Origin of the sequence: Rathayibacter sp. AY1A5 (assembly GCF_002930875.1) — a bacterium.
GTDB lineage: Bacteria > Actinomycetota > Actinomycetes > Actinomycetales > Microbacteriaceae > Rathayibacter.
The window spans coordinates 1-112,199 of record NZ_PSTM01000008.1; the positions used below are offsets into that span (position 1 = coordinate 1).

Sequence of the window (112,199 nt, forward strand, 5' to 3'; positions counted from 1 at the left end):
CGTAACTGCTCAGCACGTGCTCGGGGGTCGCGGCGACGACGACGGTGCCCTGCCGGCCCGCGGTCTCGACGGTGACCGGCAGGCGCGTGCCGCCCGTCGGCCCGTCGGAGCCGAGCAGGGCGAGCGCGACGGTCGCGTCCGTGCCCTCGGTGACGGTCTGGTGCCCGCCGTGTCCGTTGAAGTCGGTCGCGGTGTAGCCGGGGTCGCTCGCGTTGATCCGCATCGCCGGCAGGTTCTTCGCGTACTGCACGGTGAGCGCGACGACCGCCGCCTTCGACGCCGCGTAAGGGATCGCGGTGACGGGGAACTCGTCGTGGCCCTCGGTGCTCAGCCAGCGCGGCCAGCCGACTCCGGACGCCACGTTCACGACGACCGGGGCCGCGGAGGCCCGCAGCAGCGGGAGCGCGGCCTGCGTGACGCGCAGGATGCCGATGACGTTCGTCTCGAGGACGCCCGCCATCGCCTCCGGGGTGAGGTCGTCGACGCCGAACGAGGTGCCGAGCACGCCGGCGTTGTTGACGAGCACGTCGAGCCCGGGCAGGGAGGCGATCGCGGAGTCGACGCTCGCCTGATCGGTGACGTCGAGGCGGACGGGGTGGGCGCCGAGCGCGCGGGCGGCGTCGCCGTCGGCGGTGTCGCGCATGCCGGCGTAGACGGTGTGGCCCGCCTCGAGGAGTCGGCGGGCGGTCTCGAGGCCGAGGGAGCGGTTCGCTCCGGTGATGAGTGTCGTGGTCATGCGCCCATCCTGCGCGGGTGGTCGGGCCTCGACCAGGCCGCGCTCGACGGGGGGACCGGCAGTACCTGGCTCGGCGACGGCGGGCGGAGGAGGATGGGCGGCATGGAGGAGTTCGCCACGGTGCTGCGCTCGTGGCGCGACCGCATCCGTCCCGCCGACGTCGGCCTGCCCGCGGGCTCGGGCCGCCGCGCCACGGGCCTGCGGCGCGAGGAGCTGGCGGCGCTCTCGGGAGTGAGCGTCGACTACCTGGTGCGGCTCGAGCAGGGACGCGCGCGGAACCCGTCGCCGTCGATGCTCCGCTCGCTCGCGGTGGCGCTCCGGCTCACGGACAGCGAGCGCGACCACCTCTACCGGGTCGCCGGTGCCGCCGTCCCCTCGCCGGGCGTCGTGCCGCAGCACGTGAGCCCGGGCGTGCAGCGGATCGTCGACCGCCTGGGCGACGTGCCGCTCGCGGTGTTCACGGCGGCCCACGACATCCTGCTGTGGAACCCGCTCTGGGCCGCCTTGAACGGCGACCCCTCGGTGTACACCGGGCTGGAGCGGAACCTCGTCTGGCGGCACTTCACCTCCGGACACGCGGGCACCGAGTTCGACGCGCAGCACGAGGAGGACTTCGCGAGCGACCTCGCGGCCGACCTGCGCGCGGCGACCGGGCGCTACCCGCGCGATCCGGCGCTCGCCGCCCTCGTCGCCCGGCTGCGGGAGGAGTCGCCCGAGTTCGAGCGGCGCTGGGCGGAGGCGCGCATCGCCGAACACCGCGCGAGCCGGAAGACGGTGACGCGGACGCCCGTCGGACCGATCACGATCGACTGCGACGTGCTCACGGCTCCGGGCACCGACCTGCGGATCGTCGTCTACACGGTGGCGCCGGGCAGCGAGGACGAGGCGCGGCTCGACCTGCTGCGGGTGACGGGGCTGCAGGCGCTGAGCACGGCGCCGGCGTGAAGCGGACGGGCGCGGCTGGGGCGCGCACAGCGGAGCGGGGCGCTGGCTGGACCGGGCTGAGCTGAGTCGAACGGGCTGAGCCGAGCCACCGGGCGGCGCAAGCCGGGCTCGTCCCACGGCGGGCGGGGCAGGCCGGGCTCGTCCCACAGCGGGCGGGACCGGCTCGGCGCGGCCGACGGCGCAACCTGCCGATGCGGGCGAGCGGCGGCGAGTGACGGCCGAGGTGGACGGCGAGACGCGTCCGCGGCGCCGACGTCCGCGTCCCCGGACCGCCCGCCACCCCTGCTCAGGACGCGCAGTACGCGGTGATGAACGCGTAGAGCTCGCCCTTCTGCTCGGGGGTCGCGGCGACGACGACGGTGCCCTGCCGGCCCGCGGTCTCGACGGTGACCGGCAGGCGCGTGCCGACCTTGTCCTCGGCGAGCGCGTGGGTGTCGCAGCGGGTGGGGACGGCGTCCAGGACCACGGAGTCGAGGGTTCCGGCGGGCACGGAGCGGTCGAGGGTCCAGGCGTCGGCGGCGTCGGGCGGCTGCAGGAGGATCGTGGCGTCGACGCTGCGGAGCACGATCGGGGCGCCGCGGACGTCGGCGGTGATCGTGAGGCGCGCCGGCTCGTGCGCGGCGCCTCCGGACGTGTCGATCCGCAGGGCGAGGTCGGCGTCGACGGTGCGGGCGAAGCAGCCGGACCGGGCGAGAGCGTCGACGAACGAGAACGGGTCGTCGGCGGGGTACGCGTGCTCGCCGTGGCCGTCGATGGCGAGGACGACCTCGAGCGCAGCGGGCGCCTCCGCGGCCGGGCAGGCGGGCTCGGGCACGTCGACGCGGAGGTCTCGCGAGGTCCCGTCGGGGACGCCCGTGCCGCCGGTCCAGGTGAGCGGGACGGCGAGGCGCGGGTCCACGAGGCGGGCCGCGGTGACCTCGATCGGGGCGCCGCTGCCGTTGTGGACCTCGAAGGCCATGGTGCCGCCGGCGATGTCGGAGCGGTTCTGCTGGACGGAGACGGTGACCCCGGGAGCCGGGGCGGACGCGGCGGAGGAGCGGGCCGGGTCGGGGGTGGCCTGAGACGGGGTGGCGGTGGTCGCAGCCGCGGTGGCCGCCGCGGTGCCGCTCGGGGCGCCTGTCGCGCCTGCCGGCGCGCAGGCCGCGAGGGCGGGCAGGAGGAGCAGCCCGGCGGCGAGGGCGCGGAGGCGTCGCATCGTGCCTCCCTCCGCTCGCCGTCAGTCTGGCGCCCCGGACCCCTCTCCGCGAGCGGGCGCTCCGCCTCCCCAGCTCGATCGATGCGTCCCGAACGGTCGCCACGGCGGGCGGATGACGACCGTTCGTGACGCATCGCCGGAGCGACAGGGGGTGAGGACGCGGGGACGCGCACCCATCCGGGTGTGCGCCCGCTCCGAAGAGAGGCGGGGATTTCAGGAGGAGACAGATGGCACGCGGCAGATGGCACGTCGGCACGATCGTCGCGCGAGTGCGCGCATCCGCAGCGATCGGGGCCTCCGGGCTCGACGCGGTGGAGCGGGCGGAGCGCCGGGCCGAGGTCCTGCGCATCGCCGGAGGAGTCGACTCCGGCCGTCTCGGCGACGACCAGGCGATCGCGGCGTTCGGCCGGATCGTCGACGGCCTGCAGAGCGACCTGCCCGGCTCGGCGCTCGGCGTCTAGCCCGCGAGGCCGGCGTCCCGGTACCCGCCCGGAGCGGACACCCGCCGGGCCGACATCCCGAGCCTCCGCGGCGCTGAGACCCGCCGGGCGAGCGTGCCGACGGCCCACTGGGCGCGGGGACCCGCGAGCCCGGCACCCCGAGCGCCAGCCCGGCACCCCGAGCGCCCGCGCGCCGCAGAGCCCCGCTACCCCAGCGTCCCGAGCGCGATCCGCGGCAGCAGCCGCTGGATCGCGACGGCCGCCGCGCCGCGCGCCCACTCCACGAGCCCGCCGTCGTCGACGAGCAGCGCCAGGGGCGGAGCGTCCGGGTCGCGCGTGGCCGCGATCGCGGCGTCCACCACCGCGGCCTGCTCCGTGTAGAGGGCGACGCCCTCCCCGGCCAGGATCACCGTGCCGGACATCGAGAGGTTGCCGATCGCGGCGATCATCGTCCCGAGCGCGCGGGCGGAGTCGGCGAGGATGCGCTCGGCACCGGGGTCGCCCGCGCGAGCGGCGGCGAAGCCCTCGGCCAGGGTCAGCTCGCGGCCGGTGGCGACGAAGAGCTGGCGGAGGAGCGAGGGCAGGCTGAGCATCGCGGTCGAGCAGCCGCGGTGGCCGGCCTCGCAGACGGGCCCGGTGGGATCCAGCGGGTAGTGGCCGCCCAGGCCGAGCCCCGCCTCCGGGGGCGCGACCACCCGGTCGTGCACCACCAGTCCGTAGCCCACGCCCGCGCCGACGGTGAGCACCGCGAAGTGCGGGATGCCGCGGCCTCGCCCGAACCAGTGCTCGGCTCCCGTGAGCGCGACCACGTCGTTCTCGAGGGCGACCGGCAGCCCGAGGGCAGCGGAGAGCGGAGCGGCGAGGTCGACGTCGCGCCAGCCGAGGAACGGCGCGCGGCTCACCCGGCCGTCGGCGGCGATGCTCCCGCCGAGCGTCACGCCCAGACCGGCGAAGGCGGAGGGGCCGCCGAGCTCGTCGACGACCGAGACGATCGCGGCGATCACGTCGGCGGGCTCCGTGCCCGGCAGCGGGCGGACCAGCTCCCGCTCGGTGCGCGCGCGCAGGTCGGTGCGGACGGCGAGGACCTCGGTGCCGGTGATCTTCACGCCCGCGAAGCTCAGCGCGTCGGCGCGGATGTCGAGCGGCCGGGCGGGGCGGCCGACTCCGGTGCTCTGCTCGGGGCCCTCGACGACCAGGCCGCCGTCGAGGAACGGGCGCGCGAGCCGGGTCAGGCTGGCGGGCGAGAGGCCGAGGCGGCGGCCGAGCTCGGCCCGCGAGACGGGACCGTGGATCAGGACCTCGCGCGCCAGGAGCTCGGAGGAGCTCCCGGAGGCGTCCTCGGCGACGATGGTGTCGGTCACGGGGCTCCTTCTTTCCGGCCTGGTAGAAAGCTACCGGCACTGCGCCGCACCAGGAACGGATCCGGCCACTCGCGCCGCTCTTGACACCCCTATTACTTCTGCTCTAGAAATAAGCCATGCACCGCAGCATCGCCCCCACGAACGACTCCGTGACCCTCTCCGGCCGGGAATCGCGCCTCTTCCACCTGCAGGACGGGGGCACCAGCGTCATCGTCGACGCCCGCCTCGTCACCTTCCCCACGATCGTGCACTGGGGCGCCGCACTCGGAGATCTTTCCGCCGCCGAACTATCCGCCCTCGCCGACGCCGCCCTCCCCCAGCGCGTCTCGGGCGGACTCGACGCCTTCGCACCGTTCGGCCTGGTCGCCGTCGAGGCCGACGGCTGGCAGCACGCCCCCACCTTCGAGGGCACCCACGAGCGCGCGGCCGCGTCGGAGCGGTTCGAGGTCGAGAGCATCGAGGCGCTCGGCTCCGCCCTCCGGACCGTCGCCACCGGCGCGGGCGTGCGCCTGACCGTGGACCTCGAGGTCGACGCGGCCGGCCTGCTCACCCAGCGCGCCCGGGTCGAGAACCTCGACGCCCGCCCGTTCCGCCTCGAGCGCTTCGAGCTCGGCTTCCCGCTCCCCGCGACCGCGCGCGAGATCCTCGACACCACCGGGCACCACCTCCGCGAGCGCCACCCCCAGCGCCGCCCGCTGACCATCGGCGAGCACACCCGCCGCACCCGCCGCGGCCGCCCCGGCGCCGACGCGACCCTCCTCCTCGCCGTGGGCACGCCCGGCTTCGGCTGGGAGCGCGGGCTCGTGCACGGCGTCCACCTCGGCTGGAGCGGCGACAGCTCGCTCCGCGCCGAGCGCACCGTCGAGGGCGTCTCGCTCCTCGCGGCCGGCGAGCTGCTGCGGCCCGCCGAGATCGAGCTCGCGCAGGGCGAGAGCTACGAGACCCCGGTCGCCTACGGCTCCTGGGGCGACGGGCTCAGCGCTCTGCAGGCCCGGTTCCACGCGTCGCTCCGCGCCCGCCCGCAGCACCCCGTCGCTCCGCGGCCCGTCACCCTCAACACCTGGGAGGCCGTCTACTTCGACCACGACCTCGCTCGCCTCACCGCCCTCGCCGAGCGGGCCGCGCGGATCGGGGTCGAGCGCTTCGTGCTCGACGACGGCTGGTTCCTCGGCCGCCGCGACGACACCGCCGCGCTCGGCGACTGGACCGTCGATCCCGCGGTCTGGCCGGAGGGCCTCACCCCGCTGACGGACGTCGTCACCGGCCTGGGCATGCAGTTCGGACTCTGGGTGGAGCCCGAGATGATCAGCCCCGACTCCGACCTGGCCCGCGCGCACCCGGAGTGGATCCTCGGCCCGGCCGGCCACCTCCCGGCCTCGGGGCGGCAGCAGCAGGTGCTCGACCTCTCGCAGCGCGGCGCGTTCGAGCACGTGCTCGGCGCCCTCGACGTGCTGCTGACCGAGTACCCGATCGCGTACCTCAAGTGGGACCACAACCGCGACGTGATCGAGGCGGTCTCGCCCGCCACCGGCCGCTCCGCCGTCCACGAGAACGTGCTCGCGCTCTACCGCCTGCTCGACGAGCTGCGCTCCCGGCATCCCGGCGTCGAGATCGAGTCGTGCGCCTCCGGGGGCGCCCGCGTCGACCTCGGGATCCTCGCCCGCACCGATCGCATCTGGACGAGCGACTGCATCGACCCGCTCGAGCGGCAGACCATCCAGCCCTTCACCCAGCTGGTGGTGCCGCCCGAGCTGATGGGGCAGCACATCGGAGGGCCGCGGTCGCACTCGACGCAGCGCACCCACTCGCTCGCCTTCCGCGCCGGCACCGCGCTGCCCGGCCACCTCGGCATCGAGTGGGACGTCTCGGATCTCGCCCCCGCCGTCGAGGAGGAGCTGACCGCCTGGGTCGCCTTCCACCGCGAGCACCGGGCGCTGCTGCACACCGGGACGGTCGTGCGCGCCGACCTCGCCGACGACGCCGCCTCGCTCTCCGGAGTCGTCGCCGCCGACCGCTCCGCCGCCCTCTTCACCTTCACCCAGCTGCACACCGGCGAGACCTACCCGCCCGGACGGATCACGCTCCCGGGCCTGGACCCGGAGCGCACCTACTCCGTGGCGCTCGCCCCGGTCACGTCGCCGCTCGGCGGCCCCGGGCAGTCGCCGCTCGGCTGGGCCGAGCACGGGACCGCGCTCCGCGGCCGTGTGCTGGGCACCGTCGGGCTCCAGGCCCCCGTCCTCGATCCGGAGCAGCTCGTCGTGCTCGTGCTCATCGCCCTCTGACCCGCCCTCCCGGCTCCGGAGCCGACCCGCTCCACGGCCGCCGCACCTGCTCTCGCACCGCCCTCCGCGGTCGAGCGCGCCCTGAGACCTGTCCCCACGCGCAAGGAGGCGCCGCATGTCCGCTCATCCGCATCCCCCCGGGTTCTCCCGGCGGCTGTTCCTCTCGGTGCCGCTCGCCGCGGCGTCCGCCGCCGCCCTCGCCTCCTGCGCCTCCTCCGGCGCCGGCGACGGAGTGACCACGCTCGACTTCTTCCAGTTCAAGGCGGAGGCGGTGGAGGACTTCGCGCGGATCATCCGCGAGTTCGAGGCGGCCAACCCGGACATCCGGGTCATCGCCAACAACGTGCCCGACCCCGACACGGCCATCCGCACTCTGCTCGTCAAGGACAAGGTGCCGGACGTGCTGACCCTGAACGGCAGCGGCTACTACGCCGACCTCGCGAAGGCCGGCGTGTTCCACGACTTCACCGGCGACGAGCTGGTCGAGCGGGTGAACCCGGCGGCCCTCGACATCCTCGCCGCCCTCGGCAGCTTCGAGGGGAAGGAGGTGAACGCGCTCGCCTTCGCGAACAACGCGGACGGGATCCTCTACAACCGCACGATCTTCGCCGAGAACGGGATCGAGGTGCCGACCACCTGGGACGAGCTGATCGCCGTCTGCGAGACGCTCACCGCCGCCGGGATCACTCCCTTCTACGGCGCCCTGCTCGACAACTGGACCGGCGCCCCCGCCTTCAACGCGCTCGGCGGGCAGCTGCAACCGGACGGCTTCTTCGACGCGATGCGCGAGGAGGGAGCGGCGCTCGGCCCCGACTCCCCCGTCTCGTTCTCGAAGGACTACGCGACGACGATGGAGCGGCTCGGGCAGCTCTTCTCGTACACGCAGGAGGGCTCGTTCGGCCGCGGCTACGACGACGGCAACCAGGCCTTCGCCGCGGGTGAGGCGGCCATGTACCCGCAGGGCATCTGGGCGATCAACCCGGTGCGCACGAACAACCCGGACATCGACCTCGGCGTCTTCCCCTACCCGGTGCTCGACGACCCGGCGGACACGCGGGTCACCTCGGGCGTCGACGTGGCCGTCGCCATCGGCCGCGGCACTCCGAAGCTCGACGCGGCCCGCCGCTTCGTCGACTTCCTGCTGACCCCCGGAGTCGTCGAGCCCTACGTCGCGAGCCAGGCCGCCTTCTCACCGCTGGTCGGCGCCGCACCCAACTCGGACCCCACGCTGGCCGAGCTGCAGCCCTACTTCGAGCAGGGACGGCTGATCGGCTTCGTCGACCACCAGATCCCCGCGAGCATCCCGCTCAACCCCACGCTCCAGGCGTTCCTCGCCAGCGGGGACGCCGACGCGGCGCTCCGGACCCTCGACAGTGAGTGGCGCAAAGTCGCGGCACGCACGACCAGGAAGTGACCCCATGACCACGACCACGACGGCCGCCGCGCAGGCGGTGGCGACCACTCCTCCGCCGCCCGCGCGCCGCAAGCGCACCATCGGGCGCACCTCGAAGACCTTCTACTGGATGACGGTCCCCGCCGTCCTGCTCTTCTTCGTGCTCCACACGGTCCCGGTCCTCACCGGAATATTCTTCAGCTTCACGGATTACGCGGGCTACGGCTCCTGGGACCTGATCGGCGCCTCGAACTACCTCGCGCTCCTCCAGGACGACCGCGTCTGGAAGGCCTACGGGTTCACCTTCGGCTTCGCGATCGTGGCGACCGTGCTCGTGAACGTGATCTCGCTCGCCATCGCCGTCGCCCTCAACGCGCGGATCAAGTTCCAGACGGCGTTCCGCGGGATCTACTTCATCCCCTACGTGCTCTCGACCCTGGTCATCGGCTACGTGTTCCAGTACCTCTTCGCGAACTCGCTGCCGCAGATCCTCGGCGCGATCCCGGTGATCGGCGAGAACATCCTCGCGAACGCCGACTGGGCGTGGGTGGCGATCGTGGTGCTGGCGGTCTGGCAGGCCTCGGCCTTCTCGATCATCATCTACCTCGCCGGACTCCAGACCATCCCGGGCGAGCTCTACGAGGCGACCTCGCTCGACGGAGCGGGGAGGTGGCGGCAGTTCACCTCGATCACGTTCCCGCTGATCGCCTCCTTCTTCACGATCAACATGGTCATCTCGATGAAGAACTTCCTCCAGGTGTTCGACCACATCATCGCCCTCACCAACGGCGGTCCCGGCACCTCGACGGAGTCGATCACGCTGCTGATCTACCGCGGCGGCTTCCAGGGCGGCGAGTACGCCTATCAGACGGCCAACGCCGTCCTCTACTTCCTCATCATCATCGTGGTCTCGCTGATCCAGTTCCGAGTCCTCAGCCGCAGAGAGGCGTCGTTCTGATGACATCGACCATCACCCCCACGACCGCCATCGCCCTCGGCGAGCCCGAGGGGCGGCGCCGGCCCTCCCGCGACACCTACCGGATCAACTGGTGGGCGACCGCGCTCATCGCGGTCTGCTCGCTGACGATCCTCCTGCCGCTCTACTTCGCCGTCGTGACCGCGCTGAAGACGCCCGACCAGCTCGGCGGCACCGGGTTCGAGCTGCCGACCTCGATCTCGTGGGGCAACTTCGCCGAGGCGTGGACGGCGACCCGCTTCCCGCAGGCCTTCGTGAACACCGCGCTGATCACGGTCGGAGCCGTCGTGCTGACGCTGTTCTCGAACTCGATGGTCGCCTACGCGGTCGCCCGGAACATGCACAGGCCGTTCTTCAAGGGCGTCTACTTCTACCTGCTCGCCGCGGTCTTCGTGCCGTTCCCGATCATCATGCTGCCGGTGGTGAAGGAGACGGCCCTGCTGGGCCTGGACAACCAGGCCGGGCTGATCCTGCTCTACGCCGTGTTCGGGCTCTCGATCAACACGTTCATCTACACCGCCTTCATCCGCTCGATCCCCATCGAGCTCGAGGAGGCGGCGCGCACCGACGGCGCCTCGACCTGGCGGACCTACTGGCAGGTGATCTTCCCGCTGCTCGGCCCGATGAACGCGACCGTCGGGATCCTGACCTGCGTGTGGGCGTGGAACGACTTCATCCTGCCGCTCGTGGTGCTCTCGGACCCGTCCGCCCGCACCCTGCCGCTGGCCGAGTACGTCTTCCAGGGGCAGTTCAACACGAACTACACCGTCGCCTTCGCGTCCTACCTGATGGCGATGGCGCCGCTGCTGATCGTGTACCTCTTCGCGCAGCGCTGGGTGGTCAGCGGAGTGATGCGCGGGTCGATCAAGTAGCGGTCGCGGCGAGCGCCGCCTCGAGCAGGTCCGTGAGCACGGTGCCTCGCGAGCCCGCGTCCTCCGGGTGCCACTGCACGCACCAGAGCGGCGCGGACTCGTGCTCGAGGGCCTCGACGGTGCCGTCGTCGGCGCGGCCGACCACGACGAGGCCCTCGCCCGGACGGTCGACGGCCTGGTGGTGGGAGCTGCGGACGTCGAGCTCCGCGGCGCCGAGGATGCCGGCGAGGGCGCTGCCCGGCTCGAGCACCACGCGGTGGTCGACCATCCCCGACAGGTGCTCGCCGGGGACCGACCGGCCGACGTGACCCGCGCCGGGCAGGTGCTGCACGAGGTCGCCGCCGAGGGCGACGTTGACCAGCTGCATCCCGCGGCAGATCCCGACCAGCGGGGTCCGCGTCTCGACGGCACGGCGGACGAGCGCGATCTGCGCGCGGTCGGCCGCGGGGAAGGACTGGCCTCGGTGCGGGTCGTCGGGCCGGCCGCCGTAGAGGGACGGGTCGACGTCCTCCCCTCCGGTGACCACGACGGCGTCGGCGGCGGCGAGCCGGCGCTCGAGCTCGGCGGCGCCGGCCTGCTCGGCAGGGACGCGGTCGACCACGAAGCCCGCGGCGGTGGCGGCCGTGACGACGCTCGCGGTCAGCAGCTGCAGCTCGATCTCGAACTCGGGATCCTCGCGGCCGCCGTCGGCGACGTCGACGACGAGCAGGACGGGGCGGTCGGAGGCCATGCGGACATCGTGCCACCCGGCCGGCTCCTGCAGAACGTCGGCGGAGAGGAGGGCCCGTGCGTCGGCGGGCGAGGGATCGCGCTCTCGGCGGGCGTTCTGCACGAGCCCGCAGACCTCTCCCGGGGTCTGGTCAGGATCCGGTACCGCGATCTAGGATGTTCACTTTCACATCCCGTGCGAAGACGCACACCTCCGCGGCCCTGCGGATCGTGCCTCGACGCCGCACCCGATCACGAGGGCCTATCTGCATGAGACGATCACGATCGGCGGTGAGGACCGCTCTGGCGGTCGCGACCGTCGCCGCCACGGCGCTGCTCGGCGCCACGGTCCCCAGCTCCGCCTTCGGAGCCACCGAGACCCCGCTCCTCCACTACACGTTCGACACCGCCCCCACCGGCACCACGGTCGCCGACACCAGCGGCAACGGCTACAGCGCGACGCTGCGCGGCTCCGGGGCCCAGTTCCGCAACGGGCTCATCAGCCTCCCCGGCGGATCCGCCGCGGCCGCCCCCTACCTCGAGATCCCCACCGCCGGCCTCGTCGGCAAGAAGGACCTGACCTTCTCGACCTGGCTCGCCCACAAGGGCGGGACCGGCAACGTCGCCGCCGCGTTCGTCGGAGCGCCCGTCGCCTCCGGCGCCTCGTTCTCCTCCGGCTACTGGCTGCTCAACCCGAGCAACCTCTCCGGCTACACCAAGTCGGTCGTCACCAACTCGGTCAACGCGGGCGCTCCCTACAACACCGAGGTCGGAGCCGGAGCGACGGGCACCCCGACCGTCGGCGCGCGCACCCCCTCGGGCCTCTCGCTCTACACGACCGTCATCGACGGCTCGACCGGCAAGCTCACCGTGTACGTCAACGGCGCGCAGATCTCGCAGAGCACGATCGCCCGCGACGTCTCCTCGTTCGGCCCGTCGCTCGTCGCGTACATCGCGCGCTCGACCTACAACGACCCGGGCTGGAACGGCGAGATGGACGACTTCGCCGTCTACGACAGCGCCCTCAGCAGCAGCTCCGTGCAGGCGCTCTACTCCTCGCAGGCCCTCGACCGCGCCGTCGCGTCGGTCACGGTGCCCACGGAGGCGACCGCCGGCTTCACGGTGCCCACCACCGCCAGCGGCGTCGGCATCACCTGGACGTCGAACAGCGCGGCCGTGGCCATCACCGGCGGCACCGCGACCGTCACGCGCCCCGCCGCGGGGCAGCCGGACGCCACCGCCACCCTCACCGCCACCTACAGGGTCGGCACCGAGACCCGCTCGGTCGACTACGCGGTGCGCGTCGCCGCGCAGCTGGACGACGCGACGAAGGTCCAGCGCGACCTCGCCGCGATCGCCATCCCGAACGTCGGCGACATCCGGACGAACGTCTCGGTGCCCACCACCGGCACGCTCGGCTCGAGCATCGCCTGGAGCGTCGTCAGCCCGAGCGGAGCGACCGTCCGCGACGGCAGCGCCGCCGGCACCCGCACCATCGACGTCGACCGCCCCGCGACCGGGAGCCCCGCGATCGACGTGGTCGTCCGCGCGACCGCGACCAGCGGATCCACCACCCGGACCCGCGACTTCACCCTCCGGGTGCAGCCGCTCCCCGCCGGCACCGACGACACCGAGGCGTACGTCTGGGCGTTCTTCACCGGAGAGGGCGACGGCGCCGAGCGCATCAGCCTCGCCGCCTCGAAGGGCAACGACGCGCTGAGCTGGAACACGCTGAACGGCGGCAAGCCGGTCTTCACCTCGAACCTGGGGACGATGGGCCTGCGCGACCCGTTCATCATCCGCTCGCACGAGGGCGACAAGTTCTTCATGCTCGCCACCGACCTGAAGATCGACGGGCTCCCCGGCGGCTTCGACACCGCGCAGAAGTCGGGCTCGAAGTACATCGAGGTCTGGGAGTCGACCGACCTGGTGAACTGGTCCGCCCAGCGCCACGTCAAGGTCTCCACCGACTTCGCCGGCAACACCTGGGCCCCCGAGGCGTACTGGGACGACGAGCTCCAGACCTACGTCGTCTTCTGGGCCTCGAACATGTACCCGACCACGAACACGGCCGATCGCGCCTCCGTCACCTACAACCAGATGATGTACGCGACGACCGAGGACTTCACCTCCTTCTCGGAGGCGAAGCCGTGGATCGACGTCAAGCGCGGCGCCGGCAAGGGCACCATCGACTCGACGGTCGCGAAGGACGGCGACACCTACTACCGCTTCACCAAGGACGAGGCGTCGATGACCCTCCGCGAGGAGAAGAGCACCGACCTGCTGGCCACCGTCTCGGGCTCGCTGCCCGGCACCGGCGGACCGGCGGACGAGTGGTCGCTGGTCAAGGAGAAGGTGGCCTCGGGCCTGCCCAACGGCGAGCCCGGCAAGACCTTCACCAGCGGTGAGGGCCCCAACGTCTTCCCCGCCAACGAGGGCGACGTGAACGGCCTCGACTGGTTCCTCTTCATCGACCAGCCGAACTACCACGACGGGCCGAACCACTACATCCCGTTCGGCACCGACGACCTCGCGAACGGCGACTCCTGGCAGCCGCTCGGAGCGAAGCTCCGCACGGGCCTGCCGCAGAACGCCGACGGCGGCAAGCCGCGCCACGGCACGGTCATCCCGGTGACGCGCTCCGAGTACCAGAAGGTGCTCGAGGGCTACGCCCCCGGCCTGGCCGTCGCCTCGGTCGCTCCGCTGACCGCGACGACCACGGTCGGCGCCGCGCCGGTCCTGCCCCGCGCCACGATCACGACCGCCGCCGGCACCACCAGCACGGTCGACGTGGCCTGGGACGCCGTCGCGCCCGCCGCCTACGCCACGGCCGGGACCTTCACGGTCTCGGGCGTCGCGCAGGACGCGTCGCGCATGCCGGTGCAGGTCACGGTCACCGTGCAGTCCTCGCTGAAGGTGAGCGCGACCGCCACGTCGCGCTGCGTCGCCGGCAAGGTCGTGCTGACGGTCGTCGGCAAGAACGGCGACACGGTGCCCATGGACGTCTCGATCAGCACCCCCGAGGGCGTGAAGACGATCGCCGGCGTGAAGCCCGGCGCCTCCGGCTCCGCCGCGTTCACGGTGCGCTCGACGCAGCTCGCCGCGGGCGAGGCGACGGTCACCGGCACGGCCACGGTCGGCGGCAAGACCGTCACGGCCACGGCCACCGCGCCCTACAGCGCGCGCAGCTGCGGCTGACGCACGGCACTCGCCGGGAGCCCGGCGCACCTCACCGGTGCGGCGGGCTCCCGTCGTCGTGCGGAGGGAGTCGGGACACCGCCCTGACGCCGAGGCACCGCTCCCTCGGCGGCGCCTCGGCGGACGGCGCGGTGCCGCGGCGCGCGGGCAGGCCCGGGACGGCCCGCCCGGCGTCATCCGGTGACGGCTGCCGGTCCGGCTTCGAACAGGTCGCGGACGCTGCGCGGCTCGCGTCCGAGGAGGCGCCCGAGCTCGGGGCCGGTGCCCGCGAAGAAGCCGCGCTCGGCCGCCCGGTGCATCCCGAGGGTGAAGCGCACGAGGAACTCGGGCTGACCCGCCGCGACGCGCGCGGCGACCCACTCGTCATCGCCGAGGACGCGCAGCTCGACGGGCCGCCCGCCGACCTCGGCCGCGATCCCGGCGATCTCCTCGAACGTCGGAGCCTCGGCCGCGGTCAGCGTGACCGGCCCGTCGTGCGGGCTCCCCGAGAGGAGGAGCCGGGCGGCCGCCTCCGACTCGTCCTCGCGGGCCGTCCACGAGACGCGACTGTCCGAGGGGACCTCGATCACGCCGGTCTCCCGCCACGGTCCAAGGAACAGACCCAGGCTGTGCGCGTAGAAGCCGTTGCGGAGCGACGTCCAGGCGAGTCCGGACTCGGCGAGCAGGCGCTCGGTCGCCGCGTGGTCCCGGCCCGGGCCGAAGGGGGTGTCGGCGGCGGCGCCCTGGTGGCTCGTGTAGAGGACCCGTCCGACTCCGGCCGCGACGGCCGCCTCGACGGCGGTGCGGTGCAGGGCGACGGCGTCGGCCCGCGGATCGCTCGAGGAGACGAGGAGCAGCTGATCCGCTCCGTCGAAGGCGGCCGGGAGGGAGGCGGGGTCGGCGTAGTCGCCGACGCGCACCTCCACTCCGCGCTCCGCGAAGCGGGCGGCCTTCGAGGCGTCGCGGGCGACGACGGCGATCCCGGAGGCGGGGACGGAGTCGAGGAGGTGGTCGACGGTGGCGCCGTTCAGAGCGCCGGTGGCACCGGTCACGATGATCATGGGGAGAGCCTTCCGATGAGGGGTATCAGCGATACCACGAGGAAGATAACCACGGAATTTCACTGATAGCAACAGTGCGCTACCGTCGATACGTGACCAGTCCCACCCCCCCGACCGACACGCGCCTGCGCATCGTCGAGGCAGCCGCCGGCCTCCTCCGCGACGACGGCCCCGCCGCCGTCACGACGCGAGCGGTCGCCCAGGCGGCCGGGCTGCAGGCCCCGGCGATCTACCGCCTCTTCGGCGACAAGGACGGCCTGCTCGAGGCGGTCGCGGAGCACGTGCTGGCCACCTGGGTCGACTCCAAGGCGCGGACGGTCGAGGCGGCCGTCGCCGGCGGCGTCGACCCGGTCGAGGACCTGCGCTCGGGCTGGGCCGCGCAGGTGGAGTTCGGCCTGGCCAACCCCGCGCTCTTCCGCCTCCTCAGCGATCCGGGTCGCGCCTCCGGATCACCGGCCGCCCTCTCCGGGCGGCGGGTCCTCGCCGCCCGCGTGCAGCGCGTGGCCGCCGAGGGCCGCCTCCGAGTGCCGGAGGAGCGCGCCGTCGACCTCATCCAGGCGGCGGGCACCGGCGTGGTCACCACCCTGCTCTCCACCCCCGCCGCCGACCGCGACCCCGGTCTCGCCGACGCCGCGCTCGACAGCGTGCTCGCGGGGATCCTCACCGACCCGCCCTCCCCCGGCGACGGCGGGCGGCTCACCGCCCTCGTCGGCGTCCGGGCCCTCGCACCGGAGCTCGCCGGTCTCACGCCCGCGGAGCGCCTGCTGCTCGCGGACTGGCTCGACCGCGCCCTCGCGGCGGCCGCGCAGGAGTGACGGGCGCGCTTCCACCACAGGAGTGACGGGCGCCGTCCCGCCGCGGGGACGACGGCGCCTCCGTCCCGCAGAGACGCGGGCCTCGCGGCTAGGCGCGCCTGCCGTCGGGCGGGAGGATCGACGCCTGGATGAGCGGCACGGGGCAAGGATGGCATGTTGAAGCTGTGGAGCGCATCGAACGCGTTCCTCTACCTCGGCAGCGTCAAGGAGAACGACTTCCTGCAGAACGTCTCCGAGCTCGTCGGTGACTACGACCGCGAAACGACCTCCGCCAGCTATAACAAGGGCGTCCGCTCGACCTCGACCGCCTTGAAGCGCGAACGGATCCTGACCGTGGACGAGCTCGGAGCGATGCCCCGTTGCCGCGCCGTGATGCTCTCTACTGGCTCCCGCGCCGCGCTGCTGCGCGCCGTGCCCTGGTACGAGGGCACGAAGGAGAAAGTCGCAGCCATCAAAGCCAGACGTGTTCTCGGGCGCGGACCGGCTCGTCGCTGACGAATGTGCTTGTGCTACGCGCTGCGGCGGGAGATGAGCGAGTGCTCGACGACGATCTCGCTCGGGTGCGCCGGAGGGCCGTTCCGGATGCGCTGAGCGAGGAGGTCGACGGCCGTCTTGGCGATCTGGCGGCTGCCGGGATCGATCGTGGTGAGGGCGGGTATCGCGTAGGCGGCGGCGGTGACGTTGTCGAAGCCGACGACGGCGATGTCCTCCGGTACGCGGATGCCGCGAACGTGCAGTGCGTGCAGTGCCCCGAAGGCCAGGGTGTCGTTGAAGCAGAAGACGGCGTCCAGAGGGACGCGGGAGTCGAGCAGCTGCGTCATCGCGACGGCGCCGTCGGCGTGGTGCCACTCGGTGGCGACCGCGACGAGGGCGGGGTCGAACGGGATCGCGTTCGCCTCGAGGGCACCGCGGTATCCGTCCAAGCGGAGTGCTGCGGCGCTGACGGATCCGCCGGCGGGGTTGCTGCCGATCGCGGCGATGCGCCGGTGTTGGCGGTCGATCAGGTACTGCGTGGCGGTGGCCGCGGCGGCTGTGTTCGCCATGGTCACGTGATCGACCGGGCCGTCGAAGATCCTGTCGCCCAGGAGAACGAGTGGGCGGTCCCCGACGAGTACTTTCTCGTCTCCGGGGCCGAGTGCGTGAGGCTGGAAGATCAGTCCGTCCGACAGCTGGCGGCTGGAGCCGGAGAGGACGGCGATCTCGGCGTCTCGGCGCGCTCCGGTCTGCTGGATGATCACGGTCCAGCCGTGCCGCTCGGCCTCCGACATGATGACCGTCGCGAGCTGGCCGAAGTACTCGATCGCGAGATCCGGGATCGCGAGGGTGATGAGCCCGGTCTGGCCGGTGCGCAGTCCGCGCGCGGAGACGTTGAGTTGGTATCCGAGATCGCGGACTGCCTTGAGGACGAGATCGCGGGTCTCGGGTCTGACGTTGGCGTTGCCGCTGAGCACGTTGGAGACCGTGCGAGCGGTGACGCCTGCAGCAGCGCCGACATCGGCCATGGTCACCGGGCGGGTTCGCGATCGCGGCATCGGCATCATCCCTCCCATGAGCGTTCCCCGATCATCCCAGGTCGACGGTCGGCGAGAGGCGCACGGTCACCCAGGCGATGGCGGGGATCCGGAACGAGAGGACGCCGTCGGACAGCGCAACGGCGAGGAGTCGCGGAGTGACGGTGTCGGGGAGCTCCGCCGAGTTCGTCGCGAACGGGTCCTCGTGTCGGAGGATCAGCGCCTCTGTCACCGTGAGGGTGGGGAACGACGTGAGGTCGACCGTGGTGTCCGTGACGCCGTCGGTCGCGCGGTTGACGATCATCAGGTCGAGCGAGCCGTCGGCGTGCGCCGCTGCGGCGAAGGCGAGGACGGGAGCGGAGTCATCGTCCGCTCCCGTGCTGTCCGCCTCGACGACGGTCCGGAGCGCGGTCGCGCCGGCGGAACGCCGTGCCTGGGCGAACGGCCAGAAGGTGCTCTGCCGCCAGGCGGGGCCGTCCGGTTCGGTCATGATCGGACCGATGACGTTCACCAGCTGAGCCATGCTCGCTGCACGGACGATGTCGGCTCTGTTGATCATGCTGATGAGCATGTCGCCCACGACGACGGCGTCCGCTGCCGTGTAGCGGTCCTCGAGGAGTCGGGGCGCCTCCTCCCATTCGAGCCCTCCGGCGACGCGCTCGTCGTGGGCGACGAAGTCCCACACGTTCCACTCGTCGAAGGAGATGGCGATCGGACGCTCTGATCGCGTCTGTGCGCGCACCTGTCCGATCGTGTCGGCGATGGCGGTGATGAAGCGGTCCATCGCGACGCCGGAGGCGAGGAACGCGGCCAGGTCGCCGTCGTAGCGGAAGTACTGGTGGCAGGACACGAAGTCGACGTGCTCGATCGTGTGCAGCAGTACCTCCTGCTCCCAGGCTCCGAAGGTGGCCATCCGGTCGTTCGAGCTGCCGCAGACGATCAGTTCGAGGCAGGGGTCGAGTGCGCGCATGGCGGCGGCGGTGCGGGCGGCGAGACGCCCGTACTCGTCGGCGCTGAGGTGGCCGATCTGCCACGGCCCGTCCATCTCGTTGCCGATGCACCAGAGACGGATGCCGTGCGCCTCGTCGGCGCCGTTCGCGCGCCGCTCGTCCGAGAGAGTGGTGCCGCCGGGGTGGTTCGCGTACTCCAGCAGGTGCAGGGCCGAGCGGATTCCGTCGGTCCCGAGGTTCAGCGCCATCATCGGCTCGACGCGTGCCGCCCGGCACCAGCGGACGAACTCGTCGACCCCGAAGCGGTTCGGCTCGACGGTGTGCCAGGCAGGATCGAGCCGGACGGGACGGTCCTCGACCGGACCGATGCCGTCGCGCCAGTCGTACGCCGAGACGAAGTTGCCGCCCGGGTAGCGGACGGTCGTGACCCCGAGCTCCTCGACGAGCGCGAGGACGTCGGTGCGGAATCCGTCGGCGTCGGCACTCTCGTGCGAAGGATCGAGCAGGCCGCCGTACACGCCTCGGCCCAGGTGCTCCACGAACGATCCGAAGAGCCGCGGATCGATCGTCCCGACCGTGAAGGCGGGGTGCACGATGCCGTGCGCTCGGTGGACGGGGTGCGAGGTCATGGCCATTCCGTTTCATCGATGAACTGGTGCGCACAGTATGCACGCCTCGACCAGCACACCGCGATCCGAAAGGGATGGTGTCGAATGTTGACGGGGTCGGCCCGGCGGCTCTACTATCGCCGACAGCGGTCCTCGATTTCATCGATGAAATGCCTGCACCAGGTGGCCGAGTCAATGAAGACAGTGAAAGCGAGGCACGTCGTGAGGCGTCACAGCACCCGGATCAGCATCGTCGCAGCGGTCACAGCCGCGACTGCGGCCCTTCTTCTCAGCGGCTGCACGCCGTCGTCCGCGGGAGGCGCCTCGGCCGGGAACGGCGGCGACACCTTGACCGTCTGGCACTACTACTCCGTCGACGGCCAGACCGCCGGACTCGAGGAGCTCGCGTCGGACTTCGAATCGACGCACGAGGGGGTCGCGGTCGAGAACGTCTACGTTCCGTTCGACCAGCTGACGAACAAGCTCGTGCAGGCCGCGGGAACGGGCACCGGCCCCGATGTGGTCGTCTACAACGCCGCCGATACCTTCACCCTCACCGAGGCGAAGGCCATCGAGCCGATGAACGAGTGGTGGGACCAGTACGCCGACGCCGGGCAGTTCCCCGACGCCGTCGTGCAGAAGGTCGGCGACGACGTCATGGGCGTGCAGGGCTTCGTGAACCTGATCGGCCTCTGGTACAACCAGGACATCCTCACCGAGCTGGGTGTCGAGGCTCCCACCACGTTCGAGGAGCTCGAGGCGGATCTCGCCTCGGCCACGGCCGCCGGCAAGGACGGCATCACGCTGACCGGCAAGGCGAACTCCGAGGGCGAGTGGCAGGCGTTCCCGTGGCTCTCGCGTGCCGGGTGGGACTACGCCGCACCCGAGCAGCAGCCTCTGCAGGACGCGTTCGCGATGGTGCAGGACTGGACCGCGAAGGGCTACCTGACCAAGGAGGCGGCGACGTGGGACCAGACGGTCCCTTTCCAGCAGTTCGCCGCGGGGAACACGGCCTTCGCCGTCAACGGCAACTGGCAGATCACCTCGGCCGAGAAGGACGCCGCGTTCGAGTACGGGGTCGTGCCGATCCCCGTCGGTGAGGGCGGCTCGGTCTACCTCGGCGGTGAGGTGCAGAACGTGGGCGCCTTCTCCGAGAACAAGGCGCTCGCGCAGGAGTACCTCGAGCAGGAGTTCTTCTCGAAGCAGGGGCAGCTGACGCTGCTCGACGCCTTCGGCTCGATCCCCGCCCGTGCCGATGCAGCTGCCGACGACAAGGTCGGCAGCGACCCGATCCTTTCCCAGTTCGCGGCGATCCTCCAGGACGACGGCCACACCTCGCCTGACCCGGCGATCCCGTCCGAGAACGTCGCGAAGGTGCTGCAGACCGTCGGTGAGTCCTGGAGCGCGGCGGTCGCCGGCAGCGGGACCCCCGAGCAGCTCTCGAGCGACCTGATGACGACCCTGACGCCGCTGCTCCAGCAGTAGCAGACCCCGACGAGAGAATGGAGCGACCGTGAGCAGCACCTCGACCACGACCCGGAGACGATCCGGCGTCGGCGGCGGCCGACTGGGCTTCGCCGCACCGGGAGGAGTGCTGCTCGCGGCGCTGTCGCTCTACCCCATCTACCTGCTGATGAGGATGAGCGTCAGCGAGGTCAGCTCCGGAACCCTCAACGGGGACTGGCCGTTCGTCGGCGTCCAGAACTTCCTCGCGCTGCTCGAGGGCTCCGACCTCGGCGGCGCCACGCTGCGCACCGGGGCCTTCGTGGTCCTGGTCACGGTCGTCGGGGTCGTCGGAGGACTCGGAGCGGCGATCGCCCTCCGGTCCTCCCGACTGGGCAGTGCCTTCCTCCTCGGGATGATGGTGTTCATCTGGGCCATGCCGCCCGTGGTGAACGGCAGCATCTGGAAGTTCCTCCTCGCCGATCAGGGTCTGGTCAACACGCTCGTGCGGGCGACCGGCCTCTCGGCGGAGGGCGTCCCCTTCCTCTACGACGCGAGGTTCGCGCTGCTCTCGGTCGCGATTGTGAACGCCTGGGCCGTCATCCCCTTCAATGCGCTGGTCTTCCGGTCGGCTCTGCTGGGCATCGACCCCGAGATCCTCGAGGCGGCCTCGGTCGACGGCGCGAGCCGCTGGCAGGAGATCCGGAGCATCCTCATCCCCGCGGCGCGGCCGACCGCCGTCATCCTGGCGATCCTGACCGTCGTCTACGCCTTCCGCAGCTTCGACTTCATCTACGTGATGACCGCCGGCGGCCCCGGAGACGCGACGTCCACGCTGCCCTACCTCAGCTACTCCCAGGCCTTCGTCCAGCACGACTACGGACTTGGTTCCGCGACGGGCATCATCGCCCTCGCCATCGTGGCGGTCCTCGCCGTCGTCTACGTCCGATCGACCAGGAGCGAGTCCTGATGAGCACCCTCACCGCCCCCCTGACCCGCCTGCGAGGCGGCGCTGCGACCCGCGTCGCGCGACCGTCCCGCACCCGGGAGCCGGTCGCCTTCACCGTACGCGTGGTGCTCTACGTCCTGTACGGGCTGCCCCTTGTCTGGATCGTGCTCACCTCCCTCAAGCGCCAGGGCGACGTGGTCGGCGGAGCGATCCTCTCGGCGCCCTCCTTCGACGCCTATGCGGAGGCGCTCGCGAACCCCGCCCTCGCGACGGCGCTCGCCCAGTCGGCGCAGATCGCCCTCGGGACCACTGCACTGGTGCTCGCGCTCGGCGTCCCGTTCGCCTACGCGCTGCGCCGCGTCGACGGCGTCGTCGCCGGTCTCGTCCTCGGGCTGCTGATCTTCCTGCAGATGGTGCCGCAGACGGCGAGCATCATCCCTCTGTTCGCGATCTTCAGCAGGCTCGGTCTTCTGGACACCACCGCCGGTCTCGTCCTCGCCGATACGGCGATGTTGCTGCCGTGGGCCGTGCTGCTGCTGCGACCGTTCTTCGCCGCGGTGCCCGACGCCATCGAAGAGGCCGCCTCCATCGACGGGGCCGGTCGGCTGCGCACCTTCTTCGCCGTCGTCGTCCCGATCGTTCGAAACGGCATGGCGACGGTCGGCTCGCTGATCTTCCTCGTCGCCTGGGGCGAGTTCCTCTTCGCGATCAACCTCTTCCTCTCTCCGGTCAACTACCCGATCAGCGCTCTCATCGCGCAGCAGACGTCGGGGTACGGGATCGACTGGCCCGGGCTGATGGCTCTCGCGGTCATCTCCTCGCTGCCGCTGCTGGCCGTCTACGTGCTGTCGTTCCGGCTGCTGCGTGAGGGCCTCGCCGTCGGCAGCGTCAAGTAGCAGTCGTCCTTCCTCTCGTCCCGCGCCACTCGTGAAAGATCCCGTCATGACCTTCTCCCCAGCCCTGCCCGTTGACCCGGCCGCCGGGACCCTGACACCCCTCGCCATCGACCGGGTCCAGCTGGACCCGGAGGGGTTCTGGGGACGTCGGGTCGCCGTCAACGCGACCGCCACCTTCGAGCACAACCTCGGCTGGCTGGAGCGCGCCGGATGGCTGCGCAATTTCGAGCTCGCCGTCGGGGGCGGACTCGCTGAAGGCCGTCGCGGACGCGAGTTCGCCGACTCCGAGGTCTACAAGACCCTCGAAGGGCTCTGCTGGCACACCGCCGGACGTGAGGACCCGGAGACCGAATCGATCATCCGCGCTCTCACCGCCCGCATCGTCAGTGCGCAGGAGAGCGACGGCTATCTCGGCACCCGCTTCGGCCGGCACGGTCAGGCTGAGCGTTACAGCGACCTCGAGTGGGGCCATGAGCTGTACAACGCCGGACACCTCCTCCAGGCCGCGGTCGCGCGACTGCGCACCCACGGTGAGGACGGGTTCACGCAGGCCGCGCGCCGTCTCGCCGACCACATCTGCTCGGAGTTCGGGGCGGACGGCCGCCAGACGGTCTGCGGACATCCGGAGATCGAGGTCGCGCTCACGGAGTTCGCCCGCGCCACGGGGGAGGAGCGCTACCTCGAGCAAGCCCGCGTGTTCTTGGACCGCCGCGGTCACCAGAGCCTGGAAGACGTCGAGTTCGGTCGCGCCTACTTCCAGGACGACGTCCCGATCCGCGAGGCCAAGGTCCTCCGCGGACACGCGGTGCGCGCCCTCTACCTCACGTCCGCGGTGGTCGACGTCGCCGTGGACACTGATGACGCCGAGCTGCTCGCGATCGTCGAGCGGCAGTGGGAGGCCACAGTCGCACGCCGGACCTACATCACCGGTGGAATGGGCTCGCATCACCAGGACGAAGCGTTCGGCGCCGACTTCGAGCTACCCAACGACCGCGCGTACTGCGAGACCTGCGCCGGCGTGGGCTCGATCATGCTCTCGTGGAGGTTGCTGCTCGCCACCGGCCGCCCGCGCTACGCGGACCTGATCGAACGCACTCTGCACAACATCATCGCCACCGCCGTGTCCGAGGACGGCCGCTCCTTCTTCTACGCGAACACCCTCCACCGGCGCGAGCCGGGCGTCGCGTCCTCCCCGGAGGAGCAGTCCAAGCGCGCGGACTCCAGTCAGCGGGCGGCGTGGTTCGACGTCGCCTGCTGCCCCAACAACCTCGCCCGCACCTTCGCCTCGCTGTCCGGCTACCTCGCCACCACCGATGCGAAGGGTGTGCAGCTGCACCAGTACGCGTCCGCCACGATCTCCGCCGCTCTCCTCCAGGGAGACGTCTCGATGGAGGTCTCCAGCGACCTGCCGGAGCGGGGGCGAGTCGCCGTGACCATCACGCGCACACCCGTCGAGCCGTGGACTCTGACGCTGCGGATCCCGACCTGGGCGACGAACGCGGACGTCGTCGTCGTCTCCGCCGACGGGGATGCTGCCGAGACGCCGACCGGACCGTTCCACGGCACGCTCCACCTCGAACGGCGTTTCCGCGTCGGCGACCGGATCGAACTCGACCTCCCCTTCGAACCCGTCCTCGTGCAGCCCGACGAGAGGATCGATGCCACCCGCGGCACCGTCGCCGTCCAGCACGGACCGGACATCCTCTGCCTCGAGTCCGTCGACCTCCCCGCCGGCGCCCATGTCGACGACATCGCCCTGGACGCCGGAGCGGTCCCGATCGCACGAGAGGGGCGTGTGACGCTCGCCGGCAGCGTCGCCGAACGCGACGAGCACGAATGGCCCTTCTCCAGAATCCCTCGAACCCCGCACCGACGGCCGTTGACCGTGGCGCTCACCCCGTACCGGTCGTGGGGATCCCGAGGTCCCGTGTCGATGCGCATCTGGCTTCCCGTGAACCACTCCTGATTCCCGGGCGAGCTCCCACCGCCGGGCGGATCCTCGCTCCTCTGCGGCGGCCGCCGGTCACCGCATCCGCACTTCGACGAAGAAGGCAGGACATGTCCCTCCTCTCACGCAGAGCCTCTCGGCTGCTCGCGGCACTCACGATCGGCGTCATCGCCGCAGCAGGATCGGTGGTGGTCGGCCAGACCGCCGACGCCGCCACCAGCTACCCCTACACGCTCGCCTCCGACAAGATCCGCGCGAGCTTCGCCGCGGACGGGTCGATGCAGTCGCTCAAGATCGTCGGCGACCTACACGACACCGAATACCTGATGAACCCGGACAGCGCTCCGGAGCAGGCCCGCGAGACGAACAGCAAGTACCGCCAGTGGTTCGGGAGCCTGATGTTCTCCTACGCGAACGGCACGGGAGCAGTGTCGACCACCGGTGTCGGCGCGAACCCCTGGAAGACCGCGTGGACCTCCCAGTCGGCCGACGGCCGCACCGTCTCGGCGACGTCGAGCAGTGTGACGGTCACCCACCAGAACTCCACCAACGCGGAAGGCGTGAAGGGCTTCACCGTCACCGAGACGTACTCTCTCGCCTCCGACGGCTCCCTGGTCTGGAAGCAGGACGTCAAGAACACCGCGGCCACGCAGCTCGTCATCGGCGACTGGGGTGTCCCCGTTCCCGGCAACGAGCTATGGAGGCAGGGCGACTCGATCTACGAGACCCGGGTCCTCACACACTCCTACGTGGGTAAGAACGGCTCCTACGTCACTCTCGAGCGTCCCAGCGGCCAGGGCCCGTTCATCGCCATGACCGCCGACACCGCATCCGGCTCCGGCTTCGAGTACCAGGACCGCTGGCGCACCGAGGAAGTCGGCAACACCTCCTGGGCCTGGAACTCGGCGAACGAGAGCTCGAACATCAAGGGCCTCAACATCTACTACCCGCACTCCACCGCGATCCAGAAGACCAACCGCGGCTACCTCAGCTCCACCAGTGTCGCCATCGCGCCGGGCGCGACGAAGAGCTACACCTATCGCATCGGCAAGGTCGATGACGACGCAGCACTCAAGCAGACGATGTTCGATCGAGGGCTGCTCGACACCACGGTCGTCCCCGGACTCATCGTGCCCATCGACCGGCGCGCAGAGATGGCGTTCCGGATCAAGGGCACCATCACGTCAGTCACCGCGCGCAACCGCAACGACCTCAAGGGGTCAGCGCCCACGAACCCCGTCGTGACGTTCTCCCGGAGCAACGGCGACTACCGGATCTACGGGATGACCTTCGACCGCACGCAGCTGGGCGCCAACGACGTCACCGTCTCGTACACGGACCAGACCGGCGCCGCGCGGCAGTCCGTCCTCCAGTTCTCCGTGATCGACAGTGTCGCGGGACTCCTCGACACGCATGCGAAGTTCATGGTCGAGAAGACCCAGTGGAAGCCGTCCGACGGACTCTCCGCGAGCGACATCCGCAACTACACCTTCGACGACTGGATGATGAACGCCCCCGACGGCAGCCTCGCCACCACGACGAACGCCCCTCAGGGCCGCCGCAACGAGTACGCCGGCTACTACGGGCTCGGCGACGACTGGGGACTCCCGCACGGCCAGTTCCTCGCGGAGAAGCTCGTTGCCCTGCCCGACGCCACCCAGATCAAGGCCCTCGACGACTACCTCCAGAAGGCCGTCTGGGAGAACCTGATGGGGAACACGTCGCCCAGCGCCGCGCCGAAGTACACCGTCTACGACTTCTGGGAGCAGGGGAAGCCCGGCAGCCTGAACACCACGCCCGGCTACCGCGGCTACGCCTACCCGCACGTCTACAACACGTTCTTCGGCATGTACAACATCGCCAAGCAGAACCCCTCCGCGATCGCCTACGCCCACCCCGCTCAGTGGTACCTGACGACGGCCTACGGGATCTTCAAGGAGCTCTACGAGGGACCCGTCGCCTACAACTGGGAGACCGGACTCATGGGTGAGCTCTCGACACCCGATCTCATCGCCGCATTGCGCGCCGAGGGACTGGACACGCAGGCCAACGACATCGAAGCGAAGATGGCGATCAAGTACGCCAACTTCTCCTCCAACGCCTACCCCTACGGCTCCGAGTACAGCTACGACAACACGGGGGAGGAGGCGGTCTACACCCTCGCCAAGCTCAATGTGAACGACGACAAGACGAACGCCCTGCGCGTCATGCGCGACATCGTCGCCAAGACGGAGGCCGCCCGCGGACGCATGCCCGTCTGGTACTGGTACTCCGACCCCACCACCATCACGGGCGAGAACTGGTGGCAGTTCCAGTACAGCGCCTCCCTCGCCGGCTACACGATGGACGACTACATCAACCACACCGCAGCACTCGAGACCGGAACCACGGCCATCACCGCCGCGCGCCGCGCCGAGCTGCAGCGCCTGAACTACGCCGGCAAGGTCGCAGGACTCGCGACCATCAACTCCGGCCAGATCAGCAACGCGCCGGCCAACATCGGAGCCGCATCGTGGTCGTACCAGGCCGAGCGCGGCAACCTCGGCACCCTCGGGGTCGGCGGAGGCGCGAACGTCAAGCTGAACAACGGCTGGCGGGGCATGACCGGCGAGAGCGATCTCGGACTGTGGGGCACCCTGCAGACCCTCAGCGCCGACGTCGTCACCGATGACCCGATCTTCGGAGTCGTCGGATACGGAGCGGACGTCTCGCGGGACGCCTACTCCACCACCGTCATCCCGAAGGACGGCCTGCAGCGCCGCCTCAACCTGGTGACCCAGCAGCTGTCGGTCGACCTCGAGAACGACGCCTACTCGCAGGCGATCGTCGGCTCGAACAGCGCCGACCTGCGCCTGGACATGCTCAACCGCACCGGCACCGCACACTCCGGCATCGCGGAGGTCAGCGGCCTCGCGCAGGGCAGCTACGCGGTCATCGTGAACGGCGTGCGCCAGCGCACCGTCAACGTCTACCGGCCCGCCTCTCTCGCGGGAACGCTTCCCGCGCCGGTCCGCGTCCCGTTCGATGCGCCCGCCGGCAGCACGTACATCGTCCACCTGGTCTCGACCGCCCCGGGCGCGAATGCGGCGCCGACCGTCAACGCCGGACCCGACCAGGCCGGGCTGTCCCTCGGACTCGATCCGATCCAGCTCAGCGGATCCGCCTCCGACGACGGACTCGGCTCGCCGAACGGAACCCTGACGACGCAGTGGAGCGTGCAGTCTGCTCCTGCCGGTGCCACCGCGACCTTCGCGTCGCCGACTGCTCGCCGCACGTCTGCGTCGGTGAGTACCGCCGGCAGCTACGTGTTCGCACTCCGGGCAAGCGACGGCGTCCTTGCGACCACCGACACGGTGTCCGTGACCGTTCAAGCCCTGCAGCCGCTCCCGGCCGACTGGGTGACCTACACCTTCGACTCATCGTCGAACGGCACCGTCCCCGACGCCTCCGGCAACGGCAACGCGCTCGCGCTCAAGGGGACGGCGGCAACCGCCACCGACGGCACGGCGAGCGTGCTGCGGCTGAACGGAAGCGACGGGGCCTTCGCCCAGCTGCCGTCGGACATCCTGTCACGCTCGAAGGACCTGACCATCTCGATGAGGGTGAAGGTCGATTCGATCTCCACCTTCAGCCGGCTGTTCGACTTCGGCAGCAGCACCCAGAAGTACGTGTTCCTCACGCCGAAGTCGACTGACGGGAAGCTAGGGCTCGCCCTCACGACCTCCGGTAATGGAGCGGAGACACGGATCTCGACGAACTTCACGATGCCCGCTGGGCAGTGGACCGACATCAAGGTGACCTTCAAGGCGAATACGAACGGCACGACGACGGGAACGATCTTCGCCAACGGAGTGCAGGTCGGGCAGAACACCGCCATGCCGCTCGCTCCGAAGGACCTAGGCCGCACCAGCGGCAACTTCCTCGGCAAGTCGCAGTTCCCCGACCCGTACCTCGCCGGCAGCTTCGACAGCTTCGAGATCGACGGAGTCGTGCGCTAACGACACCCGAAAGACCAGCGCTGAACCGCTCGTCGCCCCCTCCTCACGCGGCGACGAGCGGTTCAGCACCTCTTCCCGCGCACAACTTCTGCGCATCAGCCCTCGCCCGCTGGCGCCACCGAGGGGCGAGCTGGTTGAGGTTGCTCGAGACGTACCCGATCGTGCTGCGGATGTTCATCAGATCCGCGGCAACTGACTCGAACTCCGCGTCCGTGATGACCGCGTCCTCGGCCGTCGCGGACTCGAACGGGGAAGTGCGACGCCCGCAGCGGGTCGAGCAGGCTGTCGCCGGCGACTACTCGCCGTCCTTCGCTCTCGCGCTGATGCAGAAGGACGCGGGGCTGATCCAGGCCTACGCGGACAGCGTCGGTGCGCCCGTCCCCGGCGTCGCGACGGCCCGCCACTACATCGACGAGGCGATGGCCGCCGGCTTCGGCGGGGAGAACGCCTCGGCGCTGATCAAGGCGATCGCCGCCGAGGCCGACGTCGACCTGACCCGGCGCTGACCCTCCGCCCCGGGGTGCCCCTGCCCGGCCGTGACGGCCGCCGCAGGGGCTCCCCCGGCACCCTCCCCGTCCCGGCCGCGCCGCGTGCTTCACTGGAGAAATGACCACGCGTGACGACCACATCGCCGACTTCGCCGAGTTCCTGACCGCCTCCCCCTCCTCGTACCACGCGGCCGCCGAGGCGGCACGGCGCCTCGAGGGAGCCGGATTCACGGGGCTGGACGAGACGCAGGCGTGGCCCGCGGAGCCCGGCCGGTACTACGTCGTCCGCGACGGCGCGATCATCGCCTGGCACCTGCCCGAGGGCTCCGGGGCGACCACGCCCTTCCGCATCCTGGGCGCCCACACCGACTCCCCCGGCTTCATGCTCAAGCCCCGGCCGACGATCGGCTCGAAGGGCTGGCTGCAGGCCGGCGTCGAGATCTACGGCGGCCCGCTGCTCAACTCCTGGCTCGACCGCGAGCTCGAGCTGGCCGGGCGCGTGGTCACCCGCGACGGCTCGACGCGCCTGCTCCGGACCGGTCCGCTGCTGCGCATCCCGCAGCTCGCGATCCACCTCGACCGCACGGCGAACGAGGGCCTCACCCTCGACCGCCAGAAGCACACCGTCCCCGTGTTCGGCGTCGGCGACGCCTCCGAGGTCGACCTGCTCCAGCTGCTCGCCGCGCACGCCGGGCTCGACGACGCCTCCGACATCGCCGGCTACGACCTGCTCACCGCCGACACGCAGGCGCCGCGCCGCTTCGGCCTCGACGAGATGTTCCTCGCCGCCGGGCGGATGGACGATCTCAGCTCCGTGCACGCCGGCCTCGTCGCACTCCTCGCGGCGAGCGCCGATCCCGCGGCGCCGCCCGCGCACATCAGCGTGCTCGCCGCCTTCGACCACGAGGAGCTCGGCTCGGCGAGCCGGTCCGGAGCGAGCGGGCCGTTCCTCGAGGACGTCCTCTCGCGCATCGGCACGGCCCTCGGCGCCGGCGTCGACGAGCGCGCCCGGGCGATCGCCGCCTCCTGGTGCCTCTCGGCCGATGCGGGCCACTCGGTGCACCCCAACTACTCCGAGAAGCACGACCCGGCGAACCAGCCGGTCGCCGGGAAGGGGCCGCTGCTCAAGATCAACGCGACGCAGCGCTACGCGACGGATGCGCGCGGCGCGGCGCTGTGGGCAGGCGTCTGCGAGCGCGCCGGGGTCGGGTACCAGGAGTTCGTCTCGAACAACTCGGTGCCGTGCGGATCCACGATCGGCCCGCTGACCGCGACCCGGCTCGGCATCTCCACGGTCGACGTGGGAGTGCCGCTGCTCTCGATGCACTCGGCGCGCGAGCTCGCCCACGTGGACGACCTGGTCGCCCTGACCGCGGCGATCGAGGCGTTCTTCACTCCCTGAGCCGGGTCCGGCGCGACCGGGGCCCGTGGCTCCGCGCAGCCTGTTGGCGGGCCCTGCGACTCCGCGCAACCGCCAGGCGGGCCCCGCGGCTCCGCTCAGTCGCCGGGCGGCCGCCGGCGCTGCTGCTTCGTCTCGGAGCGCTGCTGCTTCGCGGCGAGCCGCCGGCGGGTGGAGCCGCGCGTGGGCCGGGTCGGGCGCCGCGGGGCGGAGGGCGGCGCGAGGGCCGCGGTGATGATCCCGCGGAGCATCTCGAGGGCCGTCTCGCGGTTGCGCAGCTGCGAGCGCTCCTGCGCCACCGTGACGGTGACCGCTCCGGAGACGAGCCGCCGCCCGAGGCGCTCGAGCAGACGCGAGCGCTGCTCGTCAGAGAGGGCCGTCGACTCCTCGACGTTCCAGGTGAGCTGCACGCGGCTGTCGGAGGTGTTCACATGCTGCCCGCCGGGCCCGGAGGAGCGCGAGAACCGCCACTGCAGCTCCGATGCGGGGACGACGAGCCCCGGCCGCACCTCGAGATCCATGCGGCAAGCCTGGCACGCGCCCGCCTCCGAGCGGGAGCGCCGGCGATCCGCTCCCGGGTGCGGTGTCCTCTTGCGGACGTGTCCGCTAGAGGCTCTTGTCCCCGCCGTGGTCACGTCCGGACACTGGAGAGGTGCCCGGGCGGGCGCATCGGCCGACTCCTCACTGCCACCCGAAGGCGTCGAGGGGTCGGCCGCACGGCTCGGTCCCGCGGGAGCTCAATCGCGCGGCACCGTCTCGGCGAGGTCGATCTCACCGTCGTCCAGCACTCCCGGCTCGAGCGCCTCCGGATCGTCGAGCACCGGCTCTCCGGCTCCGGCGTCGCCGTCGCGGGTGCGCGAGTCCGCCGCCCACGCCGTGCCGAGCGCGAAGAGCGTCGCCACTCCGTAGTGCTCCATCGCGGCGGCCACGCGGCGGCGGCCGGTCCGCGGATTCATGCCGAGCCGGTGCGACGCGGTCTCGAGCGTGACGCCCTGGCGCATCAGCCGGAGCAGCGGCAGCCAGCTCTGGTCGACGGCGCCGATCGGAGCGGCCTGCCGCCACAGGACCTCGAAGTACGACTCGACCAGCCCGGCCAGCGCCGCATGGCGCACGCCGAGCACGCTGGTCGGCTTCGTCTCGCCCCGCTCGAACGGGACGGCGAGGTGGTCGCCGTCGACCCAGAACCAGCTCGGCGGGCTCTCGAGGAGCCGGTACTCGACGCCCGCCGCCTGGTACGCCTCCACCCGGGCGAGCACCCGGGGGTCGCGCGCGCCGGCGGCCGGCATGATGACGCGCACCCGGTCCTTCGCCGCGAGCGCGTGCCCGAAGCGGATCGCCCGCTCCGTCGGCGGGTCGAGGAAACGCTCCACGTTCGGGAGCACCGCCACGAGCGAGCCGGAGTCGCGGCGGACGAGGTCGAACCAGAGGTCCTCGGACGCGTGCGGCCCGTGACGGAGGAGGGTCGGCACCGGATCCGTCGTGTCCTCGCCGACCCGCCAGGCGCCGAGCAGCATCGGCAGGCCCGCGACGACGCGCTCGATCCCGTCCAGGGACTCCCTGCCCGCCCGCCGCGCCGACTCCGTGTGCCGGGCGATGGCCGCGGCCGCCCACTCCATCGGCGCCGGGAAGTCGAGCTGATCGCCCTCGCCGCCCATGAGCCCCCGGCCGCGGAGCCGCTCGATCGCCGCGGCGACCTCGGCCTCGTCGATGTGGGTCAGCTCCGCCGCGTCGGCCAGCGTCGCCGGCCGTCCCCGCAGCAGCGCAGCCAGGAGTCCGTCGTCGTCCATGCGTCTCCTTCGCCGTGGGCCGTCACCCGAGGGTGCCGTCTCCGCGGTCGAGGAGCAAGGGACGCGCGGCGGACGGCGGGGAGCGGCCAGGCGGGGGCGGGGGATGAACTCGTGACGGGCACGGACCTCGGCTCACCTGAGGAGACCAGCCGGAAGATCAGGGCCGTCCCTGGTTCTCCGTCTTGATGCCTCCCCAGGCCTACTGTTCTGCGACGTCCCGTACGCGACCGGACTCCGAGCCCTTGAGAGAGGAGACGTCTGGTCGACTTCAGACGCTCGGGCTCCCGTCGTCGAGGTCCTCGTGGTGGCGGTCGACGTATCCAGCCATGCCGGGGACCGTGAAGGCGATCTGGCCGTGCTCGGGTGAGTAGACCAGTCCTTTGCTGATGAGCGCGGCACGGTAGGGCCCGAGGCTGGTTGTCGGGATACCCATTCGCTGCGTGACGAGAGCGGTGGAGGAGGGTCCCTCACCGTCGGCTGCCATGGCGCGGAGCATTCGTCGCTCTGAGCGCGTGGCTCGCTGCCATCGTGAGCGGAAGAATCCGGCATCGAGCTGTTCGGTCCCGTACTGCACTGCTGCCGTGGCGTCGGCCAGAGTGACAAGACGACTGGAGAGGTTCCATGCGGCCTGCCCGTACTCCTGAATGAAGTACGGGTAGCCGCCTGCGGCTTCGAGGAGAATCTCGAGCGCATCGGGAGCGAACTCAGCGCCGAGCCGCTCCGCGGGCTCTCGGAGAGCGTGCGCCGCATCGTCGCGAGAGAAGGTGCCTATCTGTCGGTAGTTGAAGAGGCGCTCGGCGTACGAACGCGTCTCGGTGAGGACACGGGGGAGATTCGGGAGGCCGGCGGCGATGATGTAGAACGGCCACTCCCGCTGGTTCGCCGCATGCTGAGCGGCGATGAGCGCACCCATCGTCTCCGCATCGAGGTCCTGCATCTCATCGACGAACACACCGAAGGCACGACGACGCTCCCCCAGAGCGGTGGAAACGTCTTCGACGAGCTCGAGGAGGTCGACTTCAGCGTCGCCGGAGTCGGCACGTCCGTCGTTGAGTGCGACTCCGAGTTCGATCCCCGTTGCACCGACCTTCGCATTGAACGAGGAGATCGTGCCGAGTGCTTCTCGCATCAGCGCCGTCAGCTTCGAGCGGGTGAGCTTGCGAGCGGACACGACGAGCTCTCGAGCCAGGGCACGCCGTACGGCCCGCGCGCCGCCTTCATCCCGACGCGCCTCGAGGCGCACCGTGAGCCACTCGAACGACTCCGCCATGCGGTGCATCTCGTTCAACAGCACCGTCTTGCCGACGCCGCGGAGGCCCGTGAGGACGATGCCGCGATCGCTCATTCCATGCGTGACACGAGCGCGGATCGTGTCGAACGCTTCGAGCTCGCCAGTCCGACCAACGAGCTCGGGCGGCCGCCGACCGGATCCAGGGCTGTAGGGGTTCTGCTCAGGCAACATCTAGCCGATGATAGTCACCTCTAGCCGAAACCTAATTCGTCGCTATCGACTGCAATCGTCCGCGCCGGCGCCACGTGGTGGCGACCATGCGATGCTGCGAACCCCCGTTCCAGCTTCCCTTCGAGTCGCCGCCGGGCAGCGCATCGGACCCTGCACGCTGAAGGGCGAGCGCGAGCCATGTCCGCTCCGACCGAGGATCGGCTCGCGCCGTCGATCCGGGTTCGGCCGGGCGCATGCTGCTGCGGTCACTCGGACAGCAGCGGGATCGAGCGGCCCACGCGCCTGCCGTACTCGGCGATGGCGCGGCCGACGGGGAGCCGCTCGGCCTCGTAGCGCTGGAGCGCCTCGTCGACCGGGTGCCGCGCGAGGGAGGCGGCGAGGGCCAGCGCGTCGCCCGCCGCCTTGGCCGCGCCCATGGCCGTGTGGGGCCGCACCGTCACGGCGGCGTCACCGAGGAGGGCGACCCGGCCGCGGACCGTCCGCGGCGGGACGTAGTCGACGATCGCCTGCAGGAAGGGCTGCGGCTCGGCCAGGACGGCGGCCGCGAACGGCGGCGGCAGGCGGTCGAGCGCGTCCTCCTCGAGCCGGCGGCGGAGATCGGGAGCGAGGTCGCCGGGCGCGAGGGACACGCTCTCCGGTGGACGGCCGGACGCCGTCATCACTCCGCGGAGGGCGTCCTCCGAGAGGGGCCGGTACCAGACCCAGTTGTAGCGCCGGCGGCCGGGCTCCACCTCGCCGGCGGGTCCGGGGACGAGGTATCCGAGCATGTGCTCGCCGGGCGCGGTGTAGAAGGCGAAGCGCCCGAGCAGAGTCGCCGCGGCCTCGGCGGGGAGCGCCGACTCCGGGATCAGCCCGCGCCAGGTCGAGTAGCCGGCGTAGCGGTTCCCCGGCGCCTCGGGCGCGACCGCCGCGCGCATGACGGATCCGAGGCCGTCGGCTCCGATGACGACGTCGAACTCCAGGCCGCTCCCGTCGCGCAGCTCGACGACGACCGGGTCCGTCCCGGTCGAGGGGCGCACCCCGGGGACGGCGTGGCCGAGGAGGTAGCGGTCGGCGGGGATCCGCGAGCGAAGCGAGTCGTAGAGGTGGTCCCACGACACCTGCGTCTGCGGGGAGGGGTCGCGGCCGATCACGCGCCCGGAGCGGTCGAGGGTGATCCGCTCGTGCGCGACGACGCCGACCCGCGCCTCGTCGTCGCGGCCTATCGCGTGCAGGAGGTCGATCAGGTCCTGCTGGGCCACCAGCCCGGCTCCCCGCCGCGACAGGCCTGTCGCCGACCGCTCGAGGACCGTCACGCGGTGCCCGTCGCGGACGAGCAGGGCCGCGGCGAACAGTCCGCCGATCGAGCCGCCGACGATCCCGACGTCGAGCGGGCGCACCGCTCCTCCTGCTGCCATGAGCGCGACCGTACCGGCGAGCGCGCGGCGCCCGTTCCTACAGATGGCGGAACAGCGCCCCTCAAGTGCGGTCGTCCACCCGCAGCGATCGGATCATTCCGCGGAGCAGGCGCGCCGCCGCCTGCCGCTCCTCCTCCGCGAGCCCCTCCAGCATCCGCAGCTCCACCCCGCGGACGGCGGCGGAGGCCTCGGCGAGGCTCCGGCGTCCGCGCTCGGTGAGTCGGGCGGGGAGCGCCTTGCCGACGGGAGCCGCGTCGGGGCGGATGACGACGCCGTCGCGCTCGAGGGTCTGCAGCAGGACGTTCATCGACTGCCGGGTGACGAAGGCGCCCCGCGCGAGCTCCGAGTTCGAGAGGCCCGGCCGCTGGGCGAGGAGCTCGAGGCAGGAGTAGTGGGTGACCGTCATCCCGAGCGGGCGCAGCACGGCCTCCATCGCCGCGCGCAGCGCGCTCGATGCCTCCTTGAGCAGGTAGCCGAGCGAGGTCTCGAGGTCGATGCCGTCTTGACTCATGTCAGAATTCTGACATACGCTCCTGTGTGTCAGAAAGCTGACACAACCGAGGAGGAACCCCATGCCCGTCACCGGCCCCGACTTCGTCTCGCTCCAGGTCCGCGACCTCGCGGCGTCCCAGACGTTCTACGAGCAGTACCTCGGCCTGGTCCGCTCGCCCGCCGGCCCGCCGCACGCCGTCGTCTTTACGACGACTCCGATCGCCTTCGCCCTGCGCGACCTCGCGCCCGGCACCGACCTCGACTCCGCCTCCCGCCCCGGGGTGGGCGCCGCGATCTGGCTGCACGCGACCGGCGTGCAGGAGATCCACGACGCGCTCGTCGCCGACGGGCACCCCGTCGTCGCGGCTCCCATCGACGGCCCGTTCGGGCGCACCTTCACCTTCGCCGACCCGGACGGCTACCACGTCACCCTGCACGACCGCGCCTGAGCGGGACGGTGCGGACCGCGCCTGAGCTGAGCGGGGCGGAGCGGACGGGACGGGGCAGAGCGCCTCAGCCCATCGCGCGCAGCTGGGCGGCGAAGAGGTGCAGCGAGCGGTCGACCTCGGGCAGCGCCGGCGTCCGGTTGAGGTGCCCGTGGGGCATGCCGGCGGCCAGATGCCCGGTCACGGCGACGCCCGCCTCCGCGAGCTGGCGCAGGAGGAGCTCGGCCGACCCCCGCAGCTCGTCGTACTCGTTCACGAGGACCGTGACCGGAGGCAGACCCGCCAGCGGCGCGGAGCCGGGCAGCGCCTCGACGGGGAGGTCGGAGATCCGCCCGAGGTAGGTGCGCACCATGCCCTCGATGCTCGACGGAGGGAAGCGGAGGACCGGCGGCAGCTCGCGCAGCTCGGCCGCGATCGCGTCGTCGACGGCGGGGTTGGGGAAGTGGGCGAAGGGGTAGGCCAGGAGCACGTGCTCCGGCAGCCGCGCACCGGCGTCGCGCTCGCGGAGGACCGCGCCGAGGGCCAGGGCCGCTCCCGCGCTCGCGCCGCCGATCGCGACGGGCGTGGATCCGGACTCCGTGCTGCGGAGGTGCCGCCAGGCGGCGTGCACGTCGTCCAGCGGGACGGGGTAGCGGACGTCGGAGCCGGCGAGCCGGTAGTCGACGGAGACGACCCGGGCCCCCGCCCGGTGGGCGAGCTCCGCCGCGACGACGTGCGACTCGCGCATGTCGATGCTCCCGGCGGCGAACCCTCCTCCGTGCACCCAGAGCAGAGCGCGCTCGGGCGCGGCGGGCGAGTACACGCGCAGCGGGACCGGTCCGTGCGGGCCGGACGCGGTCTCCGTGACGACGTCGATCCCCTCGGGCAGCGACCAGGGCCCCGGATCCTCCTCGAAGGCGGCCATGCGGGCGGCCTGCTCGGCGTCGAGCGGATACGCGAGGCCGGCCAGGAGTGGCAGCCGGGCGGCGAGGTACGGATCGAGCGGCATCGGCGCCTCCTGCGGGGTCGGGGTCGCGGACCACGCTAGCCCGGCCGCGGGTCCTCGAGCGGCGCCTGCTCAGCCGCGTCTCTGCAGGAGCATCACGCCGTCCAGGAGCACGGCTGCCGTGCCGTCGGGAGCGGTCACGGCGCGCTCCCTCGTCTCGACGAGCTCCGCGGTCCACTCGGCGGGGTCGAGGGCCAGCTCGGCGAGCTCCTCCTCGGGGCCGACGAGGTGCATCGCTCCGTGGCGGTGGTCGTCGCCGCTCGCCCACGGCGGGGGCGCGGCGTGCGAGACGACGGCGAGGCGGCCGCCGGGAGCGACGACGGAGGCCGCCCGCCGCAGCACGTCGATCCGCGGGAACTCGGCCATCGAGTGCAGGAAGCTCGCCGTCACCAGATCGAACTCCCCCACGACCGGCCAGTCCTCGGCGAGGTCGGCCTGCACGAAGTCCACGTCGGCGCCCCGCTCGGCCGCGGCCGCGCGCGCCCGGCCCAGCGCCGTCTCGGAGAGGTCGAGCCCGGTCACGCGCCAGCCGAGCGACGCCAGCCACAGCGCGTCCGCCCCCTCGCCGGCGCCGAGGTCGAGGGCGCGGCCCGGCGGCAGCGAGCCGACCAGCCCGACCAGCGTCGCGTTCGGCCGGCCCGACCAGATCCGATCGGAGTCGGCGTAGCGCGCCTCCCACTGCTCGCGTGCGGTGCTCATGCTGCTCCTCGTCCCCGGGCGCAGGGGCACCCGCGTCGAGGATGCCGCGCCGCCGCTCCGGCCGCCAGCCGTCGTGCCGAACCGGCACGGGCACCCGTCCCGCGGACGACACGGCCGGACGGAGCCGCGGCGCCGCGCGGACCCGCCGGACGCACTTCCCCGACACGCCCCGCGCCGATTAGCGTCGGTGCATGGCCCTCCGACTCGAAGAGATCATCGTCGACTGCACCGACTTCCGGACCCTCGGGCACTGGTGGCAGGAGGCGCTCGGCTGGGACGTCGTGGACGAGGACGAGGACGGTATCGAGCTGCTCGCCCCGTCGGGCCGCGGGCCGAGCCTCCTCTTCCTCGACGTACCCGAGCGCAAGACCGTGAAGAACCGCCTGCACCTGGATTTCGTGCCGGACGACCAGGAGGCGGAGGTCGCGCGGCTGGTCGGCCTGGGGGCGACGCGGTCCGACGTCGGGCAGGGCGAGCAGTCCTGGGTCGTGCTCGCCGACCCGGAGGGCAACGAGTTCTGCATCCTCTCGGCGCGGGAGTGAGAGCGCTTCCACTTTCCAGGACGGTTGTCGGGAAAGCGCTTCCATGCGCATGCATCGAAAAAGATTCTGAAATGTCAAGGGTAGAACGATCGTTCTCGACTCCCTAGCATCGCCTCCGACGCGTTTCCCGACCGGGAGCGCGCGGAGCCGAGGAGTCACCGTGACCACCTACGACAGACCCGTCGCCGCCGTCGGCATGACGCAGTCGCAGCAGCAGGGCGAGCTGCTCGCCGGCCGCGCCCTCGAGAACCGCGCCCTCGGCCTCTACGCGTACGCCTACCGCCTCACGCTGTCGGACTCCGCGGCGAGCGCCGCCCTCCGCCACGCGGCGGTCACCGTCCGCAGCGGACGGCCGCAGGGACTCGACGACACGGGCGCCCTCGACCTGATGCGCTCCGAGGTCGGGCGCGCGAGCGTGCAGCGCGGCGGCTCCGCGATGGAGCGCGCCGAGCAGGCCCCCGCGGCGATCCGCGAGGACGACCTGCTGCGCTCGGGCTTCCACCGCCGCCTGCACGCCCTGCCGACGCTCGAGCGCCAGGCCTGGCTGCTCCGGCACACCGGCGGCCACGACGTCGACGCGATCGCGGCGATGCTGCAGGAGCCAGCGGAGCGCATCCGCTCGGCCCTCGCCTCGGCCGCCCGCACGCTGGTCGAGGGCGAGCTGGCCGAGAGCGAGTCCGCGGAGTAGCGCGGCACGAGGTGCCCGAGAGACGCCGGGTCCAGCCGGCGGCGCCCCTCAGGCGTCTGGGACCCGGCAGCGACTCGGCGCGACCGGGAGGACGGGGTCAGTCGAGGTAGTCGATGTCGTCCCACGGCTGGTGGACGTCACCGGTGTCGCGGTCGTCGTCCGGCACCTCGAGCTCCTCGAAGATCACCGGAACACCTGTCGAGATCAGGACGCTGACCTGGCGGTTGCCCACGATCACGAAGTCGACGAGGCCTCCTCCGGCCTGCGTCGCCTCGGTCGCCGACCGCTTCAGCTCGGCGACGTCGGTCCCCTGGGACAGCCCGTAGGTCTTGCCCTCGATGGTGACGGTGGTGCGGATCATGTGGCGCTGCTGCTCCTCGGCTCGATGGATTCAGCGTACGAATCGCGACAGAGCGCTGCCAGGCCTTGCGGTGGACGCCCGCGGCTGCCACGGGTGAAGGGGCCGGCTGAGGCGAGCGGCGTCCGGAGCCGAGGCCGGAAGCAGCGTGACGGGCCGCTCGGGCGGATCCGCCGCTCCTGACCTCGGTTCCGGACACCGGGCGGCGGAGTCGACCGGGCGCGCTCCACGGAGCTCCCGCCGTAGCGTGGAATCTGTCCGCACGTTCCGCATCCAGCGACAAGGAGGATCCGATGACCGAGAAGAACACTCCCGAGGACCCGCAGACCACCGACCCCGAGCACGTCGACCCCGAGACGGCCACCGACCCCGAGGGCGACCCGGTCGAGAACCCGTCGGGCTGACGCCCGCACCGGAACGGCCCGCGGCCACCGGGACACCGCTGAAAAGGCGGAGTCCCGGGGGTCGCGGGCCGTTCCCGTGTCCGGCGCCGCCATACTGACGGAGTGCAGGCCGAGGACGACGAGCGCAGGGATCTCGAGCGGATCCTGTCGGCCCGACCCCGCGACGACGGCGCCGACCGGGACGAGCGGCGCGAGGCGCTGCGACGGCTCGGCGAGCTGGAGGCGGAGGACGCGCCTCCCGGAGTGACGCGGTCCGGCGCGCAGACCGGCGCCACGCCGTCCGTGGCACAGCCGGGCGCGGCGCATCCCTGGACGGCGACCGACTCGCTTCTCCCCCTGCCCGCGACCGCACTCCCGCTGTCGGCGACCGCCGGCTCCGGGACTCCGGAGTCGCCCGCCGAGCACCCCGACCGGCCGGCCCCGCGGACGCCGCACCCCCGCCGCCGCCGCCTCGTGCTCGCCGCCGCGATCGTCGGCGGAGCCGCGGTCGGCGCGATCGTCCCCACCGCGCTCCTCCTCCCTCCGCCCGCGGACCCCGTCGCCCCGCCGACCGCCTCCGCGGATCCCGCCGACCGCTTCGCCGCGCTCGTCGAGGGCTGGGAGCCGACCACCGACGTCCCGCCGGGCCTCGCCCTGCTCGCGGGGGAGGCCGTCGTCTACGGCTCCGGGTTCGACACCGCCGAGAACGACCGCCTGCTGATCACCGAGCCGAACGGCACCACGGTGTGCCTCGCCGTGCAGCGCCCGGACGCGTCCTTCTTCGCCGGCTGCACCGGCTCGGAGGCGTTCTTCGCCGGGGAGCCCCTCCGGGTCAGCGGCACGACGCTCCGCAGCGGCGCCCCGGTGTACACGCAGATCCTGCTCCGCCCGGACGGGACGATCGAGGGCGGCTACCAGCTGGTGCCGGAGCCGCCGCAGCCCGAGGCGGAGGAGTCCGGAACGGTGGAGTCCGGGTCACCGGACCCTGCGACCAGCGAGCCCTGAGCCGCCGGGCCCGCGACCAGCGAGCCGTGAGCCTGCGACCAGCGAGCCGCTAGGCGCGCGTCGCCTCCGCCGCGTCCGCGATCACCTGGGCCGCGGACGCCGTCCGCTCCCACACCGCGCGCTGCCGCTCGGCGCCCGTGCCCCGCGCCAGGACCCGCTCGACGCCGCACGCCGCGACCTCCTCGTCGCCCGACTCCGCCAGCGCCCGACCCGCGTGGTCGAGCAGGCGTGCCAGTACCGTGGAGGCGGGGGCCGGGCAGCCGTCGACCGGATCGATGAGGTCGCCGGTCGTGCCGTGGCGGCTCGCCAGCCACGAGGAGACGGCGATCACCGGAGTCGGCAGCGGCACGGGCGGGACCCCGGCGCCCGCGTCGCGCACGGCCGTCTCGGCGAGCGCCCGGATCAGGACGGCGATCAGCGCCGAGTCCTCGGCGTGCAGCGGGACGTCGGCGATGCGCACCTCGACGGTCGGGTGCGCGCGGGAGAGACGGGCGTCGAAGTAGAGCATCCCCTCGTCCAGCAGCACGCCGCAGGAGGTGAGGGAGGCGACGACGCTCCGGTACTGCTCGACGTCGCCCCAGATGCCGACCGGGCCGGCGGTGGGCCAGCGCCCCCACGACTGGTAGCGCCAGCTGGCGAACCCGGTGTCGGCGCCGGCGCTCAGCGGGGAGTTGGTGCTCAGGGCGAGGAGGGCGGGCAGCCAGCCGCGCAGCCGGTCGAGGACCGCGATCCCCTCCTCCGGCGACCCGATCCCGACATGGACGTGCAGGCCGCAGGTGAACTGCTCACGGGCGACGAGGCCGAAGCGCTCGGCCATCCGGTCGTAGCGCTCGTCGGCCGAGAGGTGCGGCTCGAACGCGGCGGGGCTGGTCGCGACCGCGACGGCGCGGGCACCGACCTCGCGGGCGGAGTCGTCGGCCAGGCGGCGGCCCTCGCGCAGCCCGGCCAGCAGCGCGTCGTGCGTGCGGGCGGGCGAGCCGACCGCCTCGATCTGCTCCGCCTTGAGCTCGGCGGCCAGGGCGACCGCCGCGGAGCCGCGGACGGAGCCGAGCAGCAGCGGCGCCGCAGGCGTCGGGAGGAACGTGCCGGCGTCGACGAGGAGGTACTCCTCCTCCACCCCGAAGGTGCGGGCGCTCATCGGAGCGCCTTCCGCTCGAGTCCCCCGCCGCAGCCCACCCGGTCATCCCACCGTGCCGGGCGCCCGCCGGGCAACCGTCCTCGGCCGATGTTCAGCGTCGGGACGCCCGCGACGCCGGTCCGCGGGCGGGCTGTCAAGGCCGGGTGCAGCGGGGCGCGGAGCGGCAGGATCGGAGCACACCCAGAACCGGAGGTCCCCGTGCCCGACAGCACTCCCGAGCAGGCCGAGTACGACGTCGCCGTCATCGGCGCAGGACCCGCGGGGACGGCCGCCGCCCTCCGCGCCGCGGAGCTGGGAGCGCGCGTCGTCGTGCTCGAGGCCGCGCGCGTCGGCGGCACCTGCGTCAACACCGGCTGCGTGCCCACCCGCGTCCTCGCGAAGACGGCGCGGATGATGCGCGAGACCCGCTCCGCCGGCGACTACGGGATCGAGATCGGCACTCCCGTCCTCGACTGGGCCGCGACCGTGCGCCACGTGCACGAGCGCGTCGACCTGGTGCGCTCGATCAAGAGCGAGGCGCAGCGGTTCGAGGAGGCGGGAGTCGACCTGATCCACGAGGGCCGCGCCCGCTTCGTCGACGAGAGCACCCTCGTGCTCGACAGCGGGCGGCGGATCCGCGCGCGCTCGATCATGGTCTGCGTCGGCGGGCACTCGCGGCGGCTGCCGATCCCGGGCGCCGAGCTCGCGACCGTGCCGGAGGACATGCTCGGGCTGACCGAGCTGCCGCGCCGCGTCGCCGTGATCGGCGGCGGCAACACGGGCGCCCAGCTCGTCACCGTCTTCAACGCCTTCGGCTCCGAGGTGACGCTCCTCGATGTCGCCCCGCGGATCCTGATGACCTCCGACTCCAGCATCTCCGAGCACGTCGGCGCCGCCTTCGAGCGCCAGGGCGTCCGCGTCCGCACCGGGATCGAGACGGTGTCGGGCATCGAGCGGCAGGACGACGGCTCGCTCGCGATCGCGTGGCGCGAGGGCGGCGAGGACCGCACGGCCGAGGTCGACGTGGTGATCATGGCCACCGGCTGGCCCGCCGACGTCGAGGACCTCGGACTCGAGAACGCGGGCATCGAGGTCGTCCGCTCGGCGATCCCCGCCGACCAGTACTTCCGCACCGTCGTGCCGCACATCTTCGCGGTCGGCGACGCGAACGGGCGCGACATGCTCGTCCAGGCGGCGCAGTTCGAGGCGGAGGCCGCCGCCGAGAACGCGGTGCTCGGCGCGAACCGGCGCACGCCTCAGTTCCTCCTGCCCGCGGGCGGATTCACGGACCCGGACTACGCGGGCGTCGGCTTCACGCAGGAGCAGGCCCGCGAGCGCGACCCGCAGTGCGTCGTCGCCTCGGTGCCGTTCTCAAATTTGGACCGCGCCGTCATCGACGACCGCGAGAACGGGTTCCTCACGCTGATCGCCGACCGGCGCCGCGAGCTGCTGCTCGGCGCGCACGCGGTCGGCGAGAACGCGATCGAGGTCGTGCAGTCGGTGACCACGGCGATGGCGGCCGGAGTCGACCTCGCGACCCTCGCGAACGTCCGCTTCGCCTACCCCACCTACAGCGCGGTGATCGGGATGGCGGCGCGCGCCCTGCTGGCCGAGCCGGCGCGCCCGACCGAGCTGGACTGACGCGCTACCCGATCCTCGGAGGCGGCGCCAGCCCCGAACCGGCGGCCCGCCGCCTCCGAACCACTGGAGACGGGCACTCCGCCCGCCCCGCCGAGAGGAACCCCTGTGCCGATCCCCGCTGTCGACTACAACCACGTCCGACTCACCGTCCGCGACATCGCCGTCTCGCGCCCCTTCTACGACTCCGTCTTCGGCTTCGACGTCGCCTTCGAGGCGCCGCCGGCCGACGCGTCGCCGGAGGAGAAGGAGCAGCTGGCGTTCGTGTTCGGCGGCGTGATCTACCAGTTCCCGGGCGGACTGCTCGGCCTGCGCCCCGTCGCGCCCGGCGACGACCGCTTCGACGAGGACCGGGTCGGGCTCGACCACGTCAGCTTCACCGTCCCCGACCTCGACGCGCTGAAGGCGGCCGCGGCCGTGCTCGACGACCTCGGCATCGCCCACGAGCCGATCAAGGACGCCGGCGGCATGAGCCTCCTCGAGTTCCGCGACCCCGACAACATCGCGCTCGAGATCACGTCCCCGAGCTGATCGGAGCAGCGCGCGCACGATCGGGCGGGTCTCACCCGGCCTCCACGCTGATCGAGTAGCGCGCGTATCGAGATCCCCCACGCTCGAAGGGGCGGGTCTCGATCCGCCGTTGCGCCGCTACTCGACCAGCAAGGGTCCCCGCCGTGCTGATCGAGTAGCGCGCTCAGCGCGCGTCTCGGGATCCCCGCGAACCCACGGAGCGCGGACTACGGACGACGTCGACGGTACGGAGTCGTCGTCGACACCCGGACCAGGCCCGCGCGCTCCAGGATGGGCCGCGAGTACTCGGTCGAGTCGCTGTGCACGAGGGTCTTCCCGAGTGCCTGTGCGGAGGCGGCGCGGGCGGCCGTGACCAGGCCGTAGAGCCCGCGTCCGCGGTAGTCCGGCAGCGTCGCTCCGCCCCAGATGCCGGCGAAGGCGGTGCCCGGGACGGGCTCGAGCCGGCCGCCGGACGCCATCCGCCCGTCGACCTCGGCGACCCACAGCTCCATGCCGTCGCCGCGCGCCAGGCGGGCGACGAGCGAATCGGCGATCGACACGTCGACCTCCTCCTCGAAGGCGGCGTCGATCATGGCGCTGAACGCGCGGACGTCCGGCTCGTCGACGACCCGCCGCAGCACGACCCCCTCCGGGACCGGCCGGTCCGAGAGCAGCGCCTCGACCGGGCCGATCATGATCGACTCGGCCTCGTCCGGCGCGAAGCCGTTCGCGACGAGGGCGTCGTGCATGCCCGGGGCCTCGTCGTGGCCGCGGGTCTTCCACTCGACGCGGGTGATGCCGGGATCGGCGTCGAAGTGCGCGCAGGCCGCGGCGACCAGGCGGGCGATCTCCGCGGAGGAGGCGCCGGCGAGGTCGCGGTAGGTGACGAAGCCGCGTCCGCCGGCGAAGGTCACCAGACGCAGAGGCCCCTCCCGCGTCACGGAGACGGCGCTCGGGGTCTCGGCGTCGGAGCGGAGCTGGTCGTCGTAGGCGCGGAGGTAGTCGGAACTCATCGCCCCGACGCTACCCCCGGACCCGGGCGATCAGGTCCTGGATGAAGGGGATGACGTCCTTCGCCTGGTCGACGCTGGCGAATCCGGTGGCGACGAGCGGCCAGATCGAGCCGATGAGCGTCGCGATCACGGCGGCCACCGCGGCGACCCAGGCGAGGGCCGCGTTGCGGGAGAGGAACGCGACGGCGAGGCAGGCCAGGCCGACCGCGTAGCTGAGGACGATCGAGAGGACGATCGCGCCGACCGGGACGTCGAGCGCCCCGGCCGTGGTGCCGTCGGCCGCGCCGATCAGCCCGAGGACGGGCAGCAGCACGGCGACGACGACCACGAACGAGAGCACGACGCCCGTGCCGAGCGCGATCCAGGCCGCGCGCGGCTTGCGTCGCGCGCCGTACGAGCGGGTGCGCACGGGACTACTCCCGACCGGCGGCGGACGACGCGCGGTCGTCCTCGGAGCGGTGGGCGTCGGCGTCGTCGGACGCGTCGTCGCGATCGGCCGCGGCCTCGTCGTGCTCGGACTCCTCCGCAGGAGCGACCTCGACGGTCGCGGTGCGGGGGTCGCCGTCGTCGTCGACCGGCTCGACCTGGACGCGGACCACGAACTCCGCGGTCTCGACGACGGCCGGAGCCGCGTGCGTCTCGACGCGGGGGTCGTCCTCGTCGCGCTCGGCGGCGCGCTCGTCGTCGGCCGTCTTCTGGGCGGCTGCGCGCTCGTCGCGCTCGTCGGCCGCACGGTCCATCGCGTCAGCGGCGTCGTCGGCGGCGTCCGCCAGACGTCCGCGGGCGGAGTCGACGGCACCGGAGACGGCGTCGCGAGCGTTCCCGGCGGCCTCCACGGCGGAGTCGCGGGCGTCGGACACGGCGCGCTTGGCGGTGTCGACGAGCGGCTCCTCGTCCTCCTCCGGCTTCTCGATCGGGTCGAACGGGCCGTGGACGTCGGTCGCCTCGACGTTGACGACCACGTGGCCGCCGGCGACCGGCTCCGCCACGCGCTGCACCTGATCGCGCACGGCGTCCAGGACCTCGCGGACGGGGTGGGGGTACTCGACGACGAGGTCGATGTCGACGGTGGTGACGCCGTCGGCCTTCGAGACCGTGACTCCGGGGACGGTGCTGGTGCCCAGCACGCGGCGGGAGGCGCGGTCGAGGCCGCGGGCGACGGCTCCACCGAGGTGGTGGACGCCGGACACGCGCTGGGCGCTCTCGCCGGCGGCGGTCGCGACCCGGCTCTCGGTCGACTCGGGCTCGGACGGCTTCCCGTCGCGGCGGGCGGACTCGCGCCGGCTCTGCTCGTTCGGGGTCGGCTGCTCATCGGTGCGGATGCGCTCGACGGTGCCGGGCTCCATCGGATCGGACATGGGGTGCTCCTTCAGAAAGACTTCCATCCCGCCTGAGCGGGGCTCTCCGGCCCTCCCGATCGGGAGGGCCGGACGGTGGTGCCGGCGGCTACTGCACGCGGGCGGTGCCGCTCATCTTCGTCCGCAGACCGCTGACGATCTGGATGACGACGGGCGTCTCCTCGCCGAGGAGGGCGTCCCACTGGCGGACGGCCTGGTCGACCGTCTGCCGGGTGCGGGCGGGCGAGGCGCCGCGGCGGGTGTGCGCGGTGACGCGCAGCACCTTCTGGTGCTTGATCTCGAACGCGGTCACGTCGACCGCGACGATGGACGGCTCCTGCGACAGGGCCTCCTCGAGGACCTGCGCGGCGACCTTCGCGTCGATGGTGACGGAGCCGCCTGTGGGCGTCCCCGCTCCCTCTCCGGAGCCGACGCGCAGCAGCGTGGAGGTGCGGCCGCGGCCCTGGCGCACGATGAAGCGCACCAGCAGCAGGATGAGGACGAGCGCGACGCCCGCGATGACCCAGAGGATCCACGGGGTGCCGCCCGAGAGGGCCTGGCTCGTGGGGTCGGCCGCGTCCTGCGCGGCGGTGGACACGTTCTCCTGGACCTGCGGGAGCAGCGACCCCACCGCGACGGCGCCGCCGGCTACGAGGAGGACGAGCCCCACGACGAACAGGAGCAGCCGGTTGAGGAATCGGTTCGTGGTGGTCATCAGCGGACCGTTCCCTTCTCGGACAGGCGCACCTTGGAGCGCAGGCGCGGGGTGCAGTCGAACGTGGCGAGCTCGGCGTCGACGGCCTCGCGGATCGGCGTGACGTCGATGCTGCGGCCGGAGGTGCGGGAGACCGTCACGTCGACGACGCGGGATCCGACCGACACCGACACGTTGTCGGGGTCGACGTCACCGGCGTAGCCGGCGGTGCGGCCGACGGCCTGCGCGATGACGCGGTCGTCGACGATCGCCGCGGTGCGGTCGGTGCTGACGGCGCGACGGCCGCGACGGCCGGGCTTGAGCGACACGACGATCAGGACGAGCCCGATCAGAGCGAGCACGGCGCCGGCGGCGGCGGTCAGCGCGATGGGCGCCGCGGCCGCGTTGAGCAGCGAGGACGCTCCGTCCTGCGGGGCCACGAGCAGCGCGGGCTGGCCGAGGACGGCGAGGACCGCCTCCGTGCCCAGCCACGCGAACAGGAGGATGAGCAGGACGGCGAGGACGATCGCCGATCCGGAGCGGGACGAGTGCGTCTCGCGCCGCACCAGGTGCGGGTAGAGCGCCCGGCCGGCAGTGGTGGGAGTCGTCACGACACCCTCCTTCGTTCTCGGAGGTCGGCACCGGTGATCCGGAGGTCGACCCGGCCGATCGTGGAGCCCGTCAGTTCGAGGCAGCGCGAGCGGATGGTCGTCTGCGCCCGGCTGAGTCGGTCCAGCAGCGTCCCGGAGGAGCGGCGGCCCGTCTCGCCCAGGGGCGTGACGTGGATGGGGGCGTGCGCGACGACGTGGAGGCGTCCTCCCTCGTCGTCGAGCTCGACGGACACGTCGGACGAGTTCACGTCCAGCGCCTCCGCGGTGACGGCCGACACGACTCGGCGCACGGCGCGCGAGCTGATCGTCGTGCGGCCGTGGCTGGCCTCGTCGGCCATCACCGCCGCGGTCACGAGGACCGCCGCCCGCGGAGGGTGTCGCCGAGGGAGCGCAGGTCGAGCTTGCCCTCGACGACCCGCCCGACGCCGTAGCCGATCGCCATGGCGAGGGCGACCCAGAGGAGCGCCCAGAAGCCGAAGACGAGGGCGGTCAGCGCGAGGACCGCGCCGAGGACCAGGCCGATGTGGGACGGAGTCACTTGACGCGGCTCTCGGTCTCGTCGTCCTTGTCGTCCGAGGGGATGAAGACGTCGGAGATGGTGACGTTCACCTCGGCGACCTCCATGCCGACGACCGAGGAGATGGCCTCGGAGACGGCGGAGCGGATGCTGTCGGCGAGCTTCTGCAGCGCGACGGGGTACTCGGCGACGACGGTGATGTCGGCGGCGACCTGCTTCTCGCCGACCTCGACGGAGATGCCCTGGCCGCGGTCCTGCGCGTTGATCGCGTTGCGGATGGCGCCGATGGCGCGGGCGGCGCCGTTGCCCAGGTCGTGCACGCCGGGGACCTCGCGGGCCGCGATGCCGGCGACCTTCTCGACGACGCCGTCGGCGATCGTGTTCTTGCCGGCCGAGGTGGCGGTGCCGTGCTTGGCCGAGGAGGCGTTGGCGAGGCTGGTGGGGGTGACGTTGGTCATGATCTTCTCCAGATGGTCAGAGGTCGTGGCCGGGGCCGCGGTGCTCACGATCCGTGGCACATGATGAAGACGTGGCCCGGGGCTCGGACGTCCCGGTGGCTCAGCCAAGGTGCAGGGAACGTCGAGCGGAGATGCGTTTCGCGGCCACCGGCGTCCACAGGCTCCTTCGGCGCACTCGCTGAGCGGCCAGCGGAGTGCACAGCCGCGTCAGGCCGCGGTCGCCGTCCCCGCCGGGAGCCGGCGGTCGCGCCGACGGGTGAGGGCGCGGCGCCAGGCGGGGCTCCACCGCTCCTCGGCGACCGCGTTGACGCCCCACGACAGCAGGAGGACGACGACGAAGGCGACGAGTCCGGCTCCGTCGCGGCCGATCAGCGGCCAGAGCGCGCTGACGATCGCGCTGCCCACGACCAGATGGAGGATGTAGAGCGAGTAGCTGATCCGCCCGAGCCAGAGCAGCGGCGCCCATCTCAGCACGGCGGTCCGGCGCCGCATCGCGACGACCGTGACGGCCGCGCAGACGCCGAGGACGACCGCTCCGTCCGGCCCGCCGTGGAGGAGCTGGGCGTTCAGGGCCGCGATCAGAGCCGCCGGCACGGCGAGGAGCTCGAAGCGCCCCTGCCGTCGCGAGAGGAACAGCAGCATCCCGACGCAGAAGAGCGGTCCGTACTCGGCCAGCGTCAGGTTCGCCAGGACCCGGACGGCGACCGACGCCGAGACGACGTCGACGCCTCCCGAGGCGAGGTGGGCGGCGACGGAGGCGGTCGCGGCGACGCCGAGCCAGACGACCACCAGCACGCGGACCAGCCGATCCGTGAACCGGCACTTCGTGAGGACGAGCACGAGCAGCACCAGCAGGTAGAACTGCATCTCGACGGCCAGCGTCCAGAACGCGCCGTTCACATTGGGTACCAGCAGCAACCGCTGCACCATGGTGAAGTTGAGCAGCAGCTCCAGCGGCGTGAGGTCGGTGCCGGGGACGCGGGTGAGAGCGCCGACGACGATCGAGACGACCACCGCGACCCAGTAGGCCGGGTAGAGGCGGCTGACGCGGGAGATCGCGAAGTCCGACGGCCGCCGCGCGCGGTCCGCGGACATCAGGATCACGAAGCCGCTGATGACGAAGAAGAGCTGGACGCCGAACTCGCCGAACGGGAGCGCGAAGGATCCCGGCGGTGCATCCGGATGATCGAGCGAGAACGCGGTGGTGAAGTGGTAGACGACCACGCCGAGGGCGGCGAGGCCGCGCAGACCGTCGAGCTCGACGAAGCGTGACGCCACGGCTCCCCCGCTCCGGAGCCCCCGCCCCTCGCTCGAGTGTTCCAGAGCGCTCCGGCCGCCCGCGCGTCGGCCGTCCGTCGTTCCGCGCCGCGCCCGGCACCCGCCTCGACCCGCATCCCGGCGGCGGAGGCGCGGGGAGGGCGGCGCTACGCTCCCGGGATGGATGCGGAGCGCGCGGGCGAGGGCATGCCGAGCTGACCGAGCGGTTCGTCGCGGATGCGATCGCGTCGGCCTCGCGCATGACCGAGCGCGGGCTCCTCCCCGCGGAGGAGCAGCGCGTCAGGCCTCGTGCAGGTGGCGGTCGAGCGTCATCCAGTTCTCCCGGCTGAGGCGGGCGGCGCCGTCCGTGTCGCCCGCACGGAGGGACTCCACGATCGCGCGGTGCTGCTCCACGGATCCGCGGGCCGCGAGGGAGGCGAAGCGCTGGCGCTCGGCACGGCGGATGAGCGGAGTGGCCTGCTCGAGCACGTCCTCGATCATCCCGTTGCCGCTGAGCCCGGTGAGCACCGCGTGGAACGCGTCGTCGGAGCGCAGCGCCAACTCGACGTCGCCGTCTGCCAGCGCCCGCGCGAAGTCGTCGTTCGCCGACTCCATCGCGGCGAGCGCCTCCGCAGTGACGGCCGGGCCGGCGAGGCGCGTGGCGAGCTCGTGCATGGCGGCGGCGATCTGCTGGGCGTCGCTGATGCTCTCGGCCGTGGCGGGGGTCACGATCGTCGCCCGGCCGGGCTTGGCCGAGACGAGGCCGACGCGGGCCAGCCGGAGCAGCGCCTCCCGGATCGGCGTCCGGCTGACCCCGAGCCAGGCCTCGAGCTCCTGGTCGCGGAGGCGCCCCCCCAGTAGGCGCGCGAACCTGATGCCCCCACCGGCGCCGGAGAAGCCTCGCGATTCTCGATGAACGAGAGGACATAAGCTCGCACACATGGCAGCCGGCGCAGTGATGTACAACTTCGCGATACAGCTGGCCGATGTGGACCGCGGCGTCTACGAGGACATCACGTTGCGCGCCGCTCGGCACCCCTCCGAGACCGACGCGTACATGATGACGCGCGTGCTCGCGTACTGCCTCGAATACGTGGAGGGGATCACGTTCAGCGAGGGGATCTCGTCGACGGCGACCGAGCCGGCGGTGCTGGTCCGCGATCTCACCGGCAGGCTGACCACGTGGATCGAGGTGGGCGCGCCGGACGCCGAGCGACTGCACTTCGGGAGCAAGCTGGCCGACCGCACGACGGTCTACACGCATCGCAACCCGGAGAAGGTGATCGCGGCGTGGTCCGGCAAGCGCGTCCACCAGCTCGAGCAGATCTCCGTGCAGAGCTTCGACCAGGGGTTCCTGGATGCCGCGGTCGCGGTACTCGAGCGCCGCAACACGCTGACCGTGTCGGTCGTCGAGGGGCAGCTGTATCTCGAGTTCAACGGCGTGACGTCGAGCAGCGACATCCACGTGCATCAGCCGGGCTGAGCCGGCGCCGAGTGTCACGAGGTCCGCGTCCGGAAGACCGGTCGGAGGACACGATGGAGCATCCTCCGAGACGGTCCCTCGGGACGCACCCGGAGACGACGAGGGCCGGCACCGCCGTGAGACGGTCCGGGCCATCGGGCACGCTGGGGCTGCGCGTCAGCGGCGCAGCGTGTGGCTCGGCTTCTCGTCGAAGCGCACCTGGTACGCGCTCGCGAAGCGGCCGAGGTTGCCGAAGCCCCACTCGCGGGCGACCGCGGCGACGGTGGTCGAGCAGGGGTCGCCGGCGACCAGGTCGGAGTGGGCGCGGTCCAGGCGCACGTCGCGCAGGTAGACCGACGGCGACACCCCGAGGTGCCGCTTCGTCGCCTGCTGCAGCGTGCGGGTGTGCAGACCGGCCGCGCGGGCGGCGTCGGCCGGAGTGATCGGCTCGTGGGCGTGGTGCTGGAGGAAGTCGAGCGCCACCCGGGTGCGGGAGGCGGACGGGCGCCGCAGCACGGCCGGCACGTCCCACGCGCGCCACGGGAACAGCAGGAGCAGCACGCGGGCGAGGTCGAGCTCGGCGGTGAAGCGCACGAGCGGAGTGATCGCGGCCGTCGCGAGCGCGGCGCTCGCCTCCGTCACCGCGGCGCGCCAGCGGGCGAGGACGCCGGGGTCGGCGTCCGCCGCGTGGTCGAAGGAGACGGGCTGGCGGGGGCCGGCGTGCGTCTCGGTCGCGACGTCCTCGAGGAACCCGGGGGCGAAGTGGATGAGGTTCTGCCGGTGCGGCTCGAACTCGAGCCCGAACTGGCGCTCCGCGGGGAACAGGAACGGGGCCGACAGCGCGCCGGTCCGGGTGAACGGCGGCAGGTTCAGGCGTCCGCCGCCGGCGCGGAACCAGCCGACGACGTACTCCTTCAGGTGGGGGACCTGGCCGGTGAGGGCGCCGGAGCAGTCGGAGGTGCGCAGGGTCACCCGGTCGCTGCCGCGGACGGCGTAGCGGTAGGAGAAGCCGCGCTGCGACGGAGCGACGCGGAACTCGCCTCCGCCGTACGCCTCGGAGTAGACGGCGGACGCGGCGGTCGGATCGTCGCCGGAGGCTTCGTAGCGCCGGTCGGCCCGCTCGTCGCCCGCGAAGGGGCTGCCGAGGGTGAAGGTCGACTCGCTCATGACGTCCGCCCGGGGCGGCGGCGGAGGGAGCAGTGCATGGGGGACTTCTTCCGGGTTCGGGGTCCGTGCGCTCCGGGGGACGCACGAGGGGTACGGAATCAAGACGTGTCGAGGAGCCGGAATGTCACGAATCCCGTCTCGAGACGTCCCCCATCGGCGGCACTCGCAATCCGGCCAGCGGATTCGGCGGCCCGTTGTCAAGGCTGGTAGTCATGCCGGACGGCGCCCCACACTGAGGGCACCGGCGCGCGGGGACACCGCGCGCGGGACCGCGGAGGAGGCGCTCATCGACGACGACCCCCTCCTGAACGCGTCCGACGCGACCCTCGCCGCGCGCGCCGTCGACGGCGACGTGCAGGCGTTCGAGCAGCTCGCCCGCCGCCACGGCGCCCTCATGCGCGTCTACGCCGCGAAGCTCCTCGGCTCCGAGGCGGAGTCCGAGGACGTGGTGCAAGAGGCGTTCCTCACCGGCTGGCGGCGTCTGGCCGATCTCGACAGCCCGGCGCACATCCGCAACTGGCTGATGCGCATCGTCACCCACAAGGCGATCGATCGGATCCGCGTCCGCCGCCGCCACGACGACATCGACGACTGGGATCCGCCCGCGCCGCCCGAGCACTCCCCCGAGCGCATCGTCGAGGCACGACTCCAGCTGGACGCGGTCTGGGAAGCGCTGGACCGATTGCCTGCTGATCAGCGACGCTGTTGGCTACTCCGCGAGACCGCCGGCTACAGCTACCAGGAGATCGCCGACGCTCTCGAACTCCCCGTCTCGACGGTCCGCGGCCTCCTCGCCCGGGCCCGTCGATTCCTGCTCCACGAATTGGAGGCATGGCGATGACCGACGACGCCGCCGTGCCCGAGGACGACCTCGACGGCCACACGCTCGAGGAGCTGGGCGAGTACCTCGACCGCGGTCGCGAGCCGCGCGACCCCTCGATCGAGAACTCCGCCGCGTGCCGGCTCGCTCTCGCGAACCTCACCCGCCTCACCGAGCTCTCGGCGCGGGCGCTGCGGCAGGAGGCCGACCGCGAGCCCGACCGCGACGAGGTCTGGATCGCCGGCCTGCTCGACGCGATCCGCTCCGAGGTGCGCTCCGGCCGCGACATCCCCGTCCGCCACCCCGACCCGACCCTCCGCCTGGCGCTCACGGAGGCGGCCGTGCGCGGGATGATCCGCCGCGCCGGCGACACGATGGGCGGCGTCATCATGGGCCGCTGCACCCTCGACGGCGACGTCTCGGCTCCCGGCGCCGTGGTGCGGATCGACGTGACCTGCGCCCTCGAGTTCGGCCTGCCGGTCGCCGTGGCCGCCGACCGCCTGCGCGAGCGCATCCGCTACGCCCTGGAGCGCCACACCGAGCTGACCGTCGGCGCGATCGACGTGACGGTCGACGACGTGTACCCCCACCGGGAGGAGCGGGAATGACCGACGACACCGAGCTCTCGCAGCGGCTGACCGCCGAGATCCGCGACATCGAAGGCGTCGCGGGGGTCTACCCCGCCCAGCCGATCGTCGAGGCCGCGGCCGACGCGCTCGCCGTGAAGCTGGACCTGCGGCAGCCCGACGTGCTGGTCGACATCGACCGGTCGGAGGGGTTCACCACGGTGAGCGCGCACATCGCCGCGTCCGCCGCACTGCCGGCCCCCGAGACGCTCCGCCTCGTGGGCGAGCGGATGCACGCGCTGCTCGCCGCCGACCCGTCGATCACGGGGCCGCTCGCCGTGAACGTGAAGGTGCGCCTCATCGAGGACTCGGGGCGCGCCGAGCACTGAGCGGTGCCGCCGCCGTCCCCTCCCGGGGGAAGCCGCTCGGGTACGCGGCGTGCCGCGTAGCGGAGCGGCATCCCGCGGAAGGGATCAGGGGCAGCCCGACCGGGTCAGCAGGAGACGAGGCGGTCGAAGCGGGACGCGACGCCCGAGCTGTCGCTGAACTTGCGGTTGATGACGCTCATCTTGTTGCAGCCGCTGTCCGGGCCGTTCCTCCAGATGACCTTGACGTTGCTCGCCTGGTCGTAGTGCCACCACACCGTGACCTGCGCGCGACCCAGGGAGTCGCGCTGCGAGCGGACCTCGTAGCAGTTGCCCGGGCCGCCGTTCTGGTAGACGAGCTGCCCGGCGGAGGCGGGGGTCGCGACGGCGACGGCCCCTCCGAGGGCGAGGGCGATCGCGGCGAGCGTGGCCGTGAGACGACGATGCATGGTGTTCTCCTTCGAACGGGCGATCGGAGGCGACGGCGGCCGCCCCTCTGCCAGCACCCTGGACCCGGCCGTCCTCCGGCCCATGTCCCGGACCCCCTTTGCGAGATGCCGCTCGGAGACGCCTCGCGCGGCGGGTCGCGTACCGGAGCGGCATCTCGCGGAGGGGATCAGAGGCGGGCCGGGCGAGCCCCGCCGCGGGCCGTTCGGGGGTCGGCGGCGCTCTTGTGCGCCGAGCCGCCGGGGTCCACCATCGAGCGACGGCCCCCGCCCGGGGCGGCCGCACCCGACGGGTCAGGGGCGCCATGCGGTCGCGAGGTCTGCTCTTCTGCCTGATCCCGCCGATCCTCTGGGGCGGCATGCTCCCGGTCGCGGACAGCATCGCGGCGACGGTCGACTCCTTCTTCATGACCCTCATCCGCTACACGGCCGCCGCGGTCGTCCTCGCCCTGCTGCTCGCCCGGGCGGAGGGGCTCCGCGCCTTCCGGCTCGACGGCCGCGGGTGGCGGCTGGCGCTGCTCGGCGCCTCCGGATTCGCCGGCTTCGGCCTGCTCGCCTTCACGGCTCTGCGGTTCACCTCGGCCCCGAACGTCAGCCTGATGATGGGGATGATGCCCGCGATCGGCGCGGTGCTCGCGAGCATCGGCGCGCGTCGCCTGCCGCCAGCCGCCACCGTCGGCTGCATCCTGCTCGCGCTCGCCGGAGTCGCGCTCGTCGTCACCCGCGGCGACGTCGCCCTCCTCCTCGACGGCGAGCTGGGGTTCGGCGAGCTGCTCGCCCTGCTCGGCGCGATCTGCTGGGTCGTCTACACGCGCGGAGCCGCGGCGTTCCCCGGCTGGTCGGCGCTGCGGTACTCGACGCTCACCACCGCGCTCGGCTGCCCCTCGATCGCCGTCGCGGTCGCCGTGGCGACGGCCACCGGCTCCGCGCACCCGCCGACCGGAGCCGAGGTGCTCGCGGCCTGGCCGCAGCTGGCCTACCTGATCCTCCTGGCCGGCGTCGTCGCCGTGCTGCTGTGGAACGCCGGCATCAAGCTGCTCGGCGCCCTCAACGGCACGCTCTTCCAGAACCTCGTCCCGGTCACGACCTTCGCGATCAGCATGGCGGGCGGCTACCGACCGGGGCCCGTCGCCCTGCTCGGCGCGGCCATCGTCGTGACGGCGCTGCTGCTCAACAACTGGGCGACGCGGCGCGCGGCCGCGGTCGCCGCGCGTCCCGCGGCGGTGCCGGCTCCGGTGCGCTGAGCGCACCGCGGGAGCCTCCCGCTCGGGGCGGTCACTGGTCGGAGTTGCCGGCCCAGCGGACGGAGCCCTGCGCCTCCTCCTTGCTGATCGGGGACACTGTGCGGCAGTGCGAGCACTCGAGCAGGTAGCGGGTCGAGACGGTCAGGACGGGGACGAAGAAGAGCGAGAGGCGCGTCCGGCGGCGGAGGATCCGCTGCTCGTCGCGCTGCCCGCAGACGCGGCAGACGAAGACGAGCGTCCGGAGGAGGTCCTCGACGGCTCGGGTCCCGAAGATGAGGAGCATGCGTCCGAGCGTAGGGAGCAGGGCGCGCTCGGCGGAGGGGGTTGCCGGGGCGCCGTCGCCGCGTAGCGCCGGGCGCAGACGACCACGGCGAGCGCCGTCTCGAGCAGGTCGCCTCCGTAGAACAGCAGGAGCGCCGCCTGGCGTCCGGTCTCGTCCGGCGCCTCCGCGTAGAGCACGGTCGCGAGCAGCCCGTGCGCGGCGATGCCCGCTCCGAGCACCCCCAGGCGCAGGCCGAACGGGGCGCGGTGCGGGTTCGGATCGACTCCGGCGAGCGCCGCCGTCATCAGGCAGCCGCTGAGGAGGAAGTGCACGCTGAGCGCGAGGTGCAGCAGCGGATCGGCGTGCGCGGTGGCGAGCAGTCCGGTCGCGTGCACGAGCCAGAGGGAGCCCGTCGAGAGCAGGAGCGCCGTCACGGGGTGGGCGAGGAGACGGGCCGGGCGGCTCCGGAGCAGCCGCGAGAGCCGCCGGGCCGCGGTGACGTCGAGCGCGCGCAGGGCCAGGGTGACGGGGGCCGAGAGCACCAGGAGGAGCGGCGCGAGCATCCCGAGGACCAGGTGCGTCAGCATCGCCCCGCGCGGATCCGCGTGCGACCACTCCGCGAGCGGACCCGTGAAGCAGAGCGCCGCGGTCGCGAGCCCACCGAGGAGCAGGGCGGTGCGGTGGAGCGGCCACGGCCGTCCGCGCCGCCGCTCGAGGGCCGCGGCGCCCCCTCCGAGCGCCGCCACCGCGGCCAGCGGGACCAGGAGCAGCAGGCCCAGGTCGAGCAGGGTGTGGTCGGCGTGCGGGGTCACGCCGTCGCGCGCCGTCGCCGAGGCAGGAGGAGCAGGCCCGCCGCCAGCAGCACCGCTCCGGAGGCGATCCAGACGGAGTCGTAGAGCAGCAGGTCGACGTCGTAGCGCACCTGGTGCACCCGGAGCAGCTTGTGGTCGACGACTCCGTCCCACAGCTGGAACAGCCCCGCCCCCGCGAGCCCCGCGGCCCACGCCGTGCGCGGACGCAGAGCGGATCGGCGCCGGGCGTCGGCGAGCAGGAAGCCGCCGCCGACGAGCGCGAGGATCTCGGCCGCGTGCAGCAGCCCGTCCGAGAGCAGGCCGATCGCCGGAGTGGAGCGGTCGTAGAAGTGGTGCCAGGCGAGGACCTGGTGGAAGACGATCTCGTCGACGGCCGCCATGAGGCCGACTCCGATCAGGAGGCCGCCCTGGAACGCCCGGTCGCCGCGGAGTCCCCGACGACGCATCCGGTCCCCTCCCGATCGAGTGCCGGGGCCCCGGGATCCCGAGACCCCCGCGCCTCCTCCCGAGGCCCCGCCACCAGGGAAGCGGACACGCGGATCGCAGCCTAGAGGGTTGACTCCTCGCGCCCGCGCCGGTCGTGCTCCCCCTCCGCTACGGGCTGGGCCGACGAGGCGCAACCCCGCGCGAGGGGCGCTCCCGTTCGGGAGAGTGGAGGCATGCAGCAGCTGACCTACGCCTCCAAGAGCTTCGTGACGACCGACGCCGTGACCGAGGCCCTCCTCGACCTGGTGACCGCGATCGACCGCCAGGAGCACTCCGAAGCGGTCACGGTCCCGGCGTTCACCGAGGACGGCGAGCTCATCGAGGCGAAGATGACGCTCGACGCGAGCAGCGAGCTCGTCGCCGTCCCCGTCGAGGTCTCCATCAAGGACGAGGAGTCGACCACCGGCGCCGTCGAGGCCGCCGTCGAGGACATCCGCTCCCGCATCAAGAGCAACCGCGCCACGATCGCGCGCCCCGTGATCGACGAGGACCCTGAGCCCTACAACTACGAGGAGTTCTGAGCAGCGCCTGCGGGCCTTCACGCCTCCGCACTGAGGTGCCTGGATCTGCTCGCGACACGCCGGACCTGCCAGCCGATGCGGGCAGCTCAGCGGCGGTCCTGGCCCTGCGCCTCTTGACCGGCGGCGCAGCAGGGAGTCGGATGAGGGCGTGCGCGCGCTGGTCCCCGTCTCCGATCCGTGGTCCGTCGACGGGAGCGGGCGGACGAACGACGGGCCGGTCGATGACCTCTCGGTCCGCGCCGAGCGGGACGGCGGCTCGTACTCGGTCCGGACGCTGCGGCTGACCGGTGTCCGCCTCGGGCCGCGCGGCTCGGTGCACGGAGTGGTCACCGATCCCGTCGCGACGGCCGCGCTCGCGATCGGCTCGCTCCTCCTCTCGGCGATCCCCGCCGGTCTGCCCGGGGACCGGACGCGAGCCGCGATGGTGGCAGCGGAGGCGCGGGCCCAGCAGCTGGCCGCCGACCGGCCCGCGTGGGACCTGAGCGCCCTCCCCCTCGACGGGATCGACTACGCGCTCTTCACCCGGACCCTGCCCGAGGGCGCCGTCGCGCACGCCGACCTCGGCTGGGCCGTCGTCGCGCTGTGGAGCACAGGCCCGCTCCCCCGGGGTCCCTTCCACCTGCTCGACATCCCCGACGAGCCCGTCCCGCGCTGAGTCGCCCGGATCGGCTCGCGACACACCGCAGCGGGGAGCCGCTCCGGGCGACTCAGCGAACGGGTCAGCGCACTCAGCGCAGGGTCACGCACCCGCGACCGTGGAGCCGCGCACCAGCAGCTCGGTCGGCAGCAGCGTCACGCGCTGCACCTCCTCGCCGGCCAGGAGGCGCACCAGCACGTCCGCCATCGCCTCGCCGAGGCCCGTGGAGGGCTGGCGCACCGTGGTGAGGCGCGGCTCGCTCGCCTCGGCGAAGTAGTCGCCGTCGAATCCCGCGAGCGCGATGTCGCCCGGCACCGTGAGGCCGCGCTCGCGCAGCGCCGTCAGGGCGCCCGCCGCCATCTGGTCGTTGGAGGCGAAGACCGCGTCGATCGGCCGGCCGGAGTCGAGCAGGCGGCGCATCGCCGTCGCGCCGTCCTCGGGCGAGTAGTCGCCGTACTCGACGAGCGAGTCGTCGAGCCCCGCGGCGGTGACGGCCGAGCGCCAGCCCGACAGGCGGTCGATCGCGGCGGGCATGTCCTGGCGGCTCGCGATCATCGCGGGGGCCGTGCGGCCGAGGCCCAGGAGGTGCTCGGTGACCGTGCGCGCCGCTCCGGTGTTGTCGACGTCGACGAAGTAGCTGCCGCCCTCCTCCGTCAGCGGCCGCCCGCCGAAGACCACGGGGAGCGAGGCGCCGAGCTGCGCGTAGGAGTGGTCGCCGCTGTGGTGCGAGACGACGAGCGCGCCGTCGACGTTGCCGCCGAGCAGGTAGCGCCGCGTCTTCTCGGGCGCCGCCTCGGATGCGATCACGATGGTGAGCGTGTACTCGGTGCCGGCGAAGGCCATCGCGGCCCCCTGCACCACCGAGGCGAGGAACGGATCCGCGAACACCTTCGCCGCCGACTCCGGCACCACGAGCGCGACGGTCTGCGTGCGGCGGCTGGCGAGGGAGCGCGCGGCGCGGTTGGGCACGTAGCCGAGCTGCTCGATCGCGGCGAGCACGGCCGTCCGGGCGCCGTCCTTCACGCGCGGGGAGTCGTTGACGACCCGGCTGACCGTCGCGCGGGAGACTCCGGCCAGCGCGGCGACGGCTTCGAGGGTCGGGGCGGCCGAGGCGGTGTCGTGGGTCATGCAGGCCTTCCTCGCGGGTGCCTCCGAGGCTAGCCGAGCGCCGGAGGAGCGGGACCGTGGAGGGCGTCCTCGGCGCGAAGGGGCGCGGATCGCGGCCATTCGGGGGTGATGCGGGGCGGCGGAGCGGGCCGGCGGAGCGAGTCCGCGGCGTGCGAGGGCCCGGATCGAGGCCGTTCGGGGTGGCGCCGGGCGGTCGGGGGCACCGCCTCGGCGATGGCCGACACGACCGGCGCGCAGCGATCGATCGCCCGCCGCCGGCGGCAGGCCGCCCCCGGGACGGTCAGCGCCCGCGACGGAAGCGCGCGAGGAGTCTCCGGAGCCGTTCGGCCTGCCGGTCGGTGAAGTCGTTCGACAGCCGGAACGCCTCGCTCGTCGGGTCCGCCCCGTTCGCGACATCGCGGATGGCGCGCAGCGCCTGCTCGGACGGCGTCGGCCCGTCCCCCGGACGCGGCTGCGCGGGCCCGCTCGAGGGGTCCTCGTCGCGCGGGTCCTTCGGCTCCATGTCGCCTCCTCCGCGCCAGCCTAGGCGGCGGGAGGCCGGGCCAGGAGGCCCGAACGGGGCGTGATCGACGGGATCCTGCGCGGCAGCGGTCGGGATGAGCCGAGCACGACGAACGGCCGAGCCGAGAACCCGCCGACCGCTCAGTCCACGGCCCGATCCCTCACCGCAGCCCCCGACCCCCGGACCCGGAGCGCCACGGCCCCGGGCCCGAGGCCCCCGTCCCGCGGTCCGATGTCCCCCGACCCGGTCCCGCGGGAGTCTCCTGGCCTCAGCCCTTCACCGCTCCGCTCATGATGCCCGCGATGAGCTGGCGTCCGGCGAGCAGGAACAGCACCAGCAGCGGGATCACCGAGAGCACGGCGCCGGCCAGCACGATCGAGTAGTCGACGTAGTAGCCCGACTGCAGCTGCGCGAGCGCCGTCTGCAGGGTCGGATTCGTGGGGCTGAGGACGATCAGCGGCCAGAGGAAGTCGGTCCAGGCCATCATGAAGGTGAAGAGCCCGAGGATCGCCATCGCCGGTCGCGCCGCCGGGACGGCGACGGTGAGGAACGTCCGGAACTGGTTCGCTCCGTCCACGCGCGCCGCCTCGATCAGCTCATCCGGGATCACGTCGACCAGGTACTGCCGCATGAAGAACACGCCGAACGCGGTGACCAGCGTCGGCACGATCACGGCGCCGAGCGAGCCGGTCCAGCCGAGCTGCCGCATCAGGATGAACAGCGGGATGATGCCCAGCTGCGTCGGGATCGCCATGGTCGCGACCACTCCGATCATCAGGCCGTCGCGCCCGCGGAACCGCAGCTTCGCGAACGCGTAGCCGGCGAGCGTCGAGAACGACACGACCGAGAGCGTGATGATCCCCGAGACGATGACGCTGTTCAGCAGCGCCGTCCAGAACGGGATCGCCGTCAGCACCTGCGACGCGTTGGCGAGGAAGTTGCCGCCCGGGACGAGCGGCAGGGTCTCGCTGCGGGTCGCGTTCGAGCCGCTCGCCACGACGAACGACCACCACAGCGGGTAGGTCGAGCCGAGGATGAAGGCGCTCAGCAGCCCGTAGGTGAGGAAGCCGGGCCGGTCGACGCGGCCGGCGCGGGAGGCGCGGACGCGGCGCACCGGGAAGGCGGCGGAGGTGGCGGGGGCGGTCATCGCTCGCTCTCGTTCTGGCCGAGGCCGGTGGTGGTGAGCAGGGGGTCCGCGGCGGCGATCTCGTCGGCGGTCGCGGGGCGGGCGGAACGGCGCTTCGAGCGCTGCGAGATCCGGTTCTCGACGGAGGCGATCCGCCGCGAGATCGTGAAGTTCAGCAGGCCGATCAGCACGATCAGGAGGAACAGCAGCCACGCGATCGCGGCCGCCTCGCCGAAGTTCTGGCGGAAGAACGCCATCTCCCAGAGGTAGAGGACGGTGGTCTGGAACTGCCGGTCCGAGCCGCCGATGCCGCCCGCGTTCGACACGTCGAACAGGCGCGGCTCCGCGAAGATCTGCAGGCCGCCGATGGTGGCGGTGATGATCACGAAGATCAGGGTCGGCCGGATGCTGGGGATCGTGATCGAGCGGAAGCGGCGGAACGCGTTCGCCCCGTCGATCGCGGCCGACTCGTGCAGCTCGCGCGGCACGGCCTGCATGGCGGCGAGGAGGATGAGGGCGTTGTAGCCGGTCCAGCGCCAGTTGACCATCGTCGCGATCGCGACGTGGCTGGCGAGGCGGTCGTTCGTCCACTCGATCGGGCTGATGCCCACGAGGCCGATCAGATTGTTGATCAGGCCCTCCTGGTCGCTGAAGACGCTCGAGAAGATCAGCGCGACCGCGACCGGCGAGACGATGTACGGCAGCAGGACGCTCATCCGCCAGAAGGTGCTGGCCCGCAGCGCCTGGTCGAGGGCGGCCGCGAGCAGCAGCGCGACGGCGAGCTGCGGGATCGTGGAGAGCAGGAAGATGCTCAGCGTGTTGACGATCGAGTTCCAGAAGAAGCGGTCACCGAGCACGGCCGCGAAGTTCGCGAACCCGACGAAGTCGCCCTGGCCCTGCAGCAGCTGCCAGTCGTAGAGCGACACGACGAGCGTGTAGACCAGCGGGAACGCGCCGGTGAGCGCGAAGAGCAGGAAGAACGGCGAGATGTAGAGGTAGGGCGAGGCCTTCACGTCGAAGCGGCTCGCGCGCTGGCGGAAGGTCAGCGGGAGTCGGGGCGCCGGGCGCCGCTTCCCCGCGGGGGGCGTCGCCGTGGCCGGCGGGGTGAGTGTGCTCGTCATGGCGCTCTCTTCGAGGTCGAGTCGGAGTCGGAGGGGATGCGGCGGGGCCGGAGAGGTCTCGGTCCGGCCGGCGGCAACGGTTCTCCCGTGCGGCCGGGCCGGCCGGAGATGCGGGCGGCCCGGCCGCACGGGGACCGGGAGGTCCGGTGGCGGCCGGACCTCCCGGATCGGGTGGGCCTCGTCCCGGAGGGGTCAGCCCCCGGGCGTCGGCCCGACCGGATCAGTCGACGAGCTCGCCGAGGAGCTGGAGCGCCTCGTTCCAGCCCTCCTTGCCGTCGATCTCGCCGCGGTCGACCTTCTGCAGGACCGGTCCGAAGACGTTCTCCTGGATCAGCGAGTCGTCCGGGCCCTTGTACTGGGCGACGACGCCCTCGGCGCGCTGCGCGAGGATCGCGCCGGTCGGGGAGTCGTTCATGCCGGGGTCGGGAGCGGCCGCGGAGGCGAGCTCCTTCTGCGCGTCGAGGGTGCTCGGGAACGGTCCGGCCGCCTCGAACGCCTTCAGCTGCTGCTCCGGCTCACTGAGCCACGACGCCAGCGCGGCGGCCTCGGCGGGGTGCTTCGACTGGGTCGGAACCGAGAGGAACGAGCCGCCCCAGTTGGCGGGGCCGCCGGGGAAGACGTCGGCGAAGTCCCAGCCGGTGGCCTCGGCGTTCCCGCCGCCGGCCTCGACGTTGCTCTTCAGCGTGCCGAACATCCAGCCCGGGCAGACGAAGGTGGCGAAGGTCTGGTCGGTGAACGACTTGCCTTTGTTCCAGTCCCACGCCTTCTGCGCGGCCGAGAGGCCGGAGGCGGTGGCGTCGGTCAGCTGGCCCCAGCGCTCCTCGAGCTCCGGGTTGCCCTCGACGTTCAGCTCGCCGTCGGAGGTGTAGTACCCCTCGGGCAGCTGGTTGACCATGGCGTTCCAGACGAATCCGGAGTGGTCGAACCACGCCTTGCCGGTGGCGTCGTGGTACTTCTGGCCAGCGGCGAAGTAGTCGTCCCAGGTCGCGTCCGGTCCGCCGAGCATCTCGGCGACGGCGGCGCGGTCGGTGGGCATGCCCGCTGCCTCGAAGGCGGCGGTGTTGTAGCAGAGACCCTCGGGTCCGATGTCGGTGCCGTAGCCGATGACGCGTCCCTCGGGGTCGGTCGCCTGCTCGTACTTCCAGTCGACCCAGTCGGCCTTGCGGTCCTCGATGCCGTGGTCGCGCAGGTCGACGAACTGGTCCGAGACCTCCATGACGGAGCCGAGCCAGCCCTCCTCGATGGCGACGACGTCGGCGAGTCCGGAGCCGGCGGCGAGCTTGGTGAACGCGTCGGTCCGCGCGTTGCCGCCGGTGTCGATGTTGTTCGGGACGATGGTGATCCCCGGGTTGGCGTCCTCGTACTCGCCGTAGAGCTCGTCGAAGCCCATAGCGTTGAACGTGGTGACGGTCAGCTCGATCTCGCCGCCCTCGGAGGCGTCGGATCCCGACGAGCATCCGGTGACGATCAGGGCGAGGGCCGAGGCGCCGGCGATCGCCGCGGCGATCCTGGTGCGTCGTGAATAGGGCACGGTCACTCCTTCGTGATGGTGGTGGGGCACCCCTGCGAGCGCTCTCACGCGTGCTGTTCCGCGTATGTGAGAGCGCTCTCACGAGGTGTGCGGCGAGCTTACGCACGCCCCCGCAGAGAGGTCAAGCGTTTTCGAGAGAGCGCTCTCATCGATTTGATGGTCCGCGCCCAGCCGCGCGCCTCCCCGCCGCCCTCGCCCCACGAGAACGCAGAAGTCGCGGTACTCGAACGCGAGTACCGCGACTTCCGTGGACTCACCGCCCCCTGCCGAACGAGCAGCGGCTACTCGACCAGCAGGGCCGCCCTCAGCCCACCAGCACCGCGAAGCCCTGCGCGGGCAGCTGCACGGAGACGGCTCCGGACGGCGACGTCTCGCTCACGAGCGCGCCGTCCTGCGAGTAGACGCGCAGGGTGCCGGAGCCGCCCGAGACGCCGATCGCCGTGGTGCGCACACCGTCGGCGGAGTTGCGGATCAGCTCGGTGCGGCCGCCCTCGCCTCCCACGACGAGGCGCGACACCAGCGGGCGCACCAGCAGCGCGTCCAGGCGCGTCTCACCGCTCAGGGGGCGGACCTCGACGCTCGAGGAGCCGGCCGGCACGGTGCGGCGGAGCTTCTCCGGGAGCAGCGCGCCCGACGCCTCCGTCACCCCCTGCGACCCGACGGTCGAGCGGAGCAGGTCGAGCGGGCGCGAGCCCGACGTCCAGACGCTCAGGGGCGTGCGCTCCGTGCCGCGCTGCGGCTGGTCGATGACCGCCTCCACCACGCGGTCCTGCGTGGACGAGCCGACCGGGATCGACACCGCGCGGCGCGGGTCGGTCAGCGAGAGGTACGAGCCGCTCCAGCCGGCTTCCCCGGTCCAGGACGACTCGGGCGTGACGACGGTGCCACCGCGCGCGCTCTCGGCCTCGACCAGCGTCAGCCCGTCGCGCGAGCGCTCGGTGGCGACGGAGCGGGCACGGTCGGCGACCTCCGGGTGCGCGTCGAGCGCCAGCATCGCCAGCAGGCCGTGGATGGTGCTCTCGGCGCCGCTGTTGCGGTTGACGGACCCGTCGGCCTGGACGCCGTCGAAGACGACTCCGGTGGCCGGGTCGTAGACCGGGCCGAGGCTGCGGTTCAGGCCGAAGAACCAGGCGCCCTGCACGGCCGCGAGGTCGGTGAAGGCGCTGGAGCCGGTGGCGTCGGCCAGGGCGAGCGAGTTCTCCAGGCGGGAGTCGGCTCCGTACGCGATCTGCACGCGGTCGGTCGGAGTCGGGTTCCAGCCGTTGTCGGGGCCGCCGGCGGTGAGCAGCTCCGGAGCGAAGCGGGCTCCGTCGACGATCGCGGGCTCGAGGAGGGAGGAGTCGTCGAGCGCCGCGGACGACGCCGCCAGGCCGCCGGCCATCTGCGACGACCAGGAGTGCCAGAGCGTGCGCGACTTCGTCCACGGGAGGATCGCGCCGTACGGCCAGGCGGTGGTGTCCGCCCCCGTCGTCGTGCGGGCGTAGGCGGCGACGCCCTCGGCGAGCTCGGCCGTGCTCGTGCGGACCGCGGAGTCGTCGGGAGCGGCCTCGAGGTAGGCGGAGAGGCCGAGCAGCGCCTCCGAGGTGGCGTCGGCGCCGTCGACGATCAGCCAGGCCGGCACCTTCACGCCGTCGGCCTGCGCGTACTCGCCGTAGCGCGTGAGCACCTCGCGGTCGACCGCCGCGACGCCGAGGCGCAGCCGCTCCTGGAGGAAGGCGGCGAACTCCGGATCCGTGTCGCGGAACGCCGCGTAGCCCTCGCCGAGGGCCCAGAGGGTGCGGGCGAGCCAGTAGCTGTCCTCGGAGTCGCTCGGATCGGGCAGCTCGACCGGCTCGGCGCTCGCGTTCAGCTCCCCGTCGGTCTGCATCCAGAGCACCACGTTCCCGGCGTCGTCGCCCTCGGTGGTCTGGAAGTAGGCGAGGGCGCGGAGCGTCTCGAAGGCCTTCTCGCGGCTCTCGGCCGAGCCGGTCTGCTGCCAGTGGCGGAGGTAGACGACCGCGGCGCGCGAGATGTCGTCCGTGTTGAACGCACCCTGCTCGTAGTCGCCGGTCGCCGGATCGAGGCGGCCGCCGCCCACGCGCTCGAAGGCGCCGCCGTCGCGGGCGTCGGCGTAGGTCCACGGCATCACCAGGGTCGGCTCCTCATCGAGCCGGTAGGTGGTGTGGCCGGGCTCGGGCACCGGAGTGGCGGTGTCGAGGAGGAAGTCGAGGTGCGCCGTGTTCGTCAGCGGCTCGGCCGCCTGCGCGGGGGTCGCGCCGAGGGCGAGGCCCCCGACGGTGAGGGCGGCGGCGGCCAGGACGGCCGCCGATCTGGTGAGCGTGTTCGTCATCGAACTCTCCTTGGGTGGGGGATGTGGGGGGCGCATCTCGATACGCGATGCGCGGCTGCTCGATCAGCACGAGGCGCGGGCGGACTCGATCCGGGGAGTCAGCCGTCCGTCCGGACGAGGCGGGCCGCGCCGATCTTCGAGTCGGCCATGCCGTAGAAGACGTAGTGCTGCCCGTCGATCTCCTCGATCGCCGTCGGGAAGACGACGTTCGGGACGATCCCGCTGCGCTCCTCCTCCGTCTCGGCCTCGAGCAGCGGCTCGGCGGTGCGCGCGATCACCCGCGACGGGTCGTCGCCGTCGAGGAGGATCGCTCCGGCCGAGTAGTTCACGTGCTGCTGCTGCGCGAAGGCGCTGTCGATCACTCCGGTCACCCCGTGGTGGATCAGCAGCCACCCCTCGGGCACGCGCAGCGGCGCGGGGCCGCCGCCGACCTTCAGCTCCTCGAACGGGAACTCCGGGCCCGCGAGGAACCGGTGCCGCGTCCAGCGCGTGAGGCTCGCCAGGTCGCGGTCGACCTCGTCCACCGGCACGTAGCTGATCCAGATGCTCTGCCGCGGGTCCTCGATCCCGGCCGGGAGGCGCACGCCCTCGCCCGGCCGCGTCTCGCCGAGGTCCCACATCGGCCGGTGCAGCACCGCGAACGAGCGGGTGCCGTCCGGTGCGGCGACGATCTCGGGGAAGAACACGCAGTCCTTGTTGTGGAACAGGCCGAGGTCGATGTCGAGCGCGTCGTCGTAGGCGAAGGTCACCGGGCCCAGGCGCCGCCAGTCGCGGAGGTCCTCGGACACGGCGAGCGCCGTCCGGGGCCCGAGCGGCCCGTAGGCGACGTACGTCATCACGTGCAGGCCGAGCGCCTCGATGAAGGTGATCCGCGGATCCTCCACGCCGGCGTTGTGCGCGCCGCGCTCGAAGCCGCGGTCGGGCGCGAGCACGACGCCCTCGCGCTCGACTCCGACGGGAACGCCGCCCTCGACGACCACGCGGGCCAGGCCCACGCGGGAGACGTTGCCGGCGGCGACCATCCGGGGCAGGAGGTAGAGCTCGCCGTCGGGTCCGCGGCCGCTGCCGGGGTTGAGCACCCCTTCGGCTTCGAGCTCGTCGCCCGGGGCGGGCTCCATCACGACGCCGACGCGCTCGAGACGGTAGGGGACAGTGGTGAGGGTGGGAGACATGGTCAGCCTTTCACTCCGGATCCGAGATCGGTCGAGACGAAGTAGCGCTGGAACACGATGAACAGCACCACGACGGGCGCGGCGAGCACGACGGCTCCCGCGAGGATCGCCCCGAACGGGTTGTCGGTCGACGACGCCACGTTCGAGATGTAGTTGGCCAGGGACACGGCGAGCGGCTGCAGCGACGCGTCCTTGGTGATCAGGAACGGCCAGAGGAACTCGTTCCAGGGGCCGATGAAGGTCAGCAGCACGGCGGTCACCAGCGCGGGCCGCACCAGCGGGAGCGCGATGGTCCACAGCAGCTTCAGCTCGCCGGCGCCGTCGATCCGGGCCGCCTCGAACAGCTCCTTGGGGAGCTGCAGGAAGTACTGCCGGAAGATGATCACCGCCGTCGAGTTGATGGCGAACGGCAGGATCATCCCGAGGTGGCTGTCGGCGAGGCCGTAGTCGCGCGCGATCAGCACGTAGAGCGGGATCTGCAGCAGCTGGAACGGGATGACCTGCACCAGCAGGGCGAGCGCGAACACGGCGTTGCGCCCCCGCCACTGCAGCATCGCGAGCGCGTAGCCGGCGAGGACGCCGAAGAACACGGTGCACAGCAGCACGCCGCCGGTGAAGATCCCGGAGTTGACCAGTCCGGTGAGCAGGCTGATCCGCTCGTTCACGTTGACGTAGTTGTCGAGCGTGAGGTTGCCCGGCTCCGTGATCGCTCCCGCCAACGTGGGGTCCGGATCCGTCTGCAGGGATCCGACGATCATGTAGTAGAAGGGGAAGAGGAAGACGATCGCGCCGATCGCGAGCACGACTCCGCGGAGGATCACGGCTCCGCGGCTGGAGCCGACGGGGCGCCTCCGCGGGGCCTTCTCCGGGGCTGCGGCGGCGGCGGGCACGGCCGAGGCGGCGCCTCCGGCACTGGACAGGGTGCTCATGAGTTCCTCTCCCCCGCGAAGCGGTTCTGCAGATAGGCGATGACCAGCACCAGCAGCACCAGGACCACGCCGATGGCCGAGGCCACGTCGGGCTGCCCCTGCTGGATCCCGAGCTGGTACATCAGCAGCACGGGCGAGGCGGACGCGCCGTTGGGGCCGCCTCCGCCGGTGAGGAGGTAGGGCTCGGTGAAGAGGTTCGCCCCGGTGACGGTCGACACCAGCAGCACCAGGAGGGTCGCGGGCCGCACGCTCGGCACGGTCACCGACCAGAACTGGCGGATGCGTCCGGCGCCGTCGGTCGAGGCCGACTCGTAGAGCTCCTTCGGCACGTTCTGCAGCGCCGCCAGGTACAGCAGGATGTAGAACCCGAGCTGCTTCCAGGTGACGTAGAGCGCGATGATCGGCATCGCGAGCTGCTCGTTGATCAGCCACGACGGGTTCGGCGCGAGCGGCCCGAGGAGGCTGTTGACCAGCCCGTTCCCGTTGAAGAGGAACAGCCAGACGCCGACGACCGCGACGCTCGCCGTGACGTAGGGCACGTAGAAGCTGACGCGGAGGAACGTCCGCAGGTGCACGACCTTGTCGAGCGCCGCGGCGAGCAGGAGCGAGAGCACGACCGTCAGCGGCACGTTGATCACCAGGAAGATCCCGATGTTGCCGAAGGAGCGGATGACCTGCGGGCTCGAGAACGCCGTGACGAAGTTGTCGAGGCCGACGAACGGCCGCTCCACCTGCACGCCCGGAGCCGCGAAGAAGAAGTCGTGGAACGCGATCCAGACCGAGTAGACGACCGGGAACGCGAAGACCGCGAGCACGAAGAGGAGGTAGGGGCTGCCGAACAGCAGCCCGAGGGGCTGGGGCCCGAGGACGCGGTGCAGCAGGCTCCGCTTCCCCGGTGCCCCGGCCGGCGCGGGCCGGCGGGTGAGGGTGGTCACGGCCGGGTCACTGCTGGCCGGCGAGCCCGGTGACGGTCTCGGCCGCTCCGTCGAGCGCCGTCTTCACGTCGCCCTCGCCGAAGATGACCGTCTTGCCCCACGCGTCGCGGATCGCCTGCAGCATCTGCACCGTGTTCGGGCCCGACGGCACCTCGATGGTGCGGCTCGCCTGGTCGCCGAAGCGCTGGTAGGCGGGGTTCGCCTCGAAGTAGTCGGCGTAGGTGGTCTACAGGTCGGTGCGCAGCGGCATCTGGCCCGTGGTCTCCAGCAGCGAGCGGTCCTGCTCCTCGCTGGTCGCGAACTTCAGCACCTCCCAGGCCGTGCCCTTGTTGGCGCAGGCGGAGTAGAGGCCGACGTTCTTCGCGTCGCTGAAGGTCCAGGTGTCCTCGGCGGGCGTGCCGTCGGGGGTGGGCACCGAGACGGAGCCCCAGTTCAGGTCGTCGTAGACCGAGACCGCCCACGGGCCGACGATCGACATCGCGGCCTGGCCGTCGGCGAAGGCGTCGCCCTGGTACTGCTCGCGGCCGGCGAGGCCCTGGTCGTAGAGGCTCTTCCAGAAGTCGGCGACCTCGTAGCCCTCGTCGTCGGCGAAGGTGGCCTTGCCGTCCTCGACGAGGCTCGTCCCTCCGGTGGCCGCGGCGTAGAGCGGCATGAAGTCGAACTGGGTCTGGAAGAACTCGCTGGTGGGCGCGGGCTGGATCGCGGCGGGCGCGGCACCCGACTCGACCAGCGTCTTCGACGTCGCGAGGAAGTCGTCGTAGGTCGACAGCGACGGGTTCTCGGGGTCGAGTCCCGCCTTCGCGAAGAGGTCCTTGTTGTAGAAGATGACGACCGGGTTGCTCTTCCACGGCATCTGGAAGTACTCGCCGTCGGCGTTCTGGTACTGCTCCGCGAGGTCGCCGCTGCGGGTCTCGATGTAGTCCGCGCCGCCGTCGAAGCTCGAGAGGTCGACGAGTCCGCCCTGGCGCTCGAACTGGCCGACCGCGCTGGGGGCCGTGTTGAAGACGAGGCACGGCGCGTTGCCGGCCGTGATCGCGGCTCCGATGACCTCCTCGCTGCTCTTGCCCGCGGGGATCTCCTGCCCGGTGATCTCCTCGTCCGGGTGGTCCGCGTTCCAGGCGTCGACCATCGCCTTGCCCCACTGCACCTCCTGCTCGTTGTTCGAGTACCAGATGGTGATCGGTCCGGTGGCGGTGAGGTCGGTCGACGCTCCGCCGCCACCGCTGCAGGCGGTGAGGGCGAGGGTCGCGAGGGAGGCGGTGGCGATCCCGGTCAGCCAGCGTCTCGTCGTTGAGGTGCCCATGGTGTTCTCCTTGTCCGGCGTGCGCGACGGTGCGCACGCGTCTTCAGTGGGTCGACGGCCGCGGAGGAGCGGTCGAGTGGCGCACCACGAGTCCGGCGGGCTCGAGGTCGACGTCGGGGGCGCTGCCGGACTCGATGAGGTCGAGCAGCGTGCGGGCGGCCTCCTCGCCCCAGCGCGCGGGGCGCGTGCGGGCCGAGGTCAGCGACGGGTAGACGTGGGCGGCGATCTCGGAGTCGTCGAAGCCCGTGATCGAGAGGTCGTCGGGGAGTCGGAGCCCGCGGGCGTGCGCGACGCCGAGCCCGGCGATGGCCATCGGGTCGTTGCCGAAGACGATCGCGGTGGGCGGGGTCGGGCTGTCGAGGAGCCGCTCCGTGGCCGCCGCGCCCTGCTCGGCGCTGAAGTCGGTGGCGACGAGCGCGGTGGGCTCGAGCCCCGCGTCGGTGCAGGCCCGCGTGAAGGCCTCGCGGCGGCGGGAGGAGTGGAGCAGGTGGTCGGGCCCGGCGACGTGAGCGATGCGGCGGTGGCCGAGCTCCGCCAGGTGCCGGACGGCGTCGGCGATGCCCGCGGAGTCGTCCATCACGACGGCGGGTGAGGAGGAGCCCTCGAGGCGCCCGAGTGTGACGGCCGGGATCTGCAGCTCGGCGAGCAGCGCCGGCCGGGAGTCGTCCTGCCGGAGGTCGGTGAGGAACACCCCGTCGACGCGGCGGTCGGCCGCGAGCGTGCGGTAGACGGCCTCCTCGGAGGCGCCCGGATCGACCACGCTGAGCACCAGCACGCGGCCGCGCTCGGCGAGCACCCGCTCGACCCCCGAGATGAAGGAGGGGAAGAACGGGTCGGCCGCGATGACCGCCGGGTCGCGCGCCACGACGAGACCCACCGCGAACGAGACGCTGGTGGAGAGGGAGCGGGCCGTGAGGCTGGGCCGGTAGCCGAGCTCGGCGGCGACGCGGAGGATCCGCTCGCGGGAGTCGGGCGAGACGCCCGGCCGGTCGTTGAGCGCGAACGAGACGAGCGCCTTGCTCACGCCGGCCTCGCGCGCGACGTCGAGGATCGTCGGTCTGCCCGCCATCGGAGCTCCTTCGCTCGTCGCCGCGTCTGAACCGGTTTTGTAAACCGGTTCAGAGCACCGTCGCAGGGCGGCGCGCGGAGGAGAAGAGGGAGGTGGGTGAGGGCGTGCGCGTGCCACCTGGGGCGTGATTCCCGCCTGTCCCCGGTGCTGCGACGTGCAGGCGTCGGCCGGTCGCTACGGTGTCGGACGCCTGTGCATGGGCGCCCGGGATGGCCGCCGAGCGAGTGGCTCCAGGCCGTTCACGGAACCGTCGTCCGGCGGAGTCTGAGAGCCCTCCGCGTCCCGACTCCGGCGCGTCCGCCTGGTGCTGGAGTGTCCCGGTGCCCGGTGACCCCGCAGGCACTCCCCCGACCCGAGAGAGAGAACGATCATGGCCCGCCCCCACTCCGCCAGCCGCACCACGAGCGAGCAGCGCACCGAGCACGCCGAGCAGTACTCGGCCGGAGCGCGCTACGCGTCGGAGGCGTTCGGCACCTTCCTCCTGGTCGCCGGCGGCGTCGGCACCGCGGTCTTCGCCTCCGCCTTCCCCGACTCCGGCAATGCCCTCGGAGTCGGCTTCCTCGGCGTCGCCCTCGCCTTCGGCCTCACCGTGATGGCCGGCATCTACGCCGTCGGCCACATCTCCGGCGGCCACTTCAACCCCGCCGTCAGCATCGGCCTCGCCATCGCCGGCCGCACCGAGTGGAAGCACATCCCCGGCTACATCGTCAGCCAGATCCTCGGCGGACTCGTCGGAGCCGGAGTGGTCTTCCTCGTCGCCGCCGACGGCCCCGCCGGCTACTTGGCCGCCGCCCGCGACTCCGGCTTCGCCTCCAACGGCTACGGCGCCGCCTCCCCCGGCGGCTTCGGCCTCGGCGCGGTCCTCCTGACCGAGATCGTCCTGACCGCCGTCTTCGTCGCCGTCATCCTCTCCGTCACCGCGAAGAGCGAGTACAAGGCCGTCGCGCCGCTGGCCATCGGCTTCACGCTGACGCTCGTGCACCTGATCAGCATCCCGGTGAGCAACACGTCAGTGAACCCGGCACGGTCGATCGCTGCCGCGGTGTTCGCGGGGCCGGATGCGCTGGGGCAGGTGTGGGTGTTCCTCGTGGCGCCGATCGTGGGTGCTGTGATCGCGGGGGTGGGGACGAAGGTGCTGAACCGGCGGACGTAGGGGATGAGGGGGCGCGCTCTCCCTCAACCTGATCCCGGTAGCAAGTAGAACGGTCCAGAATCGGTCTGGCCCGTCGAAGTGCCGGAGAGGGCGGCGTCTCCGGTCTCGGCTCCTTCGAGGAGCGCTTTCTTCTCAAATCGTTGAACCGCGATCTCGCCCCCCGAAGCGGCCTCGCCGGAGACGTGCCGATAGTGCACCCCTCCGGCGGCGGGCGCGTCGAGGTGCACCCGACCACAACGAACTGGCGTTTTTGCGTCAGGAGACTCACCCGCCGTGGCGCGGCTCGGCCTCGGAAACTCCCTTAAATGCGCAGAGCGAGACGTCCCGCTAGGAGACGTCTTCCTGAGACGGGCGCGCGCGAGAGACCCGGTGAGCAGCTGCGAGCTACAGGCGAGGCGACCGCGTGTCTCAGCAAACGGATGTTTTCCGAGACGGTGATCAGACGCCGAGCAGCAGCGACTGCCTCACATCGGAGGGCTGCGCGATCGGCACTCCGCGGTAGCGCGCCATAGTTGCGAGACCGACGGCCTCGCGCCAGCACCCGGCCACGCATGCTTCATGGCGCAAAACCAACGAGACGTCGCATCCCTAGGATTCCGAGACGCAACGTCACGAAGGTCGCTTCGCAATATATGCCGGCATTCGCGCAGCGCCTACCCGGCCCGCGAGCCTCATGCGGCTAAGGTGCTCGGCGCATCGGCGCTCGTTATGCCTGCGGCTTACGCCTCATGCGAACGACCAGACGCGCGAAAGCCACCGGCACCGCGACTACGGATGCTACCGTGCCAGCGCAGCGCAAAGTCGACGCCAGATGCTTTTTGCTTTTCCTTGCGAGCAAATTAGCGTCGTGATAGCGGCGCAATTATCGTGCACTCCAGCGGCGACTATTCGTTGACCACCGATGCATCCAAAACTCCATCGGCATCGTTTATGTCGGTGACAACTGCAAACCCTAAGTCGGTTAAACCAATTCGCTCGGCGACCGTGGCGAAATGTAGGCGTCCTGCCACCGTCTTCGGTTCCTGAAATCCGCCGAGGAGTGCGGTGTTCGTCGTGCCCTTCGTCTCGAAAACAATGTACCGGGAGCCACCAGTTAGCTGAACCATGACTGCCCAGTCAGGGTTGTAAGCGCCGAACGGCGTCGGTACGGTGAATCGCGCGGGTAGCTTTACAAATGCCTTAACGTCTTCGCGCTGAAGTAGTGCAAGGGCAAACTCCTTCTCAATATTCTTGGAGTCGACTACGACATGAGCGTAGGGTGACTTCTCACTAAAATCGACAGGGTCTCCAGCGGCGTTCGACACGATGTTGCCGCCCGGACCCATGTATCCCTGCAAGTCCGCCTGCTCGAGCAGCGTCAGCGGATACCAGCGCTCGTCGTCCGGCCGCTCCTCTGCGACGAGATCGTACTGCAATCCTTTCGCTAGGAAGAGCGCTTTTGTCTCGTTGAGGAGCTGCGCGACACGGCTCGTGTAGGCCTGAGGGTTCGTGCGGAACTGTTGCAATGTGCCGGATTCAGTCAAGACAGCTGCAATCGTTGCGCGGGTGAGCTGAGTCCGGTCAGCGAGCACTGAAAGAATGTCGGGGAGGTCTTCGCTATCGATGTATGCGACTGTCGTCCGCCGAACCTTCTCGAGATCAGCAGAGATTCCACCCTGATCAATCCGCTCCACGCGCGCCGTACGCCATTCACCCTTCCGCAGGGGAACAGGCGGCATTTCCCTGAGCGTCTTGACGAGCTCGGCGCGAAGCTCCGTCTCCTCGACCTGCAACCGGTATTCGGTACGATGTCGGATACGACTCCAGAGCGCCTGGAACTCGGAGCTCTCCAGCTGTTGCCGTATCAGAGGTACTGTGACGCGCTCGGATGCTCTCTTAATGTCAATTGGCCGGGCGAGCCGCTTGATGAGTGAGAGCAGGGCGAGCTGCCCGTTCTCCTGCGGGACTACAGCGGCGACCAGTGCGCGCAGTGCAGCACTGCTCTCCTGCACCGACTTGCGGAGCGTTTCGCTCACCGCACCGCCGGCATCGATGTAGCCGCCGGCGAGGAGCGCGGTGAAGAGAGACCGAGCGGCGCCGGCTCCGATTGGAATGGCCGCTCCGCCGACATCCGGATCGTTATAGGTAAGTCTCGCAAATCCATCCACAGTGACTTTGCCGAATTCAATTCCGAGGTCCTCGGCGAGCTCACGCTGGAGGTTGTCAGCGAACTCTTCAAACGACTCGTTCGCGATCACGGTGAGCCTATTGACGGTGAATCCGCGAACTCGGTTGCCGTGGCCGTCGACGCACAGCCGCAGACCCCGGCCGACGCTCTGCCGTCGCCACCTCTCAGACCCCATGTTCCGCAACACGCAGATTTGGAACACATTCGGATTGTCCCACCCCTCCTGAAGGGCAGAGTGGCTGAAGATGAAGCGCAACGGGGTGCCGGGTGTGGTGAGGCCCGCCTTGTCTTTCATAATTTGCACGTAAGCAAGCTCGGCCTGCTGCCGACCGGCCGAGGTGTTTTCTGCAGTGTCGACGAGGCGCTCGACGCCGCTCTTACGATCACGGTCCACCGAGAAGTAGCCCTGATGTGCTCCTCGTGCCACGGCATCTGCTGGGTGTTCCGCCAGCAGAGTGGTGAACTCCGGCTCTCGCGCGATGCGCGTGTACTCCTCCTCGAATATGCGCGCATACTCACCGGGCTGCTCAAGCCCGTTGGCGTCGTACCCCCTGTACTTCGCTACCGCGTCGATGAAGAACAGGCTGAGTACCTTGATCTGCAGGCCGCTAACCGCGAATTCCTGCTCTTTCCGCAGGTGCTGCCGAATGGTCTGAGCGATCATTTCGCGGGTGCGTTCTTCGACGCCGACGTCGTCACCGATCGACTCACCCGGATGTAGCGGTTCAGCGACAGTGTCGAGGCGAATCCGTTCAGGCGTCACGCTGATCTCGGTGAGCGTGAGGTCCGCATACAATTCGCGGCCGGTGACATCGCGCAGATTGTCGCCGTTGCGGGCAGTTACCGTCTTGCGCACGGTTCTTCCACCCTGCTCAACGTCCACCTCAATTCGGGCGCTGAACGCGCCGGCGGCACGTTTCACTGCCTTCAACTGCAAATACGGCCTCGTACCGCCGGACTCAGTGACGAGCGAATCTATCTCAATCTGTTTAACGAGTTGTTTCTCGTATGCCGCGATCGCGTCTAAACGATAGATCAGATTATTCCGATCGTACTTCGGGTGGGTCGCTGAGTACCGCAATACCGCAAGTGGTTTGAATTTCTCGAGCGCGACGCGACCAGCACCGGGCTTCCTCTTAGGGTTGCCATCGTCGCCGTAAACGCTTTGCGGCTCGTCGATGATAACTACCGGTGACGTCGCCGAGATCAGGTCGATCGGACGTTCATCATCTAGACTCTCGCTCGGCTTGTGGATTGTATTCGACGCTTTATTGACCGACCCGATGGTTACAACCATAATCTCGATGGCCGGGGATGTCGCAAAGCTGCGCACACGCGAGGGATTCGCGCCGTCGTACGCGAAGTACTGCATGGGCGCGGAATAGAGGGCAGCGAAATGCAACTCAAGCATCCGCAGAGAGCTCAGAACACCTTCTTTGATTGCGACCGAAGGCACCACGACGATAAATTTCGAAAAACCGTACAGCTTGTTAAGCTCGAATACGGTACGCAAATAGACGTAGGTCTTACCCGTGCCCGTCTCCATTTCCACGGTAAAATTCATTGAAGTGAGAGAGTCCTCTGGAGCAAAACCCTGTCTCAGTTGCACAGCGCGCAAATTCTCGAGTACCGTGTCGGCATCAAGTACGAGGCGGTTTGCTACACCAGAATCGGCCGCGGTTATTAGGCCGGCGTGCATCCCAGGGTGAGCGTAAACATCGAACGTGCCGCTCATCACGTCCTGACCGGCGAAGACTCCGGCGACAGCGTCAATCGCCGCGCGCTGGTAGTCGAGGTCAGCCTCGAAGGTGAACTTCATCCGCTCAGATACTCCTAAACGTGGTGAAACCGGCTTGTTTGATTGCAGCGTCGAGGTTGAGTTTGGCAGAAGAGTCAACAAATCCTGTGTCTCGAACGACGAGGGTGACGTCGGTGTCAACTGGGTTCTCGGAACGCCATCTGACGAGCGCGCGGCCGATTTCAGTGGCGCGGGCAGTGGTGACGTCTTCGCCGAAGAAAGCATAAAGTGTTCCGCGGCCGAGATTATATAGCGTGCTGCCGGCAATCTCGCGGGTCTCGACTGGGGTGTTAAGTTCAATTCCGAGGCGGAGCATCATCTCAACAAGTAGATCGTCCGTTGTGCGGCCGTCCACAAGGTTGTCCACTGCGTCGAGCAGGCTCAGTTCACCGGTACCGTCCCAGGCGCGCAGGTTGGAGGACGCAAGGCGGTAGGAACGGAATCCGAGATCGACGGACGCGGACTCAAACGTCGGGTTCTCGGCTATTATCGTGCCTGCGCGACGCAAGCGCTCGCGCGTGATGTCGGCAATCGTGTCGTATCCTCCTGCCGCCACGGGCTCATCGAGCTGCACGAGGATGTAGCGCCGGTTCCCTCCGTCCGCGGCGTTCAGGTTCATTACCGCGTGGCCGGTCGAGCCGGAGCCGGCAAAGAAGTCGAGAACAAGGGCATTCGGATTCGATTCCGATACCGCAGAAATCCAGGTTCCCAGAATCTCTGTATCCTTTGAGTAAGGGAATATGCCTTCACCCAACAATTTTGCGAGCGCATATGACGCTGATGCCCGTTCCTTTGTAAACACGGGTTTGATGGCTTGAGTGTTCATTTCCGCAAGGAAGCGCTTATACCGCGGCACCGTATTTTCATCTGGGCCAAATAAGATGCGTCCGCTTTTGATATCGCTCGCCATCCGCTCGGGATTGAGCCTCCACCCGGCCTCGGGCATCCGAACTGGATTTCCTGTTGCAGGATGAATGACATCGTAACGCGACTTGGAAGTTGCGGACGGCTTCGTTAGGTTATCGGGCTGGAAGGCCCGACCTTGCTCATCAATTTGGTCGTATCGGAAAACCGCAGGTTCTAGAATGTCGCGTAGCTTTCGCAATTCTTGGCGAAAGAGTTCGGTGGCTTTCCGTGACTGATGGCCTGATTTTTCCCAAGCGTTGGTCGCCGCAGCAGAGGCAATGTCATGCCCCTTCTTTGGCTCAATCCATCTGGTGTCATTCGCTTCCAATAGGCCGCGGTTTTTGGCGTAGATGAGCATATAGTCGAGTCCACCCGAAGTGAAGCGTGCGTCATTCTTGCTGCCACCCTGCCAGACGACGTTAGCCGCGAAGTTCTCGGCCCCGAAAACGCGGTCTAGTAGAAGCTTGAATCGCGCGTGTTCGGTGTCATCGATCGCCGCAATCAGCACGCCCGTTTCTTTGAGTAATGAATGCGCTACGAGCAGACGCGGGTAAATCATGCTCAACCACTTTGCGTGCCGTGCTGAAGCGAGACGGCGCTCCTCCGCCCGATCCGATTCGACTCCGACCTGGGTCACGCCGACCTCGTCGCGGAGCCCGGCGTCGGTCTCATGCTCAGCGATGGTGGACATTCGCTTGTCGTCGTAGACGAAGTCATTGCCGGTGTTGTACGGCGGGTCGATGTAGACGACGTCAACCTTGTTCGTGTATCCGCGGCGCAAGAGGCGCAGGACTTCGAGGTTGTCGCCTTCAATAACGATGTTGCTCGTGTCGTCCCAGTGGACGGACTCGTCGGGTCGGGGTAGCAGCGTTCCGGTCGCGGGCAGGGTCGAGAGCTGGCGTGCTTCCGCCATCCCGACCCAGCGCAGGCCGGAGGTTTCGGTGCCGGGGGCTTCGGCGGCATCGCCGAGCAGGGTACGCAGCACGTCGAGGTCGATGCGGCCGTCAATCACCGCATCGGGAAACAGTCCCGCGAGCAGGGCGGCATTGTTGCGAGCTTCACCTGGTCCGGTCTCGTCGCGTAGGGGAGGGAAGGAAGTGCCGTCGGCGGCGTCGGGAGTCGTCACGGTCCAACTTTAGTTTCCATGGCGGGCGGGACATCACCAGAAGCGCCTTCACGAGCGTTGCCGTTTTCTCCATACAGCTCGGTGGCGATGTCGGCGATCCGTGCGCGGAGTTCGCGAGCCCGCACGTTAAGGGAAATCCGCTTTTGCATGGCCTTCTCGCGAGCGGCGTCGCGGATGGCGGTGGCGAGTTCGCCCTCCAGAACGCCCACCCGCCGGCGCAATTCAACCGCGTTCACCGGACTGAGGGCGGGGGACGCCGGCCGGCCGTCCGCGGCCGCCGTGCGCACCAGATCGCCGTACATCATGACCAGATTTGTGCGAGCGAGGTTCGAGATTTCAAGTGCGTGCGCGGCGATCGCCGCTACAGGAACGAGCAGGTGCGCTTCAATTACGGACATCCCGACATCGATCCGACTGAGGCGTGTGAGGGCGAGTGACAGCACCGAATGATCGTCCGACGCCTGCAGTCCGATCACTGCGGGGCGCGGCATGGACCGGTGCAGCAGTTCCGCGACCCGCCGGCGATCGGCCGGCCTCACGTGCTCGGCGAGCACCACGGACAGCACGGGGATCATGTCGACGCGCACGTCCTCGCTCACGACCGCAGCGGCGCCAATCGTCGTCGGGCTGAGCACGCCGACAATTGCCGCGGAGGAGATCGTCCGGCCGAGCAGCCGCGCATCCGAGGGTGCGCTCTGCTCCCACTGCGCGACGATGTCCTTCTTCGTCACTCGGTGCGTTTCGCGCGCGCGGACGGGAAGGCCGAGGAGCTCGGCGAGATCGACCGGCGTGGAACTCACGGGACGATCGCCAGCCAGGCAATAACGTCTACAGACTCCAGGCCCGGAACGGAGGCGTCCGTTCCCAGCAACGACGGCGCCGCTTGGAAGATGGATGCGGCAAGCTTCTGCTCGGCTTGGCCGGATGCGGCAAGCACCACCACGTCGAGCAGTCCGCGATAATGCCGCATGTCGCGGCCGCGCCTGGTCACTTTGTCGAAATCGCGCAGTGCGTCCTCGTCCGGTTCGACGCGATCGAGGCCGTGTCGACGCAAAACGTCCAAGGCAAGCTTGGGCTCATCGATCGGATGCGCTAACCGGCCGTCTTGTAATACGTAGGCGAGCACGTAAGGAGCGAGCGGATACGAGGCCGAGAAAGTAAAGGCGTCGTTCCGCACTCGCAGTAGAAATACCGCGCCCGGCGCGAGCCCATCGCTCGCCAATGCCTCATCAAATCGACTTACTCCAAACAGCGCGAGCGGCCAACTGCCAATGAGCCGTAGCTCGTCGCGCGGCCGCGACGAGGCATCCATCCGGAAATCAGACAGGGTCATGTCGGTAATAGACAGGCCGCCCGCGAGGTCCTCCATGGTGGGCGCCGCCTTCTGCAGCTGTTCGAGCTGCAAGCGGCGGTAGTCGAGATCGTTCATCTCCGAGGAATCAAGCACGTTCTCTTCACCCGTGGCCGAGACGTCGAGCAGCTTCATCCTGCTCGAAACCCTGCCTTCAAGGTTGATGTACGAGTCGAGGTCGTCCGTCGGCCAGAAATTCACCAGTTGCACGCTGTCATTCGTCGAGCCGAGCCGGTCGACACGGCCGAACCGTTGCACGATGCGGACCGGGTTCCAATGGATGTCGAAGTTGACGACCGTATCGCAGTCCTGCAGATTCTGGCCCTCGGAAATCGTATCAGTTGCGATCACAATGTCGATTGGAGGCGTCACTTCGGTGCCGCCCTTCGAGTGCGGCGAGAACGCGGTCAGAACGCTGTGCATGTCGCGGTGCGCAAGCGGCGCCGTCGTGCGCGTGCGCTGTCCAGTGATCAGCGCTGAGTTCAAGCCAAGCTCGTGGGAAGCCCACGACGCCACGTGCTCGTACAGGTACTCGGCGGTGTCACTGAATGCGGTAAAGATCAGCACTTTGCGGTTCCCCGCGTTGAATGGTTGCTCGGTCTTCTCGCGGAGAAAGCGCTTCAGCTCGGCGAGCTTTGCATCTCGGGCAGCATCCACCTGCCCGACGTCCGCAAGCAACGCCGCGATGGTGGCGCGGTCCGACTCGAGGTCCTGCCGCCAGCCGCTGCGATTCATATCCTGTAGGAAAACTTTGACCCGGCCGCCAACCGCGTCCTCGAGATCCGGGTCGTCCAGGGTGAGCGCCTCAGCGGCACCGGCGTCATCGATCGAGGTTCCGAGCACTCCGTCGGTCTCGAAGCGGTCGAGGCGCTCGATGGAGGCGTCGATTGTGGCGAGGATCTTCGTCAGCGTAAGCCCAAGGGAACGTACCGAGGACTCCAGGCGCTTGAGCAGGCCGACGCGCAGCAGATGGACGACGTTATTTTCACGGTCCGTCTGTGCCCACTTGCGTTTGCCGCCAGTGATGAGCGCTCGGTCGTACATGTCCGCGTACCGTGCCAGGTGCGTCGGTCGCACATAACTCGTCGGCTTGTAGGCGGCCAGGGTGAGGCGCAGGATGGCGCGGTTGATCTCCTCAAGTGGCATCATCCCGCCATCTAGATCGATGCCGGGTACGAGGGTGATTGGTTTGCGGCGATCCGGAAACTTGCCGGTGTCAGCGATGCCGTAGTACTTCTCGATGTGTTTCCGCGAACGCGCGATCGTTACCAGGTCGAGCAGACGGATGTAGTCCATCCCGAGCGTGCCGACCAGCGCCTTTGCTGTGCGTTTCTCCTCAGGAGCCTTCTGCCAGGCGTTGAACCGGGTTTGCGCCTGGCGGAGCGTCTGGCCGATGTCCTTTATGCCGTCGCCCGCAAAAGCCGTGTCGTCGCCCTCGGTCGCGAACAGCACTTGATTGCGTAAGTCGGCCAGGCGGGTGTTCACCGGCGTAGCCGAGAGCATCAGCACCTTTGTGCGCACGCCGGATTTCAGAACGGCGTTCATCAGTTGCTCATAGCGGGTCGTCCGGTCGGTAACCTGCGGATTGTTGCGGAAGTTGTGTGACTCGTCGATCACGACCAGATCGTAGTTGCCCCATTCAATGTGCGAGAGGTCGATGCCACCGCTGCTCCCGGATTCACGCGACAAATCGGTGTGATTCAGCACATCGAACGCGAAACGGTCGTCACGTAGCGGATTGCGGGTGTCGTTTGCGCGATAGAGCGTCCAATTCTCGCGCAGGCGCTTCGGCGCAAGTACAAGCACGCGGTCGTTGCGCAACTCGTAGTACTTGATCACCGCAAGCGCTTCGAACGTCTTACCAAGACCGACACTGTCAGCGATGATGCAGCCGTTGTGGCGCTCAAGCTTTTCGATTGCGCCGAGAACGCCGTCGCGCTGGAACTTGTATAGCTTGTTCCAGACGAGCGTGTCGTAGAAGCCCGTGCGACCTCGCGCCTCCGTTTCCTCACCCGACTCGTCGACGAAGTCTCGGAAGAGCGCCGTCACGATTCGGAGGTACACAGATTCGGGGGAGCGCGGCTCGCACAGCGCTCGCGCCGCTTCGAGAAAATTCCCGGTCGTCGGGCTCGATGCTGTCGCATGATGCCACGCCTGCTCAAACGCGGCCGCGATCTGCCCAACTTGGTTCGCGTCCGCGAACTCCATCGGGAGGTGCAAGCTCGGCGACGCGACCAGCCCGAGGCTTTCAGCTTCTAAGCCAGCACCTTGGACGGCGTACGGGAAGGAGCCGTGTACGACGGTGGAGGTGTCTCGAGTGCGGCGGGCGAGCGTTCTGATCTGCATCCGTCGCTCGGCCCACTCGATGAACTCTCGCGCAACCCGGTGCTGGGTGAGGCGGGAGCGCAGCAGGTTCTCTTCGTCGAGGCCGTTTAGTGGGTAGTCGTGCAAGCTGTTCTGCCACAGCAGCAGGCGGACATCGACGCCATCCAGTTCCGCCTTCAACGCGTCGTGAACGAAGATCGAGAACGATTCGGACAGCGAGTCAAGCGACCTGGCATTGGTCAAGTGAGCGCGCAAGCGGTCGATTGGCCGGCTGTCGTCGATCGTCATGCGAACCCTCTCGGTGATAGCTGCACGTCTCGCCCGTCCACAGGCGCCCCGGTGCTGGGGCTGATGCTACCGGTGCGCGGTTCTTGCGATGGGTGGCCCCCATCGCGTTCGTGTCTGTTGACGATCTTGCGGACGAGTGGCGAGACCACGCCCGGAGTTTAGAGGGAGGGGAGACAGCCCTTAACCGGTCGTGCGACGCTGACGGTATGGCCGGTCCCCGCACTCCTCTAGCGCGAGCCGCGTTGGTCGCGAACGGGATGGTGTGGTTCGGGGCGTCGGTGATGTTCTTCGCGATCGCCGGCGAGCAGACCTATGCGGCGTTCACCGGTGAGTGGTTCAACGTCCTCGGCTGGGCGCTGATCCTGGCCGTGGCCGTGGCTGTCGTGGGTGTGATCGAGAACCGGAACATTCGCGCGGGGAAGAAGCACCGGCCAAGGCCGCGGCGCCGATGACTCGTGCAGCTCAGGCTGCCCTGGTGGTCTGGCTTCTTCTGCTGACCGGCCTGTTCGCCGTGCCGGTGGCCGGTGCACTGTATCAGGCGCGGGATCCGGGGTATACGTGTCTGGTGCACCGGCAGGCGCCGCCGTCGAACGGCGTCGACTACGAGTGGCAGGTGCGGGGACGGATCACCCCGTTCCCGCTGGGGTTGGAGTGCACGTTCATCCGGCAGTCCGGGGAGGAGATCGTCTCCGGTCCGGGCTGGCTGCTGACGCTGTTCGCCGGCACCGCCGGCGAGTTCGGTGCGGCATCGATCGCTGCGATGGTGTGGCGGGTACCTCGACCGGCCTCCTCGCGCCGGACCGCCGCCTAACTCGAGCACACCGACCAGAGCTCGGCGCGTGGCGACCGGGGGGCGAGGGGGCTCTCCCCCTCGTGCGGCCGGCCCGATTCGAGTCGGCCCGCACGCACGTTCAGAGCGCGAGTGTTTGAAACATGAGGACGGTGGAGCCGATGGGTGTGCCGAAGTCGGTGTAGTCGTGAGTCGCGGGGTGGTTGCTGATGAGGTCGAGGGCGACCAACTCCTCCTCGGACTCGTTGATCATCGGGTCCGGGTCGTCTTCCCACGCGCGCAGCACCTGACGGTTGGTGTCGAGGACTCGCTAGAGTCCTCAGACTCCGGCGACGGGGCCGGTCGTCTCGTACTTGAATACGAGCGCGGTCGCGGTGGGCCAGCCGTGCGCGGCCGCGGCGACGATGAGCGCTCGCGCGGCCGCCGCGATCGCGACCCGGTCGGGTCCGCGACCAGCCGCGCGGCGAGGAGCCGATCCGACTCGGGCACGTCGCTTTGAGGAGCAGCGGCTTCTGCCCTATCTCGATCGCAGGATCGCCCCTACTCTCAGGGCTACCGCCGCCGCAAGAAACCGGGCGCGGGTCACCGCTGGACGACGTGAGCTCGGAGCATGAACCAGTACTCCTGGCCCCCGTCGCACGCATCCGCGAGAGAAGTGGTGCCGGAGCGCGCCTCTCAGCACGACCGGTCTGGTGCCCGGCGGCCAGACGATCGGAGAACCGATGAACCCGACGCTCGACAACACCCTCCTGCTGTCGCCGCTCATCGTCCCGCCCGAGGCCGAGATGAAGAAGGCCCTGCTGCTGAGCGAGCGGTTCTCGACGATCGCTCCGCGAGGATTCCCTCCCACCGAGACGCTGGCCGAGATGAAGGAGCGAGGCTGGTGGATCCCCGCTCACCTCGATGACCTCGACGAATCGACTCGAGACCGAGCCGTCCGCGAGTGCATCGACGCCGCAGGACGGTACTCCTTCACGACCGACGACTGGAAGCACTCCGACAGGCTGTTCGCCCGCAAGCTCCCCTACGAGCTGGAGCACTGGCTCGTCGAGAACGACTACCTCAGGCCCGCTTCCGACGACGGCTCCGAGTTCCGAGCGAGCCGGGAGAACCTGGTCCCCGGGCTCCTCGCGATCTGCGGTCGGCGCCTGTGCCAGGCGAACGGATGGCAGTACGGCGTGGCCACGACCGCAACGGCCCGACAGGCGCTGTTCTCCATCGACGAGGCCACCGATGAGCGGGCTCTTGCCCTCACGCTCTACGACATCCCGGAGCCGCATCCGGACGCCACCTTCGAAGACATCGTGGCCTTCCGGCAGAGCAAAGAAAAGCTCCTCGCCCGCTACCTCGACGGCCTCCGGGACGTGCGGCTCGCCGTCGCCGAGGCGGAGGACGGCCGGGAGCTCGAGGACGCGCTCCTCACCTACAAGGCGCGGGTCTCCGAGCTGCATCGAGCATCCGGACCTCTGAAGGGCGAGGGCGGCGGGCGACTCGATCCGATGACTCTGCTGATCCCGATGACCGAGGTCGGCGTCGCGGTCGGAGACTGGTTGACCTCAGGGCCGAGCTTCGCTCCGATCGTCCTGGCGGTGCGGGCCGTCGCCTCGGTCGTCACTCTGCGCCGGCACGATGCGACGTCGTACCTCTCCGCCGCGGTGGCGAAGAACCTGATCGAGGCGCCGGAGAGCCGGGCGGTGACGGTCGGCCTGCGGGACTGACGGCGTCACAGCGACTCCGGCCGTGTCTCCGCCGACCGCGGGCGCGGCCAGTGATCTGCCACCACCACTTCGGTACCGTCTCCCCCATGCCCGACCCCACTCCCGACACCCCCGAGGTCGCCGCCGAGCACCTCCGCGCCGAGCTGCAGCTGCGGCGCTTCGGGAGGCTCCGCCTCACCATCGACATGGCGCTGGGCAGCGGGATCCTCGCGCCCTACGACCTCGTCGTCCTCCGCCTCGACACCGGAGCGGAGGTCATCCGCGTGAAGGCCGATCTCACCGATCCCCACTACCTCCTCGGTCAGGTCGAGCTCGACCTCGAGACGAAGACGGTCGCCGAGTTCCTCGAGGAGTGGCGCCCCGCCTGACGGGGCCGGCACAGCCGCGATCCCGGTGACGGGACGGGGCCGAGGCGACCGGAGCAGGACTCCGGAGATCCGCACCCCTCGCCTCACAGATCCGCAGGAACCCTGTCCCGCTCCTCGCCGGCGACCACCACCGGCACCCACGCCCCGCGCGCCGGCCGCCCCGCCCACCACACGTACACCCCAGCGGCGACCACGGCGCCTCCGGCCGCGATAGCCCACCACGGGAACCCGGCGACGTCGGGCGACTCCCCCGCGGCGTCCACGTCCGACTGCGGCGTCGGGATCACGCGTTCGCCGGTGACGAGGATGCGGTGGGTGTTGATCCCGAGCGGGGTGCAGGTGACGAGGGTCAGGAGGTCCTGGCCGGGCTGCACGAGGAGGCTCTGCGTGTCCTCCGGCTCGACGACGAGCGTCTCGCGCACGCGGTAGGTGACCACCTCGCCGTAGACCTCGATGGTGAAGGTGTCGCCGACGTCGACGCGGTCGAGGTGGGTGAAGAGCTCGGCCGAGGCGAGGCCGCGGTGGCCGGTGAGCACCGAGTGGGTGGAGGGGCCGCCGACCGGCAGGGCGGTGCCCTCGAGGTGGCCGACGCCGCGCTCCAGGACGGCGTCGCTCGTGCCGTGGAAGATCGGCAGGTCCACGTCGATGGCGGGGATCCGGATCCGGGCCATCAGTCCCTCGGCGTCGCCGCGCAGGAGGGAGGAGTAGCGCTCGCGGTCGGCGACCTGCTCGTCGTCGGCGAGGGGGAGGCGCTCGTTCGCGGCGACGGCGGCGCCGCCTCCGCTGAGGCTCTGGTTGTAGGCGCGGGCCTCGACGAGGTTCTGCCGGAGGGTCTCGGCGCCGAGGTCGGTGATGTCCTGCGTGAGTGAGTCGATCTCGCGCGCCTGCTCGACGGCGCTGAGCCAGCTGGCGGCGACAGGGTACAGCAGCAGCGCCACTCCCGAGAGGCTGATGAGCGCGATGACCAGCGGGGCGATCGGCAGCCGCCACCGCGGCCGGCGGTGGATCCGCCTCCGCGGAGGAAAAGGGCTGGAGACAGAGGAATGCGGGGCACCCGACGGGTGCCCCGCATTCGACTTCGTCATGGTGTGACGTTACTCCGCGGTCTGAGCAGCCAGCGCGGTGCGGCGGCGCGAGGCGATCAGGCCCGAACCGATCGCGAGGGCGAGGAGCGCGCCTCCACCGAGGGTGAACCACTGCGCGCCGCCACCGGTGAGGGGCAGGGCGAACGCCGGCACCTGGGTGTGGAGGAACTCGACGTAGTTCTGGATCGGCGCGGTGGCCGAGCTCGGTCCGGCGACGACCTGCGTCAGCACCTGGGCCGGGGTGGGCAGACGGAATCCGGCTGGCGGGGTCAGCTCGCGGACGTAGTAGTTGCCCGGCGTGATGATCGGGATCTCGACGATGCCGTTCGCTCCGGTCGTCCAATTCTGGTTGCCGTTGATGAACACCGGGTTCTGGCCGAGGTTGGCGTCGTTCTCGGTGAGGAACACCTGGTAGACCGCACCCGCGAGCGGCACGCGGTTGGCGCCGTTGTTCTGGTAGGCGTACACGGTCAGCTGACCGATCGGGGTGCTGCCGGTGACCGTCTCCGTGGCCCCGTTCACGACGCTCGTCGCCGAGTTGGTGATGATGCCGTTGGCCGGGATGGCGGTGGCGCGGGTGAGCACCGTGAGGGTGACGACGCCGCCCTGCAGGCCCTGGAGCTTGGTGAGGCCGGACTGCAAGAAGTTCAGCGTCACGTTCCGGGTCGCGGCGTCGTAGCCGAGCGTGTAGTCCGTGTTCGCGATGAACGCCGGTGCGGGCGCGGTGCCCGCGGCGCTGGTCACCGTGATGCCGGTGGGCGCGACGCCGGCCGGTCCGGTCGGCAGGTAGGTCAGCTCGGCGGGGAGCGTGTCGGTGAGGGTGAACGCGTCCAGCGTGTCACCGGTGGCGAGCACCGGGACGTCCGAGGCGATGGCCCAGCGGATGAGGTCGGGGTTGCGCGCCTCGACCGAGTTCGCCGCCGCGGGGACGCGCGTCTTGGTGAGCTCCGTGACCGCGTTCTTGGGGTAGACGTGGACGTCGTAGATCCACTGGTTCGCCGGCGCACCGGTCGGGCCCGTCGGGAACGGCAGAGTCACGAGGAACGGCGCCGCGCCGTTGGTCGCTCCGGCGGGGAGCTGGGTCTCGGTCACGAGGTAGAGGCCGAGCGGCATGCTCGCGCCGTTGTTGAACACGGCCTCGCCGTCCGTGCCGCTGGTGGCGGTGAAGGTGTCGGCGGCGGTGACACGGGTCGCGGCGGTGCCCGGGGTCAGGTTCGCGACCTGGTTCCAGCCGTCGGGCGTGGTGAGGTCGACGCCCTGGACGCGCGCGGCGGTGAACACGGCGCCGGGCAGCGCGTCACCGGGGACCGTGATCTCCTGGCCGGTGCCGATCGCCTGGCCGTTGTTGGAGCCCAGCGCGAGCTTGTGCACGGTGAGGGTGCGGCTGATGGTCGGGTCGATGTTGCCGGGCAGCGTGACCGCTGACGCCGGCGCGACGGCGGTGAAGACCGCCGCAGCGCTCAGCGCGAGGACGCCGGCTGCGGCGGCGAGCCGCCTGGTGAGTGAGCGGGACATGTGATCTCTCCTACTGAGGTCGTGAGTGCTGGTGTCGTGGAGTCGAAGGTGTGCGGGAAGGGGTCTGCGGGAGAGCGCCGGGGCTCTCGGTCGGGGCGTCACCGGGAGGGGCCTCGCAGCCTCCGGCGCCGCTCCCAGAGGAGGAGGCCGAGTGCGAGAGTGAGCACCGACCCCCCGCCCAGGAGGAACGCGTCGGTGCTGGCGCCACCGGTCAGCGGCAGGCGTGTGGGGTCCACGGGGGCGTTGACGAAGCGGTAGACCGCGGTCTGACCGGCCGTGGGGGCCGTGATCGTCCGCGAGGCGACCGGGGACCACGTCGTCCCGGTCAGGCGCTCGAGACGCAGTTCCTGGTACGCGAGGCGGCGGGTCGGATCCGTCGCCGCCTCGGACAGCGTGTAGCCGTGGCCCGGTCGCACCTCGAAGGTGCTCGCCGGGTTGCCCGCGGCGGCGTACTCCGCGCCGGCCCGGGTCTCCGTCGGGAGCGTCGCTCCGGCCAGTGCGGCGGGCGTCGCGGTGACGCGCCAGTCGGCCGCCTGGAAGCCGGTCTGGGGGCGCAGGACCTGCTTGACCAGGGTGATCGTCGCGCTGGCGTTGTCCACGGTGCAGGTGACGGCGGCGCCGTTCGTCGGGGTCACGTCTCCGGCCGCGCTCACGGTGAGGGCGGCGCCGGTGTCGGTGCGGCACTGCCAGGGTGCGGTCTGCACATAGGTCGCGGAACCGCCGGTCTCGGCGAGCCGGTAGGCGGCACCCGGGGTGACGGGGATCGCCGACACGCCCGCGGAGCCTGCGCGGCCGGTCGGGCCGGGCAGGGCGCCGGTCGGCCCGGTGGCGCTGAGCGTGAAGTCGCTGGGCAGCGCACTGCCGGAGCTCACCGTCTTCACGAGCGTGAGCGAGGCCGTGGGCCGGTTCACGATCGAGCACTCGACGACCGCCGCGGAGGCGATGCCGGTGAGGCTCGCGCTGATGACGGTCCCCGACTGCGAGAACGTGGTCGCCCGGGCGGCGCCGTTGACCGTGCAGGCGCCGCTGACGAACGCGAAGCCCGTCTGCTGCACCTCCGAGACGGTGAGCGTCGCCCGCGACGCCTCCGTGCCGAACAGGACGATCCAGGCGGCCTGGCCCGCCGCGTCCGTCTGCTGGCGGGGCGACTGTTCCGGCAGCAGGGCGACGGTGCCCGCCGTGGCCGTCGCGGTCGTGCCCACGGTCCAGTCCACGCCGGGGCGGGTCGTGCCGGAGGCGTCCCGGATCGTCTTGGTGATCCGCACGGTGGAGGCGGGGCGCGGGGAGTTGAAGAAGGTGCAGGTGACGTTGACGCCGAGCCGGTTCGGGAGGGTGACCGTCCCGGTCGGGTTCGAGCCCGTGCTCACCCGCACGCCGTCCGCGTAGCACTCGTAGATGCTCGTGTAGGCGGTGATCGGGGAGGCGGAGCCCGCGGCCATCGCCTCCGAGACCGTCACCGTGCTGTTGATCGGAGTGGGGAAGGGGCCGATCTGCGCGGTCTGGCGGCCGGTGGTGGCGCCGGTGGTGGTGGCCGTGGCGAACGGCGACGCCGGGGAGCCGGCGGCGGCCGTGAGCTGGAACTGGTCCGCCGCGGCCAGGCGGCCCACCACGCTCTTCTGCACGGTGATCGTGGCCGGCGAGGAGCAGCCGGAGAGGTCGACGGCGTTGACGCTCACGCGCGGCGTGCCGCTGACGCGGGTCCAGGTGGTGGCGTCGAACTCGTACGCGCTGCCGGGGATGGCCGGGACACCGTTCGCGGCGGCGACGTCGCCGTTGGCGAGGTAGACGGTTCCACGCGGCGAGAAGGCGATGCCGTTGATGTTGGCGAAGGCGGCGTCGGTCCCCGTCACGGCCTTCGCGATCGAAGTGTTCACCGGGAGGGTGCCGCCGGTCGCCGCGGCCAGGGCGTCGGCCGGCACGGTGAAGATCGCAGCGCTGCTGGCGTTGTTGACCGAGCCCGCGCCGACGACGTAGAGGTTGCCGCGAGCGTCGAACGCCATGTCGCCGTTGCCGTTGGGGGTTCCGGAGGTGGGGAAGGAGCCGACGAGGGCGAACCGGGTGGCGACGGGGTTCGCCTCCGTGAAGCTCCAGATGTAGAACTGGCCGCTCGCGAAGCTGCCGAACAGGTACCGGCCCGTCCGGAGGTCGACCGCGCCGGCGACGATGCTGCCGGTCACCTGCGCTCCGCCGGCCACGGTCGTGTACGCGCTGTTCGCGATCCTCTGGAAGCCCGCCTCCGGCGTCCACTTGAGGACGGCGTCGACGTCCGTCGCGTCGGACGAGCGGTCCAGCGCGTACGCGAAGGCGCCGTTCGCGCCGACGCCGAGCGCGTTGGCCTCGGCGGTCCCCGACCAGCTGCCGATCGAGGTCAGGGATCCCGTGACGATGTCGGCCTGCTGCAGGGCGCCGGCCGCCGTGAGGGAGTAGAAGCGGCCGGTGTCGCAGAACAGGCGCGGCGTCTGCACGGTGTTCGTGAAGGTGCAGAGCACCTCCGCTCCCGCCTCGCTGGGGATCGTGATCGACCCTGCGGCGGAGGCTCCGGAGGCGATGACCGTGCCGCCGCGCGAGCACTCGTAGCTGTTGGAGTACCCCAGGCCCGCGCCCGCGGTCTGCGCCTCGGCGATCGTGTACGTCGCTCCGGACTGCACGGTGAGGCGGCTGATCTGCGCGGCCTGGATCCCGGTGGCGGTGCCCGTGGTGGTCGCCGACGCGAGGACCGTCGTGCCGCTGCGCACCGAGAGCGTGAACTGGTCGCCCGTGGCGCTGCGCACCGGCAGGTTCTTCCGGACGGTGAGGGTCGTCGCGGCCTGGATCGTCACCGACGTGGGGGCGGAGGCGATGAGGCCGGTGGGAGTCGTGGTCCCGGTGCTGTACGTCCCGGCGGCGGCGGCCACCACGTCCACCGAGATCGTGCAGGAGGTCGCGCCCGCGGCGAGGTCGCCGCCGACGGTCGAGACGGAGGAGGATCCGGCGGCCGCGGTCACGGCGAACGCCGTTCCGGTGACGTCGGTGCAGGACCCGCCGACAGCCGGCGTCGGGGCCACGACGAGGCCGGCCGGGAGAGCGGTCGAGAAGCGCCAGTCCGCCTTCGCGAGGAGGTCGCTGGTGTTGGTGACCGTGTAGGTCAGCGTGGTCGGCACCGTCGCGGTCGGCACGGCCTGCGTGAAGGCCGCGTCAAGCGCGGGGGTGACGTCGAGCACGCGGAGGTCGTCGACGGCGAAGGCGCTTCCCGTGCCGGTGACCGTGTTCACGAGCTGCACCTGGGCCGCGGCGATCTGCGCCGGAGTGAGGAGCGCGGTGCTCGTGCCGGTGTAGGCGACGGCGCGGGCGGAGGCGGGGAGCGCGGGATCCACGAGCGCGCCGAGCCCGCCGACCAGCGGGAGGGTCGGGGACGTGTAGAACACGCTGCCGGTCGCGGCGCAGGGCACGACCGGTGCCGCGAATCCTGTGAGGACGGTGGACCCGCCCGAGACCAGGTTGAGGGAGAGGGACGCGTTGTTCGTCCCGCACTGCCCGCCGGCGGCGTTCATGCCGACGGCGTAGTAGCGGGCGGCGGGCGCGGAGACGCCGATCCCCGCGGTGCTCTGGGCGACGGTCGTGCCGCCGGTGATGGCGGCGTACGGGTACTCGACCAGGGCGTGGTTCGCCTGCGTGCCGGTGTTCGAGCCGTTGGCCGGGGCGCTGCTGGAGGTGGACCCCGGCACTCCGGCCGCCACCTGTCCGAGGACGTCCGCCATGCGGCGGGTCTCGCGTGCGGCCGACGATCCCGTGCCGACGGTGAGGAGGGGCCGGGTCGGGCAGAAGGCGGAGTTGGGGTAGGGCGCCGTGTAGTTGACCAGGACGCCGGTGCAGTTCGTGGCGGTCGACCAGCCGGTGGCGGCCGTGTAGCGGCCGTTCGCGTAGGCGGTGAGCGCGCTCGGGGTGGCGGTCAGGCCCTGCTCGAAGGTCTCCGTCCACACCTGTCGCGGGGCCTCGGCGACGCCGGCCGCGAGCGTGGAGAAGCCTCCCGCTGCTCGCGCCGTCGCGGGCGGGCCGCGGTCCGACTCCTGATCGTCGTCCGAGGCCGCCGTGGGAGCGGGCGCCGACCCGGCGGGCGTCGGCTCGACGGGCTGCTCCGTCTGCGCGGCGCTGCGGGGCGCTGCGGGATCGGGCTCGTCCTGAGCGGGCTCCTCCGCCGTGGCACTCGGCGACTCCGCGGCCTCGGCGGGTGCGGGCGGGGCGGACGCCGACGGGGCGGACGCTGACGGAGTGGGTGCCGACGGAGCGGGTGCCGGATCGGCCTCGGGGGCTGTCGGCGGTGTCGGTGCGACCGGCGTCGGGAGAAGGGCGGGGGCGTCGCCGGCGACCGGATCCGCCTGGTTCGCGGCCTGAGCGGGAGACGAGGCGGAGACGTCGCCGAGCCCCCACGAGCCGACGAGGAGAGCGCCGATCGTCGCGAAGACGACGGCCCGCATTCCGAGGCGCGACGGCGATCGGTGCCGTGAGTGGCGGCGCCGCAGGGTCGTGAAAGCCATGGTTCTGCTTCTCAGTCGTGTTGTCGATCGTGGAGATGAGCGAAACGTCGACACGACGAACGACACGGATGTCGCAGCGAGTGCGGAGGCCCCAGACTCCGGAGGGGAGCACGCATTCCCCGCGGGCTTCCGAAGATGAACGTATAGGTCGGCCTCCCTCTCGCCATAGAGAAGTGAGCCCCCCTTGTCGGGGCCATAACCGATGAGAAAAGGACCGGGGTGAAGCCGAATATGGCGCCTTTTGACGGGTCCTCGCGAAGGAGTTCTAAGAAGTGAGCGCGCGCGACCGGCTCGGCTCACTCCTCCCGTCAGGTCCCGTGCAACGCTCGGGCCCCACCCGGCCACGTACTCGGTAGACGCCCGACCGACGAAGGATGGACCCGATGACGCGACGCACACTCGACGACCTGCTCTCCCGCAGCGACCCCGCGACCGACGACCGGGCGCCCGGTGTCCGCACCGCCCTGCACAGCGTGATCGCCGAGAACCGCGAACGCGCGCCCCGCCGTCCCGCGCGGTCGAGGGCGTGGTGGCTGGCGGCTCCCGTCCTCCTCGTCCCGGGTCTCGTGCTGGCGACCAGCGCCGGCACCGACGTCCGCTCGGTCCCCGACTTCACGATCCCGATCAGCTACACCACCGACTCCGGCGCAGCGGTGTCGTGCTCGATCGACTACTTCAACGGCGAGATCGACTACCGCGAGGTCACCACCTCCGCGACCGACTACCTGCGCGCGCAGGACTGGAGCGGCGTCGGCCAGCGGATCCACGACGACGCGGTCGCCTACACGACCGACCCCGCCTGGCTGGCCTCGGACATGAACAGCGACGGCCCCGGCCTCTCGGAGGAGACGATCCGCTGGCGGGCCTGGATCACCGCGGCGGACGACCACATCCTCGACACGATCCCCGAGGGCGTGATCGTCGAGGGCGACGGCGGCCTGGGCGGCAGCACCGACTGCACGGGAGAGCTGTGATGAGCGCCGGCGAGGCGGCGCCTGCGATGGCGCGCAGCGTCGTCCGCTCCCCCGCGCGCGACCGGGAGGCCGAGATCACGGCCCTGGTCGAGCGGGAGGCGCCGGACCTGCTCCGCTACTTCGCGCGGCGGACGGCGAGCCCCGAGGACGCCGCGGACCTCCTCAGCGACACCCTCCTGATCCTCTGGCGGAAGGAGCGGTCGATCCCCGAGGACGAGACGCGCGCGCGGATGTGGGCGTTCGGCGTCGCCCGGCGGGTGCTCTCGGGCCAGCGCCGCACCGCCACCCGGAGGAGCGCGCTGGTCGAGCGGCTGGCGGAGGAGCTCCGCATCACTCCGCCCGCACCGGCCGACGACGCGGCCGAGGACGTCCGCGCCGCGATCGCGCAGCTGAAGCCCGTCGACCAGGAGATCATCACCCTCGTCTACTGGGACGGCTTCTCCCTCGCCGAGGCGGCCGAGATCCTGTCCCTCCGCGCCGCGACCGTGCGGAGTCGGCACGCGCGGGCGCGGGCGACGCTGCGGGACGCGCTGGGGGCGGCGATGTGAGGAGGGGTGCGGGGCGGGCGTACCGGCAGCACCATCCGGAACCCGTGGAACCAGGTCGGCACAACGCCCCCGCCACGAACGACGTCCCGACCCGCAGGCACCTAGTCGAGGAAGTACGCGTTCACCTTCTCGTCGGTGTCCAGGATCTCCTCCGAGGGCACGCCGACTCGGGCCGCGAGGTCGATCGCCCCGAGAAGTGCGACCTCGATGTCGGGAGAGAACGCCCGGTCGAGGATGTCGATGAAGTGCAGCATGCTCGTCTCGAGCTTCGCCAGGAGATCGGCGTAGTCGGCGGCCAGCTGTTGATCGAGTGAGCGCTGGTCCTCGAGATATCCGGCGATGAGCGCTTCTTCCCGGGCGGAGAGCGAGGACGACGCGACGCTGAACATGACGGAGCCGACGGTGTTGCCGATGACGGCGCCGAGGACGGGGACCGGGATGAGCACCTGCCCGACGACCGAGGACAGCGCGCTGATGCCGGCCTGGAGGCAGAGGATCTCGGAGTTCTCGATGAACTCGATCTCGGAGATGTCACCCGCTCGCAGCCTGCTCGCCTGGCCCGCGATCCCCAGCGCGGCGGTCGTGACCGTGTTCGCCGTGGCGGCCGACGTCGCAGTGAGATTGGTGAGTGAGTAGATCGTGAGACCGCGGACACCGCCCTTCACCGCGCCGAGACCGGAGACGTTCGCGATGTCCTTCCAGTCGTCGGTCGAGAACTCCTTGAGCTTCGTGCCTTCGCGGCGCTTGTCGAGGACCGCGGAGACGAACGCGGTCCCACCTTCGATCCCGGCGGCGACGACGGTGGCCTGAGCGCCCTGGCGCACCGTCGCCCGGTTCTCCCGAACGGCAGCCGTGCGGGCGGCCTCGTCGGTCGCCGTGATCCTTCTCTCCTCCGCCGCGAACGTGTCGGTGTACGCACCGAGCTGCACGTCCCGGTACTCCAGCCGGGAGGGCTCGAGTGCCGCGATGTCGATCGTCTCACTCGAGAAGAACGCCTTCACCCGGTTCCAGTCGCGGAGGGACGGGCCGTCCCCGCTGCGGGAGAGGACCTTCGCCGCATCCTCGGCGGACATCGCATGCAGCTTCTGGATGACCTCGAAGTGGTCGCTCGGGATCTGGTACCTGCCGCCGTTCCTCACGAAGTCCGGGTACCTCTCGAGGTGCTCCGTGATCGCGCCGAGGCCGAACCGCCCGCCGGCGGCGGAGAACTTCTGCTGGATCAGCAGGCCGTTCCGCATCAGATCGACAGGGCCGTTGTCGTTCACCCAGGCGTTGCCGCCGGTCTCCCCGAGCACAGCGGCACGGGCGTTGCCGATGCCGACCTCGGCGACCTCGGCGATGAATCCGTGCGCGCCCTTCACTCCACCGCGGTTCGACGAGACCACGTCGCCTATGTGCAGGAGGGCCGTATCCAGATGGTCGAGAGCCGTCGAGAGGTTCTGGTCCTGCCTGCTCAGGGCGCCCATGAGTCGATCGACGCGGACCTGGTTCAGGTAGCCCACCCAGGCGGCGACGGCCTGCTCTTGAGTGCTTCGGGCGACGTCGGCGAGATCAGGCATCGTCGGCGGCCTGCTCCACACGGGCGCTCAGCAGTGCCGCACTCGCTTTCGCGATGTTCACCAGCGCGCCGAGCTGCGACTGCTGAGCGGGAGCCAGGGTCGCGAAGTCCGCCCCGAAGAGCGGCAGCGCCTCGCCGTAGACCTTCAGAAGCAGCTCTCGAGTAGAGGCGGTGCGCTGGAGGAGGTCGTCGATCTGCGCGTCCATCGCCTGCACCTGCGCGATGTTCCGCATCACGGCGGTGAGCATCTCGTGCTTCGTCTCGCGGTTCTCGAACTTCTTCTTCGTGAACAGGACGACCGAGGTGAGGACGGCGGCGCCTGCGAGGCTCCAGCCGACCGGGCCGGCCAGCGCGAGCAGCGCTCCTCCCGCGACGGTCCCTCCGCCACCGGCAGCGATGGCCCCGCCGCCGAGCCATGCCAGGGCGGCCTGGCTCGCAGCGGCACCGGACAGGGTCGAGATCGCGGTCCCGGTCGACGCGGTGCCGAACGTGGTGGCGACCCACATGGCGGCTGTCGGCGCGACGCTCGCGATCGCCGCGCCGGCGGTGACACCGGCGCCCGCTCCCGCCGCGGACTTCCGTGCAGCGACGAGATCCGCGCGGGCGATCTCCTCGGCGTCCAGGAACCGGGCTCTGTCGAGCTCGATCTGCTCGAAGTCCCTGCTGAAGGACTTGGGCGTGTTGGCGATGCTGTTCACCACGAGCTCGACGAGAGCGATCAGGTCGGTGGAGCGCTCGCGTTGCCGGAGGAGGGAGAGCCCGTCGTCGCTCATCGCCGTGAAGGCGCGGTTGTACTCGGCCGTGACCTCCTCGTACGACTGGAGGCTCCGCGGGCCGAACTTCTCGGCGGCTGCTTCGCGGAGATCGCCGGCCTGCTCCATCACCTGCGTCGTAGCGCTCCGCGCACGCTTGCTCAGATCGCCGGCAGCTCGTGCGACTCTCTCCTTCGCCCTGTCCAACTCCGGTCGCTCGACCATCACCCGTACCTGTTCCCCGTAGACGCCTTTTCCCGGCTCGACACTATCCAGCCGCGTATCGAAACGTGATCGGGAACACCGCTGCCAACGCTTCTCGGACACCCCTGCCGGATGAGTTGCCCCCGCCGCTGTTCCTCCGGCTCGCGGCCCTCCGCACCCCTTCACCCGGCACCCCCTCCTGAGTAGCATCCCCCGCATGAGCAGGCTCGTCGTCTCCGTCCTCACGTCGCTCGACGGCCGCTTCGAGGGGCCCGGGCACGACCTCTCGGCGCTGCCGTTCGAGGACGCGTTCAACGACAACAACCTCGAGCTGCTGCGCCGCGCGGGCACGCTCGTCTACGGCGGCCGCTGGTTCCGCGACAACTGGGACAGCTGGAGCGCCGTCGCCGCGGACGGGACGGCGGGTGAGCGGGAGCACGAGACCGCGCGGCTGGTCACGTCGCTCGACGCGCTGGTGATCAGCGACTCCCTGGCTCCCGATCCGGAGGCGCCGTGGGCCGCCACGACGCGGATCGCGCCGCGGGAGCAGGGTCCGGCCGAGATCGGACGGCTCAAGCAGGCCGACGGGGGCGACCTGCTGATGTTCGGCAGCGGCACCACCTGGAACCCGCTCCTCGAGCAGGGCCTGGTGGACGAGCTGATCGTCCTCGTCGGCGCCGGACTCGCGGGCGGCGGGACGCCGCTCTACTCCGGGGCGCCGCAGCACGGGCTGCGCCTCCTCGACGCGACGGTTCTGCCGGGCTCTGAGCTGGTGCGGCTCCGCTACGACGCGAGCAAGGCCGGCGAGCGGCCGCACAACCTCCGCTGAGACAGGGCGGCCTCCCTCAGGAGCCCACGCCCCTCCTCTCAGCCGACGTCGTGCGCGCCCGAGGCCGGGGCAGCTGCCGAGAGCGAGCCCCCAGCGGACTCCTCCGGCCGGCGGAGTGCCCGAGCGCACAGTCGGACCCCCAGAAGCGCAGTCGCCGCGCCTCCCGCCAGCATCCCGGCACCCACCGCCGTCCACGTCGTCAGGCTGGAGCTCGGCGCGCCGTGCAGACCGTAGAAGAGCCCGACCCCGCTGCCGACCAGAGCGGCCGCGACCAGCGGGATCGCCAGCGCCGATCCCTTCTCGGACCGCGTCCACGCCGAACTGCAGAGAACGGCGACGGCGCCGATCAGCCAGCCGACGCCGGGGATCACCAGCCAGCCGAAGGCGAAGACCAGGGAGGCCGCGACCGCGAACCACGGGCGGTCGAGGACCGTCCGCTCGTCACCGCGATGGACTCCGGCCTCGACTCCGCTCGTCATGCGTCGGAGCCTACGGAGACGGCCCGGACCGCGGCACGAAGTGGCGCGGGATCGGCCGGACGGCGCCACACCCGCCTCCGCTCGGTCCTGAGGAGCCGGTCCTGCCGAGCCGGTCCTCGAGCGCTGGCACCCGGCCCACCTGAGGCACGCCCCGGCCTCCCTCACCCCGCGACCGTCAGCGACACCTCGACCGCCACGTCCTCCGGCCCCTCCCCCAGCACCGTCTGCCGCACCTCGACCCCGTCGAGCCGCAGGCCGCGGTCTCCGGCGGCGTCGAAGAGCGCGACGATCGCCGGATGCAGGGTCCCCTCGGGCAGTTCCTCCCCGTCGCGGGGGCGCCAGGTGGCGACCAGCTCGGTGCGCGCCGGGAGGATCGCGGCGAGATCGGCGAGGTCGCCCTCCGCCTCCGCCGACGTCGGCCAGCAGCAGACGAGCTCCGCCGAACCCGGCTCGCCCGCCCGGAGCGCCGTCCAGAAACGTCCCGTCGGCCCGAGCCCTGCCGCGTGCACTCGGGTGGCGAGCGCGCCGAAGATCTCGTTCGCCTCGTCGTCGCCCGGCCCGTCGGCCTCGTCCAGCGCGATCGTGAGGACCTGGCCGATGTAGGGCTGCGCCGGCATCGTCCGTTCGGCGACCTCGACCGGCACGGCGAGCGCCCGCAGCGCCACCTCGGCGGCCTCGAACGCCCGGTCCTCCTGCTCCCGCTCCGCGAGCACGCGCTCCCTGTGCGCCTGCAGCGCCTCCGCCGCGGTGCCGGCTCGAGTCGCCGCCGCGACCTCGGGCAGCGGCACCCCTGCGCTCCGGAGCGCGCCGATCACGACTCCGACCCGGACCTGCACGTCGGCGTACCGGCGGTACGACGACCGCTCGTCGACCTCCGCCGGGACCAGCACGCCCTTCTCGTCGTAGTGCCGGAGCGCCTTCACGCTCAGACCCGTGATGCCTGCGTACTCCCCGATGCCCAACATGCCTCCAGCATCCCGTCTCCCCCGGCGGGAGGGTCAACGAGCGGGAGGGTCAACGAGCGGGAGGGTCAAAGGGCGGCAAGGTCGACCGGCAGGAGGGTCGACCGGCGGGACGGGTCGACCAGCGGGACGGCCAGCAGCGGAGCCGGGCGGGAGGCGACGCGACCGGCGTCGGCGGACCCGACCCCGCATCACGCCACGCGCCCCCGCCTCAGCCCGCCCGCCTCACCGCGAGCTCACCAGCCCTCGGGCCCCGCGCTCCCCGCCTCGTACTCGTCCAGCGGAGCGTCACCCGCGGCCCAGGCGGAGAGCACCGGAGTGATGATGCGCCAGCACTGCTCGGCCACATCGCCGGGGACCGAGAGCAGGGTGTCGCCCTGCAGGATCCCGGCGAGGACCTGCGCGTAGGGGTCGAGCGTGGCCGCGCCGGGCTGCGCCGTCAGGGTGGTGCGCTCGAGGTCGGTCAGCTCGTCGGCGCTGTTCACGACCAGGTCGAGGCTGACGTCGCCGCCCTTGAGGCCGATCCGGAGGACCGTCCCGGCGTCGCCCTCGGCCGCCTGCAGGCCGCGCGGGGGCGTGGCGGCGCGGAAGTGGATCGCCACCTCTCGGCGCGGGTCGCCGATCGCCTTGCCGGAGCGGAGGACGAAGGGGACGCCCGCCCAGCGCGGGGTGTCGACCTGGAGCAGCAGCTGCGCGAGGGTCTCGGTGCCGGTCTCGGGGTCGACGTCGGGCTCGTCGACGTAGGAGGGGAAGAAGCGGCCGTCGACGCGGCCCTCGGTGTAGCGGGCTCGGCGGGCGGAGGAGGGGTCGTCGCGCCAGAGCCGCACGGCGCCGAGCACCTCGGCCATGCGCGCGTGGACCTCGTCGGGCGCGACCTCGTCGGGGCGCTCCATCGTGGTCAGCGCGAGCACCATCAGGAGGTGGCTCTGCAGCATGTCGCGCAGCGCGCCGGTCTTCTCGTAGAAGGCCGCACGGCCCTCGATGCCGAGCGTCTCGTCGTAGACGATCTCGACCTTCTCGATCCACTCGGCGCTCCAGCTCGCCTCGAGCAGGCTGTTGCCGAAGCGCAGGCCCAGCATCCCGAGCACGGTCGCGTTGCCGAGGAAGTGGTCGATGCGCCAGAGGCGGCTCTCGGGGAGGACCTTCGCGAACGCCGCGTTGAGGGCGATCGCGTCGTCGAGGTCCTCGCCGAACGGCTTCTCGATGGCGACGACCAGCTCCTCGGGGAGGTCGAGCTCGGCGAGCGAGGCGGCGACCTTGTGCCCCATTGCCGGCGGCAGGGCGACGTAGAGCACCGGGGTCGTCGGGCAGGCGTCGAGGAGGGCCTTCAGCTGCTCCGGGTCGGAGGCGTCGGTGGCGACGAAGCGCGCGCGCGACGCGAGCGCCTCGACCGTGTGCGGGGCGACTCCGGCCGCCTCGAGGCTGCGGCGGACGAGGCCCTGCCACTCCTCGTCGGTCTGCGGCGTGCGCGCCGCGCCGATCAGCGTGAGCTCGAGGTCGCGCGCGAGCTCGGCCACCCGGCCCAGGCCCGGCAGCAGCAGCCGCTCGGTGAGGTCGCCGCCCGCTCCGAGGATCGCGATGCTCCGCCGCTCGCTCCCCAGTGCCGCGGCCTCGGGGATTCCGATCTGCTCCGTCATGGTGTCTCCCTCGTAGCCGTCGTGAGTCAGCGGCCACAGTACGCGCCGGGCCCTGGCGCGAGGCCGGGAGCCGGGAGGGGTTGAGGAAGCGGGCGCGGAGTGGCAGGGCGGCGCGGTCGGGAGCGAGAGAGCTGCACGACCTCCGCTGAGACGCGGCCCGCCGTGTCGGGGCAGGGAGCCCCTTCTCAGCCGACGTCGGGCCGCGACCCGCGGACATCCGGCCCGCCGCAGCCGTCCCGCACAGCACGTGATCCCCCTCCAGTGCTCGTCCGGCGGTACCCTGCCCGCATGCGCCTGCGCCAGGTCGTCCTCGACACGGAGGACGCCCGCGCCCTCTCCGCCTTCTACCTCGCCCTGCTCGGCGGCGAGTACCGCCCCGGCGACGAGCCGCCCGCGGACGGCTCGGACGACGAGGCGGAGTGGGTCGCGATCGTCACCGCCGACGGCGCGAAGCTCACGTTCCAGCGGGTGGCCGCCCTGCCGCGCGCGACCTGGCCGGAGGGGCCCGTCCCGCAGCAGCTGCACCTCGACTTCATGGTCGCGGACGCCGACGAGCTCGACCGGCAGAAGACCCGGGCGCTCACCCTCGGCGCCGAGCTGATCGAGGACAGGAGCGAGGACCCGGAGGAGGCGCTCCACGTCCTCGCCGATCCGGCCGGCCACCCGTTCTGCGTCTTCGTCGCGCCCGACTACCCGGCGGAGTAGGGGCGCGCGGCTTCAGCGAGTCGCACGCATCGGATCACATGCCGGTGATCGTGACCGTCGTCGTCGCCGCGATCACCGCGGCTCCCGTGACGCTCGCGGCGGTTCCCGCGAGGACGGCGGCGGCCGCCGGCCCTGCCCAGTGCTGCGCCGCGAGCGACCGGATCGCCTGCCGGTCCGGAATGCCGGGCCTCGGCGAGAGCGCTCCGGCCGCGTCGAGCAGGCCGATGAGCGCCGCGTCCGACGGAAGGGGCGCCGTCCGAGCCGCGAGGACCTCGGCGACCCGGATCCGCAGCCGCTCGTCCTCCACCGGCTCCACGGCGGCGACCCGCTCGAGGAGGGCGGCATGCAGCTCCCTCCGAGTGAGGCGGGCGATCCACCAGGAGACGCTGCGCGGTGCGCGCTCCGCTGCGATCCACCCGAGTGCCCCGTCGAGCACGGCGTCCCCGAGCGCCGACCGCTCCGGCCCGAGGGCGACGGCTCCGGCGTCCACCTCGACGCGCCGCTGGAGGGAGAGCTCTGCGAGGACGGAGGCGGCCAGGACGGTGTCGAGAGCGCCCGACGAAGCCGCGGGCCGCCCGTCGCTCCGCCGCAGCAGGAGGAGGAGAGCGACGGGGAGGGGCGGCTGCCCGGCTCCGGGGGGCGCAGCGGCCGGCGGGGTGGTGGGAGCGGGCTGTTCCGAGGAGTTCCGTGTCGAGTCGTCCATCCCTTGAGCCTGACACCGACCCCTCGAGACCGCATCCGCCGGGCGACGGGTCCTCCGTCGTCCCACCGATCGACCGGCCGGACACGCCCGAGAGCCCACGTCGCGCCCCGAAGCGGACCGCTCCTCCGCCACATCGGGCGTCAGACCACCCCCGCCGCCGTCCCCGACACGATCAGGTCGGCGCGGTCGCGAGTGGCCTCGATCAGCAGCGCGTTCCGCCCGTCGACCTCGGAGGCCCAGGCGGAGGCCGCCTCGGGGGCGCGGCCGAAGGAGACGTGGCGGTCGACCAGGCGCTCGAAGCGCTCGGTCTCGGGAGTCGCGCAGAACCAGGCCTCGTCGAACTCGGCGCGCAGCAGCGCCCACGGGCCCTCGTCGACGAGGAGGTAGTTGCCCTCCAGCACGACGAGCGACGCGGAGGGGTGCACGGCCAGCGCGCCGGCCACTCCCTCGTCGACGGTGCGCTCGAAGGTGGGCGCGTAGACGACGTGGTCGGTCTCGGCGCGCAGCCTCCGCACCAGGGCGAGGAAGCCCCAGCCGTCGAACGTGTCGAGGGCGCCCTTGCGGTCGTGGCGGCCGAGCTCGTCGAGCGTGGCGTTGGCGAGGTGGAAGCCGTCCATCGGCACGAAGGCGGCGGTCCCCTCCCCCGCGAGCTCGTTCGCGCGGGCGACCACGGCCCGGGCGAGCGTGGTCTTGCCGGCCCCGGGGCTGCCGGCGATCGCGACGATCGCGCGGCGGCCGGGCGAGGTCAGCGCGAGCGCGCGCCCGGCCAGCTCGTCGAGGCCGGGCCGCACCGCGTCGGGCGCGACCTCGGTCTCAGGCCTCGCCACGGCTGCTTTCCAGCGCGTTCACCAGGAAGCCGTGGGCGTGGCGAGCGAGCGCGGGGCCGTCGTTCCAGAGGTTCCGCCACACGGCCAGGTCGTTCGAGAGGGTCGGCGAGACGACGGCCGACGAGAAGGACTCGAAGGTGATGGGTCCGCGGTAGTCGATCGCGGCGAGGGCGTGGAAGAACGTCGTGAAGTCGAGGTGGCCGCTGCCGAGGTAGCCGCGGTGGTTCTCGCCGATGTGGACATACCCGAGACGATCCCCGACCAGCAGCACCGGGCGGAAGAAGTCGTCCTCCTCGATGTTCATGTGGTACGTGTCCAGGTGGATCAGGACGTTGTCGGCGCCGATGTCGTCGGCGAGGCGCAGGGCGTCCGCGGCGGTGTTGATGACATTGGTCTCGTAGCGGTTGCAGATCTCGAGGCCGAGGGTCATGCCCTTCGTCGCAGCCTCGGCGGCGAGGTCGGTCAGCACCGAGACGACGTTCGCGCGGCCCGCGGCCGAGAGGGGCGCGCTGTACTTCCCGAGCGCGCTGTAGAGGGCGCCGGTGAAGTGGGTGCCGCCGAGCGCGTGGGTGGTCTCGAGGGAGTCGGCGAGCAGCTTCGCGCCGCGGGCCACCACCTCCGGGTCGTCGCTGGAGACGTCGGCCGAGAAGGCGAGGCCGCGCGAGCAGACGATGCCGAGGTCGTTCGCCTCGAGTGCGGCGCGGGCGGAGGCGGTGTCGAGGTTCTGCACGTCGTGCAGCGAGAGCTCCAGCAGGTCGAATCCGGCCGCCTTGGTCTGCTCGATCGTCGCGGTCACTTCGTCGGGGGTGGTGCCGCCGGCGAAGACGAGGGCGTGCACTCCGAGAGGGTTCGTGGTCATGGTGGTGCTCCTTGGTTCGAGAGGTTCAGGGGCGGCGTCGGGCCGCGGGGTCGGTGTCGAGCAGGTCCGCGAGGAACGCGTGGCCGGAGGTCGCGAGGGCGACGGGGTCGTGCCAGAGCTCGCGCCAGAGACCCATGCCCTCGGCCGAGGCCGGGGGCTGGACGGCGGGCGAGAAGCTCTCGAGGGTGAGCGGACCGCGGTAGCCGGAGTCGGCGAGCGCCGCCGCGAGCCCGGTCCAGTCGGTGCTCCCGGTGCCCGGCTCTCCGCGGTGGTTCTCGGAGGCGTGGAGGTAGCCGAGCAGGTCGCCGGCGTCGCGGACGGCGCTCGCGAGGTCGACCTCCTCGAGGTGGGCGTGGAACGTGTCGAGGTGCAGGAGCACGTTCGGCGCGTCGAGCTCGCGGAGGAACGCGGCGGTCTGGGCGGCCGTGTTCAGCAGGTTGCTCTCGTAGCGGTTCACGTACTCCGCTCCGACGACGACGCCGGCGGGAGCGGCGGCCGCGGCGACCCTCCGCAGCACGTCGAGCGAGCGCGAGCGGGCAGCCGCGTCGGCCGCGTGCTCGTACTTGCGCATGGCCGAGTAGGTGACTCCGCCGACGTACCGCGCGCCGATCGCCTCGGCGAACCGCACGGCCGCCAGCAGCCGCTCCTCGCCGACGCCGGCCGTGGCCTGGTCGGTGATGTCGGAGTCGGCGTCCAGCGCGAGCGAGACGACCGCGTCGATCCCGTGCTCGTCGAGCAGGTCGGCGGTCCACGCGGAGGCGTCGGGGTCGGCGGGAGCCGGGATCTCGATCAGGTCGAAGCCGATCGAGGCGGCGGCGCCGATCGCGCGGCGCCCCGACTCCGGCGTCCAGTCGCCGACGAGCAGGCCCGCGTGGACCCCGATCGGCGACGAGCGCTCCGTGCTCCCGCGGTGCAGGAACTCGGGGTGCATCAGGCGGCCTTCGCGCCCGTGATCAGCGAGACGAGCTCGTCGCCGCTGGTCTCGGCGGTGCGGCGGCCGGCGACGGCGAGGCCCGCGCGCATCACCCACACCTGGTCGCTCAGGCGCATCACCTGGTCGAAGTTGTGGCTGATCAGCAGCACGGCCACTCCGGCGTCGCGCAGTTTGAGGATGATCTTCTCGACGCGCGCCGTCTCCTGAACGCCGAGCGCCGCGGTCGGCTCGTCCATGATCACGATCTTGCTGCCCCAGCCCGCGGCCCGGGCGATCGCGACGGCCTGGCGCTGGCCGCCCGAGAGGCGGCGGACCTTGCTGGTGACCGGCGGGACGTTCACGGCGAGGTCGCCGAGCAGCTCCTGGGCCGTCTTCTTCATCTGCGTCCGGTCGAGGAACCGCACCCCGGGCACGCCCTTGGTGAGCTCCCGGCCGAGGAAGAAGTTCTGCCACACGGTCAGGTCCTCGACCAGGGCGAGGGTCTGGTGCACCGTCTCGATGCCGCCGTCCCGGGCGCCGAGCGGAGTGGTGAAGTGCACCACGTCGTCGTCGAGGGTGATGGTGCCGGAGTCGGCGGGGTGCACTCCGGAGAGGCAGCGGACGAGGGTGGACTTTCCCGCGCCGTTGTCGCCGATCAGGGCGGTGATCTCGCCGCGGCGCATCGACATCGACGCTCCCTTGAGAGCGTGGACGCCGCCGAAGGACTTCTTGATGTCCCGCGCTTCGAGCAGGATGTCGCTGGTCATGGCTGGGCTCACTTCTTCTGGTAGCGGGTGATGAGGGCGGCGAGCACGACCACCAGGCCGACGGCGAGGGGCTGGTAGAACTGCGAGACGCCGAGCAGGGTCAGGCCGTTGGTCAGCGCGGTCAGGAGGAACGCTCCGATGATCGGGCCGACGATCTTGGCCTTGCCGCCGGTGAGGCTCACTCCGCCGAGCACGACGGCCGCGATGGAGTTGAGCAGGTACTGCGTGTTGATGGCCGGCTCCGCGGCGCCGACGCGGGCGACGAGGAGGAGCGAGCCGACTCCGGCGAGGACGGCGGCGATGATGTACACCGCGATGCGCACGCGTCCTGCCTTGATGCCGTTGGCGACCGCGCTCTCCTCGTTGCCTCCGACCGCCTGCACGTGCAGGCCGAAGCGGGTGCGGAACATGACGACCCAGGCGACGACTCCGATGACCGCGGCCAGGATGATCGGGTAGCCGATGATCCCGATCGAGCCGGTGGTGAGGCGGAGCAGCTCGGGGCTGCCGACCGTGATCGGCTTGCCGTCGGAGACGATCAGCGCGAGGCCGGTCGCCACCGAGAGCGTGCCCAGTGTCGCGATGAAGTCGGTGACCTTGCCCTTCGCGATCAGGAAGCCGTTGATCACTCCGATCAGCCCCGCGAAGAGCAGGGCCGCGAGCGCCGAGAGCCAGAAGCCCCAGCCGGCGCTCCAGCCGATGCCGAAGCCGACCGCTCCGACGGTCATCGTCGCCGAGATCGAGAGGTCGATGCCGCCGGTGGTGATGACGAAGGACTGGCCGATCGAGAGGATGACCAGGATCGCGGCGGCGACGAGCATCGCCTTGATGTTGCCGAGGCTGAGGAACGTCGGCGTCGCGATCGAGAACACGATCACCAGGGCGACGAGCCCGATCGGTGCGGCGTTCTCGGCCCAGAAGCTGAGCTGACGGAGGTTCGCCAGCAGCGGGGAGGCGCTGGCCGGGGGTCGGGCGGTGACTGAGGTCATGGTCGCTTCCTGGGTTGCCATGGGCGGGAGGTCCTACTTGCTGGGGACGAGCGCGGCGAGCGGGTTGTCGAACTCCTCGAACGGCTGGGGGAAGGCGCCGAGGGCCTGCTCCGCGGTCTCGGAGGTCACGAGTGCGGTGGGCGACTCGATCTCGGCGGGGATCTCCTCGCCGGCGCCGACGGCCTCGCACGCCTGCACGCCGAGCTGGCCGATCGCGTAGGGGTACTGGGCGACGGTGGCGGTGAGGCCGCCGTCCTTCACGGACTGCAGCGCGTCCTCGTTGCCGTCGACGCTGACCACCTGGACGGAGCCGGTGAGGCCCGCGTTCTCGACGGCCTTGACGATGCCGAGGCCCATGTCGTCGTTCGCGGCGAAGAACGCCTTCACGTCGGGGTTCGCGGCGAGGATGTCGGTCGCCTTGGTCAGCGCGACCTCGCGCTTCCAGTCGGCCGCGGCCTCCTGGACGACGGTGAGGTCGGAGCCGATCGCGGCGGTGAAGCCGTCGACGCGGGCGGCGCTGGTGACGTCTCCCGAGACTCCGCCGATGACGGCGACCTCGGAGCCGGCGGGCAGCTGCTGCAGGAGGAAGTCGCCGGCCTTGCCGCCGGCGGCCTCGTTGTCGGTGCCGATGTAGGTGGTGACGTCGAGGTTCGCGGCCTCGACCGCGTCGGGGTCGAGCGGGCTGTCGATGTTGACGATCGTCTTGCCGGTGGCGGAGGCGAGGGCCTGCACCAGGTTCGTGCCGCTGATCGGGTTGACGATGAGGCAGCCGAAGTCCTGGCCGGCGACGGTGGTGAGCTTGTCGGCCTGGCCGGTGGTGTCGCCGATGTCGGCGGCGGCCTGCACCGAGACGTCCACGGAGTCGTCCTTCGCGGTGTCCTCGATGCCGTTCTCCATCGCCTGGAAGAAGGGGTTGTCGAGGCCCTTGATGACCGCGGCGACCTTGGTCGATCCGGAGCCGCCGGCGGCCGTGTCGCCACCCGAGGCGCAGCCGGTGAGGAGGAGTGCGAGGGCGCCGACCGGTGCGAGAACCGGGAGGAGGCGGCGTGCTGTGCGGTTCATCGTCATCCTTGAGGATCAGTGGCACCACTGCGTGCCGGTGTGTGAAAACTACCGGGGCTTTCGCGTTACCGCAATACGAAAGTCGGGGAACTTCAGGTTTCCCGTCGGCAGGCATGTACGCTGACCGTGACAAGAGGGGGAGCGATGACGGGGTACTCCACCGGCGAGGCCGGTTCGCACGTGGCCGACGTCCTCGCGCTGTTCCGCGAGCAGGGCGAGGTCTCGCGCAACGCGGTGATGGAGCAGACGGGGCTCTCCCGCTCCACCGTCAACCAGCGCCTCGCGACCCTCGTGGAGCTCGGCCTGATCGCCCCCACCACCGGCGGCGAGTCGACCGGCGGGCGCCCCTCGAGCATGTTCGCGATGAACCTGGTCGGCACGGTGTTCCTCACCGCCGACATCGGGGCGAGCGGATTCGTCGCCGCCGCCTGCGACCTGCGCGGCACCCCCCTCCGGCACGAGAGCGGCGTCGTCGACGTCTGGGAGGGGCCGGACGCCGTGCTCTCGCTGGTGATCGCCGCGTTCGAGCGGCTCCAGCAGGGCGACGCGGTCGCCGGCATCGGCGTCGGAGTCCCGGGGCCGGTCGAGTTCGCCGCCGGGCGCGTGCGCAACCCGCCGATCATGACCGGCTGGGACGACTTCGACATCGCCGGCTACTTCGCCGAGCCGTACGAGGGCGTGCAGGTCGTCATCGAGAACGACGCGAACGCCCGCGCCCTCGCCGAGTCGCGCCACCACGGCTCCGACAACCTGATCAGCCTGAAGCTCGGCACCGGCATCGGCTCGGGCCTCGTCTTCAACGGAGCGACGATCCGCGGAGCCGTCGGCGCGGCCGGCGACATCGGCCACACCCGCGCGGTCACGGGCACGGTCGACGCGGATCCGCTGCCCTGCCGCTGCGGCAACGCCGGCTGCGTGGAGGCGTATGCGAGCGGCTGGGCCCTCGTCCGCGACCTCTCGGCCGACGATCCCTCGATCAAGCACGTCGCCGACGTCACGGCCCGCGTGCTCCGCGGCGACATGCGCGCCACCCAGGCGGTGCGCCAGGCCGGCCGCGTCCTCGGCGAGGCGGTCGCCGACCTCGTCAACATCCTCAACCCGCGGACCATCGTGATCTCGGGCCAGCTCGGCGACTGCGGCGAGGTGCTGATGTCGGGCCTGCGCGAGCGCGTCTACCTGCGCACCCACCCGCTCGCCACGCGGCACCTGACCATCCACACGTCGGACCTGGGCGAGCTGGCCGGCGTGATCGGCCTCGCCCTGACGACAGCCGACCAGGTCTTCAGCCGCGAGCGCTTCGACCGCGAGGCGAGCGCCGAGAGCCCCCGCGCGGCGGCCGCCGCGAGCTGAGCGGGAGCGGGTTCAGTGACGCAGGGTCGCGGTGATCCGGCAGAGCACCTGGACGTGGGACGGGGCCTCGGGGTTCACCTTCTCGGCGACCGCCTCGACCTCCCATCCGGACGCCATGAGCGCGGCGACCTCACCGCACAGCCAGTCCGGCACCCATCCGATCCGCTCGCCGGACACCGAGGCCACCTCGTAGGCCTCCGGGTTGCGGAGGTTCGAGGCGTCGGGCACGAGGACCAGCCCGTCGCCCTGCTCGAGAGGCAGCACCGGAAGCGGGAGCTCGGCCCGATGGCGGACTCCCGACACGAAGAAACGACTGATGAGGGTCTGCGCGGTGCGGAGAGGCTTCTCCACGACATGGAAGGTGTCGGTCGCTCGCGCCGCGCCGGTCCGGACCATGATCTCGACGGGGAGGTCGGGGGACGCCGCCTCGAGACCGAGCCACCCCAGGTACTCCTCGTACGAGCCGCGCTCGGACGACATCACCCTGTTGGCGAAGAACGGCGGAAGGGACGAGCTCCGGTACTGCGCGTCCACACGGGGGAACTCCGCGAGCGGGAAGAAGTCCTCGTCGGCGACAGCCGCCGGCTCGTACCGGAAGAGGAAGCCGTCGACCCCGACGGACAGCACCGCCGCGCGGAGGAACCGGCGAGTACGAGGGTTCTGCCAGACGAGCAGCAGCTCGCGGACACCAGGGGTCGGACGCGGCGCCGGTCGATCAACGAGGAGAGTCATCGAGGATCCTCCTCCGTGTCGCTGCCAGCAGTCCTTCCGTGAAACTAGCGCACGTCTCCGACATCAGGGTCGGAGGAACCGCCGCGAGGACCTCGCGGACCGCAGAGGGATCGACCGCTCGGAGCCGAGCAGTCGAGAACGCGCGCGCCTCCGGAGAGGCTGCGGCAACCGCGGCCGTGCAGGAGGGACGGGCGACGGCTGGAAGACCTTCGAGCCCGCCCCAGCCGCAGCGTCGGACGTCATCGCGCGAGAGGTCCAAGAGCGCCACGGGGTGGACGTCTCCACCCTCGTAGCCGACGAGCGCGCCAGGGCCGGCGAGGAGCGCTCGGAGGCCGTGCAGCTCATCGCGGAAGCCGACCGACTTGACCGGGCCGCCACCCCGACCGAGGACCGCGACTGTCCCACGGATGTCATCGACCCGCTCGGCCGCGCGGCCCGGACGCCGGATAGGACGTGCAGCGCGGCGGCGACGGGAGGAGACACCCCGAACGAGCTGCGCGCCCAGACGGCCAACGATGGTCAGCCGGCGCGGCAGGGTTCCGCGGAGTCCACGGCGCTGCGCGCCTACGCCGGTAACGCCTACGACAGCGCCGAGCGCCGCGAGACGTATGCGGCGAGCCTGGCAGGCCCGGGCGTCAGCGCCGAGGACAGCACCGTGCGCATGCGCGCCTCCACCAACCAGGGCCGGCCCCCGCAGGACGCTGTAACCTCTCCGAGCCGCAGCGGCAACCGCACCGCGGCGCCTCACCACGTACCCACCCACACTCAGGAACGCGGCGACAGAAGCCGCTGAGCACCGCACACGATGAGGGTTGCCCGCCACTTCGAGGCTCGGCGACGCAACACGATTGCCGCGCCTGACGACGCCATTGGCAGTGCGTTCAGGCCAACTGCCAGGTCTCCGCCAAGCAGTGCAGCAACTTCTCGTTTCGCCATACTGTCGTTCTATGAGCACAACTTCCTCTAGAACGGCTCGGTCTGGTAGCACCGAAGATATTGCCCGCGAGTTGCTAAGAGGACGGTCCGAGGGGTCCCAGATCAACGGCCACAATGTCGTTCTCGGAGCACGGAGCCAGTTTGCTGGTGAGACCTACCGAGAAGCACTGACGGGCAGAGTCAGCCACGCGTGGGCTTGGCTTGTAGCTCATCAGTGCGTTGGCCCAGACGGACAGTCGGTGACGGGAGGTTGGCAGCGCGTCACCCGTCAAGGAGCGGCCATCGGCGCGAGCCCACTAGCTCTTCTTGAGCTTCAAGCGGAAGAACTGCTTTCTGCAAGGCTGTCACCTCAGTTGCTCACCTCCGCAAAGCCTGCCTTCATGCGGGGCGACTATGAAACAGCAGCATTCGCCGCCATGAAGGCGGTCGAGGTCGAAGTGCGAGAGTTAAGCGGCCTGTCTACTGAACTGGTCGGGGTGAAGTTGATGCAAGAAGCGTTTAAGCGAGACGCCCCTCTCTGCGACTCGTCGGCAGAGGGCGGCGAGCAGGTTGCTACGATGAATCTGTTCATGGGAGCAATGGGTGCTTTCAAGAACCCCGCAAGCCACCGGACCGTCGTCTTCACAGACGCCCTTGAAGCCGCCGAAGTCGTTCAGCTCGCTGATTTGCTCCTACGGATGCTTTATCGCGTCGGAAAGCGGGACGGGCTCGCCGCAGCAGGCTGACACCCACCGCCTCAATGACCAGAGTTCCTCGGGCTGTCGAACACCGTCAACGCTACTGACAGTGGATCGACGACACGATGAACGAGGAGATGCCAGGTGCCGATCATCTCGACCAGTTCAGTATGGCGAGGCGGCGCCCCATCCACCTTGCACCGCTGCTGGATAAGATGATCAGATATTTCAAACGCGGTCGCTAATAATTATTGCGCTCGTGTTCTACGGAGGACAGATCTTGGTTGCCGACATCCGCTACGGAAATGATTCGAACGAAAATGCTCTCATAAGGGCAGCGCTGGCGAAAGAATACAATTTTCGTTGCTATATGTGCAATTTGCCGTCAGATTTCTCCACGCTTGAAATTGACCACATAGTCCTCAAAACAGCCTCGGCGCAAGAGCTTGCAAACGCAAAAGCGAATTTCGGATTACCTTCCGATTTTGATGTTAATGGTCTTGAAAACCTTGCACTTATTTGCAGACCATGCAACGGGAAAAAGGGCGCAACTGATATTTCAAAAGTTCCCATATTCGCCATTCAGCTCCAAAAATCGAAGCGCAACTCCAAGACAATTGCTAAGCATATATGGGCAATGAAAGCTGGCCAAAAAGCAACAAGCGCCTTGGCCGAAGCTTCTCAGGTGGACACTACCCTGGACGCAAATCGACAAGTAGTACGAATTTACGCTCCTATTATAGTGCAAAAATTGGCGCACATCGATCCGTCTTTAATTGATTACCTCACGTCTTACGACCTACAACACTCAACAGATGCGAACACCCTTTTTCGAATAGTGACTAACAACACGATGCGATCCGTATTTGCTACTACAAAGATGCTTCTTGGGTTCGATATAGATGCAGTGCTACCTGAGATTCTCGATGCCGCACGAAGCGACACATTCGATTTGGTCAAGCGAGCCCTGAAAAAGGGACCTAACGAAAGCGAAGGTCCGATTGACATCGATCCGGGATCTATCGGAGCATTGCACCTCGAGTTCATCATCGATTCTGCGCGCCTCAAGCGCAATCGAGACTATCTAGATTTCGCATTATCAGGTTCGGTTGATGGTTACTTGTCGGCGCCCGTCGTGGCAGTTTCATACTG

The 112,199-nt window shown here is 70.9% G+C and carries 105 protein-coding genes and 2 pseudogenes (1 of these 107 running past the window's edge); 42 read left to right on the forward strand and 65 right to left on the reverse strand.

Translation table 11 applies throughout. From position 1 onward, the window contains the following. Positions 1 to 91 precede the first annotated feature (91 nt). A pseudogene (locus tag C5B98_RS07210) lies at positions 92 to 736 on the reverse strand (SDR family NAD(P)-dependent oxidoreductase); the annotation flags it as partial. Between the two features lie 102 nt (positions 737 to 838). Here C5B98_RS07210 and C5B98_RS07215 point away from each other — a divergent pair. Beyond that, positions 839 to 1,681 carry a helix-turn-helix transcriptional regulator gene (locus tag C5B98_RS07215; RefSeq protein WP_104248302.1) on the forward strand — a complete coding sequence of 281 codons (843 nt, stop codon included), beginning with the start codon at positions 839 to 841 and terminating at the stop codon, positions 1,679 to 1,681. Between the two features lie 286 nt (positions 1,682 to 1,967). Here the strand turns inward: C5B98_RS07215 and C5B98_RS07220 are convergent, their stop codons facing one another. Next, positions 1,968 to 2,876, reverse strand: coding sequence for a hypothetical protein (locus C5B98_RS07220; RefSeq protein ID WP_104327541.1), 909 nt, complete (start codon positions 2,874 to 2,876; stop codon positions 1,968 to 1,970). A 227-nt stretch (positions 2,877 to 3,103) separates the two neighbouring features. Here C5B98_RS07220 and C5B98_RS07225 point away from each other — a divergent pair, with 227 nt between their 5' ends. Then, entirely contained in the window at positions 3,104 to 3,337 is a 234-nt protein-coding gene (locus C5B98_RS07225; RefSeq protein WP_104232900.1) for a hypothetical protein, read from the forward strand. 185 nt (positions 3,338 to 3,522) lie between these two features. Here the strand turns inward: C5B98_RS07225 and C5B98_RS07230 are convergent, their stop codons facing one another. After that, a complete protein-coding gene (locus C5B98_RS07230; protein WP_104227467.1) occupies positions 3,523 to 4,677 on the reverse strand; it encodes an ROK family transcriptional regulator in 1,155 nt (384 codons plus the stop codon). 116 nt (positions 4,678 to 4,793) lie between these two features. Between C5B98_RS07230 and C5B98_RS07235 the strand changes: the two genes are divergently transcribed. From C5B98_RS07235 to C5B98_RS07250, 4 genes are all read left to right on the forward strand, one after another. Continuing rightward, positions 4,794 to 6,959 (forward strand): alpha-galactosidase, encoded by a 2,166-nt coding sequence (locus C5B98_RS07235; RefSeq protein ID WP_104327542.1) that lies wholly within the window; start codon positions 4,794 to 4,796, stop codon positions 6,957 to 6,959. A gap of 115 nt (positions 6,960 to 7,074) precedes the next feature. Next, the gene (locus C5B98_RS07240) at positions 7,075 to 8,373 is read left to right on the forward strand and encodes an ABC transporter substrate-binding protein (protein ID WP_104257458.1); all 1,299 of its coding nucleotides are present in this window, start codon (positions 7,075 to 7,077) and stop codon (positions 8,371 to 8,373) included. 4 nt (positions 8,374 to 8,377) lie between these two features. Continuing rightward, positions 8,378 to 9,310: a carbohydrate ABC transporter permease gene (locus C5B98_RS07245; protein ID WP_104225874.1), complete on the forward strand. Its 933-nt coding sequence runs from the start codon at positions 8,378 to 8,380 to the stop codon at positions 9,308 to 9,310. Further along, positions 9,310 to 10,200, forward strand: coding sequence for a carbohydrate ABC transporter permease (locus C5B98_RS07250; RefSeq protein WP_347877594.1), 891 nt, complete (start codon positions 9,310 to 9,312; stop codon positions 10,198 to 10,200). The genes C5B98_RS07245 and C5B98_RS07250 overlap by 1 nt, the downstream gene beginning before the upstream one ends. On the opposite strand, the gene C5B98_RS07255 is transcribed toward C5B98_RS07250, so the two are convergent. Further along, the gene (locus C5B98_RS07255; protein WP_146076900.1) at positions 10,193 to 10,930 is read right to left on the reverse strand and encodes a gamma-glutamyl-gamma-aminobutyrate hydrolase family protein; all 738 of its coding nucleotides are present in this window, start codon (positions 10,928 to 10,930) and stop codon (positions 10,193 to 10,195) included. The two genes, C5B98_RS07250 and C5B98_RS07255, sit on opposite strands and share 8 nt — an antisense overlap. A gap of 269 nt (positions 10,931 to 11,199) precedes the next feature. Here C5B98_RS07255 and C5B98_RS07260 point away from each other — a divergent pair, with 269 nt between their 5' ends. Further along, positions 11,200 to 14,106, forward strand: coding sequence for an immunoglobulin-like domain-containing protein (locus C5B98_RS07260; protein ID WP_181065478.1), 2,907 nt, complete (start codon positions 11,200 to 11,202; stop codon positions 14,104 to 14,106). 173 nt (positions 14,107 to 14,279) lie between these two features. Here C5B98_RS07260 and C5B98_RS07265 read toward each other — a convergent pair whose 3' ends face one another. Beyond that, a complete protein-coding gene (locus C5B98_RS07265) occupies positions 14,280 to 15,146 on the reverse strand; it encodes an NAD(P)H-binding protein (protein ID WP_104327544.1) in 867 nt (288 codons plus the stop codon). Positions 15,147 to 15,238: 92 nt separating this feature from the next. Here C5B98_RS07265 and C5B98_RS07270 point away from each other — a divergent pair, with 92 nt between their 5' ends. Next, positions 15,239 to 15,961 (forward strand): TetR/AcrR family transcriptional regulator, encoded by a 723-nt coding sequence (locus C5B98_RS07270; protein ID WP_104327545.1) that lies wholly within the window; start codon positions 15,239 to 15,241, stop codon positions 15,959 to 15,961. A 153-nt stretch (positions 15,962 to 16,114) separates the two neighbouring features. Beyond that, entirely contained in the window at positions 16,115 to 16,456 is a 342-nt protein-coding gene (locus C5B98_RS07275) for a TraM recognition domain-containing protein (RefSeq protein WP_104327546.1), read from the forward strand. A gap of 14 nt (positions 16,457 to 16,470) precedes the next feature. On the opposite strand, the gene C5B98_RS07280 is transcribed toward C5B98_RS07275, so the two are convergent. After that, a complete protein-coding gene (locus C5B98_RS07280; protein WP_104224058.1) occupies positions 16,471 to 17,493 on the reverse strand; it encodes a LacI family DNA-binding transcriptional regulator in 1,023 nt (340 codons plus the stop codon). A gap of 31 nt (positions 17,494 to 17,524) precedes the next feature. Continuing rightward, positions 17,525 to 19,051 carry an alpha-N-arabinofuranosidase gene (locus C5B98_RS07285; protein WP_104327547.1) on the reverse strand — a complete coding sequence of 509 codons (1,527 nt, stop codon included), beginning with the start codon at positions 19,049 to 19,051 and terminating at the stop codon, positions 17,525 to 17,527. A gap of 201 nt (positions 19,052 to 19,252) precedes the next feature. Here C5B98_RS07285 and C5B98_RS07290 point away from each other — a divergent pair, with 201 nt between their 5' ends. The 7 genes from C5B98_RS07290 (at position 19,253) to C5B98_RS07320 (ending at position 30,154) form a co-directional block, all read left to right on the forward strand. Beyond that, a complete protein-coding gene (locus tag C5B98_RS07290; protein ID WP_181027149.1) occupies positions 19,253 to 20,515 on the forward strand; it encodes an extracellular solute-binding protein in 1,263 nt (420 codons plus the stop codon). Between the two features lie 28 nt (positions 20,516 to 20,543). Further along, positions 20,544 to 21,443, forward strand: a complete 900-nt coding sequence (locus tag C5B98_RS07295; protein ID WP_104269559.1) for a carbohydrate ABC transporter permease — start codon at positions 20,544 to 20,546, stop codon at positions 21,441 to 21,443. Then, positions 21,443 to 22,318 carry a carbohydrate ABC transporter permease gene (locus C5B98_RS07300; RefSeq protein ID WP_104224039.1) on the forward strand — a complete coding sequence of 292 codons (876 nt, stop codon included), beginning with the start codon at positions 21,443 to 21,445 and terminating at the stop codon, positions 22,316 to 22,318. Before C5B98_RS07295 ends, C5B98_RS07300 begins: the two co-directional genes overlap by 1 nt. 46 nt (positions 22,319 to 22,364) lie before the next feature. Then, positions 22,365 to 24,284: a glycoside hydrolase family 127 protein gene (locus C5B98_RS07305; protein ID WP_104225865.1), complete on the forward strand. Its 1,920-nt coding sequence runs from the start codon at positions 22,365 to 22,367 to the stop codon at positions 24,282 to 24,284. A 92-nt stretch (positions 24,285 to 24,376) separates the two neighbouring features. Next, positions 24,377 to 28,264 (forward strand): DUF5695 domain-containing protein, encoded by a 3,888-nt coding sequence (locus C5B98_RS07310; RefSeq protein WP_104327548.1) that lies wholly within the window; start codon positions 24,377 to 24,379, stop codon positions 28,262 to 28,264. A 170-nt stretch (positions 28,265 to 28,434) separates the two neighbouring features. Beyond that, a complete protein-coding gene (locus C5B98_RS07315; RefSeq protein WP_146076901.1) occupies positions 28,435 to 28,770 on the forward strand; it encodes an NAD-binding protein in 336 nt (111 codons plus the stop codon). A gap of 100 nt (positions 28,771 to 28,870) precedes the next feature. Next, positions 28,871 to 30,154: a M18 family aminopeptidase gene (locus C5B98_RS07320; protein WP_104327550.1), complete on the forward strand. Its 1,284-nt coding sequence runs from the start codon at positions 28,871 to 28,873 to the stop codon at positions 30,152 to 30,154. 95 nt (positions 30,155 to 30,249) lie between these two features. On the opposite strand, the gene arfB is transcribed toward C5B98_RS07320, so the two are convergent. The 5 genes from arfB to C5B98_RS07345 all read right to left on the reverse strand — a co-directional run bounded on the left by arfB (position 30,250) and on the right by C5B98_RS07345 (position 35,308). Then, the gene (arfB, locus tag C5B98_RS07325; protein WP_104327551.1) at positions 30,250 to 30,672 is read right to left on the reverse strand and encodes an alternative ribosome rescue aminoacyl-tRNA hydrolase ArfB; all 423 of its coding nucleotides are present in this window, start codon (positions 30,670 to 30,672) and stop codon (positions 30,250 to 30,252) included. 216 nt (positions 30,673 to 30,888) lie between these two features. Further along, positions 30,889 to 31,938, reverse strand: coding sequence for a hypothetical protein (locus tag C5B98_RS07330; protein ID WP_104327552.1), 1,050 nt, complete (start codon positions 31,936 to 31,938; stop codon positions 30,889 to 30,891). A gap of 268 nt (positions 31,939 to 32,206) precedes the next feature. Next, positions 32,207 to 33,400, reverse strand: a complete 1,194-nt coding sequence (locus C5B98_RS07335; protein ID WP_104327553.1) for an ATP-binding protein — start codon at positions 33,398 to 33,400, stop codon at positions 32,207 to 32,209. Between the two features lie 245 nt (positions 33,401 to 33,645). Next, entirely contained in the window at positions 33,646 to 34,797 is a 1,152-nt protein-coding gene (locus C5B98_RS07340) for an FAD-dependent monooxygenase (RefSeq protein WP_219814435.1), read from the reverse strand. 61 nt (positions 34,798 to 34,858) lie between these two features. Then, complete coding sequence (locus C5B98_RS07345; protein WP_104327555.1) at positions 34,859 to 35,308, reverse strand: MarR family winged helix-turn-helix transcriptional regulator; 450 nt, start codon at positions 35,306 to 35,308, stop codon at positions 34,859 to 34,861. A gap of 61 nt (positions 35,309 to 35,369) precedes the next feature. Here C5B98_RS07345 and C5B98_RS07350 point away from each other — a divergent pair, with 61 nt between their 5' ends. Next, entirely contained in the window at positions 35,370 to 35,738 is a 369-nt protein-coding gene (locus tag C5B98_RS07350) for a VOC family protein (RefSeq protein WP_104327556.1), read from the forward strand. Positions 35,739 to 35,802: 64 nt separating this feature from the next. Here C5B98_RS07350 and C5B98_RS07355 read toward each other — a convergent pair whose 3' ends face one another. Next, positions 35,803 to 36,723, reverse strand: coding sequence for an alpha/beta hydrolase (locus tag C5B98_RS07355; RefSeq protein ID WP_104327557.1), 921 nt, complete (start codon positions 36,721 to 36,723; stop codon positions 35,803 to 35,805). 69 nt (positions 36,724 to 36,792) lie between these two features. After that, complete coding sequence (locus C5B98_RS07360; RefSeq protein ID WP_104263260.1) at positions 36,793 to 37,419, reverse strand: class I SAM-dependent methyltransferase; 627 nt, start codon at positions 37,417 to 37,419, stop codon at positions 36,793 to 36,795. A gap of 191 nt (positions 37,420 to 37,610) precedes the next feature. Between C5B98_RS07360 and C5B98_RS07365 the strand changes: the two genes are divergently transcribed. Together C5B98_RS07365 and C5B98_RS07370 are read left to right on the forward strand one after the other, a co-directional pair. After that, positions 37,611 to 37,961, forward strand: a complete 351-nt coding sequence (locus tag C5B98_RS07365; RefSeq protein ID WP_104224051.1) for a VOC family protein — start codon at positions 37,611 to 37,613, stop codon at positions 37,959 to 37,961. 160 nt (positions 37,962 to 38,121) lie between these two features. After that, positions 38,122 to 38,649 (forward strand): hypothetical protein, encoded by a 528-nt coding sequence (locus C5B98_RS07370; protein ID WP_104325651.1) that lies wholly within the window; start codon positions 38,122 to 38,124, stop codon positions 38,647 to 38,649. A gap of 97 nt (positions 38,650 to 38,746) precedes the next feature. Here the strand turns inward: C5B98_RS07370 and C5B98_RS07375 are convergent, their stop codons facing one another. Continuing rightward, a complete protein-coding gene (locus C5B98_RS07375; protein WP_104224053.1) occupies positions 38,747 to 39,010 on the reverse strand; it encodes a hypothetical protein in 264 nt (87 codons plus the stop codon). Between the two features lie 503 nt (positions 39,011 to 39,513). Here C5B98_RS07375 and C5B98_RS07380 point away from each other — a divergent pair. After that, a complete protein-coding gene (locus C5B98_RS07380; RefSeq protein ID WP_104327558.1) occupies positions 39,514 to 40,395 on the forward strand; it encodes a hypothetical protein in 882 nt (293 codons plus the stop codon). A 49-nt stretch (positions 40,396 to 40,444) separates the two neighbouring features. On the opposite strand, the gene C5B98_RS07385 is transcribed toward C5B98_RS07380, so the two are convergent. Then, positions 40,445 to 41,533, reverse strand: coding sequence for a glutamate--cysteine ligase (locus C5B98_RS07385; RefSeq protein WP_104223998.1), 1,089 nt, complete (start codon positions 41,531 to 41,533; stop codon positions 40,445 to 40,447). A gap of 198 nt (positions 41,534 to 41,731) precedes the next feature. On the opposite strand from C5B98_RS07385, the gene C5B98_RS07390 reads away from it, so the two are divergent. After that, positions 41,732 to 43,153 (forward strand): NAD(P)/FAD-dependent oxidoreductase, encoded by a 1,422-nt coding sequence (locus C5B98_RS07390; protein WP_258063460.1) that lies wholly within the window; start codon positions 41,732 to 41,734, stop codon positions 43,151 to 43,153. A gap of 105 nt (positions 43,154 to 43,258) precedes the next feature. Beyond that, entirely contained in the window at positions 43,259 to 43,681 is a 423-nt protein-coding gene (locus C5B98_RS07395) for a VOC family protein (protein ID WP_104223996.1), read from the forward strand. 206 nt (positions 43,682 to 43,887) lie between these two features. On the opposite strand, the gene C5B98_RS07400 is transcribed toward C5B98_RS07395, so the two are convergent. The 11 genes and pseudogenes from C5B98_RS07400 to C5B98_RS17455 form a co-directional block, all read right to left on the reverse strand. Continuing rightward, a complete protein-coding gene (locus C5B98_RS07400) occupies positions 43,888 to 44,673 on the reverse strand; it encodes a GNAT family N-acetyltransferase (protein ID WP_104327560.1) in 786 nt (261 codons plus the stop codon). 10 nt (positions 44,674 to 44,683) lie between these two features. After that, positions 44,684 to 45,082 carry a hypothetical protein gene (locus tag C5B98_RS07405; protein ID WP_104223994.1) on the reverse strand — a complete coding sequence of 133 codons (399 nt, stop codon included), beginning with the start codon at positions 45,080 to 45,082 and terminating at the stop codon, positions 44,684 to 44,686. Positions 45,083 to 45,086: 4 nt separating this feature from the next. Then, positions 45,087 to 46,031, reverse strand: coding sequence for an Asp23/Gls24 family envelope stress response protein (locus tag C5B98_RS07410; RefSeq protein ID WP_181065479.1), 945 nt, complete (start codon positions 46,029 to 46,031; stop codon positions 45,087 to 45,089). An 88-nt stretch (positions 46,032 to 46,119) separates the two neighbouring features. Next, on the reverse strand, positions 46,120 to 46,725 hold the full coding sequence (locus tag C5B98_RS07415; protein ID WP_104327562.1) for a hypothetical protein: 606 nt from the start codon (positions 46,723 to 46,725) through the stop codon (positions 46,120 to 46,122). Next, the gene (locus C5B98_RS07420; RefSeq protein ID WP_258063461.1) at positions 46,725 to 47,315 is read right to left on the reverse strand and encodes a DUF6286 domain-containing protein; all 591 of its coding nucleotides are present in this window, start codon (positions 47,313 to 47,315) and stop codon (positions 46,725 to 46,727) included. The genes C5B98_RS07415 and C5B98_RS07420 overlap by 1 nt, the downstream gene beginning before the upstream one ends. Continuing rightward, entirely contained in the window at positions 47,312 to 47,668 is a 357-nt protein-coding gene (locus C5B98_RS07425) for a hypothetical protein (RefSeq protein WP_244230558.1), read from the reverse strand. The genes C5B98_RS07420 and C5B98_RS07425 overlap by 4 nt, the downstream gene beginning before the upstream one ends. Further along, on the reverse strand, positions 47,665 to 47,853 hold the full coding sequence (locus C5B98_RS07430) for a DUF2273 domain-containing protein (RefSeq protein WP_104223990.1): 189 nt from the start codon (positions 47,851 to 47,853) through the stop codon (positions 47,665 to 47,667). The genes C5B98_RS07425 and C5B98_RS07430 overlap by 4 nt, the downstream gene beginning before the upstream one ends. Further along, on the reverse strand, positions 47,850 to 48,290 hold the full coding sequence (locus C5B98_RS07435; RefSeq protein WP_104223989.1) for an Asp23/Gls24 family envelope stress response protein: 441 nt from the start codon (positions 48,288 to 48,290) through the stop codon (positions 47,850 to 47,852). The genes C5B98_RS07430 and C5B98_RS07435 overlap by 4 nt, the downstream gene beginning before the upstream one ends. Before the next feature lie 207 nt (positions 48,291 to 48,497). Then, entirely contained in the window at positions 48,498 to 49,568 is a 1,071-nt protein-coding gene (locus tag C5B98_RS07440; protein WP_181065480.1) for an acyltransferase, read from the reverse strand. A 279-nt stretch (positions 49,569 to 49,847) separates the two neighbouring features. Next, complete coding sequence (locus C5B98_RS07445) at positions 49,848 to 50,276, reverse strand: GntR family transcriptional regulator (protein ID WP_258063462.1); 429 nt, start codon at positions 50,274 to 50,276, stop codon at positions 49,848 to 49,850. 9 nt (positions 50,277 to 50,285) lie between these two features. Further along, positions 50,286 to 50,489: pseudogene (locus C5B98_RS17455) on the reverse strand (GntR family transcriptional regulator); the annotation flags it as partial. On the opposite strand from C5B98_RS17455, the gene C5B98_RS07450 reads away from it, so the two are divergent. Further along, positions 50,488 to 51,030, forward strand: coding sequence for a YaeQ family protein (locus C5B98_RS07450; RefSeq protein WP_104327565.1), 543 nt, complete (start codon positions 50,488 to 50,490; stop codon positions 51,028 to 51,030). The pseudogene C5B98_RS17455 and the gene C5B98_RS07450 overlap by 2 nt on opposite strands. A gap of 156 nt (positions 51,031 to 51,186) precedes the next feature. On the opposite strand, the gene C5B98_RS07455 is transcribed toward C5B98_RS07450, so the two are convergent. After that, the gene (locus C5B98_RS07455) at positions 51,187 to 52,176 is read right to left on the reverse strand and encodes a helix-turn-helix transcriptional regulator (protein ID WP_104323969.1); all 990 of its coding nucleotides are present in this window, start codon (positions 52,174 to 52,176) and stop codon (positions 51,187 to 51,189) included. 352 nt (positions 52,177 to 52,528) lie between these two features. On the opposite strand from C5B98_RS07455, the gene C5B98_RS07460 reads away from it, so the two are divergent. Genes C5B98_RS07460 through C5B98_RS07470 form a run of 3 tightly spaced genes read left to right on the forward strand, consistent with a single transcriptional unit; the run spans position 52,529 to position 53,951 of the window. Beyond that, on the forward strand, positions 52,529 to 53,017 hold the full coding sequence (locus C5B98_RS07460; RefSeq protein ID WP_244248147.1) for an RNA polymerase sigma factor: 489 nt from the start codon (positions 52,529 to 52,531) through the stop codon (positions 53,015 to 53,017). Next, on the forward strand, positions 53,014 to 53,604 hold the full coding sequence (locus C5B98_RS07465) for an Asp23/Gls24 family envelope stress response protein (RefSeq protein ID WP_146076902.1): 591 nt from the start codon (positions 53,014 to 53,016) through the stop codon (positions 53,602 to 53,604). The genes C5B98_RS07460 and C5B98_RS07465 overlap by 4 nt, the downstream gene beginning before the upstream one ends. Next, positions 53,601 to 53,951, forward strand: a complete 351-nt coding sequence (locus C5B98_RS07470; protein WP_104225842.1) for a hypothetical protein — start codon at positions 53,601 to 53,603, stop codon at positions 53,949 to 53,951. Before C5B98_RS07465 ends, C5B98_RS07470 begins: the two co-directional genes overlap by 4 nt. Positions 53,952 to 54,055: 104 nt before the next feature. Here C5B98_RS07470 and C5B98_RS07475 read toward each other — a convergent pair whose 3' ends face one another. Further along, positions 54,056 to 54,376, reverse strand: a complete 321-nt coding sequence (locus tag C5B98_RS07475) for a hypothetical protein (RefSeq protein WP_104327566.1) — start codon at positions 54,374 to 54,376, stop codon at positions 54,056 to 54,058. Positions 54,377 to 54,678: 302 nt separating this feature from the next. On the opposite strand from C5B98_RS07475, the gene C5B98_RS07480 reads away from it, so the two are divergent. Then, positions 54,679 to 55,617 carry a DMT family transporter gene (locus C5B98_RS07480; protein WP_104257493.1) on the forward strand — a complete coding sequence of 313 codons (939 nt, stop codon included), beginning with the start codon at positions 54,679 to 54,681 and terminating at the stop codon, positions 55,615 to 55,617. Between the two features lie 31 nt (positions 55,618 to 55,648). On the opposite strand, the gene C5B98_RS17460 is transcribed toward C5B98_RS07480, so the two are convergent. From C5B98_RS17460 to C5B98_RS07495, 3 genes are read right to left on the reverse strand one after another with little or no spacing between them, the layout of a single operon-like run. After that, the gene (locus tag C5B98_RS17460) at positions 55,649 to 55,807 is read right to left on the reverse strand and encodes a hypothetical protein (protein ID WP_374953052.1); all 159 of its coding nucleotides are present in this window, start codon (positions 55,805 to 55,807) and stop codon (positions 55,649 to 55,651) included. Further along, a complete protein-coding gene (locus tag C5B98_RS07490; protein WP_181065481.1) occupies positions 55,759 to 56,691 on the reverse strand; it encodes a cytochrome c oxidase assembly protein in 933 nt (310 codons plus the stop codon). The genes C5B98_RS17460 and C5B98_RS07490 overlap by 49 nt, the downstream gene beginning before the upstream one ends. Continuing rightward, complete coding sequence (locus C5B98_RS07495) at positions 56,688 to 57,137, reverse strand: DUF2243 domain-containing protein (protein WP_104327568.1); 450 nt, start codon at positions 57,135 to 57,137, stop codon at positions 56,688 to 56,690. The genes C5B98_RS07490 and C5B98_RS07495 overlap by 4 nt, the downstream gene beginning before the upstream one ends. Before the next feature lie 213 nt (positions 57,138 to 57,350). On the opposite strand from C5B98_RS07495, the gene C5B98_RS07500 reads away from it, so the two are divergent. Beyond that, positions 57,351 to 57,698 (forward strand): hypothetical protein, encoded by a 348-nt coding sequence (locus tag C5B98_RS07500; RefSeq protein ID WP_104223965.1) that lies wholly within the window; start codon positions 57,351 to 57,353, stop codon positions 57,696 to 57,698. Positions 57,699 to 57,846: 148 nt separating this feature from the next. After that, positions 57,847 to 58,353: a hypothetical protein gene (locus C5B98_RS07505; RefSeq protein ID WP_104223964.1), complete on the forward strand. Its 507-nt coding sequence runs from the start codon at positions 57,847 to 57,849 to the stop codon at positions 58,351 to 58,353. An 84-nt stretch (positions 58,354 to 58,437) separates the two neighbouring features. Here the strand turns inward: C5B98_RS07505 and C5B98_RS07510 are convergent, their stop codons facing one another. The 12 genes from C5B98_RS07510 to C5B98_RS07560 form a co-directional block, all read right to left on the reverse strand. Further along, positions 58,438 to 59,463, reverse strand: a complete 1,026-nt coding sequence (locus C5B98_RS07510; protein WP_104223963.1) for a LacI family DNA-binding transcriptional regulator — start codon at positions 59,461 to 59,463, stop codon at positions 58,438 to 58,440. A gap of 280 nt (positions 59,464 to 59,743) precedes the next feature. After that, positions 59,744 to 59,965, reverse strand: coding sequence for a hypothetical protein (locus C5B98_RS07515; RefSeq protein WP_104223962.1), 222 nt, complete (start codon positions 59,963 to 59,965; stop codon positions 59,744 to 59,746). A gap of 268 nt (positions 59,966 to 60,233) precedes the next feature. Continuing rightward, complete coding sequence (locus C5B98_RS07520; RefSeq protein ID WP_104223961.1) at positions 60,234 to 61,112, reverse strand: carbohydrate ABC transporter permease; 879 nt, start codon at positions 61,110 to 61,112, stop codon at positions 60,234 to 60,236. Further along, complete coding sequence (locus C5B98_RS07525; RefSeq protein ID WP_104223960.1) at positions 61,109 to 62,212, reverse strand: carbohydrate ABC transporter permease; 1,104 nt, start codon at positions 62,210 to 62,212, stop codon at positions 61,109 to 61,111. Before C5B98_RS07525 ends, C5B98_RS07520 begins: the two co-directional genes overlap by 4 nt. A 220-nt stretch (positions 62,213 to 62,432) precedes the next feature. Beyond that, entirely contained in the window at positions 62,433 to 63,743 is a 1,311-nt protein-coding gene (locus C5B98_RS07530; RefSeq protein WP_104224001.1) for an ABC transporter substrate-binding protein, read from the reverse strand. A 304-nt stretch (positions 63,744 to 64,047) separates the two neighbouring features. Then, complete coding sequence (locus C5B98_RS07535) at positions 64,048 to 66,072, reverse strand: hypothetical protein (RefSeq protein ID WP_104308550.1); 2,025 nt, start codon at positions 66,070 to 66,072, stop codon at positions 64,048 to 64,050. A 98-nt stretch (positions 66,073 to 66,170) separates the two neighbouring features. Then, the gene (locus C5B98_RS07540) at positions 66,171 to 67,244 is read right to left on the reverse strand and encodes a glycosidase (protein WP_104257499.1); all 1,074 of its coding nucleotides are present in this window, start codon (positions 67,242 to 67,244) and stop codon (positions 66,171 to 66,173) included. A gap of 2 nt (positions 67,245 to 67,246) precedes the next feature. After that, positions 67,247 to 68,002 (reverse strand): carbohydrate ABC transporter permease, encoded by a 756-nt coding sequence (locus tag C5B98_RS07545; protein ID WP_374953053.1) that lies wholly within the window; start codon positions 68,000 to 68,002, stop codon positions 67,247 to 67,249. A 167-nt stretch (positions 68,003 to 68,169) separates the two neighbouring features. Further along, on the reverse strand, positions 68,170 to 69,108 hold the full coding sequence (locus C5B98_RS07550) for a carbohydrate ABC transporter permease (protein WP_104223956.1): 939 nt from the start codon (positions 69,106 to 69,108) through the stop codon (positions 68,170 to 68,172). Between the two features lie 7 nt (positions 69,109 to 69,115). After that, positions 69,116 to 69,259, reverse strand: coding sequence for a hypothetical protein (locus C5B98_RS17240; protein WP_258063463.1), 144 nt, complete (start codon positions 69,257 to 69,259; stop codon positions 69,116 to 69,118). Between the two features lie 75 nt (positions 69,260 to 69,334). Beyond that, complete coding sequence (locus C5B98_RS07555; RefSeq protein WP_258063464.1) at positions 69,335 to 70,411, reverse strand: ABC transporter substrate-binding protein; 1,077 nt, start codon at positions 70,409 to 70,411, stop codon at positions 69,335 to 69,337. Between the two features lie 43 nt (positions 70,412 to 70,454). Then, on the reverse strand, positions 70,455 to 71,480 hold the full coding sequence (locus C5B98_RS07560) for a LacI family DNA-binding transcriptional regulator (protein ID WP_104268782.1): 1,026 nt from the start codon (positions 71,478 to 71,480) through the stop codon (positions 70,455 to 70,457). Between the two features lie 370 nt (positions 71,481 to 71,850). Here C5B98_RS07560 and aqpZ point away from each other — a divergent pair, with 370 nt between their 5' ends. Further along, positions 71,851 to 72,633, forward strand: a complete 783-nt coding sequence (gene aqpZ, locus C5B98_RS07565) for an aquaporin Z (RefSeq protein ID WP_104317732.1) — start codon at positions 71,851 to 71,853, stop codon at positions 72,631 to 72,633. Positions 72,634 to 73,517: 884 nt separating this feature from the next. Here the strand turns inward: aqpZ and C5B98_RS07570 are convergent. From C5B98_RS07570 to C5B98_RS07585, 4 genes are read right to left on the reverse strand one after another with little or no spacing between them, the layout of a single operon-like run. After that, positions 73,518 to 76,619 carry a DEAD/DEAH box helicase family protein gene (locus C5B98_RS07570; RefSeq protein ID WP_104317733.1) on the reverse strand — a complete coding sequence of 1,034 codons (3,102 nt, stop codon included), beginning with the start codon at positions 76,617 to 76,619 and terminating at the stop codon, positions 73,518 to 73,520. 4 nt (positions 76,620 to 76,623) lie between these two features. Then, positions 76,624 to 78,630, reverse strand: a complete 2,007-nt coding sequence (locus tag C5B98_RS07575) for a site-specific DNA-methyltransferase (protein ID WP_146076903.1) — start codon at positions 78,628 to 78,630, stop codon at positions 76,624 to 76,626. Next, complete coding sequence (locus C5B98_RS07580) at positions 78,627 to 79,430, reverse strand: DUF4391 domain-containing protein (RefSeq protein WP_181065482.1); 804 nt, start codon at positions 79,428 to 79,430, stop codon at positions 78,627 to 78,629. The genes C5B98_RS07575 and C5B98_RS07580 overlap by 4 nt, the downstream gene beginning before the upstream one ends. Next, a complete protein-coding gene (locus tag C5B98_RS07585) occupies positions 79,427 to 82,594 on the reverse strand; it encodes a helicase-related protein (RefSeq protein ID WP_104317736.1) in 3,168 nt (1,055 codons plus the stop codon). Before C5B98_RS07585 ends, C5B98_RS07580 begins: the two co-directional genes overlap by 4 nt. A gap of 281 nt (positions 82,595 to 82,875) precedes the next feature. Between C5B98_RS07585 and C5B98_RS16880 the strand changes: the two genes are divergently transcribed. Beyond that, a complete protein-coding gene (locus C5B98_RS16880; protein ID WP_181065483.1) occupies positions 82,876 to 83,046 on the forward strand; it encodes a hypothetical protein in 171 nt (56 codons plus the stop codon). Next, complete coding sequence (locus C5B98_RS07595) at positions 83,043 to 83,405, forward strand: hypothetical protein (protein WP_146076904.1); 363 nt, start codon at positions 83,043 to 83,045, stop codon at positions 83,403 to 83,405. The genes C5B98_RS16880 and C5B98_RS07595 overlap by 4 nt, the downstream gene beginning before the upstream one ends. 100 nt (positions 83,406 to 83,505) lie before the next feature. On the opposite strand, the gene C5B98_RS17245 is transcribed toward C5B98_RS07595, so the two are convergent. Next, positions 83,506 to 83,637, reverse strand: a complete 132-nt coding sequence (locus C5B98_RS17245; protein WP_258063466.1) for a hypothetical protein — start codon at positions 83,635 to 83,637, stop codon at positions 83,506 to 83,508. Positions 83,638 to 84,106: 469 nt separating this feature from the next. Here C5B98_RS17245 and C5B98_RS07600 point away from each other — a divergent pair, with 469 nt between their 5' ends. Then, positions 84,107 to 85,102: a hypothetical protein gene (locus C5B98_RS07600; protein WP_104317739.1), complete on the forward strand. Its 996-nt coding sequence runs from the start codon at positions 84,107 to 84,109 to the stop codon at positions 85,100 to 85,102. Between the two features lie 86 nt (positions 85,103 to 85,188). Beyond that, the gene (locus C5B98_RS07605; protein WP_104317740.1) at positions 85,189 to 85,470 is read left to right on the forward strand and encodes a hypothetical protein; all 282 of its coding nucleotides are present in this window, start codon (positions 85,189 to 85,191) and stop codon (positions 85,468 to 85,470) included. An 83-nt stretch (positions 85,471 to 85,553) separates the two neighbouring features. On the opposite strand, the gene C5B98_RS07610 is transcribed toward C5B98_RS07605, so the two are convergent. From C5B98_RS07610 to C5B98_RS07620, 3 genes are all read right to left on the reverse strand, one after another. Then, positions 85,554 to 86,555, reverse strand: a complete 1,002-nt coding sequence (locus C5B98_RS07610; RefSeq protein WP_219814436.1) for a class C sortase — start codon at positions 86,553 to 86,555, stop codon at positions 85,554 to 85,556. Between the two features lie 9 nt (positions 86,556 to 86,564). Beyond that, positions 86,565 to 88,070, reverse strand: coding sequence for a SpaH/EbpB family LPXTG-anchored major pilin (locus C5B98_RS07615; RefSeq protein ID WP_104308541.1), 1,506 nt, complete (start codon positions 88,068 to 88,070; stop codon positions 86,565 to 86,567). A gap of 98 nt (positions 88,071 to 88,168) precedes the next feature. Further along, the gene (locus tag C5B98_RS07620) at positions 88,169 to 92,584 is read right to left on the reverse strand and encodes an LPXTG cell wall anchor domain-containing protein (protein WP_146076905.1); all 4,416 of its coding nucleotides are present in this window, start codon (positions 92,582 to 92,584) and stop codon (positions 88,169 to 88,171) included. Between the two features lie 383 nt (positions 92,585 to 92,967). Between C5B98_RS07620 and C5B98_RS07625 the strand changes: the two genes are divergently transcribed. Then, the gene (locus C5B98_RS07625; protein WP_104327570.1) at positions 92,968 to 93,558 is read left to right on the forward strand and encodes a hypothetical protein; all 591 of its coding nucleotides are present in this window, start codon (positions 92,968 to 92,970) and stop codon (positions 93,556 to 93,558) included. Then, the gene (locus C5B98_RS07630) at positions 93,558 to 94,106 is read left to right on the forward strand and encodes an RNA polymerase sigma factor (RefSeq protein WP_219814437.1); all 549 of its coding nucleotides are present in this window, start codon (positions 93,558 to 93,560) and stop codon (positions 94,104 to 94,106) included. Before C5B98_RS07625 ends, C5B98_RS07630 begins: the two co-directional genes overlap by 1 nt. Positions 94,107 to 94,207: 101 nt before the next feature. Here the strand turns inward: C5B98_RS07630 and C5B98_RS07635 are convergent, their stop codons facing one another. Together C5B98_RS07635 and C5B98_RS07640 are read right to left on the reverse strand one after the other, a co-directional pair. Next, positions 94,208 to 95,665: a hypothetical protein gene (locus C5B98_RS07635; protein ID WP_104327571.1), complete on the reverse strand. Its 1,458-nt coding sequence runs from the start codon at positions 95,663 to 95,665 to the stop codon at positions 94,208 to 94,210. Further along, entirely contained in the window at positions 95,658 to 96,545 is an 888-nt protein-coding gene (locus C5B98_RS07640) for a hypothetical protein (protein WP_219814438.1), read from the reverse strand. The genes C5B98_RS07635 and C5B98_RS07640 overlap by 8 nt, the downstream gene beginning before the upstream one ends. A 292-nt stretch (positions 96,546 to 96,837) precedes the next feature. Here C5B98_RS07640 and C5B98_RS07645 point away from each other — a divergent pair, with 292 nt between their 5' ends. Continuing rightward, positions 96,838 to 97,449: a dihydrofolate reductase family protein gene (locus tag C5B98_RS07645; RefSeq protein ID WP_104327573.1), complete on the forward strand. Its 612-nt coding sequence runs from the start codon at positions 96,838 to 96,840 to the stop codon at positions 97,447 to 97,449. 38 nt (positions 97,450 to 97,487) lie between these two features. Here C5B98_RS07645 and C5B98_RS07650 read toward each other — a convergent pair whose 3' ends face one another. From C5B98_RS07650 to C5B98_RS07660, 3 genes are all read right to left on the reverse strand, one after another. Continuing rightward, positions 97,488 to 97,928, reverse strand: coding sequence for a hypothetical protein (locus tag C5B98_RS07650; protein WP_104327574.1), 441 nt, complete (start codon positions 97,926 to 97,928; stop codon positions 97,488 to 97,490). 161 nt (positions 97,929 to 98,089) lie between these two features. Next, the gene (locus C5B98_RS07655; RefSeq protein ID WP_104327575.1) at positions 98,090 to 98,893 is read right to left on the reverse strand and encodes a MerR family transcriptional regulator; all 804 of its coding nucleotides are present in this window, start codon (positions 98,891 to 98,893) and stop codon (positions 98,090 to 98,092) included. 233 nt (positions 98,894 to 99,126) lie between these two features. Next, positions 99,127 to 100,527 (reverse strand): glucose-6-phosphate dehydrogenase, encoded by a 1,401-nt coding sequence (locus C5B98_RS07660; RefSeq protein WP_104273386.1) that lies wholly within the window; start codon positions 100,525 to 100,527, stop codon positions 99,127 to 99,129. Between the two features lie 288 nt (positions 100,528 to 100,815). On the opposite strand from C5B98_RS07660, the gene C5B98_RS07665 reads away from it, so the two are divergent. Beyond that, on the forward strand, positions 100,816 to 101,232 hold the full coding sequence (locus C5B98_RS07665) for a VOC family protein (RefSeq protein WP_104273387.1): 417 nt from the start codon (positions 100,816 to 100,818) through the stop codon (positions 101,230 to 101,232). Positions 101,233 to 101,266: 34 nt separating this feature from the next. Here the strand turns inward: C5B98_RS07665 and C5B98_RS07670 are convergent, their stop codons facing one another. The 7 genes from C5B98_RS07670 to C5B98_RS07700 all read right to left on the reverse strand — a co-directional run bounded on the left by C5B98_RS07670 (position 101,267) and on the right by C5B98_RS07700 (position 107,352). Then, complete coding sequence (locus C5B98_RS07670) at positions 101,267 to 101,935, reverse strand: GPP34 family phosphoprotein (RefSeq protein WP_104327576.1); 669 nt, start codon at positions 101,933 to 101,935, stop codon at positions 101,267 to 101,269. 140 nt (positions 101,936 to 102,075) lie between these two features. After that, the gene (locus tag C5B98_RS07675; protein ID WP_208543338.1) at positions 102,076 to 102,762 is read right to left on the reverse strand and encodes a nucleoside/nucleotide kinase family protein; all 687 of its coding nucleotides are present in this window, start codon (positions 102,760 to 102,762) and stop codon (positions 102,076 to 102,078) included. Next, on the reverse strand, positions 102,749 to 103,621 hold the full coding sequence (locus tag C5B98_RS07680) for a sugar phosphate isomerase/epimerase (RefSeq protein ID WP_104222717.1): 873 nt from the start codon (positions 103,619 to 103,621) through the stop codon (positions 102,749 to 102,751). The genes C5B98_RS07675 and C5B98_RS07680 overlap by 14 nt, the downstream gene beginning before the upstream one ends. 25 nt (positions 103,622 to 103,646) lie before the next feature. Beyond that, the gene (locus C5B98_RS07685; protein WP_104327577.1) at positions 103,647 to 104,552 is read right to left on the reverse strand and encodes a sugar phosphate isomerase/epimerase; all 906 of its coding nucleotides are present in this window, start codon (positions 104,550 to 104,552) and stop codon (positions 103,647 to 103,649) included. Continuing rightward, positions 104,552 to 105,301 (reverse strand): ATP-binding cassette domain-containing protein, encoded by a 750-nt coding sequence (locus tag C5B98_RS07690; RefSeq protein WP_104327578.1) that lies wholly within the window; start codon positions 105,299 to 105,301, stop codon positions 104,552 to 104,554. Before C5B98_RS07690 ends, C5B98_RS07685 begins: the two co-directional genes overlap by 1 nt. An 8-nt stretch (positions 105,302 to 105,309) precedes the next feature. Continuing rightward, positions 105,310 to 106,290, reverse strand: coding sequence for an ABC transporter permease (locus C5B98_RS07695; protein ID WP_104222714.1), 981 nt, complete (start codon positions 106,288 to 106,290; stop codon positions 105,310 to 105,312). A 33-nt stretch (positions 106,291 to 106,323) separates the two neighbouring features. Then, entirely contained in the window at positions 106,324 to 107,352 is a 1,029-nt protein-coding gene (locus C5B98_RS07700) for a substrate-binding domain-containing protein (protein WP_104222713.1), read from the reverse strand. A 144-nt stretch (positions 107,353 to 107,496) separates the two neighbouring features. Between C5B98_RS07700 and C5B98_RS07705 the strand changes: the two genes are divergently transcribed. Next, a complete protein-coding gene (locus C5B98_RS07705; RefSeq protein ID WP_104225808.1) occupies positions 107,497 to 108,702 on the forward strand; it encodes an ROK family transcriptional regulator in 1,206 nt (401 codons plus the stop codon). A 12-nt stretch (positions 108,703 to 108,714) separates the two neighbouring features. On the opposite strand, the gene C5B98_RS07710 is transcribed toward C5B98_RS07705, so the two are convergent. Further along, a complete protein-coding gene (locus C5B98_RS07710) occupies positions 108,715 to 109,434 on the reverse strand; it encodes an HIRAN domain-containing protein (protein ID WP_104327579.1) in 720 nt (239 codons plus the stop codon). A 271-nt stretch (positions 109,435 to 109,705) separates the two neighbouring features. On the opposite strand from C5B98_RS07710, the gene C5B98_RS07715 reads away from it, so the two are divergent. The 3 genes from C5B98_RS07715 to C5B98_RS16605 form a co-directional block, all read left to right on the forward strand. Then, a complete protein-coding gene (locus tag C5B98_RS07715) occupies positions 109,706 to 110,227 on the forward strand; it encodes a hypothetical protein (protein WP_104327580.1) in 522 nt (173 codons plus the stop codon). A gap of 382 nt (positions 110,228 to 110,609) precedes the next feature. Further along, entirely contained in the window at positions 110,610 to 111,095 is a 486-nt protein-coding gene (locus C5B98_RS07720; protein ID WP_181065484.1) for a TIGR02391 family protein, read from the forward strand. 211 nt (positions 111,096 to 111,306) lie between these two features. Then, positions 111,307 to 112,199, forward strand: the 5' portion of a protein-coding gene (locus tag C5B98_RS16605) for an HNH endonuclease (protein WP_146076906.1). Its footprint extends 160 nt past the window's final position; the window shows 893 of its 1,053 coding nt (coding positions 1-893); it begins with the start codon at positions 111,307 to 111,309; the stop codon falls past the right edge of the window.

What these genes read in the sequence shown, in the direction of transcription:
- C5B98_RS07600 (WP_104317739.1), top strand. Translation starts at nt 84,107, where the DNA reads ATGAACCCGACGCTCGACAACACCCTCCTGCTGTCGCCGCTCATCGTC.
- C5B98_RS07610 (WP_219814436.1), bottom strand. Translation starts at nt 86,555, where the DNA reads ATGACGAAGTCGAATGCGGGGCACCCGTCGGGTGCCCCGCATTCCTCT.
- C5B98_RS07585 (WP_104317736.1), bottom strand. Translation starts at nt 82,594, where the DNA reads ATGACGATCGACGACAGCCGGCCAATCGACCGCTTGCGCGCTCACTTG.
- C5B98_RS07465 (WP_146076902.1), top strand. Translation starts at nt 53,014, where the DNA reads ATGACCGACGACGCCGCCGTGCCCGAGGACGACCTCGACGGCCACACG.
- C5B98_RS17245 (WP_258063466.1), bottom strand. Translation starts at nt 83,637, where the DNA reads ATGATCAACGAGTCCGAGGAGGAGTTGGTCGCCCTCGACCTCATCAGC.
- C5B98_RS07450 (WP_104327565.1), top strand. Translation starts at nt 50,488, where the DNA reads ATGGCAGCCGGCGCAGTGATGTACAACTTCGCGATACAGCTGGCCGAT.
- C5B98_RS07310 (WP_104327548.1), top strand. Translation starts at nt 24,377, where the DNA reads ATGTCCCTCCTCTCACGCAGAGCCTCTCGGCTGCTCGCGGCACTCACG.
- C5B98_RS07415 (WP_104327562.1), bottom strand. Translation starts at nt 46,725, where the DNA reads ATGACCACCACGAACCGATTCCTCAACCGGCTGCTCCTGTTCGTCGTG.
- C5B98_RS07335 (WP_104327553.1), bottom strand. Translation starts at nt 33,400, where the DNA reads ATGTTGCCTGAGCAGAACCCCTACAGCCCTGGATCCGGTCGGCGGCCG.
- C5B98_RS07535 (WP_104308550.1), bottom strand. Translation starts at nt 66,072, where the DNA reads ATGACGAACACGCTCACCAGATCGGCGGCCGTCCTGGCCGCCGCCGCC.
- C5B98_RS07255 (WP_146076900.1), bottom strand. Translation starts at nt 10,930, where the DNA reads ATGGCCTCCGACCGCCCCGTCCTGCTCGTCGTCGACGTCGCCGACGGC.
- C5B98_RS07345 (WP_104327555.1), bottom strand. Translation starts at nt 35,308, where the DNA reads ATGAGTCAAGACGGCATCGACCTCGAGACCTCGCTCGGCTACCTGCTC.
- C5B98_RS07315 (WP_146076901.1), top strand. Translation starts at nt 28,435, where the DNA reads ATGTTCATCAGATCCGCGGCAACTGACTCGAACTCCGCGTCCGTGATG.
- C5B98_RS07710 (WP_104327579.1), bottom strand. Translation starts at nt 109,434, where the DNA reads ATGACTCTCCTCGTTGATCGACCGGCGCCGCGTCCGACCCCTGGTGTC.
- C5B98_RS07340 (WP_219814435.1), bottom strand. Translation starts at nt 34,797, where the DNA reads ATGGCAGCAGGAGGAGCGGTGCGCCCGCTCGACGTCGGGATCGTCGGC.
- C5B98_RS07240 (WP_104257458.1), top strand. Translation starts at nt 7,075, where the DNA reads ATGTCCGCTCATCCGCATCCCCCCGGGTTCTCCCGGCGGCTGTTCCTC.
- C5B98_RS07515 (WP_104223962.1), bottom strand. Translation starts at nt 59,965, where the DNA reads ATGGAGCCGAAGGACCCGCGCGACGAGGACCCCTCGAGCGGGCCCGCG.
- C5B98_RS07620 (WP_146076905.1), bottom strand. Translation starts at nt 92,584, where the DNA reads ATGGCTTTCACGACCCTGCGGCGCCGCCACTCACGGCACCGATCGCCG.
- C5B98_RS07455 (WP_104323969.1), bottom strand. Translation starts at nt 52,176, where the DNA reads ATGAGCGAGTCGACCTTCACCCTCGGCAGCCCCTTCGCGGGCGACGAG.
- C5B98_RS07435 (WP_104223989.1), bottom strand. Translation starts at nt 48,290, where the DNA reads ATGACCAACGTCACCCCCACCAGCCTCGCCAACGCCTCCTCGGCCAAG.
- C5B98_RS07350 (WP_104327556.1), top strand. Translation starts at nt 35,370, where the DNA reads ATGCCCGTCACCGGCCCCGACTTCGTCTCGCTCCAGGTCCGCGACCTC.
- aqpZ (WP_104317732.1), top strand. Translation starts at nt 71,851, where the DNA reads ATGGCCCGCCCCCACTCCGCCAGCCGCACCACGAGCGAGCAGCGCACC.
- C5B98_RS07520 (WP_104223961.1), bottom strand. Translation starts at nt 61,112, where the DNA reads ATGACCGCCCCCGCCACCTCCGCCGCCTTCCCGGTGCGCCGCGTCCGC.
- C5B98_RS07245 (WP_104225874.1), top strand. Translation starts at nt 8,378, where the DNA reads ATGACCACGACCACGACGGCCGCCGCGCAGGCGGTGGCGACCACTCCT.
- C5B98_RS07300 (WP_104224039.1), top strand. Translation starts at nt 21,443, where the DNA reads ATGAGCACCCTCACCGCCCCCCTGACCCGCCTGCGAGGCGGCGCTGCG.
- C5B98_RS07605 (WP_104317740.1), top strand. Translation starts at nt 85,189, where the DNA reads ATGCCCGACCCCACTCCCGACACCCCCGAGGTCGCCGCCGAGCACCTC.
- C5B98_RS07690 (WP_104327578.1), bottom strand. Translation starts at nt 105,301, where the DNA reads ATGACCAGCGACATCCTGCTCGAAGCGCGGGACATCAAGAAGTCCTTC.
- C5B98_RS07705 (WP_104225808.1), top strand. Translation starts at nt 107,497, where the DNA reads ATGACGGGGTACTCCACCGGCGAGGCCGGTTCGCACGTGGCCGACGTC.
- C5B98_RS07330 (WP_104327552.1), bottom strand. Translation starts at nt 31,938, where the DNA reads ATGGACGACGACGGACTCCTGGCTGCGCTGCTGCGGGGACGGCCGGCG.
- C5B98_RS07540 (WP_104257499.1), bottom strand. Translation starts at nt 67,244, where the DNA reads ATGTCTCCCACCCTCACCACTGTCCCCTACCGTCTCGAGCGCGTCGGC.
- C5B98_RS07280 (WP_104224058.1), bottom strand. Translation starts at nt 17,493, where the DNA reads ATGCCGCGATCGCGAACCCGCCCGGTGACCATGGCCGATGTCGGCGCT.
- C5B98_RS07400 (WP_104327560.1), bottom strand. Translation starts at nt 44,673, where the DNA reads ATGAGTTCCGACTACCTCCGCGCCTACGACGACCAGCTCCGCTCCGAC.
- C5B98_RS07215 (WP_104248302.1), top strand. Translation starts at nt 839, where the DNA reads ATGGAGGAGTTCGCCACGGTGCTGCGCTCGTGGCGCGACCGCATCCGT.
- C5B98_RS16880 (WP_181065483.1), top strand. Translation starts at nt 82,876, where the DNA reads ATGTTCTTCGCGATCGCCGGCGAGCAGACCTATGCGGCGTTCACCGGT.
- C5B98_RS07595 (WP_146076904.1), top strand. Translation starts at nt 83,043, where the DNA reads ATGACTCGTGCAGCTCAGGCTGCCCTGGTGGTCTGGCTTCTTCTGCTG.
- C5B98_RS07665 (WP_104273387.1), top strand. Translation starts at nt 100,816, where the DNA reads ATGCGCCTGCGCCAGGTCGTCCTCGACACGGAGGACGCCCGCGCCCTC.
- C5B98_RS07355 (WP_104327557.1), bottom strand. Translation starts at nt 36,723, where the DNA reads ATGCCGCTCGATCCGTACCTCGCCGCCCGGCTGCCACTCCTGGCCGGC.
- C5B98_RS07360 (WP_104263260.1), bottom strand. Translation starts at nt 37,419, where the DNA reads ATGAGCACCGCACGCGAGCAGTGGGAGGCGCGCTACGCCGACTCCGAT.
- C5B98_RS07265 (WP_104327544.1), bottom strand. Translation starts at nt 15,146, where the DNA reads ATGATCATCGTGACCGGTGCCACCGGCGCTCTGAACGGCGCCACCGTC.
- C5B98_RS07500 (WP_104223965.1), top strand. Translation starts at nt 57,351, where the DNA reads ATGCAGCAGCTGACCTACGCCTCCAAGAGCTTCGTGACGACCGACGCC.
- C5B98_RS07670 (WP_104327576.1), bottom strand. Translation starts at nt 101,935, where the DNA reads ATGGACGACTCGACACGGAACTCCTCGGAACAGCCCGCTCCCACCACC.
- C5B98_RS07660 (WP_104273386.1), bottom strand. Translation starts at nt 100,527, where the DNA reads ATGACGGAGCAGATCGGAATCCCCGAGGCCGCGGCACTGGGGAGCGAG.
- C5B98_RS07275 (WP_104327546.1), top strand. Translation starts at nt 16,115, where the DNA reads ATGTTGAAGCTGTGGAGCGCATCGAACGCGTTCCTCTACCTCGGCAGC.
- C5B98_RS07640 (WP_219814438.1), bottom strand. Translation starts at nt 96,545, where the DNA reads ATGGAGCAGGCCGGCGATCTCCGCGAAGCAGCCGCCGAGAAGTTCGGC.
- C5B98_RS07570 (WP_104317733.1), bottom strand. Translation starts at nt 76,619, where the DNA reads ATGAAGTTCACCTTCGAGGCTGACCTCGACTACCAGCGCGCGGCGATT.
- C5B98_RS07495 (WP_104327568.1), bottom strand. Translation starts at nt 57,137, where the DNA reads ATGCGTCGTCGGGGACTCCGCGGCGACCGGGCGTTCCAGGGCGGCCTC.
- C5B98_RS07625 (WP_104327570.1), top strand. Translation starts at nt 92,968, where the DNA reads ATGACGCGACGCACACTCGACGACCTGCTCTCCCGCAGCGACCCCGCG.
- C5B98_RS07225 (WP_104232900.1), top strand. Translation starts at nt 3,104, where the DNA reads ATGGCACGCGGCAGATGGCACGTCGGCACGATCGTCGCGCGAGTGCGC.
- C5B98_RS07250 (WP_347877594.1), top strand. Translation starts at nt 9,310, where the DNA reads ATGACATCGACCATCACCCCCACGACCGCCATCGCCCTCGGCGAGCCC.
- C5B98_RS07410 (WP_181065479.1), bottom strand. Translation starts at nt 46,031, where the DNA reads ATGTCCGATCCGATGGAGCCCGGCACCGTCGAGCGCATCCGCACCGAT.
- C5B98_RS07645 (WP_104327573.1), top strand. Translation starts at nt 96,838, where the DNA reads ATGAGCAGGCTCGTCGTCTCCGTCCTCACGTCGCTCGACGGCCGCTTC.
- C5B98_RS07655 (WP_104327575.1), bottom strand. Translation starts at nt 98,893, where the DNA reads ATGTTGGGCATCGGGGAGTACGCAGGCATCACGGGTCTGAGCGTGAAG.
- arfB (WP_104327551.1), bottom strand. Translation starts at nt 30,672, where the DNA reads ATGGATCTCGAGGTGCGGCCGGGGCTCGTCGTCCCCGCATCGGAGCTG.
- C5B98_RS07615 (WP_104308541.1), bottom strand. Translation starts at nt 88,070, where the DNA reads ATGTCCCGCTCACTCACCAGGCGGCTCGCCGCCGCAGCCGGCGTCCTC.
- C5B98_RS07650 (WP_104327574.1), bottom strand. Translation starts at nt 97,928, where the DNA reads ATGACGAGCGGAGTCGAGGCCGGAGTCCATCGCGGTGACGAGCGGACG.
- C5B98_RS07305 (WP_104225865.1), top strand. Translation starts at nt 22,365, where the DNA reads ATGACCTTCTCCCCAGCCCTGCCCGTTGACCCGGCCGCCGGGACCCTG.
- C5B98_RS07320 (WP_104327550.1), top strand. Translation starts at nt 28,871, where the DNA reads ATGACCACGCGTGACGACCACATCGCCGACTTCGCCGAGTTCCTGACC.
- C5B98_RS07510 (WP_104223963.1), bottom strand. Translation starts at nt 59,463, where the DNA reads ATGACCCACGACACCGCCTCGGCCGCCCCGACCCTCGAAGCCGTCGCC.
- C5B98_RS07475 (WP_104327566.1), bottom strand. Translation starts at nt 54,376, where the DNA reads ATGCATCGTCGTCTCACGGCCACGCTCGCCGCGATCGCCCTCGCCCTC.
- C5B98_RS07385 (WP_104223998.1), bottom strand. Translation starts at nt 41,533, where the DNA reads ATGAGCGCCCGCACCTTCGGGGTGGAGGAGGAGTACCTCCTCGTCGAC.
- C5B98_RS07635 (WP_104327571.1), bottom strand. Translation starts at nt 95,665, where the DNA reads ATGCCTGATCTCGCCGACGTCGCCCGAAGCACTCAAGAGCAGGCCGTC.
- C5B98_RS07285 (WP_104327547.1), bottom strand. Translation starts at nt 19,051, where the DNA reads ATGACCTCGCACCCCGTCCACCGAGCGCACGGCATCGTGCACCCCGCC.
- C5B98_RS07525 (WP_104223960.1), bottom strand. Translation starts at nt 62,212, where the DNA reads ATGACGAGCACACTCACCCCGCCGGCCACGGCGACGCCCCCCGCGGGG.
- C5B98_RS07630 (WP_219814437.1), top strand. Translation starts at nt 93,558, where the DNA reads ATGAGCGCCGGCGAGGCGGCGCCTGCGATGGCGCGCAGCGTCGTCCGC.
- C5B98_RS07560 (WP_104268782.1), bottom strand. Translation starts at nt 71,480, where the DNA reads ATGGCGGGCAGACCGACGATCCTCGACGTCGCGCGCGAGGCCGGCGTG.
- C5B98_RS07680 (WP_104222717.1), bottom strand. Translation starts at nt 103,621, where the DNA reads ATGACCACGAACCCTCTCGGAGTGCACGCCCTCGTCTTCGCCGGCGGC.
- C5B98_RS07545 (WP_374953053.1), bottom strand. Translation starts at nt 68,002, where the DNA reads ATGATCGTCGGATCCCTGCAGACGGATCCGGACCCCACGTTGGCGGGA.
- C5B98_RS07220 (WP_104327541.1), bottom strand. Translation starts at nt 2,876, where the DNA reads ATGCGACGCCTCCGCGCCCTCGCCGCCGGGCTGCTCCTCCTGCCCGCC.
- C5B98_RS07365 (WP_104224051.1), top strand. Translation starts at nt 37,611, where the DNA reads ATGGCCCTCCGACTCGAAGAGATCATCGTCGACTGCACCGACTTCCGG.
- C5B98_RS07470 (WP_104225842.1), top strand. Translation starts at nt 53,601, where the DNA reads ATGACCGACGACACCGAGCTCTCGCAGCGGCTGACCGCCGAGATCCGC.
- C5B98_RS07555 (WP_258063464.1), bottom strand. Translation starts at nt 70,411, where the DNA reads ATGGGCACCTCAACGACGAGACGCTGGCTGACCGGGATCGCCACCGCC.
- C5B98_RS07480 (WP_104257493.1), top strand. Translation starts at nt 54,679, where the DNA reads ATGCGGTCGCGAGGTCTGCTCTTCTGCCTGATCCCGCCGATCCTCTGG.
- C5B98_RS07235 (WP_104327542.1), top strand. Translation starts at nt 4,794, where the DNA reads ATGCACCGCAGCATCGCCCCCACGAACGACTCCGTGACCCTCTCCGGC.
- C5B98_RS07700 (WP_104222713.1), bottom strand. Translation starts at nt 107,352, where the DNA reads ATGAACCGCACAGCACGCCGCCTCCTCCCGGTTCTCGCACCGGTCGGC.
- C5B98_RS07375 (WP_104224053.1), bottom strand. Translation starts at nt 39,010, where the DNA reads ATGATCCGCACCACCGTCACCATCGAGGGCAAGACCTACGGGCTGTCC.
- C5B98_RS07685 (WP_104327577.1), bottom strand. Translation starts at nt 104,552, where the DNA reads ATGCACCCCGAGTTCCTGCACCGCGGGAGCACGGAGCGCTCGTCGCCG.
- C5B98_RS07695 (WP_104222714.1), bottom strand. Translation starts at nt 106,290, where the DNA reads ATGACCTCAGTCACCGCCCGACCCCCGGCCAGCGCCTCCCCGCTGCTG.